Raw genomic sequence first — 115,343 nt, forward strand, 5'->3', positions numbered from 1 at the left:
AACCGCCGTATGCGGACCCGCATGTACGGTGGTGTGAGAGGACGGGGGTTAATCACCCCCTCCTACTCGATTTTGTTACCCTATTTCCTTTTTTTCTCGAACGCGGCATCGTAGTCTTTCCATAGCCCTTTTTGAGCTTTACGTGCAGCTTCCTGATCTTTTTTGAACAGATCTACGTACTTGACATTGGGAGGGAAGGTTGCCATTCTTGCATATCCCTCTTGCACCAAGGTCCGGTTAAACAGCTCGTCACCGATCCACACATAAGCGAGATAACGGTCATACTGGTCGCGCTTCTCCACGTCCCACTCCAGCTCGACAGTCTTGTTCTCCAAACGCTTGGCCGTATAGTCCGATGCTTCTTTACCATAGAACATGACGGGGGTATCCGCTTTTTTAGTCTCAGGCGTGTCTACTCCAATCATACGGACTCTTTCTTTTTTGCCGTCTTGATTGATTTCGAACGTATCACCGTCAATCACCCGTTCTACCATAACCGGCTCGCGGCTCTCTTTGGAAAGGGCTTTCTTTTCGTTGCATGCGGACAGAAAGACCGACATGCACATTAGCAGTACCGCAGCAATGACCCCGCATTTTTTCATTCCGTCACCCCATCTGTTAATCCGCGCTAATTCCTTATTGTAGTGCCTGGCCAATCCGCTTGTAAAGAGAGGATGTTTAAATATTCCTTTTTCCCCTCATACTATAATGAATAGGGCAATCGAGTAATTACGACAAAGTTCGGGAGGATTGAAGGAATGCAAATCGATTCCAAACGGCCGCTAATTGTGCAAAGTGATTTTACGATTTTGCTGGAAGTTCGCCATCCCCAATTTCATGCCATTCGCGCCGGATTAGCGCGGTTTGCAGATTTAATCAAAACACCGGAACATATTCATACCTACCGTATGTCGGCTTTGTCGCTGTGGAACGCGGCGGCTGCAGGGATGAGGACAGAGGAAATCACATTATTTCTGGAGGAAAACGCTAAATTCGGCGTTCCGCATACGATCAAACAAGACATTAAGAGGTTTGTAGAGCGCTACGGCTTGATAAGAATCGAGAGCTTGGGAGAGGATTTGCTGCTGATTTCCGACGATGTGGAAGCGATTAAAGAAATGGTTTCATTCAGATCGCTCCGTTCTTATGGCTTATGCCAGGTAGACTCGAGAACACTCCGTTTCTCGGCGGCGTACCGCGGGGCATTGAAGCAGGAATTGATTAAGCTGGGCTATCCTGTGGAGGATTTGGCCGGCTATAGCCGCGGGGAAGAGCTTCCGATTCGACTAAAGTCCGAGGGAAAAGCGGGAAAAGCGTTTCAGCTGAGAGATTACCAGAGCTCCGCCGTGGAATCCTTCTACCGCGACGGTACGCTCCAGGGCGGCAGCGGCGTACTTGTACTGCCCTGCGGAGCCGGCAAGACCATCATTGGCATTGCGGCCATGGGCAAATTAAACTGTGCCACCTTAATTTTGACGACCAACAGCACCTCCGTCCGCCAATGGAAGCGCGAAATTCTGGACAAGACGGATGCAACAGAGGACATGGTGGGTGAATACACTGGTCATATGAAGGACGTCAGGCCTATAACGATCGCTACCTATCAAATATTAACTTATCGCAAGTCCAAGAATGACCTGTTTAAGCATATGGATTTATTCAATAAAAGGGACTGGGGCTTGATTGTGTACGATGAGGTCCATTTGCTCCCCGCCCCGGTATTTCGCGTTACAGCGGATATTCAGGCGACCAGAAGATTGGGGCTGACCGCCACGCTTGTCCGGGAAGACGGCAGGGAAGAGGACGTCTTCTCTCTTGTCGGCCCCAAGCGATATGATATGCCATGGAAGGAGCTGGAGGAAAAGGGCTGGATAGCTTCCGTCACCTGTACCGAAATCCGCATCCCGCTCCCAGAAGCCGAACGCGATCAATATCTTGCTGCAGGGGCCAGGGCACAAATGAGAATTGCCAGCGAAAACCCGGCAAAGCTGGCTGTTGTTGATGAGCTTCTGGAGCGTCACCGCGGCGATCAAGTGATTATTATAGGTCAATATATCGATCAGCTGAAGCATATTTCCAAGGTAACCGGAGCGCCGTTGATTTACGGTCAAATGCCTCATGAGGAGAGGGAAATGTGGTATGGCAAATTTCGAACCGGTGAGCTTCAAACGATTATCGTTTCGAAGGTTGCCAATTTTGCGGTTGATTTGCCCGATGCCTCGGTTGCCATTCAGCTGTCGGGCAGCTTCGGCTCGCGCCAAGAGGAAGCGCAAAGACTCGGACGCATATTGCGCCCGAAGGAAGAGCTCAATAAAGCCAGCTTTTATTCTATTGTCAGTGCCGATACCAAGGAGCAGGAATTTGCATTGAACCGTCAGCTGTTCCTAATTGAGCAAGGCTATACCTACCGTATCGAGGAAAGAGGGGTGGACACGGTGAGAGCAAACCGTTTGCAAACGGCTCATCCAACGGAGAGACAGGAGGCTGTATTTCCATGAATCAGGCTGACTATTTGGCCAGGATACCGCAAACCCTGCGCAAACAAATCGAAGCGGAGGAGGTATACGCCCCTTGGCTGAGACAGGGACATACATTGGAGAACATAACCCAGAGCCAGGTCATCATGGAAACGGTCTATAACCAAATGACACAGCAGGAACGGCGGGTGCTGCAGCTCATTGTATCGGCTATTGGCAGTGAGCCTTTTGATAACGGGAGGCTGGACAAGCTGGCCGCTCGGACCATGTCAGGTGCGGATACGAAGGTCGGACTGCTGCTGCTGCTGAAAAAAGGCATTTGTTTTGCTTTCCGCAAATCGTGGGGAGAGCATGTATATCGGATGGCGATGGATACCCTTGCCTTGTGGCATCAAATTCTGTTCCCGTCTGAAGACGGGGAGGGCTCTGATGAACCCGCCCGTAATGACATTGAGATTACGCATACGGGAGGAAGAGGGCTCACGGAGGATCTGTTTCAAACGCTAGTCTATCTCGGGCAGCAGCCGATCAAGCTAACCAAGGGCGGATCGATTCCGAAACGGCAGCTGCAAAAATTGGGCGAGCTCATCTCTCTCAACGACGAATGGTTAGAAGGAACCGGCATAAAATATGTTTATGCGGACCTCTACTCTTACAAAATAGCGGTGATGATGGAATGCCTGACCCGGCTTCAATTGATACGGAGCCACGCAGAAAGCCTCGAGCTGGATGGAGGAAATGTAAGAAGCTGGCTGCAGCAGCATGAGACTGTTCAAACAGCGGCCCTGTACCGAACATGGAAGTCAGCGGTTTTTCCGGGCGAAGCTTGGATGCAGCATGCGGTTCTTTGGCTGGATGGGAAGACAGAGGAACGATGGATCTCTTGGCAGCAGCTGGAACTGTGGCTTCAGACTCACCAGCTTCTTCCGAACGAACCGGATGGAGAAAGCGCTGAAACCAGACCGGAAGCATTCGAACGCATGTGGCTTCTTCCGCTTATTGCATTTGGCTGGCTGGAAAAAGGGATGGACCGCATGGGCTCCCTTTATTACCGTTGGCGGCGACATCCGTTGAATACCTCCTTAGCGGTTGAAGAGGATGCTAAATTGTATGTGCAGCCTGATTTTGAAATCCTGGTTCCACCCGATGTTTCTTATTCCTTGCGATGGGAGCTGGCCCAGTTCTCGGATCAGCATACCTTTGATGCACTATCCATATATAAGGTTAATAAAGAAAGCATACAGAGAGCCCTCGAGAACGGGCGTACTCTGGAGGAGATGTTGGATTTTCTGACGCTTCACTCCTTGTACGAGGTGCCTGAGAATGTAAAGCTGACTTTGGAGCAATGGGCCAAGCCGTTTGGCCAGCTTCAGCTTGCCAAGGTCATCCTTTTGCGCTGCGAAACCGTCGAAGCGGCTGATACGGTGAGGAAGCTGACGGCGTCATCGGACTGCTTCCTGGAAGCTGTCGGTGACAAGGCATGGATCGTAAAAGCGGATCAGCTGGGCTCTTTAAGAGCTATTCTCGATAAAGCAGGCTGGATGCCCGGCAAGCTGGTTTTGCTGGACGGATCGGCTGAGGGTGTTTCTGAGGCGAAAGGAAGCATGGAAAAGCCGGCGGCGGGCGCAAACGGGAACGGCGAATCTGCACAGGCAGAATGGAGATTGGATTTAACAGTCAAGGGATTCCTGTATTCCCGACATAATATAGGGCTTTACGAGATGGAGCAGCGTCTTCCTCATATCGCCGAGCTTTACCCTGATTTGAACGGAATCCCGTCAAGCTGGATGAAGGATTACCGTACCTATCACGCATCTACCCGCAGAGAGATGGTTGAGAAAGCGATGGAATGGAAGGCGGCAGTCCAGGTCCGCTATAACGGGCGGGACCGGCTTATTGCGCCTAGAAAGCTTCAGGAAACCCGCGGCACCTGGAGCATGATCGGGCTGGACCCGTCGGAAATGCAGGAGGTATGCTGGCTTGCTGATGATTGGCAGGAAATGAAAATGATCTTGCCTGGGATAAATGATAAATATTGATGCAACAAATGAGCCCAATGTATGATATGATAGACTTGTCTGGCCCGAATAAATATTGAAGATTAGGCAGGTGCTATTATGGCAGCTATTGAAGCTCAAACGTTGGACATGTCTGCCATTTTGATGCAGGCTTACAGCTTGGGTGATTTGATTAAAGACTCCGCGGAGACGGCGGATTATTTATATTGGAAGAAGAGAAAAGAAGAAGACCCGCAGGTGCAGGAGCTGCTGAAGCTGTTTCAGAAGAAGAAGGATCTGTTTGAAGAATGCCAGCGCTTCGGGCATTTTCATCCTGATTACCACAGTGCACTGGAGCAGGCCAGGTCCATTCAGGAACAGCTGGACAGCTTGGAGACCGTCAGAAGGTTCAAGGAGGCGGAGCAGCGTCTTGACGAATTGCTCTTCTCCGTATCGGAGACGATAGCCCGCAGCGTATCGGACACGATCAAGGTACCGAGCAACGATCCTCTTGCTTCCGGGGGCGGCTGTTCCTCGGGAAGCTGCTCTTCCGGAGGCTCTTGCTCAGGCAACTGCGGATAGCTCCTTACAAGGTTTGCCGGGGGGCCTTCCCAAGGCCCCTCCGCTTTCTTTGCTTTTCCCCGCGGCATCCTTTTGCGATTTGCGATTTACATAAGCAGTAAGCAAAGATGCCAGCGCTTCCAATTTTAGAAGATCGGATTCTTCGTTAGTTCCGAATTCATTATATTTATCCTCCCGTTAGAAAGAAGGGTTGACTATGTTTATCGATCGAAGCGGTCTTATCGTTTGGTTCAGTGATATTAAAGCCGCAGCCAAGCAGCTTGAACGCTATGGAAGCGTCCATTTTATTTCCAAAAGAATGCATTATGCAGCCATGTATGTCCACAGCAGCAAGCTGGAGGAGACGATGAAGCAGCTGCAAAAGCTGCCGTTTGTAAAAAAGGTGGAGCGTTCCTACCGTAACGAAATCAAGACAGAATATACAAGCAATATGCCGGATAAAACCCGATTCTACAGCCTGTAAATCAAAATGTACCGGGAAAAGCTTTCTTTCGAGAAAGCTTTTTTATTTTCTTTTCTAAAGATTTTTTTATTTGGATTCATATTTTAAATCAAGTAAAATGAAAGTGCTATCGATTTTGTACATAGGCGAAAAGGACCAATTTAATGGGCGAGGGGTTGTGATTTATGAGAGATAAAGCAGCACACCGTTCCAACAACTGCGATCCGTACTTTGTTGCCCTTGGTGATAAAAAAATTACGGATATCGTAATCACAAATCATGCTCGGATCCGCTGGACTGATAGGGTGGAGAACCGGAAAACCGGATTCGACGACATCTGCGATTTTTTATGGAGCAAGCTTAAAGAAGGCAGGATTAAATCTTATTACAAAAACGGCGAGGACGTTTTTTTGGTGGATGAGGATCTTGTTATGGTCGCAGAATTTACAACCTTTGATCCGGATACAATGTACGGTCAGCATCGGCTGCACCGTATGGTTATCGTTACATTTTTAGGCCGTATGTCCGAAACGATTGAGTTAAGAGACCTGAAGTCCTATTATTCCTGGCTTCGACATTCGCGCAGAATGACATTAATAAAAAACAGCCGCAAAAGAAGGTAAGCGCCTTCATACAAAGGGGTTGCCAAAGCTTTCCGCTTCAACGGGCGGAAGGCTTTTTTCTGTTTATGAGCATGGTTCCACCAGATGTAGCAAGGGGTTGGCGGCGTTCCCTTTTGAGTCGCACTTTTCTTTGCTATAATAGGGCTACAATGCAAGTTGGAGGTAGTAGGAGAGATGGCACTTAATTTTCACCAGCTTCATATTTTTTATACGGTTGCGGAAAAAGGGAGCTTTTCTCATGCTGCTCAAGCCCTTCATATGACACAGCCTGCAGTAACGATGCAGGTTCAATCGCTTGAAGACTATTTTGGCACCAAGCTGTTCAATCGCTCCACCAAAAAAATTGAACTGTCGGAGGCGGGAAGAACGCTGCTGCCTTTTGCAAAGCGCAGTATAGACTTGATGAAGGAAACGGATATCAGCATGTCCAGGTTTACCCATATGCTCGAGGATAGGCTTTATTTGGGTGCGAGCATGACCGTAGGCGAATATATATTGCCTAGGCTGCTGGGTCCTTTCGGCAAAGAGTATCCGAACATCTCCGTTAGCATGAAAGTCATTAATACGAGGCAAATATTGGAAGAAGTACTCAACCATCAATTGAACTTCGGCTTGGTAGAGGCGGAAATTCACCATCCCGATGTCCATACGGAAGCCGTCATGAACGATGAGCTCATGCTCATTGTTCCTAAAGATCATCCTTTATCCGGCAAAAGCACGGTGAAGATGGAAGAGGTTCTGCAGTATCCTTTCGTGCTTCGGGAACAGGGCTCGGGAACCAGAAGAGTTATGGAGGAGGAGCTGGCAAGGGCGGGCATTGACCCGGGAAACATGAAAATCGTGATGGAGCTTGGAAGTACAGGAGCAGTCAAATCGGCGGTTGAAGCCGGTTTGGGGATATCCATTCTCTCCCAGTCCTCCGTGAAGCATGAGGTTGCCCTCAAGGTGCTTGAAGTCAAGCAAATCGAGGGAATCCACTTCAAGCGAAGCTTTTATGCCATCTATTTGAATTCGACGATATTGCCGATCGCGGCGGTTACTTTCGTATCGTTTTTGCGGGAGCGCGATTTAAGTCAGTGGATTTGATGCTTTGGAGCATGTAGCTTTTGTTGTTTGTACATAAAAAGGGGGACGAAACGTTTGCTTTATGCAGATTTACATACACATACACTGGCTTCGGACGGGACGCAGTCTGCCTCGGAGAATGTAAGGCTCGCTTGCGAAGCGGGCATGGGAGCCGTAGCTGTGACGGACCACGATACGGTAGCGGGGATTGAGGAAGCGCTGGAAGCAGGCAGCCGGCTTGGGATTATTGTAGTCCCCGGGGTTGAGATCAGCACCATGTCCAAAGGGCAGGATATTCATGTGCTCGGCTATTTTATCAATCATCGCGATCCGCTGCTGTTGGAGCGGCTGGGTGAAATACGTCAGGTTCGCGATCGGCGTAATGAGATGATGATAGCGCGCCTGAATGAGCTTGGAATGGAAATTACGATGGATGATGTGAAGGCATCGCTTATTCAGTCTAAGAAGCAAGACGAGACGATCGGAAGACCGCATATTGCCGACGCTTTGGTAAGAAAAGGGTACGCAGCTTCGATGACCGAAGCCTTTGATCGCTATCTCGGTAAGGACGGCGCGGCTTATGTCAATCCGCCGCGTATTGGTCCGGCTGCCGCGATCCAATGGATATTGGAGTCCGGCGGCGTTCCTGTTCTGGCTCATCCCGGGCTGTACGACCAGGACGAGCTCATAGGCGAGCTTGCCGCACAAGGGTTGGCAGGCTTGGAGGTGTACCATTCCGACCATACGCCGGAGCAGGAGGCCCATTACAAGCAGCTGGCTGAGCAATATCATTTGATTATGACAGCTGGTTCCGATTTTCACGGCGAACGGAACGGGGTTGTATTCCATGCCCCGATCGGCTCGCGCCAAATCTCGGTGGAAGTCATTGAGCAGCTGCGTCAAGCAAGGAGGAACGCAAATGAACGTTCGTAAAGCCATCATTCCTGCCGCAGGGCTCGGCACCCGTTTTTTGCCGGCAACCAAAGCCCAGCCGAAAGAAATGCTGCCTATAGTCGATAAACCCGCTATTCAGTACATAGTTGAAGAAGCGATCGAATCGGGTATCGAGGACATTATGATCGTGACGGGCCGCAATAAACGGGCTATTGAGGATCATTTTGACAAATCCGTGGAGCTGGAAATGATGCTCGAGGAGAAGGATAATCAGGAGCTGCTGGATATCGTACGCAAGGTATCCAATTTGGCGGATGTTCACTACATTCGTCAAAAGCAGCCCTTGGGGCTCGGACATGCGGTCTTGTGCGCGCGCAAGTTTATCGGCAATGAGCCGTTTGCCGTACTTCTGGGTGACGATATTATCCAATCGGAGCCGCCGTGTCTAAAGCAAATGATCGACCTGTTCGAACAGACGGAAACGGCGGTCATAGCAACACAGCAAGTTCCCTGGGAGGATGTGAACAAGTACGGCATCGTATCGCCGTCGCAGAAATCAGGCACATTCTCCTATATTGACGATCTTGTGGAGAAGCCTGATCGTGATCATGCGCCGTCCAATATGGCCGTTATCGGCAGATATATCATCACTCCTGAAATATTTGGCATATTGGAGAAGTGCGAGCCGGGAAGAGGCGGGGAGATACAGCTGACGGATGCGCTTCGTATCTTGAACCGGGAGCGGCAGATGGTGGTATATCCGATTCAGGGCAAACGATACGATGTCGGGGACAAGCTCGGCTATATCGAAGCGACTATAGAATTCGCCCTGCAAAGAAAAGAGCTTCAAGGGGCGTTAAAAGCTTACCTGACCCAGTTAACAGAGCCGTGGCGCGGCTAAGAAAAAGACAAGACCGGACAACCGGTCTTGTCTTTTTCATTGTCTGAATCAGGTATCGAAAGCAATGCCCGTTCTGTGGGGTCAGGTTGTTTCCAAACAGACTCGCCCACATTACGGGGTTATTTTATACTTACAGGCATTCGTTTGATCATGTCAGCGTCAGGAGTGACGAACAGCGTCTTCTGATGATCGTAAATAACGAAGCCGGGCTTGGCGCCGCTGGGCTTGCGCACATGCTTGATGAACGTATAGTCGACGGGGACCTGGCTCGATTCCTTGGCCTGACTGAAATAGGCGGCTAGCTGCGCGGCTTCATGCAGAGTCTGCTCATTAAATTGATTGCTGCGGATGACGACATGAGAGCCGGGAATGTCCTTCGTATGCAGCCAGGTATCGCCGGATTGGGCGAGCCGGTTGGTCAAATATTCATTTTGCGTGTTGTTCTTGCCTACGTAGATTGGTATGCCTTCCGTTGAGGTAAAGCAGGAAAGAGAAGGCTTCTGATTCGGTTTCTTCTTGCGTGATTTTTTGCCGCGGTCGCGAATGTACCCCTGCTCCACCAATTCCTCGCGGATTTCCTCAATATCGCTGAGCGAGGCGGTGCCAAGCTGCTGCAGTAATCCTTCCAAATACCGGATTTCCTCATGCGTTTGCTCCAATTGCTCGTTGACGGCAATCAGGCTGTTTTTGCTTTTCGTATATTTCTTGAAATAGCGCTGTGCATTCTCGGAAGCCGTCAGCAGCGGGTCCAAAGCAATGGTGATCGGCCTTTGCTCCTCGTCATAATAGTTGATGACCTCGATCTCCGAATCGCCTTTTTGGATATGATGCATCGAAGCCGTCAGCAGCTCTCCAAGAATCCGGAATTTATCCGCATCCTGCGCTTCCTCCAGCGTTTCCTGAAGCTTGTCGAGCTTTTTGATGTTTTTGCTTCGTTCATTTTGAAGAAAGCGGAGCAAATCCGACACGCGCTGCTTCACTGTGTCCCGCTCGGCTTTATCTCCGTAAAAAGCTTCAAGGCATTCGCTTACGGAAGGGTAGTGCGTTACGGTTCCCTGGATATGCGATAGCTCGGTTATGGAAAAATAGGCTTTCCCGTTCGCCTCCCGCTCGCAAATGTTCGGCTGCGATTGGTCCTGGCGAAGCTGCTCGATTAGAGCGTGGAATTGCTCCCATAGCAGGGCGGCGTTCTCCTCCGGAGTATTCGCATCGGTTAATGGAGGATGGCAGCGGGATGTCAATTCCTTGGCTACAAGCGGACTGAAGCCGCTGAACCGGTTTACGATCCGCTGCTCCCAGGTTTCATCGCCAGGCGCCGAACGGGGCTTATCCAGCTCATCCTGCTCTAGATCAGGCAGCGGGCTTGTAACGCTTGCAATAAAGCCTTCCTTATTCACGTCAAAAGGATGCTGCTTATGCTGCTCGGGAGGTGACACATATTGACTTCCCGGCATGACGATCCGATAGCTGCTGATGGCCGGGGTAACGTGATGAATCCCGTCGATGATAGTCCCTGCTGAAGGGTCCACTAAAATAATGTTGCTGTGACGGCCCATGATTTCGATTATCAGCGTTTTGCTGCTCATATCGCCAAGCTCATCGCGCTGGCGTATTTGCATATGGATGACCCGTTCGAGTCCGGGCTGAGTGATGCTCTCGATAATTCCGCTCTCACAATGCTTGCGGAGCAGCATGCAGAACATGGGGGCTTCCAGCGGGTTCAGGAAGCTCTGCTCTGTCAGATGTACCCTCGGATAGGTAGGGTTTGCTGACAGAAGAAGCTTCAGGTTGCTCCCCTGAGCTCTTAACTGCAGGACAATATCATGCTCGGAGGGCATGTGAACTTTATTGATTCTGCCGCCCACACAACGCTGCAGCTCATGCACAAGGCTGTGGACGACCAGTCCGTCTAACGACATGTTTGAGACAACTCCAATCGATGATTCAAGAATAAGATAATGGTAAAGTACCATTCTCTATCATGCCATATTTTCGCTAAAAACTTAAGTCCGTTTTCCTTTGTGCTATTTTGCGGCTTGTCTGAATACATTTACTAAAAGAAGCTGTCCTTGTGGTGATGTTCCGAACAGGGGAGGCATCGTAACAACCTTTTTGGTACAACCTTTTGGGAGGGAATGAGCAGATGGGTCACAAGCAGTGGTATCAAATGACGGCTGAGGAAATTCTGCAAATCCAGCAGATCGAACCGTCACAGGGGCTCTCTTCAGAAGAGGCGGAGAGGCGATTAAAGGAGCATGGTCACAATGAACTGTCCGAGGGGAAGAAAATATCGCCGCTCTCCCTTTTCCTAAACCAGTTTAAAGATTTCATGGTGCTGGTGCTGATGGGGGCGACGTTAATTTCCGGGCTCCTGGGAGAATATTTGGATGCGATCACCATTATCGCCATTATCATCATGAACGGTATTCTGGGCTTTATTCAGGAGTTCCGTGCCGAACGGTCGCTTCGTGCTCTCAAGGAGCTTTCGGCACCCAACGCGAAGGTCGTGAGGGGCGGATTGATCGAGCATATTCCGGCCAAGCACCTTGTTCCCGGCGATGTCGTCGTCATGGAAAGCGGGGACCGGATCCCTGCCGATCTGAGGTTTATCGACGCCAACGGCTTGTACGTGGAGGAATCGGCGCTGACCGGAGAATCGGTGCCTGTTGGCAAGCACACAGCTGCGCTTCAAGCTGAAGAAGTGCCGCTTGGAGATCAGCGGAATCTTGGCTTCATGGGAACGATGATTACGCGCGGAACGGCCAAAGGAATTGTTGTACGTACCGGAATGAATACGGAAATGGGGAAAATTGCCGATTTGATTCAAAGCACGGAATCCATGGATACGCCGCTTCAGCATCGTTTGGAGCAGCTCGGCAAAATACTAATCATCGTCGCTTTGGCGCTGACCGTTCTTGTTGTCGTAGCAGGTATCGTGCATGGACAAGAGCCATACGGCATGTTCTTGGCTGGAGTCAGCTTGGCGGTGGCCGCCATTCCTGAAGGGCTTCCCGCTATCGTTACCATCGCGCTGGCATTGGGCGTGCAGCGGATGATTCAGCGCAAGGCGATCGTAAGGAAGCTGCCTTCCGTCGAAACGCTGGGCTGCGCATCGGTCATTTGTTCCGATAAGACGGGCACCCTGACACAAAATAAGATGACGGTTACTCATCTGTGGCTGGGGGGCAGCCTGTTGGAGGTAACCGGGGACGGATACGCCCCGCATGGTGACATTCTTCAAAAAGGTGCCCAAGTCAATCTGAAGAAAAACCAGATGCTGCGGAGACTTCTTCAAGTATCGGTGCTGTGTAATAATGCGATACTAGTTGAAGAAAAGCAGGAGACCAAACGCAAGAAGCAGGAGGAAGATTCGCCGGTTTCTTCATGGAATATCAAAGGGGACCCGACCGAGGGAGCGCTTGTCGTTCTCGGAGCGAAGGCCGGGATGACGCAGCAGTCCATCGAAGGCTTGTACAGGCGTGTAGGGGAATATCCTTTTGATTCGGAGCGCAAGCGTATGTCGGTGCTTGTGGAGCACCAAGGCGGCCGAATGGTATGCACGAAGGGGGCGCCCGACGTGCTTCTGAATCAATGCTCCTATGTCCTGTGGGACGATAGAGTGATTCCGTTTACAACGACCCTGAAGCAAAAGGTGCTGGCAGCCAACGAAGGCATGGCAAACAACGCGCTCCGTGTTCTCGGCGTGGCTTACCGTGATGTTAAGCCTACAGAGCGCTGCGATGCAGAGGAGGAGGTCGAAAGCGGACTCATCTTCATCGGTTTGGCCGGAATGATCGACCCGCCTCGCAAGGAAGTACGAGATGCCATCTCCAAATGCCGCAAGGCGGGCATCAAGACGGTCATGATTACAGGGGATCATCAGTCCACAGCCGAGGCCATCGCCAAGCAGCTGGGCATTCTCCCGCCTAACGGTGGACTGGCACTCAACGGTCATCAGCTGAGTCAGATGTCGGACGACGATCTGGACGCTCGGGTTGACGATACCTACGTGTATGCGCGGGTATCCCCTGAGCACAAGCTGCGAATCGTGAAGTCGCTGCAAAGAAAAGGTCATGTCGTAGCGATGACGGGGGATGGCGTTAACGACGCGCCTGCTATTAAAGCGGCGGATATCGGGATAGCAATGGGCATCAGCGGCACGGACGTATCGAAGGAAGCTTCGGCGCTTGTGCTTAGTGACGATAACTTTGCAACGATAGTGGCAGCAATAGAGGAAGGGCGCGGAATTTATGAGAACATCCGCAAGTTTATCCGTTATTTGCTCGCATCCAATGTAGGCGAGATTATGACCATGTTTCTTGCTATGATGGCAGGTCTTCCGCTGCCGTTAATTCCGATTCAGATTTTGTGGGTCAATCTGGTAACAGACGGTCTTCCGGCAATGGCTCTCGGCGTCGACCAGGCGGAAAAGGATCTCATGCAGCAAAAGCCGCGCCCGGCAAGGGAAAATATATTTGCCCGGCGTCTTGGCTGGAAAATTATTAGCCGCGGGATTCTGATCGGCGTATGTACCCTGGCCGCGTTCATGATCATGCTCCATCAAGGAGGCAAGAATGAGGCGGACGTACTGGTAAAAGCTCAGACGGTTGCCTTCGCTACGTTGGTTATGGCTCAGCTGATTCATGTCTTTGACTGCCGCAGCTCCCGCTCGATCTTCCACCGCAATCCGCTTCAGAACGGCTACCTGGTGCTCGCTGTCGTTTCATCGCTGATCCTTATGCTGGCGGTATTGTATGTAGAGCAGCTTCAGCCGATTTTCAAAACCGTTCCGCTCGGGTGGAAGGATTGGATTATCGTATTGATTTTCGCAGGTATTCCGACGTTCTTCATGGGCTTCGGCAGCCTGATGAGCAAGCCGTCCAAGCGCAAACCGATCCGTTACGGCAGCGCCAAACCGGCGGCAAGATAACCAGATTCCGCAAGACCGGCGATGGGAAAAATGCCCATGAGCCGGTTTTTTGCTTTTTAGCCCGAAATCGGTTAAAATTTTGCGGAAAAACTATGCATTACCTTGTTTTTGCGTTATGATAATGGCTAAACCAAAAGAATACGGGAGCAGGATAGAAAGCAGGGGAGAAGCAATGAACTTTACAAAAATGCATGGACTCGGGAATGATTTTATCGTTGTCGGAGGAGAAAAGGAACTCCCTGCCGATGCGAGCCAGCTTGCGGTCCGGCTGTGCAGCCGGTTTTTCGGAATCGGGGCAGACGGTTTAGTATATATACTTCCTTCAGAAATAGCGGATTACAAGATGAGAATTATAAATTCGGACGGCTCTGAATCCGAACAATGCGGCAATGCAGTTCGCTGTGTTGCCAAATATATTTACGAGCATGGTCTGGTCGACCCTGATAGACGGGAGATCACGGTGGAAACGATCGGAGCGGGAGCTCAACAAGTGCAGCTCACGGTTGATAATGGGAAGGTGACAGCAGTCCGTGTAGATATGGGGGCGCCGATATTAAAAGGAACGGAAGTGCCGACGGCGCTCGACCTCGATGTCGTATTGAATCACCCTATCGAAGTAGACGGACGCCAGTTTGCGTTTACAGCCGTTTCGATGGGGAATCCTCACTGCGTAATCTATGTGGAGGATGCCGTAGGCTTTGACTTGGCCGCTTGGGGACCCAAGCTTGAAGTGCATCCTATGTTTCCTCGCCGCGTCAACGTAGAATTTGTAACGGTCAAATCCCCCGTCGCTATGGATATGCGAGTATGGGAGCGGGGAGCGGGACCGACGCTCGCTTGCGGAACTGGAGCCTGTGCGACGCTGGTTGCCTCCGTTCTGAACGGTAAGTCGGAGCGTTCGGCCACGGTTTCCTTAAAAGGCGGGGATTTATTCATAGAATGGGACGAGGCAAGCAATCACGTGTTCATGACCGGTCCGGCGGAGCAAGTGTTCGAAGGCACCGTAACATTGTAATGAGCGCATTTATTGGGGAAAAGCGAGGCGGAAGATAATGAAGCTTGAGTTGAGAGAAGCGCTCCGTCAGCATATATTGGTCGGCGATGGAGCCATGGGGACTTATTTGTACCAATTGGGGTTTCCAGTTGGAATTTCCTATGAGGAATTGAATCTGTTAAAGCCGGATGTTATTATGGACGTCCATCGCCGTTATTACGAGGCGGGCGCGCGGCTTATTGAAACGAATACCTTTTCTGCCAATCGCGAAAAGCTGTCCAAGTACGGTCTGGAGCAGGACGTAGAGGCTATTAACCGCGCAGGTGTAGAGCTTGCCCGTAAAGCGGTTGGAGAAGATGCATACGTCGTCGGGGCGATCGGGTCGATACGAGCCGGAAAAAGAAAAAATGTGCGGACAACAAAGGTAAAGGAAGATTTGCGTCAGCAAATCGAAATACTGCTTGATACGCAGGTCGACGGTCTGCTTCTGGAATCGTTTTATGATCTGGAAGAAATGCTGATTGCGCTCAAAATCATTCGCAAGCTGAGCGACATTCCCGTCATCTGCCAATTTGCCACGGAAGGCACCGGGACGACCCATGACGGCGTGACGCTGCCGGAAGCCTTCGCCAAGCTGAAGCAGCATGGAGCGGACGTCGTCGGCTTTAACTGCCGAAGCGGTCCTAACGGCTTGCTCCGTTCGCTTGAAAAGGTGGCCGGAATGAGCGATCCGCTTCCGTTTTCGGTATTCCCGAATGCGGGAATACCGGATTATGTGGACGGGCGGTTTACGTATGCGGCGACACCGCAATATTTTGCCGAGACGGCGCTCAAGTTTGCCGATCTGGGCGTCCGGATCATCGGAGGATGCTGCGGTACGACTCCAGAGCATGTTGCTGCAATGGCGCAATCGCTGCATGAGTACACACCGGATGCGACAAAAGTGAGCCGCTTGCAGAACGCGGGGACTGTGTCGTCGGCAGAGCAAGAGAAATCGAAGGCGGCCGAGCTCCAGTTCGCACCGTTTCCGGATGGAGGAGCTTCCAATCAGGAGCCCAACATCGTGGAGCTGGTCAAACAGCGCCATACTGTCATTGTAGAGCTGGATCCTCCGAGGGATTTGGATATCACCAAATTTATGCAAGGCGCCCAAGCGCTGAAAGAAGCCCGCGTCGATGCATTAACGATGGCGGATAATTCCCTCGCCGTAACCCGGATGAGCAACTTGGCTCTCGGTTATTTGGTCAAAGAACAGACAGGCCTGCGACCGCTGATTCATATCGCGTGCCGCGACCGGAATATGATCGGAACCCAGTCGCACATGATGGGTCTCCACGCACTTGGAATCGACCATGTACTTGCTGTAACAGGCGACCCTGCGCGATTCGGCGATTTGCCCGGCTCCAGCTCGGTGTACGACTTGACTTCGTTCGAAATCATCCGTATGATCAAGCAGTTGAACGAAGGAGTCGCCTTCTCGGGCAAGGCACTGAAGAAGACGGCTAATTTTATTGTCGGAGCCGCATTTAATCCTAACGTCAAATATTTGGACAAAGCCGTCCAAAGGCTGGAGCGCAAAATTGAAGCGGGCGCGGATTATATTATGACGCAGCCTGTTTATAATGCGGAATTAATAGAAAAAATATATGAAGCGACGAAGCACTTATCCGTTCCTATTTTTATCGGAATCATGCCTCTGGCAAGCGGAGGCAATGCAACCTATCTCCATAACGAGGTGCCCGGAATTCAATTGTCCGACGACGTGCGTCAGAGGATGGGAGAGCTGAAGGGTGAAGAAGGCCGCGCTATGGGGGTACAAATCGCCAAAGAATTGCTGGATACGGCGATGAAATATTTTAACGGTATTTATTTGATGACGCCGTTCCTTTCCTATGAAATGACGGTACAGCTGACGAACTATGTGTGGGAGAAATCCGGCCGGGCAGTTTCCACTTGTACCCATTGACAAAATGAATTAATATAGAATAATGGATGTGAATGCCATGGTTCGCAGTATGACCGGATTCGGACAAGCAAATCGTTCCTTTGCGGGTTACCATGTTCAGATGGACGTGAAATCCGTCAATCACCGCTATTGTGAAGTGCAAGTCCGGATGCCCCGAGAATGGATGAAATATGAAGACCTCGTAAAGCGCGTCGTTCAGCAGGAAATCAAGCGCGGCCGCGTAGACGTATTTGTGTCGGTGGAGCGGAAGACGGATGCAGCCGGTTCCATGGAGATCAACTGGGTAGCAGCTGAGGCATATCGTTCGGCGGCCGATCAGTTGAAGGCGAAGTTCGGATTGGAAGGCTCATTGACGCTTCAAGACTACCTGCGCATACCTGAGCTGATAACATTCCGTGAGACGGATGAAGCAGCCGAAGAGGATATGGAGCGCGAATGGACACTGTGTGTCCAAGAAGCGGTTCAACAGCTCATCCAGATGCGTACCTTGGAGGGAGCCCATTTAGGGGAAGATACGCTGCAGCGCGTGCAGGCTCTGGAATTATACCTTGAGCAGGCGCGCCGATTATCGCCTCAGGCTGTGCAGGATTATGCTGTCAAGCTGCGTGCCCGAATTCAGGAGCTGATGCAGCAGCCTGTGATTGATGAAGTGCGGCTGGCAACGGAGGTAGCCGTGTTTGCGGACCGTGCCAATGTGGATGAAGAAATAACAAGACTGCTTAGTCATTTTCAGCAGTGCAGGCAGCTGCTAAGCTCGCCAGAGCCGATAGGTAGGAAGCTGGATTTTCTAGTTCAGGAAATGAATAGAGAAGTGAACACCATCGGCTCCAAAGCCAATCATGCCGGCCTTACCGCCATTGTAGTTGAAATGAAGGCGGAGCTGGAGAAAATGAGAGAGCAGATTCAAAATATTGAGTAACAACCACGTTTTGCGACAGCAGGCTTGGGTTATGCTTTACGATGTAGGCTTTACCTGTGGAGAAGCTCAGACGATGTTCATGAGTGCAGACATCCTTTTCAATATCATCTGCTGAGCTTACGATGTACTTCCCGTTCGGGAAAGCTCTTAGGAGGAAACAAGATGGCAATCAAACTTATTAATATCGGATTCGGTAACATCGTATCCGCTAACCGAATCATTTCCATCGTGAGTCCGGAATCCGCGCCTATCAAAAGAATCATCCAAGAAGCGCGCGACCGTCACATGTTGATTGATGCAACCTACGGCCGCCGTACGCGTGCAGTGATTATAACGGACAGCGATCATGTCATCTTGTCTGCTGTGCAGCCAGAAACGGTGGCCCATCGACTTTCTAATAAGGACGATGATCATGACGAGTAAGGAAAAGGGAATCTTAATTGTACTTTCGGGTCCATCCGGAGTAGGCAAGGGAACAGTATGCAAGGCGTTAAGACAATGCGCGCCCGAGCTGATCTATTCGGTATCCGCCACTACCCGCGAGCCAAGGCAAGGGGAAGTGGACGGAGTGAACTATTTCTTTAAGACGAGAGAGCAGTTCCAGAAGCTGATCGAAGAGGATCAGATGCTGGAATGGGCGGAATACGTCGGAAATTATTATGGCACCCCAAGAAAATTCGTGGAAGACACATTAAATGCCGGTAACGACATCATCCTCGAAATCGAAGTGCAGGGTGCGCTGAAGGTGAAGCAAAAGTTCCCGGAAGGCGTATTTATCTTCCTGCTGCCTCCTTCCATGGATGAGCTTGAGAACCGCATTGTCGGCCGGGGGACAGAGTCTGAGGAATCCATCCGCAACCGGATGTCGGTCGCCATGGATGAGATTCGTCTAATGGAGCATTATGATTACGCAATCGTTAACGATCGTGTGGAGAATGCCTGTTCCAGGATTCAGTCGATTATCGTATCAGAGCATTGCCGTAAAGAAAGAGTCGTTAATAAAATCAAACAATGGATGGCAGAGGTGAACTAAGCATGTTATATCCTTCAATCGATAAATTGCTGGACAAAGTAGACAGTAAATATTCGTTAGTAGTAGCGGCAGCCAAGCGGGCCAGAATGCTTCGTGACGGTTCCAAAACCGAGGTTCGCAACAAAAGATCGCATAAATTTGTCGGTCTGGCGCTGGAAGAAATTTATGAAGATCACATTTCTTACGAGAAGCTGCAAAATAAAGAATCAGTGAAGTAACCTTTACCAACAACCCTCGTGGTTGTTATTTTTTTCTCGAATATCGGGAGGTGGACCGGATGCTGAACGGTAAGACGATACTTTTAGGTGTCAGCGGAGGCATCGCCGCTTATAAAGCGGCTGCTATCTGCAGCAAGCTTAAGCAGGCAGGTGCGGATGTCAGAGTGATCATGACGGAATCGGCGACTCGCTTTATTGCGCCGCTGACCTTTCAAACGCTATCCCGGCATGATGTGATTGTGGATACGTTCGACGAGAAGGATGCATCGGTTGTTTCGCATATCGATTTGGCCGATCGCGCCGATTTGGTCGTTGTTGCGCCTGCAACGGCGAATATCATCGCCAAGATGGCTCAAGGTCTGGCAGATGACATGCTCAGTACAACACTGCTTGCAACGACGGCTCCGATCTTTGTTGCTCCGGCAATGAATGTACATATGTATGGCCATCCGGCCGTCCAGGCCAATATGCGTACGTTAGCCGATCGCGGGGTACGGTTTATTGAGCCGGGAACCGGACAACTGGCTTGCGGCTATGTCGGCAAAGGAAGGCTGGAGGAGCCGGAACAAATCGTTGCGGCTATCGAGCGTTTTTTTGCGGATCGTAAGCTGCTGCAAGGAAAGAAGCTGCTTGTTACGGCAGGGGGAACCGTCGAGCGGATTGATCCGGTACGTTACTTGACCAACGATTCCTCTGGGAAAATGGGCTTTGCCATTGCAGAAGCGGCCCGGAGTATGGGAGCGGATGTCACTTTGGTAGTCGGTAAGGCGTCGGCTGCGCTTCCTGAAGGAATTCGCACCGTGCGCATAGAGTCTGCCCAAGACATGCTGGAAGCGGTTGTGTCCAGAATGCCGGATACGGATATTCTTATTAAGGCTGCGGCTGTAGCCGATTATCGTCCTGCGGAGCAGGCGAAGCAGAAGATCAAGAAACAGGACGAGGAAATGACACTGAAGCTCGTGAAAAATCCGGATATTTTGCAGACAATCGGCAGTCTTAAGACGCATCAGTATATCGTTGGCTTCGCCGCGGAAACGGAACGCATTGACGAGCATGCTATCGATAAGCTGAAACGCAAAAACTGCGATTTGCTCGTCGCTAACGACGTGACTCAAGAAGGGGCTGGATTCGGCACGGACACGAATGTGGTTCGAATTTACGATAATAACGGACTGGTCGAGGCTCTTCCGGTCATGAGCAAGCTGGAAGTAGCCAGGAATCTGCTAGTCCATGTGGCGGAACGGATCAAGAAGGGAGATAAGGCGAACTGATGTACGCAAAAGTCATAGTGGACGTCCCGGCCAAGCAAACTAACCGCGCTTTCGATTATTTTGTTCCCGAAGCCATGCGGGAGTGGGTGGCTGTCGGAAGCCGGGTCGGCGTCCCGTTTGGCCCGCGCAAGCTGCAGGGGTTCGTCGTCGAGCTGCATCAACGATCGGATATTGATCCCGGTAAAGTAAAACCTATTGAAGAGGTTATGGATCTGTATCCCCCATTAACTCCGGATTTGGTTGCGCTGGCACATTGGATTAGCCAGACTTACCTGTGCAACGAAATCACCGCCTTGCAAGCAATGATTCCCGGCGCTTTAAAGGCCAAATATGAACGGCATGTGGCTGCGGCAGACACTTCAGTGATCCCGGCAAACGGCCAGCATGTTCTGCTTCTTCCGGTGCAGCAAGAGATTATCCGGTTTGTACGCGAAAAAGGTTCCGTAGAAATGGGAGCTCTTCTTCAAAAATTCAGCTCCTCCGGGGCTGAGATCAAGCAATTGATCGAAGAAGGACTTCTGATTGAAATGCAAATGATCAAAGACCGGATGGCAGCCAAAAAAGTGCTGACAGTGTTTCCGCCGGATGAGCCCGAACGGCTGCTGGAATGGGAAAGGGAACTGCCGGCAAGAGCGGGCAAACAAAAGGAAGTGCTGCTGTATTTGGCGGAGCACTCTTACCCGATCAAGCTAACGGAGCTATTGAATGAGCTCGGCATCAGCGCAAGTACGGTGAAGAGCCTGGCGGATAAGGGATGGCTTACCATTAAAGAGGTCGAAGTATTCCGCGACCCTTATGCACAGAGAAAATTCAACAGAACGGAGCCGCTGCCTTTAATGCCCGAACAGCAGCAGGTGTTCGGCAAAATCGCTCAGGCGGTCACAAACCATGAGCATAGAGTGTTTCTGCTTCACGGGGTTACCGGCAGCGGAAAAACAGAAGTGTATTTGCAATCGATTCAAACCTGCCTCGATCAAGGGCGGGAAGCGATCGTTCTCGTTCCGGAAATCTCGCTGACCCCTCAAATGGTGGAACGGTTCAAAGGACGTTTCGGCGATCTTGTGGCAGTGCTTCACAGCCGTCTGTCCCATGGAGAGCGTTATGATGAGTGGCGCAAAATCATGCTTAAGCAGGTACGCGTCGTCATTGGGGCCAGATCGGCGATCTTTGCTCCTTTTACCCAAATCGGCCTGATCATTATTGATGAAGAGCACGAATCTTCGTATAAGCAGGAGGAGAGCCCCAAATATCATGCCAGGGATGTCGCTGTCGCTCGCGCTTCACAGCACGATGCGGCAGTTGTCCTGGGTTCAGCTACTCCATCCCTTGAAAGCATGTACGGAACGCTGCCTGTATCGGCACCGGCGGTTCGCCAGCAAGCAGAAACGGTAGAGGTTCAAAGTCTGCCGCTTTTTGATGATGCGGAAAGTGCTTCGGATACGCCTGCCGTACAGCGTGTAAAAAACGATCGCGTCCGTTTTGAACTGCTGACGATGCATAATCGGGTTGAAGGAAGGCCTCTTCCCAAAGTGCAGATTATTGACATGAGGGAGGAGCTCCGAAACGGCAATCGCTCCATGTTTAGCCGCGGCTTGTATAAAGCGATTGAAGAACGGTTACACAAGAAAGAACAGATTGTTTTGCTGTTGAACCGCCGGGGATACTCCACATTCGTGATGTGCCGCACCTGCGGATATGTGGCTCAATGCCCGCATTGCGATATTTCTTTGACTTACCATCAAAGCTCGCGTGCGATCCGCTGTCATTACTGCGGGTATGCCGAGCGTGAGTTGACGGTTTGTCCGTCCTGCAGCAGCGAGCATATCCGGCATTTCGGTACGGGAACTCAACGCGTAGAGGAAGAACTCAGTAAACTGTTTCCGGGCATCCGGGTCATTCGTATGGATGTCGATACGACAACGGAGAAGGGCTCCCATGAAAAGTGGCTGACCATGTTCCGCAACCGGCAGGCGGATGTCCTGCTTGGAACCCAGATGGTAGCAAAGGGGCTTGATTTTCCTCATGTCACTTTGGTTGGGGCTTTGGCCGCGGATACGGTATTGAATTTGCCGGATTTCCGGGCGGCGGAGCGTACGTTCCAGCTGCTGACGCAGGTGGCGGGAAGAGCGGGCAGGCATGAGCTTCCCGGAGAGGTGTTCGTTCAGACCTATGCCCCTGAGCATTACAGCATTATCAGTGCCAGCAGGCATGATTATGCCAGCTTTATGGAGAGGGAAATGACGCTTCGCAAGGTGCATGAGTATCCTCCGTTTCACAGGCTGATACTGATCACGATGAGCCATGAACAGATCCCGTTACTGATGAGGACGGCGGAAGCTTTGGCTGGCCGGCTGAAGGAGCTTGCCAAGGAGCTGCACCCGCTTCCGGTTGAAATATTGGGCCCGGTCGCATCGCCCATTGCCCGAATCAAAGATAGATATCGATTTCAATGCATGATAAAATATCGTGGAGAAGCTACCATATCCGGACTTGTACGGCGTGCGGTATCCGCATTCGAGGATATGGAGAAGCAGCACAAGCTTACCATTAGCGTAGATGTGGACCCACAAGTATTGATGTGATATTCGTTCTTATCCCATACCATAGATTCAACAGATTCAACATGTGCATGTGATGACGTACTTTATCATCACCCTTACTTAAGAAAGGTGTGTTCCTAATGGCAATTCGTATTATTGTAAAAGATCCTGACCCGGTGCTTCGTGAGATCAGCAAGCCGGTGACCAAGATCAATGCTAACATTCATAAGCTGCTTAACGATATGGCCGATACGATGTACGACGCGGAAGGCGTTGGCCTGGCGGCACCGCAGATCGGCATATTGAAACGTGTAATCGTAATGGACGTCGGCGATGAGCATGGGCTGATCGAGCTTATTAACCCTGAAGTGATCGAGAAGGAAGGGGAGCAATTCGGTCCGGAGGGGTGCTTGAGTATTCCAGGGAAGACCGGCGATGTGCGCCGGGCTCAACGAGTGAAAGTAAAAGGACTAGACCGTGACGGCAATGAGATTGTTATTGAAGGGACGGATTTATTGGCCCGCTGCATCCTTCATGAGGTTGACCATTTGAACGGCGTTCTTTATACCGACCTTGCGGAAGCAATGTACCGCAATGAGCATGGTGGTGAATCATGAGAGTAGTCTTTATGGGGACGCCGGAATTTGCCGTACCGTCTCTTCAAGCCCTGTTAGATAACGGAATTAACGTTGTCGGCGTTGTGACCCAACCGGATCGTCCGGTTGGGCGCAAGCGTATTTTGACGCCTACGCCCGTCAAGGTTGAAGCGCTGAAGCATGGCATCCCTGTCCTGCAGCCCGAAAGATTAAGACGGCCCGAATCCGTCGAGGAGCTGAAGCAGCTGCAGCCCGACCTTATCGTAACGGCGGCCTATGGTCAAATCCTGCCTAAATCGGTGTTGGAGCTTCCAAAGCACGGCTGCATTAATATCCATGCATCCCTGCTCCCCAAATACCGCGGAGGCGCGCCTATTCACCACGCTATCATGAACGGGGACGAGGTTACGGGAGTGACCATCATGTATATGGCTGAAGGCCTGGATACCGGCGATATGATCAGCAAGGTTGAGGTTCGCATTGAGGATACGGATACGCAAGGCTCGATGTTTGAGAAGCTAAGCATTGCAGGGGCAAAGCTGCTGACCGAGACACTGCCTGATCTGATAGCGGGCCGAATCCAGGCGGTGCCGCAGAACGAATCAGAAGCGATATACTCGCCTAATATAACGAGGGAGCAGGAATCGATTGATTGGCATCAGCCTGCTTTGGCCATTTGGAATCAGGTTAGAGGGCTAAATCCTCGCCCGGGAGCCTATACGTTGTGGAACGGGGAAGTGTTGAAGATCTGGAGCTGCCGCAAGCCGGAGGCAGGACAAGCATCGCCCCGTACGGACACCAGCCAGCCCGGCACAGTAGTAAGCATGGGCGAAGAAGGGATCGTTGTGGTCACCGGCAGCGGAACCATCACGATTACCGAGCTGCAGCCTGCGGGTAAAAAAGCAATGGATGCGGCCCAGTGGATACGCGGCGGACAACTGGCCTTGGGAACCGTATTAGGCATTGCAGCGCAATAAAAGCAGGAGGATAACGCATAGTGAATAAAAGCAATGGGGCTAGCAAGAAAGCCGGCAACGGCAGTCAGCCGCAGCATGGAGGAAAATCGGCAGCAAAGACTGGTACAGCAAGAGAAGCTGCGTTAGACGTGCTCGTGCGTACAGAGCAGGACCGATCGTACAGCAACCTGCTGCTTCATCAGACGCTGCAAAAATACGGATTGGACAGAGCCGATGCAGGCCTGGCAACGGAGATTGTCTACGGGACTCTTCAACGCTTGAATACGATCGACTATTTTCTGGAGCGTTTTGTTGCCAAAGGTATGGCCAAGCTGCAGCCATGGGTAAGAAGCTTGCTGAGAATGAGCTTTTACCAAATGATGTATCTGGATCGAATCCCTGACCATGCCGTAGTTAATGAAGCGGTCAATCTTGCGAAGAAGAAGGGGCACCAGGGCATTTCGGGCATGGTTAACGGCGTGCTGCGCAACGTGATCCGGCAGAAGGATACGCTCACGATCCCGGATAAGCTGCCGCCAGTAGAACGGATCTCGCTGAAGCATTCCCATCCTGAATGGATGGTCAAGCGGTGGATTCGTCAGCTGGGAGAGGAGCGTACGGAGCGAATTTGCGAGGCCAACAATATGCCTCCCCGGGTCAGCCTTCGAGCCAATACCGCCAAGCTGAGCCGTGACGAATTGGTCGAGCGGCTGCGTGAAGCGGGCTATGAGGCGGAGCCATCCGAATTAGCACCTGCGGGAGTTGTGGTAAAAGGCGGCGGGAATATGGCCCTAACGCCTTGGTTCGCGGAAGGGCTTTTCTCCATACAGGACGAGAGCTCGATGCTCGTAGCGGAAGCCGTCGATCCGAGACCCGGGGACAAGGTGCTTGATTGCTGTGCCGCGCCAGGCGGAAAGACGATGCACATAGCGGAGAAGATGGACGATCAAGGAGAAGTATGGGCGTGCGATATTCATGAGCACAAGGAAAAGCTGATCCGCGAGCAAGCGGAGCGGCTGGGGCTTCAATCGGTTCGAACCCTTACCTCCGATGCCCGTAAGCTTAAGGAACGATTTGCGCCTGGCAGCTTTGACCGGATTCTGCTTGATGCGCCATGCTCCGGTCTTGGAGTGATTCGCCGCAAGCCAGATATGAAGTGGGCGAAGCAGGAGCAAGAGCTCGGCCCTATCTGCGAAATCCAGCATGAGCTGTTATCGGAAGTACACTCGCTTCTAAAACCTGGCGGTGTGCTTGTTTACAGTACCTGTACTATTGAGCACAATGAAAATGAAGGCATGATGCGCCGGTTTTTGCAGGAGCATCCTGAATTTGAACTGACGGAAGGCGGCATGCGGCAAATTTATCCCGATGAGCATCAATCGGACGGTTTCTTCATTGCCGCCATGCGAAAACGAGCGTAGCATCGAGAACTATGGTAAAATCAAACGTATGCATTGATTAATTGACAAACAGGTTGTGATAAACTTTGGAATCGACAAATAAACAAGAGCAGCAGTTGAACAGCAAGCCTTACGTCTACGACTTGTCATTGGAAGAATGGCAGGAGTGGGTGAAGGCTAATGGCGAGGCTGCTTTTCGCGCAGGGCAAATCTTCGATTGGCTCTATGTGAAAAGAGTATCAAGCTTCGAGGAAATGACGAATTTGTCCAAAACGCTGCGAGACAAGCTTACCCAGCAGTTTGATTTCGTTACCCTGACGGAAGTAGCCAAATACCAGTCGAAGGACGGTACGGTCAAGTTTTTGTTCGAACTGACGGATAAAAACGCCATCGAGACCGTTATTATGAAGCATAGCTATGGCAACAGCGTGTGCGTAACCACTCAGGTCGGCTGCAGAGTTGGCTGTACCTTCTGTGCATCGACCTTAACGGGGCTCAAACGCAATCTGGCACCCGGAGAGATTATCGCCCAGGTGGTAAAAGCCCAGCAGCTGCTTGATGCCACTGGGGAGCGGGTAAGCAGCATCGTTATCATGGGGATCGGCGAGCCGTTTGAAAATTATGATGCGATGATGAAGTTTTTGCAGGTGATGATTCATCCCAAAGGGCTGAATATCGGGCAACGGCATATCACTGTATCCACAAGCGGGATCGTACCGAACATTTACCGCTTTGCCGACGAACAGACGCAAATCAATCTTGCGATATCGATTCATGCGCCGAACGATAAGCTCCGTTCCAAGCTGATGCCGGTCAACCGCAGATTTCCTTTCGCTGACCTTATTGAAGCCTGTAAATATTACGTTGCCAAAACCGGCCGGCGCATTACGTTCGAGTACGCGCTTATGGGCGGGGTTAACGATCGTCCGGAGCATGCGGAGGAACTGGCTGAGGTACTTAAGCAGTTTCCTATGGCCCATGTCAATCTGATCCCTGTCAATTTCGTGTCGGAGCGGGATTATGTGCGGACGCCTAGGGACGATATCTTTACGTTCCAGCGTATACTAGAACGTAACAAAATTAACGCAACCATACGCCGGGAACAAGGAAGCGATATTGCTGCGGCATGCGGACAGCTGCGTGCCAAGCATATGGAGTCAGGTGCGAGGTGAGGAGAACCATGGTGAAAACGGCCAATCAAACGGATGTAGGGCGCGTCCGTATGGTCAATGAAGACCGTGCGATTGTTCAGGAAAATTTGAACGGTTTCGTTTTGGCTATCGTGGCCGACGGAATGGGCGGACATCAAGCGGGGGATGTCGCCAGTCAAATGGCTGTGGATATTATTCAGAGTGAATTGCAAAGCATTGCCCGCGATGCAACTATCGAGCAGCGGCGGGAGCTGGTTAAGCAAGCCGTGGAGCTTGCGAACCGGCAAATTTTTGATGTGGCCTCTGAGCGTGAAAACTACTACGGCATGGGTACGACTGTCGTTACTGTGTTGGCTGACACGCAGTCGGTCGTTATCGGGCATATCGGAGACAGCAGAGCCTACCGAATCAGCGGCGGCGCGATCGAGCAGCTGACGGAAGACCACTCTCTCGTCAACGAGCTGGTAAAGAACGGACAAATTACCCGTGAAGAGGCTACTCATCATCCCCGCCGGAATGTTCTGACTAGAGCTCTTGGTACAGAATCAACAATTGAAGTGGATATTCAGGATTTCAAGTGGCAAACCGGAGATGTACTGCTGATCTGCAGCGACGGATTAAGCTCTCTGGTTAGCAGTGAGCAGCTCTTAAGACTGGTCAATGGGGAAGAAGAAATTCTGGAGGATAAAGCTCAAAAGCTTATCAATGAGGCGTTGGAGGCAGGTGGCGACGACAACATTACCGTGGTGTTGGTCAGTAATGCCGCTGATTCGTTATCGGGAGAAGCGGAACATTTTGACGGTGAAACGGGGTGATGGTGAATGATAGGTAAGCAGCTGGGAGGCCGTTACGAAATTATCGAGCGTGTCGGCGGCGGCGGAATGGCTATAGTTTATAAAGGACTTGATATCTTATTACATCGGCACGTCGCCGTGAAAGTACTGCGCCAACAGTATGTACACGACGAGGAATTCATCCAGCGCTTCCGCAGGGAAGCACAGGCGGCGGCTTCGTTGTCTCACTCTAATGTGGTCAGTATCTACGATGTAGGTCAAGAGGAAGACATTCACTATATTGTGATGGAATACATCGAAGGCACGACATTGAATGAGCTGATCAAAGAAAAAGCGCCCCTGCAAGTGGAAGAGGCGGTCCATATCGCCAGCCAAATATGCGACGCTCTCGATCATGCCCATCACAATCAAATCATTCATCGCGATATTAAGCCTCATAATATTTTGATAGGCAAAAACGGCAGGGTCAAAGTAACTGACTTCGGTATTGCCCGCGCCGTGACCTCTTCCACGATTACTCAAACCGGTTCCGTTGTCGGATCTGTTCATTATTTCTCACCTGAGCACGCCAAGGGCACCTTTACGGGGGAGCAATCCGATTTGTATTCGCTCGGTATCGTGATGTATCAGATGCTGACCGGCCGGCTCCCCTTTCTGGGAGAAAGCCCTATAAGCGTAGCATTGAAGCATTTGCAGGAGGAAGTAGAAGATCCCCGCAAGGTCAATCCGCTTATCCCGCAAAGTGTGGAGAACATCATATTAAAGGCGATGCGCAAAAATCCGTCAGAACGCTATCGGTCCGCCAAACAAATGCTCGATGATCTGGATAGCTGCCTTTTGCCTCATCGGCGAAACGAAGCCAAGATTAATTTCCAGGATGAGGACGAGCTGGATGAGGAAAAAACCCGGATTATTCCCGCTATTCGTCCAGGTCAATACTTGGCCGAAACAGATGATGACGAGGAAGAGCAAGTTAAGCCGGCAGAACCGGCAGCGAACAGCGTCAAGAAGAAAAAAGCCTGGGTAAAACCGTTGATTTGGATCGTTGTTCTTTTGCTTGTGCTAGGCGCTATGTGGTATGCGGTTGGAGCCGTTAAGACCAAATTCACCGTTCAGGATGTGGACGTGCCTTACGTTGTGAATTTACCGGTAGCGGAAGCGCAGGCTAAAATAGCTGCCGCCCAGTTGGAGGCTGTGGTAGTGCAAGAAAACTCGAAGGAAGTTGCCAAGGATATCGTGATACGGCAAAATCCTCAGAACCAAAAGCTGAAGGTGCACAGCAAGGTAACGATCACGGTGAGCAAAGGAATCGAGAAACAGAAGATGCCGAATGTCGTTGGGGCCAAGCTGTCGGACGCCAAAACGGCTATTATGGCACTAGGCATTAGTGATGACAGGATCAAGACAGAGCAAGCGTATATCGATAGGGAACCGGGCACGGTTATTAAACAAACCCCTGGCCAGGATGAAGAGATCGATCCGGTTACAGGGACTGTGAGCCTGGTTATAAGCAAAGGCCGAGAGAGCATCTCCATGCCTGATCTGGTCGGTTTGACGGAAGCGGAAGCCAAATCGAAGCTTGCCGTTAACAATCTGAAGCTGGCGGCGGATGGGATTACCTATGAAACCAGCTATAAGCAGCCGAAAGGGAAAGTCATTACGCAGTTCCCTTATAAGTATAAAGATGAGGTTCCGCCTGGCACTGATATTAAGCTAATTATCAGTTCGGGCTATCCGGAGGAAGCAGGGCCTATGACGGTAACGGTGCCGATCAAGCCTGCGAAGGAGGGCAAAGCATCGACCATCAAAATATTGTTGAGCGATGCAGCGTACGATAACTTCGACTACAAGACGTTGACGAATGTGACGAAGGCAACCACGGCCGATGTCAATCTCGTCTTGGCTCCGGACAAAGATGCAACGATAAAGATCAAACAGGATAACGAAATATCGGAAATAATTACGGTGACTTATCAAGATTATCTTGCTTGGAAGAGCGGCAAACCGTTTAACCCGATTCCATCCGGGGGGCAAGGAAGCACTCCGCCAAGTAATTCGCCTACACCGACGCCTACGCCAAGTCCGGGGACAACCCCGACACCTTCGCCGACGCCTTCTGCCAAGACTAATGGAGCCGGCGGGGCAGGTAATGGCGGCGCGGCACAGGGAGCAAGCACCACCGGCAATGGCGGCACAAGCACAGCTACCCCTGCTGGTGCGCAGCCTAGTAATCCAAACAACACAGGAGGCAAAAATTAATGCCAGCCGGATTAATCGTAAAAGCGCTCAGCGGATACTATTACGTACTATCGGAAGAAGACGAGCTAATGACCTCTATTCAATGCAGGGCCCGCGGCATATTTAAAAAACGCGGGGTCTCCCCTTTGGTCGGAGATAGAGTGATTTATGAGCTGACGGAAAACGGTGAAGGGACGGTTACCGAAATTTTGCCGCGTACTTCGGAGCTGGTACGGCCTCCTGTCGCCAATGTCGAACTCGTTGTACTCGTATTCGCTGTAACGGAGCCTGCACTGAATTTGCAGCTGCTGGACAAATTTCTTGTACACACGGAGAGTGCCGGTTTGGAGACGATCATATGCTTGACGAAGCATGACCTGGTAGCGGACGACAAAGACCCTGAGACAGCGTCTCAAGCCCTTGGAGAAGGGGCTCAGGGCATTACGGAGATCGTCAGGTTATATGAATCGATCGGCTATCAGACGGTCGTTACAAGTGCTAAGCGTGGTATCGGAATAGAGCCGGTTTTGGAGCAGCTGGCAGGGCGGATCAGCGTGTTTGCCGGGCAATCGGGCGTAGGGAAATCGTCGCTGCTCAATGCGATGGTTCCCGGCCTTCAATTGGAGACCAATCAGATTAGCATGAAGCTGGGCAGGGGGAAGCATACGACTCGGCATGTGGAGCTGATCCGTTTAACGAACGGCGGCTTAGTTGCGGATACCCCCGGCTTTAGCCAGCTTGATTTTTTGCAAATCGAAGAAGCGGAGCAGCTGAGCTCCTGCTTTAGAGAATTCAGGGAGTATGCATCCGGGTGTAAATTCCGCGGCTGTCTCCATCTGCACGAGCCAGACTGCAAAGTGTTGGAGGCAAAGGAGAAAGGGGACATTTCCGAGTCCCGCTACGAGCATTACCTGCAATTTTTAACGGATATTAAAGAGAGAAAAAGGAGGTACTGATTCCCATGCTGAACATTGCGCCATCTATTTTATCTGCTGATTTTTCCAAATTGGGCGAAGAAATCGCCGATGTGGAAAAAGGGGGGGCAGATTGGATTCATGTAGATGTAATGGACGGTCATTTCGTGCCCAATATTACGATCGGACCTCTTGTAGTAGAGTCGATTCGACCACGGACGAAACTTCCGTTGGACGTACATTTGATGATAGAAAATCCGGATGCCTATATTCCGGCGTTCGCCAAGGCGGGGGCAGATCTGATTTCCGTGCATGTGGAAGCGTGCCGCCACCTGCACCGCACCTTGCATTTTATTAAGGAGCAGCAGGTGAAAGCGGGAGTTGTCCTAAACCCTGCCACACCGCTGTCCTCCATCGAGCATGTCATGGATGAACATTTGGATTTGGTACTCATTATGACAGTCAATCCCGGCTTCGGGGGACAGCAGTTCATTCCCGCAATGCTCCCGAAAATCGCCAAGCTTCGTGAAATGCTGAATGCAAGAGGGTTAGGACATGTGGACATTGAAGTGGACGGGGGCATTAATGCAGAAACCGCACGTCAGGTGGTAGACGCGGGAGCAAATGTTCTGGTAGCAGGCAGTGCCGTATTTAACCGCAGCGACCGTGCGGAGGCGATTCGCCAGATTCGAAGCGGGGTGTAAAAGCGGGTGAGATTTTTAACGGTATTGGGTTACAGCATTCTTTGCGCGCTGCTGCTTTGCTTATTTTCTCAGATCAACGATTTGTTAAAATATATTTTCTCGCTTGGAGCGTTAATCACCGGTGTGCAATTTTTTAAAAGACACGAGGAGCGCGGAATGAGAATCGCCTTCGTTGTGTCCACGATCGTTTTCTATTTTCTCTTTGCTGTCATCTATGCGTTATATGTAGCCGTCAAGACAGGCCAGGTACCCGCAGCGCCTTAATGGGTAGAATACATAAATCGGATGTCCCGGGAGCAGTCATATTCCGGAGAATCATCGCATAACATGGTTACAAAAGTTTAGGCTTTTGTAGCCTTTTTTTGTTCTTGCGGATCGGAATGGGATAGGCACGTTTTGCAAAGCTGCGGAATAGAATGAAGTATAATGACTTGGCTTTGTTCCGTTGACTGACTTGTACCGAAGCAGTTGTGAACACCGCTTGATTTCAAGCAGAAGCTTTGCTAGTGAAAACCGGAGGAGGGGTAGAAATGAAGTTTTACACAATCAAGCTACCGAAACTTATAGGCGGATTTGTTAAAGCTGTACTAAATACATTCAGTAAAAATTAAACCGCAGCATGAGCGTTACTAAAGCAGCCAAGAGGAATGGAATGGTGCTTGCGCCAGCGGCAATCAAACTAAAAAAAGCACCTGCGGCCAGGTGCTTTTTGTCTATCTGATGGTAAGAACTAGACACGAGTAACTTTTCCGGATTTCAAAGCTTTCGTGCTTACATAAACGCGCTTCGGTTTACCGTCCACCAGAATGCGAACTTTCTGAACGTTAACACCCCAAGTGCGCTTTGATTTGTTATTAGCGTGGGACACGTGGTTACCAGTACCTGGTCCTTTGCCAGTAATGAAACATTTGCGGGACATTGAAATACACCTCCTTAACAGCCTTGATGACGAACTACTTGTCTTCAAAAGCATTCTCCGTAAGAAAAACCTGTTAAAAAACACACTCAAATATCATATCACAATGGAATAAAAGCCGTCAACGCCGCGACGATGTTTTTAAGGGAGATTGTCCAAATTTTATTTATTTCTTTCGTTTGATATAGTAAAATGAGTTGTAGTCCATTCTAATCTATATCAAAGGAGCTGTAAAAATGGCTATCGAACTGGCTGCTGAATATGGCAAAGTATATATTACCGAAGAAGTTATTGCTGTACTCGCGGGTTCAGCTGCCCTGGATTGTTATGGACTTGTAGGAATGGCTTCCCGCAATCAATTGAAAGACGGTATTGCGGAGCTGCTACGCCGCGATAATTTAAGCAGAGGTGTCGAGGTTCGCAAAGACGCTGAGGGAGCGCTATCCATTGATCTATATATTGTCGTAAGCTACGGTACTAAAATATCGGTTGTGGCCCACAATGTGCAGACAAAGGTGAAGTACGTATTAAATGAAATTGTGGGGCTTCAAGTGGAGTCGGTGAACATTTATGTTCAGGGCGTTCGCGTGGCTCAGTAATGCCAAGAGGGCTGCGGTACTGTACGAAGCAGACCGCCGTTCGACTTCGCAGGGAGGGGAATGTTTTTTTGAGTAAGCGCTTAAATGTAATGGACGGGAACGACTTTATCCGTATGGTCGAGAGTGGTGCCCGGCAGCTAAGAGAAAATGAGAGCAACGTCAACGCACTCAATGTTTTTCCTGTTCCGGATGGAGACACGGGAACCAATATGAACTTAACTTTAACCTCAGGTGTAGAGGAGCTTCGCAGACGTCCTTCGAAGCATGTAGGCAAAGCGGCGGACGCATTAGCTAAGGGCCTCTTGATGGGAGCCAGGGGAAATTCCGGCGTCATTTTATCCCAATTGTTCAGAGGTTTCTCCAAGGCTGTGTCCGATATGGAGACTATCGATGCCGAACGCTTCGCGGCCGCATTGCAAAACGGCGTGGATATGGCTTATAAAGCCGTAGTGAAGCCTGTAGAGGGAACGATCCTCACGGTCTCGAAGGAAGCTGCCAGACAAGGTATAGCTTCCGCTAAGCGCACCACGGACTTATCGGCTCTGATGAAAGAGGTTTGGAAAAAAGGGAACGAGGCGCTATCCCGTACACCGGACATGCTGCCTGTACTAAAACAGGTAGGCGTCGTGGATGCCGGCGGGCAAGGGCTGATGTTTATATACGAGGGTTTTGTACAAGCGCTTGAGCAGTTGGCTGGAGGAGTGACGATTCCAGAAATCCCGGTTCAACCCGCTCAGGCCATAACAGAGGTTACAAAAAGCTTGACTTCTTCGGAAGCTTCAGCCATGCATCCGGTCCAAGCTCAGCTGGCGACCGAGGATATCGAGTTCGGATATTGCACGGAATTTATCGTGACATTGGACAGCCGTAAGCTTGCAGAGAATGCTTTTAACGAAGCCAGGTTCCGGGAGCGGCTCTCCGCGTTCGGCGATTCTCTGCTTGTAGTAGCGGATGATAACTTGGTTAAGGTACACATCCATGCCGAATATCCGGGCCATGTGATGAATTACGCTATGCAGTATGGGGATTTAAGCCGAATCAAGATTGAAAATATGCGTGATCAGCACTCCCACATCATTCATACAGATGCGGACTCCAACATTGCTCAGGCGGCGCCCGAGCCGAAAAGCGACAGCAGCAGGAAACTTAAACGCTATGGATTTGTTGCTGTATCCGCTGGACAGGGGATTTCCGATATTTTTACCAGCCTCGGCGTAGATCGGGTCCTCATGGGCGGGCAAACCATGAATCCAAGTACCGAGGATATTGTTAAAGCGGTGCAAGAGGTCAACGCTCAGACCGTCTTCGTTCTTCCGAACAATTCCAACATTATCTTGGCTGCACAGCAAGCCGTGGAGCTCGTTGAAGGGATCCAGACTGTGGTCATTCCGACGAAGACCATTCCTCAGGGGATTGCCGCTGTTATTGCGTATCAGGACAGCATGGCTCCCGAGGAAAATTCGGATCTGATGCAGCAGGCGATCCAGCAGGTTCAATCCGGGCTGGTCACCTATGCGGTTCGGGATACGCAAATAGATGAAATGAATATTAAGCAAGGCGATTATATCGGTATCCGGAACAACCATATTGTCGTGTCTGATTCGGATTTGCTCAGCTCCTGCCAAAAGCTGCTGGATAGTCTGCTGCAGAATGGAGCAGAAATTGTAACGGTTTATACCGGGGAAGAGGCCGACGAAGAGCAGACGGAGCATCTGGTGAAATATTTGGAAGAGCATTACAGCGATGTGGAGGTTGAAGTTCATTACGGCGGTCAGCCGCTGTACTATTATATTATTTCCACAGAGTAAGCAACTACGATTATTGAGTATTTGAGGTGAACTGATTGAGCCAGGTTCGAGTTGTCACGGACAGCACGGCCGATATTCCGGCGGATTTACGCAAAGCTTTGAACATAGAAATGGTTCCGTTAAAGGTTCATTTTGGTACGGAAACCTACAGAGATTCAGTGGATATAGGCTCCGAGGCTTTTTTCGAAAAGCTGGCTGCCTATTCATCGCTGCCTACGACCTCACAGCCATCCCCAGTGGAGTTTGTGGAGACCTACAAGCGTGTGGCGGCCGAATCGGGCGGCCCGATTATTTCTATTCATCTTTCCTCTCATATGAGCGGTACGTATCAGTCAGCGCTGCTGGCAAAATCCATGCTGGAGGATGAGGTCGATGTCACCATTGTCGATTCCCTGACGGCTTCTTATGGAATCGGGATGCTGGCTGTGATCGCGGCCGAGGCGGCTAGAGACGGGAAGAGCAAGGAAGAAATCGTGAGCATGATCGCTCGGATCCGCAAGGAGCAGAACATTTACTTTTTAGTAGATACGCTCGAGTATTTGCAGAAAGGCGGGCGGATCGGAAGAGCCGCTGCCTTGTTTGGGTCCCTCTTGAACATTAAGCCGATCTTATCCATATCGGATGAAGGTGAAGTCTACTCGGTAGATAAAGTGAGGGGACAAAAAAAGGCGATGGCGCGGATTATGGAGCTGATCAAATCGGATTATGGCGATAAATCTCTTCATGTCACGATCGCCCACGCCAATAATATTCCTTATGCTGAGGAGATGAGCGCGTTGATCAAAGAGCAATTTAGGATTGAAAGCCTGAACTATACGGTTATCGGGCCAGTCATCGGAACGCATGCCGGTCCCGGAGCCATAGCTGCGTTCGTCAGACCGGCATAGCATGTCAATAGATTTGTACAAAGTTCCGGTTAAAGAGGTGTACGGGGTCAAGGGCAAGAAGCCGGAGGAGCTGCTTGTCCTTGGCATTTCTTCTGTTGGCGAGCTGCTTGATTATTATCCTTTTCGATACGAAGACTATACGCTGCGCGATCTGACTGAGGCTAAGGACGGAGATAAAATCACGGTTCAAGGAACCATAGTCGGGGTTCCGCAGGTACAGATGTATGGACGAATCAAATCTCGTCTAACCTGCAAGCTTATGGTAGACAAGTTGTTTGTCACTGCCGTATGGTTCAATCGTCATTATTTGAAGGATCAGCTGCAAACAGGAGCGGACATTGTTTTGACCGGAAAATGGGATCCAAAAAGGCTGCATTTGACCGTATCGGAGTCCGAATTTCCGGGAAAAGGGACATCGAAGATCGGTACGCTGCAGCCTGTTTATTCCGTTACAGGCTCCATAACGCAAAAATGGATGAGGCAGACGATGAAGCAGGCTTTGACGCAGTACGGAGGGTTAATCCCGGAGGTGCTGCCTAAGGAGCTGCTGGATAAGTATGGTTTAATGCCGCGTAAGCAGGCGGTGGCGCTGCTTCATTTGCCCGAATCGATGGAGAACGGGCAGAAGGCTCGCAAACGGATGGTTTACGAGGAGCTGTTTTTATTTCAGCTGAAAATGCAGGCATACCGAGCGATCAATCACGACAGGGCAGACGGTGTGGCCCACCCTGTAGATTTGCCCGCAGTCCGCGCATTTGTACGGGCTTTGCCGTTTACCCTGACCGAGTCGCAAAAAAACGTGCTGGCAGAAATTTTGCACGATCTTCAACAGCCTTACTGTATGAACCGCCTGCTTCAAGGTGATGTTGGTGCCGGCAAAACAGTTGTTGCCGCAGCCGCTTTATTTGCTGTGGTGAAAGCAGGATATCAGGGAGCTTTAATGGTTCCGACGGAAATATTAGCGGAACAGCATAAGCGTTCCCTGGAACGCTTGTTCGAGCCTTACGGCATCCAGGTCGCTTTGCTGACAGGCAGCCTGACGGCCCGGCAGCGCAGGGAAGTTCTTGGAGCTCTTCAGCTCGGTATGGTCGATGTTGTTGTCGGTACCCATGCTTTGATCCAGGACGATGTCTTTTTCCGCAAGCTTGGCCTGGTCGTTACCGATGAACAGCACCGGTTCGGTGTTAACCAGAGAAGCGTGCTCCGGCGCAAAGGAATGAATCCGGATGTGCTTACGATGACCGCGACACCTATTCCAAGGACTCTGGCAATAACGGCGTTTGGTGATATGGATGTATCGACTTTGCGTGAGCTGCCCAAAGGCAGAAAGCCGATCAAGACGTATGCGGTAACTCACGATATGCTGGATCGGGTGCTTGGGTTTATCCGGCGAGAGGTCGCTGCGGGCCGGCAGGCTTACGTAATCTGTCCGTTAATCGAGGAATCGGAGAAGCTGGATGTACAGAACGCGATTGACGTCCATGCGCAAATCCAGTTTGCTTTCCCGGATTTACGAGTCGGGCTGCTGCACGGAAGAATGTCTCCCGCCGAAAAAGACGAAGTCATGCGCGAGTTCAGCGAAAATCGGGTTCAAGTGCTGGTTTCTACGACGGTGATCGAGGTTGGGGTAGACGTCCCGAATTCGACCCTGATGGTGGTCTATGACGCCCATCGCTTCGGATTGTCCCAGCTGCACCAGCTACGCGGACGGGTGGGAAGGGGCGAGCATCAGTCCTATTGCGTTCTTATAGCCGACCCGAAAAATGAAGTAGGGAAGCAGCGAATGAAAGCGATGACCGATACGAACGACGGATTCGAAATCGCACGAAGGGATCTTGAGCTGAGAGGCCCCGGGGACTTCTTCGGAACGAAGCAGAGCGGTCTGCCTGATTTTCGAATCGCCGATATGGTGACAGATTTCGAAACGATGGAGCAAGCCCGGGACGATGCTGCCGAGATCGTACGCAAGCCCGACTTTTGGACGGCAGCCGGTTATTCTATGCTTCATGAATTTTTGCGCAGGGAGCATATTTTCGATAGTGACTTATTGGATTAACACCTAATCTTGCTTACATAACCATATTATTAGACACATGTCCGAGCCTTCCGTCATAGACTTACAAAGAGGTTGGCACACAAGACTACCATATCCTTATGATGGGAGGAGTTCGCGACATGAGCTATCAAAAATATGGCTTCGATCCCGTTTTTGTTGAACGTGTCAAATTAAAAATGAAAAATCCCGATACGAAAGAGCGTATCAAAATGATTTTGCAGGGTGTGACGAAGACGGACTTGCAGGACAGGACGAAGGTAAGAAGATTTGTCGACATGCTGGGAAAGGTGTTAAACGAGAGATTGACAGATATGCAGAAGGAGCATATGGTCAATTTTGTCATTTCCCAGAAAATAGATCCTAACAATACATTTCATTTACTCAAGCTGTGGGGAATGTTCCGATAAACCTCGGTCAATCGCAGCGTAAATAGCTTAATGAACAGACCGTTGGGTCTGTTTTTTTTGTTATGAATGACTTAAGCTCCCAGAAAAGGAAGCAAGGTTGCCATTCGAATCTATGAAAGCTATAATTTTCATAGAGAACCAAATAGGGGGAGGAGTATCTTTGCCATCAAATGAACCGAAAGAGAAACCGATGACACGCAGAAAATTGCTTGCTTCCATGGGAGCTGCCGGAGCTCTACTTGCCGCGGGCGCCGGATTGCCTTTTGAAGCTCGTGCAGCCTCGTCAACCGTACCTCTGACTGAGAACAAATCATGGCTTAATGTGAAGGACTTCGGAGCGCTGGGCAACGGATATGATGATGATGCACCGTACATACAATCCGCTATTGACTCAGCCTCTGCCAAAGGGGGAACGGTCTTTCTGCCAGCAGGCAAGTATTACATAAGCCGCGGACTGCTTCTCAGGAACAAGGTTAACCTGATAGGGGCAGGAGCAGGGACCACGACTATTAAGGCCGGGAACGCCGATATGTTCATGGTTTACAGCGGCTCATCCATCAACAACTATTCCATCGAAGGAATCACATTTGAGGGTATTGGTCCAAGCGGAGCGACAGGCGAAATTGTTGAACGCGGAATTTATATGGTCGAGGCTGCTAATGTCAGCATCGATAATTGTGTGTTCAATGGCGTAGCGAACGGGATACGGGCTGCTCGTTCCCAGCATGTCAGCATCACGAACTGCACATTTATAAAAATATTTGGAACAGAGGCATCGAATGAGGGGTACGGAATTGTCATCGAAGGCGGTGCGAACCATACCATTCAGGGCAACCATTTCAAAAACATAAACAAATACTGCATACATCTGACTGCAGGCAGCACGTATTCACATGTTACAGGCAATATCATGGAATTTACAGGAGATACCGCCATTATGGTATCTTCCAGAGTCAGCGCTTGCTCCTATCATTTGATAGAGGCCAATATGGTAGCTCCTTATGCGCTGATTGACCAAAAAAACAGCTCAACCTACGGAATTCGGCTAAAGGATGCTTGCAGCTACAATACCATTGTGAATAACGTCATTTCTCAAGCGGCCTCCGCAGGCATTCAACTGGATGCTCCTGAGAATGCAGGTGACGATAAACCATTTGGAAACACGATAACGGGCAATTCGGTGTACGGCTCTGTAAGAGGTATCTCCATCCTGAATAGTGATGGCAACTCGGTAAAAAACAATGAGGTTCGCCGTACGGAAACCGGAATTGTAGTGGATGTCGTTGGAGAAGGCGCAAGTTTATCGGCTAAACGGAATATCGTTATGAACAACTCCATCTCGCAAAGCTCGACTGCTGCAGTACTGGTCGGTTCTGCACGTTGTGACTCGAACACGGTGTTCGGCAATGCGGGGTATGACAATGCCGAGGCATTCAAAGATAGCGGCACGAATACGATGACCGCAGGCTTCTAACACTAGACGCTCTCCACGGAGGGCGTTTTTCAATGTGATGGAACTTTGTAGGGATGTCTCATCCAGCATGATCGACACAATTCCGTTCATTTCAATGTGATTCCAATCACAAGGCGAGCCTGTGCTCTCTACTATACTTAATTACAAGAACACAACGAAATGAAGAGAGGGCGATCTTAATGCTGAGTGAACAAACGATACAAACAATTAAATCCACGGTTCCCGTTCTGGAAGTACACGGAACAGCCATAACGAAGCGTTTTTACGAACTGTTGTTCACAGGCCACCCCGAGCTGTTGAACCTGTTTAACCATGCCAATCAGAAGAAAGGCCGTCAACAGGCGGCTCTGGCTAACGCAGTTTATGCCGCTGCGGCCCATATTGATCAACTGGAAACGATCCTGCCGGTAGTCAAACAAATAGCGCACAAGCATCGAAGCCTTGGTGTGAAGGCAGAGCATTATCCGATTGTCGGGGAAACGCTGCTTCGGGCAATCAAGGAGGTCCTGGGAGATGCGGCAACGGATGAGATCATCGCCGCTTGGGCCGATGCCTACGGGGTTATAGCTAATGTGTTTATCCAAACCGAGAACGAAATGTACCTTCAAGCCGAAGAGCGTGTTGGGGGCTGGAAGGGATTTAGGCGGTTTATTGTGGAACGAAAGGTGAAGGAGAGCGATACGATTACTTCGTTGTATCTGGTACCGGAAGATCAACAAGGAATTGCCGATTTCGAACCGGGCCAATATATCAGCGTGAAGCTTATGATTCCGGGTCAATCCTATACTCATATTCGTCAATACAGCTTGTCGGATATGCCGGGACAACCGCATTATCGAATTTCCGTTAAAAGGGAAGAGGCTGCGGAAGGAAAGCCGGAGGGCATTGTATCGAATTACTTGCACCGGGAAGTCACTGTTGGAGATGTTCTGGAGGTATCGGCACCGGCCGGAGACTTTATTTTGAGAAAAGAGGAAAAGCCGGCTGTATTGATTAGCGGCGGTGTGGGTCTGACTCCACTGGTTAGCATGCTGAAAACGCTGGCCGCCAAAGAGCCTGAGCGTTCCGTTACTTTCATCCATGCCGCGCGCAGCGGCCGGTTCCACGCTTTGAAAGAAGAAGTTGCCGATATAGCTAAGAGCCATCCGAATATCCGTTCCTATGTCTGCTATTCTTCTCCTACCGATTTGGACCGGAAGGAAGGGGCTTTTGATAAAGCGGGGTATCTTGATTTGGAGTGGCTGCAGCAGCGGGTATCCGGTCCGAACGCCAGCTTTTATTTTTGCGGGCCAATTCCCTTCATGAAAGCTGTATATCGAGCGCTGAAGGATTGGGGCGTTGATGACGCGGAGATTCACTTTGAGTTTTTTGGCCCGGCTGACAGCTTGGCAGAACAGGCAAACGAAGCGGGAGAGGCCGTAGTAAGGGGATAGGACAGCCATCGGGTTAGCCTTGCTTAGCCCGAAACAAGCGATTGACCGTTTCCCGCCGGAGTCCGAGTAATTGCGCTATTTCTTCTTGCGTTAATATATCCTTTATGGACATAGGGGAGATGTACTCATCAAACCATTGTTCCAGCTTCTCCAGCTTTTCCGCAGGAGTGACCAGCGTAAGATGGTCAATTCGCTGCTGCATCATTCTCAGCTTGCTTTGTAATTGCAGGGCGATCTCACGGCACTTTGCAGGATGCGCATCCAGCTCCGTGTACCATTCATCGGGAGATATGACTTCTACCTCACTGGTAATCAGGGCGATGGCCGTACCATGGTATTCTTTAGGGCTGATTAAGGAATGATGAGGAATCGTCTCGCCGGGAGTCACGATATTGACGAGGAAGGGACTGCCGTCCTCATGAACGCGCATGATTTTAAACAAACCGCTGCGTATATGAAATAAGGGTCCGCTTTCCCCTTGTCTGAACAAGATTTCGCCTTTATGTAATAGCATCCGATTTCACCTCCAAAATATATTATCACGGGAAGGGGTGGTCGTCCATTTTGCGGCCTCCATTCCTTGAGCACTTTGACTCCGCTGGAGAAAGAGCGCTCTTTTTTTGCTTCCAAGAAAAATGGTTTGTAAAAATGTTACAATCAGTGCTATGATGAATAGAACGCACGTTCTTTAAAAGGGTCCAAACAGAAATGAGGCTCTGTAACCTTTTTTTGAGCAGCTGCGTAATACATGTATGTTCTTCTACATAAAGATTCAAAGTCGGAAAGGGGCAATTAACGGTGGCACGTTTGGAATATCGGTTATATGAAGAAGGCGGGGATTTTCCGCTGCTATATTATTACGATCATATAGAGCGCGATGAGACGGCCTTGAGGTTTGCATGCGATTATTTGGTAAAAGAAGGAACTGTGTATGAAAAAACGTCATGCGCGATCGAGGACTTATGCTATGTTATTTATGTCAAGCCTTCAGAGGATGAGCAGGTAAAATCCTGGGCGAAGCCGCAATCCCCGGCGCCAGGCTTCAGCATGGAGCTTAGGGAATTCAAGGAATTGGCAACCGACTACAGGCTGGTGCATACGTATTATTTTGAGGACAGTCTGGATGTGATGCTGTATATGACCGCTAATTATTTGTACGTCGACGGACAGGAGTGGTACCGGACGTCTGTCGAGATTGATGAAGACCGGTCAACCTTCGTGTACTATGCAGTCAAATCGGACGAAGAAGCATAAAACCTATCATATGTGCTTAAGAAAACTCCGGTCTGATCCCTTGGAGGACATCTCTCGGCAGACTTGCGAACTTGTTATTTCATGTCGACTTTAGAATCGCGCCTGGAATAACATTTTAGGAGGAGTTCAATTGGAACATAGAAAATCAAATAAGCTGGTAGCATTATTCGTTACCGCTGCTCTCATAGCTGCATCCGGTTGTTCCAATACAACCGCGAATTCTAACTGCGTAGATCAAAATGGTGATGGTTATTGTGATAACGGAAGCGGCAGCAGCGGCGGAAGCTCACGCGGATACATTGGCGGGAGTTCCAGTAAGTCAGGTACATCAGGGGGAAACTCGGGCATATCGGAGGGTTCCTCCTCACATGGCGGCATTGGGAGCAGCAGCAGCTCCAGCTCTAGCTAAGGCAGGGGGACACGTAATGAATAAAGACAGAGACATAACCGGACTGCCTTATCCTGAGCGGCGGGAAGCATTGTATGAGCCGTTAAGGAAGGAAGGCATTTTTACTTGGGACTGTATGTACGAGGAGGAATATGCACTAGCCGGGCTCTATACGTTGGACCGCGATGTCCTTCATGAGATGAGGATAGCGGCAGAAGCCTTGGGGCGTGTCTTTGCCAAAACGGTTAACATAGTGAGTCAGGCGGATGAAGGGCTTCTGACCGGGCTCGGCATTCCGACAGCGGCTTTCGATGCGGTCCGATTGCAGCACATTGATTCGATGCCATCGCCAACCGTTATCGGCAGGTTCGATTTCGCCCTCAACAACGGGCAGATTAAAATGCTTGAATTCAATAGCGATACGCCTACCGGGATCGTAGAAGCCTTCCATGTCAACGGAGCTGTTTGCCAGGCATACGGAGCTGAGGATCCGAATGCCGGCTGCTCGGGCATGCTGTACGAGGCTTTTCAAGCAGCAATAAAAGCCTACGGCTCAGCGCAATATCCGCTGGATCACATCTTCTTCAGTGCCCTCGACTGGCATGAGGAGGATGCAGGCACAACCAAGTATTTACTGGCACAGTCGGGACTCCCCGCTTCTTTTGTTCCGCTTTCCCAGCTGCGTGTGATGGACGAATGCATGTGGGTATCCGATGACTCCGATCACATGACACCCGTCGATGTGTTATATCGGCTCCATGCGCTGGAGAAGCTGGCGGAAGATAAAGATGTAGACGGGTACCCGACCGGTGAGCATGTTCTTAGGCTGATAGCGGAGAAGAAGCTGGCCGTCATCAATCCTCCGTCAGGCTTTACAGCTCAGACCAAAGCGCTTCAAGCGCTTATTTGGAATTTGCACGAGTCCGGCCAATTTTATACGGACGAGGAGCATGAGATCATCGCCGCCCATATGCTGCCGACTTATTTGGAAAACCGGTTCTCAGACACTTCCATTTCCTATGTCATCAAGCCGATCTACGGAAGAGAGGGAAGCGGTGTCAGGATTGTAGATGCCGCAGGGAGCGTGCTCGATGAAAACGGGGAAGACGAATACTTGGATCAGCCGATGGTGTATCAGCAATACATAGAACTTCCGCCTGTACGGGTGGAGACGTTGAAGGGGACGACGAACGGCCGCTTGTTATGGGGCTGCTTTCTTATTGCGGGCAAGCCTTCCGCGGTCATCGCCAGAGTAGGCGGGCATATTACAAACAATATTTCATATTATTTGCCGGCAGGGTTGAATAAAGGGGGAGCTAAAGCATGACACAATGGGATTCCATACTTAATTTTCTGATTTATTTGGGAGTAACGGTGCCTTTATTGGGAATAGGCATTCTGCTTTTTACAATTACGACGCCGTACAGCGAATTCAAGCTCATTCGTGAAGGCGGAGATTTATCTGACCCTTCCAAAGCGGCTGCGGCCAAGGCTGCCGCATACGATCTTGGGGGCAAAATCATCGGCCAAACTCTGGTATTGGCATCTGCCGTCTATCATTCTCTTGGCTTGGTTGACTTGATCGTATGGGGATTCATCGGAATCGCGTTTCAAGTGATAGTGTTTTATATCTTCGAGCTGCTGACGCCGTTTAAAGTCGTTGCAGAAATTCCTAAAGGCAACGCTTCGGTCGGGCTTTTCTCATTCTGTCTCAGCGTGGCTACAGGCTTGCTGCTGGCGTCTTTGATAAGTTATTAATTCATTTCGATAGGAGGCGGGGCTGTTTGACTGAGTGGGAACATGCTTATACTGAGCATCGGCAGCTGCTCCTGTCGATTGCCTACCGGATGTTGGGTTCCTACACGGATGCGGAAGATATCGTACAGGATGCATTTGTAGCTCTACAGCGGGTCCGTGAGGAGGACATTCTCAGCGTTAAGGCTTATTTGATTAAGACAGTGACCCATAGGTGTCTGAATCTCCTGAAGTCATCCAGGAAGCAGCGCGAGGTCTACACAGGACCTTGGCTGCCGGAGCCGGATATCGAACTAGAAGCGAATAATCCCGAGGAGCAGATCATAAGGAAAGAGAAGGTCTCTTACGCGCTTCTCGTTATGCTCCAGCAGCTCTCGCCGGTGGAACGGGCGATTTTTCTGCTGAGGGAAGTACTGGATTACGATTATGCGCAAATCGCCGAGATGATGGACAAATCCGAGACAAACTGCAGAAAAATTGTGAGCCGCGCAAAGCATAAAGTGAATCAGGACCAGCTCAATACGGCCTCCACCGCTGAGCAGAACAGCGAGCCGTTCGTTCATGCATTCCTTAACGGGGTGAAAACCGGAGACTTCGCGGGTTTAATCCAACTGCTTACAGAACAGGCTGCACTCATAAGCGACGGCGGAGGAAAAGTTCGGGCAGCCCTATATCCCATCTTGGGCAAGGATCGTATCCAGGCATTTCTGGAAGGAATTCAAGGCAAAGGCTCCTTCGAAGGGGAACTGCTCGAGGTTCGAATCAATGGAGATTACGGGGTATTGATCGTGAAGGAAGGGAAGCCGAGCATGGCTATATGTTTTGGTGCGGCTACCGAATCCCACCGTTTACAAGACATCTATTTTATACTAAACCCCGATAAATTAGGACGATTCCGTAATCAATAAAGACCCGCTTTGGCGGGTCTTTATTGATTATCCTATACCATGAGCCGCTGCAGCTCCATCCTCTTGATCCTGTGAGTCCGCCATATCCTGCCATGAATCGGGCAGCAGGCGAAGCGGAGGAAGCTCAACAGTTCTCATCCATCGATATAAAGCGGATTTATCGAATAATTCCGTGTCCAGCCATGTATCGGCTTGCTCCTCATTCATAATAAAAGGGACCGTCTCCATACTTCCGGTTTCGTTATTTTGTATTCTTTTAATCAGGATGGAGCAAGTTCGAAGCTCTTCTCCGAAGGAGCCCGACCACACGTCGTACACCCCGGCCATTGCGAATGTTTGGCCATCATTGGTCATATAACGTTGGACCTGTTCCTTTTTGCGTCCTAACGAAGTGACACGGTCGAAGCTGCTTGCCGGAATAATGCATCTCTGACGCTTGAGCAAATGATCGAAGGCTCTTTTATCATAGATCGCTTCGCTGTCGACAAGCACGGAGTCTTGTGCCCAGAAAGGCATCAGGCCCCAACGAAATTCATCGAGTATTCGTTCGTTTCCTTTGGCTGTAATGGCGGTAATCGGCTGTTGAGGCCGCAAGCTGCGATCATTGGCATAGTAAAACATCGTTTTGGATAAGCGGTAGCGATCGTTTAGTTCGGTCAAATCGGCAGTCAGGTTGAATCGGTCGCACATGGTGGGAGCTCCTTCTCGTTTTCTTTCCAGTATCTGCATTATTCTCCGGAATCATGCGGATTAGAAAGCGAGGGACAGGAATTGGAAAAAGTTTCAGCGGATTTTCATCTTTTTTTAAGGTTAGGTTCATTTTTCATTAACCTTATTCTTATAGAATCAATAGTGTTGATCCCACATTCAACATATATCACGTTTAATCCCTGTTGTCGGCTGCCATCGACGAAACAGGGATTTTTTTTGTTCGACAGACAAAAAAATCGAGCCCCGTCTCACGACGAGGCTCATTCATGGGAGAGGAGAAACCGGACGAAGAGCTTATGGGGAACGTAAGTCTTCTCCGCGGTTGTCTACGACATTTTCGGATGTCGATGATATAAGGATAGACAGATTTCAAAAAATCTATACGTTATTCAGAAAATTTTGTGCAAAAGTTTACGTTTGTGGTACGATAGCATTACTATCCAGTAGAAGGTGGAAGCAAATGAGAGTCATATCAGGGAATGCCAAGGGAAGGCCGCTTAAGGCTGTACCTGGCATGGGCACAAGGCCTACCACCGACAAGGTGAAGGAGGCCATTTTCAGCATGATCGGCCCGTATTTTGACGGAGGGCACGTGCTGGATCTGTTCGCAGGAACAGGCGGGCTAAGCATCGAAGCGCTGAGCAGGGGGATGGACCGGGCAGTTTTGACCGATATCGACAAAAAAAGCATCGACACCATACGGCAAAATCTGCAGGCAACCGGATTTGCCGATCAAGCGGAGGTATACCGCAATGATGCCCTTCGCGCATTGAAAGCACTGATGAAGCGGGAAGCAAAGTTTGATCTTGTATTCCTGGATCCCCCATATCGGTTAAAGGTAGTACAAGAATTGATCGAGCAGCTGGATCAGGGACATATGCTCAATCCGCTGGCTACTATTGTAGTGGAACATGACGCCGAGGATGTGTACCAGGATCCCATCGGCCGTTTGCAGTGGATAAGAAGAGCGGAATATGGGGATACAGCGGTTACGATTTATAAAAATACATCGCAAGATGAGTCATGAGTGTTGCGTGCACATGTTGGAGGAGTTGACTGTAAAGATGAGTATGGATCGTTTTGAAATGAAAATCGCTGTCTATCCCGGCAGCTTTGACCCGGTGACCAACGGGCATTTGGATATTATACACCGCTCCGCTAAAGTGTTTGACAAGCTGATTGTAGCTGTGCTGAACAATTCAAGCAAAAATCCGCTGTTTACGATCGAAGAGCGCACCGAATTGCTTAAACAGGTGACGAAGGATTTGCCCAATGTGGAAATCGACAATTTTCGCGATTTGCTCATTAATTATATGAAACAAAAAAACGCGCATCTCATTGTGCGCGGTCTTCGTGCGGTGTCGGATTTTGAATATGAGCTGCAAATGGCTTCAACGAATCGAAAGCTTGACGAGAGCTTCGAAACCTTTTTCATGACGTCAACGCCTCAATATTCTTATTTAAGCTCCAGTATTGTAAAAGAAATCGCGCGCTTCCACGGACCTGTTACCGATCTGGTTCCCGAGGTGGTGGAAAAGGCTTTACGTACCAAATATCCGAAAGGCTAGCCTTTGGAATCCCGGCGGCTGTGATGGAATACAAAGGCTGTGACTATGGAGAGCACGAGCATAAGCAGCAGAATCATACCGAACCATAGCATCGATTTGCTAAATAGAGGCCACATCGTTACATAATTCCATTTCATTGTATCTATCCTTGGGTCCGAGAAAGTTAGCCAGGCGGGTGCCGGTGAACCTAACAAGTTATTCAATGGTTTCCATAAGGCGCTGGTGGCTATAAACGAGATGGCGGCATGAAGAAGCCTGGATTTCAGAAAGGCGGAATACCGAATATCGGTTCCTAACGTAAAGCTTTTGACTTGAGCGTGGGTCGATAAGCCGCCCCAGGCGAACAAGGCGCTAAGCAGCGCGTACTGCCATGAATCGGTGATTGCTTGGCTTTGCCCGAGGGAATAGGCGCCCAAATGCGCTTCAAACAATCCAGGCAGGAGAGACGACAGCATCGCACCGGCTTGCTCGGGTGTCACGATCCCAGTGGCGGAAATGGCGAGCCCGGCTATGGTAAGGACTTGGCTTAGTGATACGGCATGTACAATGACCGAGAACATCATCATGAGTCCGCCTATGGCCATTGTTTGCTGTACGGCATGGGTCACGGAATCACCGAGCAGCTTGCCGAAGGTTCTGCCATCACTGGCTTGCGCGGTTCGCCATGCGGAGGCGCTGCGACGGAACAGCCCGCTGTCTCCTGTTGCCGTTTGCAAGGCAGAGCGTTGGTCTTCCGCTTCCAACTTCGTATGCTGCTTGGCTAGTGTAATTCGCTGCCATAAGGCAAGCAGCAGGGCTGAACCGTAATGAAGGATCGCAAGGGCCAAGCCGCTTTGAGCATTATGCAAAAAGCCCACTCCAACGACCGATATAAGGAACACAGGGCTTGCTACGTGGCTTAACGTAAGCAGCCGCTCGGCTTCGTCCCTGCTAAGCAGCTTATCCTTTCTCATGCTGCCTACGGCTACGGCGCCTGAGGGGGTACCGGCAGTAATACCGATGGCGATAGCCCAGCCTGCAATACCCGGCAACCGGAATAATAGACGCAGAAGGGGCTCGAGCAAGGCTCCGATTGCGTGCAAGACCCCCATGCCTCTGGCAATCTCGATTACGATGAAAAATGGCAGCAGAGCAGGGAAGACAAGCTCCCACCAGATCCTCAGCCCTTGAAGCGATGATTTGAAGGCTTGATCGGGAAATAAAATAATGCTGACAACCAAGAGCAGCGCCAAACAGCCCAGAATCAAGGTGGTCAGGCGCGGAGATGTTAAAGTTTTTTCACTTGCCATAAGTACCAACTCCGGATTTGTAGGATGGTACATGTTTACGCTTTGTCCGTATGGTTTAGACCAAGCAGGTCAACCCTACAAAGAACGCCTGCGATAGAAGGCGCCAGTCATACGGGCTTTAGGGGGAGAAGGATGGAGGACACCAGACACTTGAAACGCGCTTCTAGAATCGTCGTTTCCGTATTTATAGCCATTATACTCGTATACGGCGTATATTTTATGCCGCTTCCGTTATTCATTTTTTCAGCCGGTACGGCTGAGGTTATTCGCCCAATGGTTCATGTGAATCAAAATAACGACGAGGAGCAAGGCGCGTTCATGCTGACCACCGTCAGGGTGAGCGACGCTACCGTATTCAGCTATTTACTGACTTTCATCAGGCCGTTCGAGGAGCTGCATTTGAAAACAGAGCTGCTGCAAAAGAACGAATCCGAGGAAGAATATTCACAGAGGCAGGAGGTCAATATGCTCTCCTCGCAGTCAAGCGCTATACAGGCTGCCTATCACCATTTGGGCATCCCTTACCGGATCAGTACGGATGGTGTTGTTATCGTGCAGGTCTTTAAGGATTTTCCGGCACATGAGGTGCTTCAGCCGGGGGATTACATCGTCAAAGTCGACGATACGCCGATTCAGACTAAAGAAGAGCTGCAGACCATTTTGAAAAGCAAAAAAGAAGGAGACTCCGTCTCCATCACCTACAAGCGGAAAAAGTTGCAAAAGACGCAATCCATACAGCTGGCTTTACTGCCGCCTGATGAGGGGGCCAGCCCGGATGTTCGCAGGGTAGGGCTTGGTGTTGTGCCTGCCAATGTGCAGAGCGTCAAGGCGAACGATGAGTCGAAGCAGGTGACCATTAAAGCGGGGGATATCGGCGGACCGTCGGCAGGGCTGATGTTCACCATGGAAATCATCAACAAATTAACCCCCGAGGATATCACAAAAGGCTATAAGGTTGCCGGAACGGGAACGATCGATGAGAAAGGAACCGTAGGGGTAATCGGCGGGATTCAGCATAAGATTATCGCGGCCGACAAGGCCGGGGCAGAAATTTTCTTTGCACCGAAAGATTATGTAACTCCGGATGGTAAACAGCGCATTAACAATTATTCAGATGCGGCCAAACGGGCGGAGGAAATTCATACTTCCATGAAGGTCGTTCCTGTAGGCACTTTGCAGGAAGCGTTGGATTATATGAACAATCTTCCGCCGAAAGCCGCAAAAGCCAGCTAAACACGGACCGGGGGCTCGTAATAATCCCTGAAGAGCTCGCGCTCTGCAGCCGCAGGATAGGCAAGGGCATAGACGGACGTAGCTTGAATATCTAAATCCAGCAGCGGTGAAGGATCCGCCAGAGAGGTTACTTTCGTAACAACGGGAACCTTCGCCGTTTTTTTCATACGCTTCAACAGCTCCTGGCCCCGCGCGCTAAAGCCGAGAACTCGAAGATACGGGACTCCGCGCCTTAATAGATCTGCTGTCAGCTTAGGCTTTGTATGATTAAGGAGTATGCGCAGCAGGGTGCGCTGCAGCTTGGTTCGAGTGTAGCGCTTGGTTTTGAGCAGGTTGATCAAATCCTCAACGATATGGCTGGAATCCGTGGACAGGAAAGAAAGCGACTGCTTGATGCGGTGCTCCAGCCCCTCGGCCACTTCATGATATCCGGCCAGCTCGACGGCACTGTGGTTCATGAGCTGCAGCAGCAAAGGCCTGGCAAAATGTTCCCAACCGATGGGTGTGCGCCCTTTGTTCCATTCGCGGCGTAGCACCTCCATAGTGCTTACAGGCACATAAGGGGCGATTTCCTCAAGCATCTTCTTCTCGAAAAGCAGATGTCTCAGTGCCGTAGCGCTGGCTATTTGACGGTCAGTAATGTCAAGCTGGTGATAGCCTGCTTTTTGGCGCGTGATGGTTAATGGTTCTATCCGGCTGCCCAATCTTTTAAGGGCAATAAGGTAGTGCAGGCCTAACGTATTGTTAGGCTTGGCCAGCTCTTCTTCGTTCGTTCCTGGTACATAATGGGCGATGGCTTTGCCGTAGGCGGCTGGATACGGGATACCGGCTTTGAGCTCCTGCTGCAGGAGCCCATGAAACTCCTCCGACTCATGATACGCTGCTTCTGCGACGTCATACAGCCACTGAATGTCGCCGCTCTCGCTTCCGAAGCAGAGACTGTCCACGACGCCCGCAGCATCCAGCGCGGAGACAGCGCCATACGCGAACCATTCGGCAGGCTGTGTAGAATAAGCGACAGGGAGCTCCAGAACCAGATCAACGCCCATACGAAGAGCCATTTCCGTACGCGACCATTTGTCAATCATGGCAGGTTCACCCCGCTGCAGGAAATGACCGCTCATAACGGCGACCACCGCATCGGCGCCAGATACGATTTTGGATTGTTGGAAATGATAATGATGACCATTATGCAGGGGGTTGTATTCAACAACTAGTCCGACCGTTTTCATCGTACACTCCTTGTACACACTTTGGTAATGTTTTCATATGTTTTCACTATAGCATGATCTGAAAATGTTGACAAAATAGAAGGATTATAGCTATAATAATCTTTGTTTGTTTGGGGTGATACTCATGTTCATTCGATTAAAAGAATTGGCGAAGAAATCAGAAACGGTACTTATTGATGAGACCATCGATTTGTCCGATGTTTTGAAGAATCGCACTGATTTGCTCAGCTTCGGTCCGCTGCAGGTTAATCTGCAGGCTCGTCATAACGGCGAGGCGGCTGAGGTCACCGGTGTTCTGGAAATAGATGTGGAGCAGCCCTGCTCCCGCTGCCTGGAGCCGGTAAAGCAAAGGCTGGAAATTCCTTTTCATGAAACGTTTGCTCTCGCTGCAGATGTATCGGAACCGGACGACGAGGAAGAAGACATTATCTTCGTTACGGATGAGAAGATAGAGTTGATGCCCTATTTGATTGAAAATGTACTGGTAGCTTTGCCGTACGTACCGCTGTGCGAGGAAGGGTGCCAAGGATTATGCCCTGTATGCGGTGGGAACCGAAACGAGCGGGCTTGCGGCTGCAAGCAGGACACGACGGATCCGAGGCTGGCCGGACTGGCAGATTTCTTTAAGCAATAGCAAGCTTGAATTCGTTGAAGGAGGTGGGAATATGGCAGTACCTCAAAGGAGAACATCCAAGACACGTCGCGACAAGCGCCGTACTCACTTTAAATTAGTAGTTCCAGGCATGGTTAAGTGTGACAACTGTGGTGAATTGAAATTGGCTCACCGCGTTTGCAAGGTGTGTGGATCTTACAAAAAAAGAGAGATCATCAAGCAATAATGGATGATATCAGCAAAACGGTAGCACTTCATCTTTTAGGGTGGGGTGCTATTTTTGTGCTTCCCTTTTCGATTACAATCCATTATACTATCTCTTATTACTTGGTCATAAGATATAGTGATATCCAGCTCGAGGTACCCGGATTCCGACATGAGAAGATGGCGTTTCCTTTGCATGCTTTTATTCGGAACAGGGTCGCTCAATACCTACATAAGACTAGCTCGGCATATCGCCGTGAAGTCTGGAGCCAGGAACATATGCAGGGATGATTTAACCATTCCTGTTCAAGATATATAAATGATCATGGATGTATACTAAGGTAAAGGTGGTGTCGGACATCGAACGCCTTCCTAAACGACAACGACAGCAGCAGCTGGCAGGAGCCATTGAGGAAAACCCTTTTATTACAGATGAAGAATTGATGAAGCTATTCCAGGTCAGTATCCAGACCATTCGGTTGGACCGGCTGGAGCTCGGAATTCCCGAGCTTCGTGAACGGATTAAGCTGATGGCCGAGCAATCGTACGATCAGGTACGCTCATTGCCTCTTCATGAAGTGATTGGGGATGTTATTGATCTGCAATTGGACAAGAGCGGGATTTCTATCTTTGAGATCAAGGAGGAGCATGTTTTCTCCAGAACGAAGATTGCGCGCGGGCATCATATTTTTTCACAGGCGAATTCGCTCGCCGTAGCCTTGATTAACGACCAGATTGCGTTAACCGCATCGGCGGATATTCGATTTGTCCGCTCGGTTAAGCTGGGGGAAAAATGCATCGCCAAAGCATACGTACGTTCTATCTCCAAAGGCAAAGCCAAGGTGGAAGTGTTCACTTACATCGGGGAAGAAGTTGTTTTCCAAGGAAATTTCATCATATACCACTCAACAAGAGATCGATCGGAGGGAGGAGAGCCTGATGCGGATTGCGATTGATGCAATGGGTGGAGACCATGCCCCCGATGTTGTAGTAGCCGGAGCTATAGAAGCGGCACGGGAATGGAGCGACACAACCATCACACTGGTTGGAGACTCAAACAGGATTGAAGCCATGCTAGGTGACGCAAAGCCTGCCAATCTTGAGGTTCGCCATGCAGGTGAGAAGATTGAAGCGGACGATGAACCGGTAAAAGCAGTTAGGCGTAAAAAGGATGCTTCCATGGTCGTAGCGGGCCGGATGGTTCGCGAAAGAGAAGCCGATGCCATGATCTCCGCGGGGAATACCGGCGCATTGATGACAATGGGGATTCTTGTTGTCGGCCGTATGAAGGGGATAAGCAGACCTGCATTGGCACCGATGATTCCAACGCTCGACGGCAAAGGAATCCTGGCATTGGACCTGGGCGCCAATATGGACTCGAGTGCCGAGGAATTAACGCAGTATGCCATCATGGGCAGCATTTACCGGAAAAAGGTTGAAGGGATCGCAAAGCCACGGGTCGGATTGCTTAATGTCGGCACCGAAGCCATGAAAGGAAATGAAGTGACCAAGGCAGCCTATGGACTGCTGGAGCAGGCTCCTATTCATTTCCTGGGCAATGTAGAGTCCAGGGATGTCCTGAACGGCCCGTGTGACGTATTGGTTTGCGACGGCTTCGCCGGCAATATTATGCTGAAGTCTTTGGAAGGGGCGGCTTCGACTATCTTCTCCGCGCTCAAAACGGAGTTGAGAAGAAACTTTATGACGAAGCTGGCCGCCGCTGTTCTGAAGCCAGGACTAATGAAATTCCGAAGCTCATTCGACTATGCCGAGCATGGCGCTGCGCCGCTTTTGGGGATTGACGGACTTGTGCTGAAAAGCCACGGATCTTCCAATGCCATGGCTATCAAAAATGCCGTTCGGCAGGCTCGTATTGCTATCCAGAATGATCTGGTGCAAAGTATTTCTAGGGAAATTAGTAATGGAAGTGAGATGTGACCTATGAGCTCAATACCGGTGGGCATTATCGGTACAGGAAAGTACGTACCTGAACGGGTACTGACGAATCATGATTTGGAACAAATGGTTGAAACGAATGATGAATGGATCGTTACCCGCACAGGCATTCGGGAACGCAGACTGGTCAGTGCCGAACAGGCCTCCTCGGATCTGGCTTACGAGGCTTCTCTGAAGGCATTGGATGCTGCAGGAATCAGTCCGGAGCAGTTGGACCTGATCATTGTCGCAACAATTACTCCTGATATGTCATTCCCGTCTACGGCATGCATTCTGCAGGATAAGCTGGGCGCTAAGAAGGCTGCCGCTTTCGATTTGTCCGCTGCGTGCTCCGGGTTTATTTACGGATTGGCCAATGCATCCAATTTTATTGCTTTGGGGACTTATAAATACGCCTTGGTTGTGGGCGCTGAATGCTTATCCAAAATTACGGATTATACCGATCGCAACACATGTATATTATTTGGTGACGGAGCGGGTGCCGTTGTGTTGGGCGCAGTTCCGGAGGGCCGCGGGTTCAAATCGTTTGAACTAGGCGCCGATGGTTCCGGCGGAGAGCTGCTGCGCATTAGCGGCGGAGGCTCGCGCTGCCCGGTATCGCCTCAATCGATCGAAACCAAGCAGCACTTCATTTATATGGCGGGCAGCGAGGTTTTCAAATTCGCCGTCCGGATTATGGGCAGCGCCGCGGAAGAAGCTCTTCGTAAAGCAGGGATGGAGAAGCAGGATATCGATCTGCTCGTCCCTCATCAAGCGAATATCCGCATCATTCAGTCTGCGCTGAACCGCTTGGATTTGAGCGAAGACAAATGTATGATAAACTTGGATAAATACGGCAATGTCTCTGCAGCCTCCATCCCGATCGCTTTGGCGGAAGCGGTAGAAGAGGGGAAGGTAAAAGAGGGCGATTGTATCGTATTGGTCGGATTTGGCGGCGGCCTGACTTGGGGCGCGTCCGTAATCGTTTGGTAATGAGATGAATCGTTCGCCTGGAGAGGGTTGGTGCTCTCCGGGCAACCGATACGAAAGGAGATATTACGTTGGGGAAAGTAGCATTTGTATTTCCGGGTCAAGGCGCCCAGGCCGTAGGGATGGGGCGGGACATTTATGAGTCCGATCCGGCGGCCAAAGCGATTTTTGATCGTGCGGATCAGGCACTCGGCTATTCTCTATCTTCGCTTATTTTCGATGGTCCGGATTCGGAGTTGAAAATCACTTATCATACCCAGCCTGCACTTCTTACGACGAGTGTGGCATACCTGGAGCTATTCAAGTCGAAGGGACTTCAGCCTGATTATTTGGCTGGACACAGCTTGGGAGAATACAGCGCTTTGGTAGCTGCCGGGGTACTGAGCTTTGAAGATGCTGTGCGGACCGTCCGTGCGCGCGGAGAATTCATGGATCAGGCCGTTCCGAGCGGTCAAGGCGCAATGGCAGCCGTTCTCGGAGGAGAGAGGGAAGCGCTTCAGAAGCTCTGCTCAGAAGTGTCAAAAGAAGCTGGAGTAGTGGAGCTTGCCAATCTGAACTGCCCCGGTCAAATCGTGATTTCCGGTAGCAAAGAAGGTGTACAAGCTATCGTGGAGCGTGGAAAGGAGATCGGCGCCAAGCGAGTCATTCCATTGGAAGTAAGCGGTCCGTTCCATTCTTCCTTGATGAAACCCGCCTCCGAGCGGTTGTCGGATGTGCTGTCTGCGGTTCCTATGCAAACGGCGTCGGTGCCCGTGGTAGCCAATGTAACCGCGCGTCCCGTGCAAGAGCCTGAATCCATCCGCGAACTGCTCGTAGAGCAGGTGCATTCTTCCGTATTATGGGAAGACAGCGTTGCCTGGCTGATTGAACAAGGCGTGGATACGTTTGTCGAGATCGGTTCGGGAACGGTCTTGGCCGGGTTGATCAAAAAGATCGACAAATCGGTCAAAATCTATTCGATCAATAGCAAAGAAGCATTGGATCAGTTCCAATTGGATGTTACCAATTAAGCAGGCCTTTTAAGATTAACGGAAGAATTAGGATAGGAGGGGTACGATGTTAGCGGGTAAAGTCGCATTGGTTACAGGCGCTTCGCGAGGCATTGGCCGCGCTATTGCTCTTACGCTTGCAGAAGCGGGAGCAGACGTTGCCGTAAATTATGCCGGCAGTGCAGCTGCAGCTGCAGAGGTGGTCAGCCTTATTGAGGGTATGGGCCGCAAAGCGATAAAAGTGAAGGCGAATGTAGCTTCCTCTCAGGAAGTGGACGATATGTTCAAGCAGGTGCTTGAAACCTTTGGGAAACTGGACATCTTAGTGAATAATGCAGGCATCACGAGAGATAATTTGATTATGCGCATGAAGGAAGAGGAATTCGACGAGGTTATCGCCACAAATCTGAAGGGCGTGTTCAACTGTGTTAAGGCAGCGACACGTCCGATGATGAAGCAGCGTTATGGCCGCATTATAAACATCTCCTCCGTTGTTGGAGCGCTCGGCAATCCGGGTCAGGCCAATTATGTTGCAGCGAAAGCAGGCGTTATCGGTATGACTAAGGCAACCGCGAAGGAGCTGTCGTCACGGGGGATTACAGTCAATGCCGTAGCTCCAGGATTTATTGAAACGGATATGACGGATAAATTATCCGAGGATACCCGTTCGCAGATGCTGAAGCAAATTCCACTAGCGCGTCTCGGCCAGCCGGATGATATAGCGAAGGCAGTGCGCTTTCTTGCATCCGACGATGCTTCTTACATGACCGGCCAAACGATTCATGTGGACGGCGGCATGTATATGTAAGGGTGAAAATTGTTACCGAGCCATTGTGTGAAAATTCGCAAATATTGTTTTTTTCTGCGGAAATAGCGCTTGCTCTGGCAATTTGTCCATAAGTTAAGTATAATACCAAGGAGGAGGTGAACCGGATGTCCGATGTTTTAGATCGCGTGAAACGTATCGTCATCGATCGTCTTGGTGTTGATGAGGCAGAAGTGTCCCTCGAAGCATCTTTTAAAGATGATTTAGGCGCTGATTCTCTAGATGTTGTAGAGCTTGTCATGGAACTGGAAGATGAGTTTGATATGGAAATCTCTGATGAAGATGCAGAGAAGATAACTACAGTAGGTCAAGTAGTTGAGTACATAAAATCTCATACTTAATTGGTATAAGTCCCGTTTTGCTTTTTAGACGGGACTTATCTCCATTCAGTATTGCCATACATGTACAGCGAATCTAGCAGCTACATTAAATTGGGTAAATTCATAACATTAGTTATTTTAGATAGAGGTGGATTAAAGTGAAGCAACGAGTTGTCATAACAGGTATGGGCGTCATGACCTCCTTGGGACATGATCTTGAAACATTCTGGGGGAACCTGATGGCAGGTAAATCCGGAGTAGGTATGATTGAATTGTTCGATGTGAGCGAATATCCAACGCGCATTGCTGCTGAGATCAAAGACTTTAATCCTGAGCAGTATTTCGATAAAAAGGAAGCCCGTCGCATGGACCGTTTCGTACAATTTGCAGTGGCGTCGTCTTTGACTGCACTGCAGGATGCGGGACTTAACATCAAGGAGGACACGGATCCGGAGCGTGTAGGCGTCTATGTAGGCTCCGGTATCGGCGGTTTGTCCACTTGGGAAGAGCAGCATAAAATTTTGCTGGAAAAAGGACCGAAGAGAGTAAGTCCGTTCTTTATTCCCATGATGATCGCGAATATGGCGTCCGGCCAAATCTCCATGATCACAGGAGCCAAAGGTCCTAACAGCACAGCAGTAACCGCGTGCGCAACAGGGACTCACTCCATCGGCGATTCGTTCAAAATGATACAGCGCGGCGATGCCGATGTCATGATTTGCGGTGGCGCTGAAGCGACGATCAGTCCGACGGGTGTGGCCGGTTTCTGTGCGCTGCGCGCTATGTCGACTCGTAACGACGAGCCTCAAAAAGCGAGCAGACCGTTTGATACGGACCGGGACGGTTTCGTTATGGGCGAAGGTTCCGGAATTCTGATTCTGGAGTCGCTCGAGCATGCGCAAAAGCGCGGCGCTAAAATTTACGGTGAGGTTATCGGGTACGGCATGAGCGGCGACGCTTATCATATGACCGATCCGGATCCGGACGGTGCTGCGCGCTGTATGGCCAAAGCGATCAAGGATGCGGGTATTGCACCGGAGGATATTGATTATATTAATGCGCATGGGACCTCTACGCCGGTTGGGGACCGCTCGGAGACGACGGCCATCAAGAAGGCGCTGGGAGAGCATGCATATAAAGTCGCAGTCAGCTCAACCAAATCCATGACAGGTCATCTATTAGGAGCTGCCGGCGGTGTGGAAGCGTTGATTTGCGGATTAACCCTGAAGCATGGGTTTATCCCTCCGACTATTAATTTGGACAATCAGGATCCTGAATGTGATCTGGATTATGTGCCAAATCAAGCGCGTCAAGCGAACGTGAAGGTAGCAATGTCGAACTCGTTCGGTTTTGGCGGCCATAATGCCACCATTATTATGAAAAAGTTCGAGCAATAAGCACTCCGCCGCGAGACCGTAATTAATCTAACGAACGGGAATGTCCGATTAGGTGGTGAAGGCATGCATCGAAACCTGAAGCAGCTTCAGGCTGCGTTAAATATTACGTTTCGCAAACCCGAGCTATTAAGACAGGCGTTTACCCACTCTTCCTATGTAAACGAACATAGAGTCGGCAATTACAAGGATAATGAGCGGTTGGAATTTTTGGGCGATGCAGTCCTGGAACTAACGGTTTCCGAGTATTTGTTCGATACGTACCCGGAACGTTCCGAAGGGGAATTAACCAAGTTAAGAGCTTCAATCGTATGCGAGCCTTCATTAGTCGGATTTGCCGAAGAGCTGGAGTTCGGTTCCTATGTGCTTCTAGGCAAGGGCGAGGAGCTGACCGGCGGCAGAACCAGACCGGCTTTGCTGGCTGACGTGTTCGAATCGTTTATCGGCGCATTATATTTGGACCAGGGACTTCAAGTGGTGACAAGCTTTCTTAAGCAGCATGTGTTCCCGAATTTGCCTCACCAAGGCAAGCTGCTGACCGTTGACTTCAAAACCCATCTGCAGGAATATACCCAGCAGCATAACATGGGGGTACTGGAGTACCGGATCGTCGACGAACGCGGGCCTGCTCATGAAAGAGAGTTTGTTGCCCAGGTTCATGTGAGCGATACGCTTTTGGGGCAAGGGTCCGGCCGTTCGAAGAAAGAGGCTGAACAGCATGCGGCTGCTCAAGCATTGGAAGCGTTGAAAGTCCATATTCAATAGCGCAAACAGAGCAAGAGGGTGCAGGGATGGCAGCTTAAGGGTTGCCGTCGCTGCATTTCTTTTTTTTCAGAAGATGTGAGAAGACGAAATCGTCATTCAAAGCAAAGGTAAATCCCTGCCAGCTATGCAGAACATCATGCTTGGAGTGTTGAGGTTGACCGTGGGAGTTTATTCTATGAATAAGGAATGTGTGGTACAATAGCGTTGAGGTGAGACGATGTTTTTAAAGCGTATTGAGCTGTCCGGTTTTAAATCGTTTGCCGATCGGACCGAGCTTGAATTCGTACAAGGTATTACGGCTGTAGTCGGTCCAAACGGCAGTGGGAAAAGTAACATTTCCGACGGCATTCGTTGGGTGCTTGGAGAGCAAAGCGCCCGCAGCTTGCGCGGAGGGAAGATGGAGGATATTATTTTTGCCGGAAGTGACGCTCGTAAGGCGGTTAACTACGGTGAAGTATCGCTCACCCTGGATAATTCAGATCAATCGCTATCGCTGGATTTTAATGAAGTGACCGTAACCCGGCGCGTACACCGGAACGGGGACAGCGAGTATCTAATTAATAAGCAGGCTTGCCGTCTGAAGGACATTACCGAGCTGTTTATGGATACAGGGATCGGTAAGGAAGCTTACTCTATCATCGGACAAGGACGAATTGAAGAAATTTTAAGCACGAAATCGGAAGATCGCCGCGGTATCTTTGAAGAAGCCTCCGGGATCGTAAAATATAAATCAAGAAAGCGTGAAACGGAAAAGAAGCTCCAGGAAACGGAGCAAAACTTGCTCCGGATTAATGACCTGGTAGTTGAGCTGGAGGATCAGATCGAGCCGCTGCGGATCCAATCCGAGAAGGCTGTGCGCTACAGAGAGCTGAGAGAGCAGCTAAAGAAGAACGAGATTGCTATGTACGTGTATCAAATCGAGCAAATCTACAACTCGTGGACCGAGACGAATAAAAAGCTGGACAAGCTGAAGCAGGAGCAGCTGGAGCTATCCGCGATCGTCGGTCAGCATGACGCGCATTTGGAGAAGCATCGCTGGGAAACCAGAAGGCTTGAGGAAGAAATCGAGGCGCTTCAGGCGCAGCTTCTGCAGATAAGCGAGGATTTTGAAAAATGCGAGGGACAGGGAGAGGTACTCAAGGAGCGTAAAAGAAATTATGCTTCTAACCAGGCTCAGCTCGCGCAAAACGTAAAGCAGCAAGAAATCCGTTCAACGGAGAAGGAAGCCGAATTAGCGGCCATTAGGGAAAAGCTGGCGGTTATTTCGGACGAGCTGCAGCAGTATCAGGCCAAGCTAAAGGCGGAGGAAGACCGGTTGCTGGGCGTAGCAGGCGGCATCAGCAGCGCGGAGGAAGACCGTCTGAAGGGCGAGCTCCTGGAAACGCTGAATCAAATGGCGAACGCCCGCAACGAGGCGCGCTACGCGGAGCAGCAGCTGGAAGGGCTGTCTAAGCGGCTTGACCGGCTCGGGGACGAGCACCGGAAATGGAGAGAGCAGCAGGACAGCATTGCGGAACGTAAGCGGGTTCTGGAAGAACGGTTAGCTGCGGTCATAGGGAACATTGAAAACGCGAGAAACCGTTATCTGGAACTGAGCCAAAGCTTGAAGTCGAAGCAAATGTTATCTGAGGAATCACAATCCACCGTGCGAAAATGGGAACAAAAGCTCGACTCCATGATCTCCCGCCGCGATACGATGCGTGAAATGGCAAATGATTATGACGGCTTCATGCATGGCGTTAAAGAAGTGCTGAAGGCGAAGGACCGCCAAGATCTGCGCGGAATCCGAGGCGCTGTAGCCGAGCTGGTTAAGGTTCCGGCCCATGTCGAGGTGGCGGTAGAGACGGCGCTAGGCGGAGCATTGCAGCATATCGTCGTCGATAGCGAGGCGAACGGCCGTGAAGCGATTGCTTTCTTGAAGCGCAGGCAGTTAGGCCGCGCTACCTTCCTTCCTCTCGACGTTATCCGCGGACGTTCAATTCCGGATTCCGAACGAAGAACGATAGAAGGTATGGAGGGCTTCGTCGGTATCGGTGCCGACCTTGTTCAATATGAGGACACTTATCGTCAAATTGTCGGCAGCTTGCTCGGCAATGTCATCATCGCCAGTCAATTGGAAGTTGCTAACCGCATTGCGGCAAAAGTCCAATACCGTTACCGGGTGGTTACGCTGGAAGGCGACGTCGTGAACCCGGGAGGATCGATGACGGGGGGCAGTCAGCAGAAGAAAACGAGCAGCCTGCTGAGCCGCCAGCGGCAGATTGAAGAAATGGACAAGGAGATTGCCGTTTCGCAAGAGCAGCTTCAACAACTGCGCGTCAAAGCGGATCAGGTTCGCAAGGAGATTGCTGCGGACTCCGCAATGCTCGAGGAGCTTCGCCAAGAAGGAGAGGCGCTTCGCATTGAGGAGCAGCAAATTCGTGCGGGACTTCAGCCGCTGGAGCAGGAGGCCAAGCAGGTAGCCGAGCAGCTGGCGCTGTACAGTGAAGACGGGGATGCGCTGGACTCGGAGCGCAAGGAGCTGAAGGACCGTCAGGCGGCCGCCATTCAAACGCTGGAGCGTCTAACGCAGGAGGAGGCTGCTCTGCAGCAAGCCATTCGTGAAGCGGAGCTGGCGCGCAAAGCCGGTGAGCTTGCGAAGGAGGAGCTTCAGACGCAGCTTACCGAGTTAAAAGTCAAGGTCGCTTCCCAGACACAGGAGAAGCAGGCCTTGGTGGATCAGGAGCGGCGCAGCCACTCCGAGCTGACCCAGTTACATAACGAGCTCGATTTGAACCGAAGGCTGGTTCTGCAATTGGAGCAGGATATGGCGAATCACGAGCAGGAAACAATCATGCAGATCGAGCTGTTGAACAGCCTCAAGCTGAAGAAGCAGCAGTGTACCGAGCAGTTGGAGCTGAAGCGTGCGGAACGGGCCCAATGGCAGGCACAGCTAGAGAAAGAGGAGAACAAGACAAGGGAAGAGCGCAACCAGCTGCGCCAGACGGAGGAGCATTTGCACCAGACCGAGGTGCGGGTAAACCGTCTGGACGTGGAGCTTGAGAACCTGCTCAAGAAGCTGTCGGATGATTACGAGCTCAGCTATGAATTGGCCAAGGAGCGCTACCCTGTCCCAGAGGATGTGCTTGGGGCCCAGAACCAGGTGCGTGAGCTGAAACGCGACATTGCCGTACTTGGTGAAGTCAACCTGGGAGCGGTGGAGGAATTCGCGAGGGTTAACGAGCGATTCCAGTTTTTAAGTGAGCAGAAGAATGATTTGGTTGAAGCGAAAACCACCTTGTATCAGGTGATTCGGGAAATGGACGAAGAGATGTCGAAGCGGTTTAGAACGACGTTCGACGCAATCCGCTCTCACTTTGTTGTCGTCTTCGCCAAGCTGTTCGGCGGAGGACGTGCCGATCTGATTTTATCCGAGCCGGATAATCTTCTTGATACGGGGATCGAAATTGTCGCTCAGCCGCCGGGTAAGAAGCTGCAGAACCTGCAGCTCTTGTCGGGGGGAGAACGAGCGCTGACGGCTATTGCCCTGCTATTCTCGATCATCCGCGTGAAGCCGGTGCCGTTCTGCGTGCTTGACGAGGTCGAAGCAGCCCTGGATGAAGCGAATGTATCCCGTTTTGCGGAATATTTACGCGAGTTTTCCGAGCAAACCCAGTTCATTGTAGTAACGCACCGCAAGGGGACGATGGAAGAGGCGGATGTGCTGTACGGGGTCACGATGGAAGAAGGCGGCGTATCCAAGCTGGTATCCGTCCGGTTGGAAGAGGATGAAGCCATCATTGCGAGCTAGATTCGTTCATGATGCAGCCAATTCGAGTTCAATAAAGCTAAAAGTATATAGAAAGGGGCTATCGCCCGATGAGTTTTTTTAAACGATTGAAAGAAAGCATTTCCTCCAAGGCCGAGGCGGTTACGAATAAGTTTAAAGAAGGCTTGTCCAAAACACGCGATGTTCTGGTCGAGCGCGTCGAAGATTTGTTCAGCCGCCGCAAAAAAATCGACGAGGATTTCTATGAGGAGCTTGAAGAAATTCTGATCGGTGCGGATGTGGGCGTCAACACCGTTATGAAGCTGGTCGAGGATCTGCGTGCAGAGGTCCGCAAGCGGAAGATCGAAGATCCAAGCGAGCTTCAGCCTATTTTGACGGAGATGATTATCCAGCTGCTGAAAGGTGAGGAGAACGCTTCTCTGAAAATGGCGGAATCGGGCTTAACCGTCATTCTGTTCGTTGGCGTCAACGGAGTAGGAAAGACGACAACGATCGGCAAGCTGGCGCATCATTTGAAGTCGCAGGGTAAAAAGGTGCTTCTGGCTGCAGGAGACACGTTCCGTGCCGGGGCTATTGAGCAGCTGGAGGTATGGGGGCAGCGCGTCGGCGTTGATGTTATCAAGCAGCAGGCGGGCTCCGACCCGGCAGCGGTGATGTTCGATGCGCTCCATGCAGCCAAAAACCGGGGCGTAGACGTATTGCTATGCGATACGGCGGGACGTCTTCAGAATAAAGTGAACTTGATGGAAGAGCTTAATAAAATTTACCGTGTCATCCGCCGTGAAGTTCCTGAAGCGCCGCATGAAGTGCTGCTGGTGCTTGATGCTACAACGGGCCAAAACGCTCTGAGCCAGGCTAAGCTGTTTGACGAAAAGACAGGCTTGACCGGTCTTGTGCTGACCAAGCTGGATAGTACGGCAAAAGGCGGTATCGTAGTGGCCATTCGTCAGGAGCTGAACCTTCCCGTTAAGTTCGTAGGGCTTGGCGAGAAAATGGACGATTTGCAGCCGTTTGACTCGGATCAATTCGTCCATGCCTTGTTCAGCCGCTGGATTCCGGAAGGGGAAGCTCAGCCGGATGAGACGGCAAAATCATAGTTCGCCCACGATATTTTAAGTGACAAGGAAAATAGCTTGACATCCTTCTCCGTTTTGGGTATTATAGGTTCTGTTGTTCCTGTAAAGTGTTTTACCTTAACGGAGGCGGGGCACTATGACAGAAGAAAATGCATTGATGAAGACCAATCGCATCAATTTGCTTTTTGACTTCTACGAGAAGCTGCTGACTGAGAAGCAGCAAATGTTCTGCAAGCTGTATTTTCACGATGATTATTCGCTTGGAGAAATCGCAGCTGAATTCAAGATTAGCCGCCAGGCGGTGTATGAACATATAAAACGAGCAGAGTCCGTATTGGAGGATTACGAGATTAAGCTGCAGCTATTAGCCAAGCACGATGAACGGGTTCAGCTGACACAAAAGCTTGAACCGCTATTGTCCGGTCTCTCCGGCAATGAACGGGCTCAGGCGCAAGAGCTGCTGCATCACTTGGTGAGTCTCGACTGATATATGGACAGCCTGATTCAGTCAAATGTGGACTATGTATCAAAGATAGATAAGTAACACTCAAGAGGTGAATTCGCATGGCATTCGAAGGATTAGCGACCCGATTGCAGAATGTGTTCAGCAGGCTGAGAGGCAAAGGAAAGCTAACGGAAGACGATGTTAACGAGGCGCTGCGTGAAGTTCGTCTCGCGCTTCTTGAGGCGGATGTGAACTTTAAGGTTGTGAAGGAATTCATCGCGAAGGTGAAGGAGCGCGCTATCGGTCAGGAAGTACTTGAGAGCTTTACCCCGGCGATGGTCGTCGTCGATATCGTGAATAAAGAGCTGACCGAGCTTATGGGCGGCTCACAAAGCAAGCTGGCCCGGTCGAACCGGCCGCCGACCGTCGTGCTGATGGTTGGTCTGCAGGGTGCAGGTAAGACGACGGCAACAGGAAAGCTTGCCAAGATGCTTGTACAGCAAAATCACCGGCCGCTGCTTGCTGCGGGCGATATTTACAGACCGGCTGCCATAAAGCAGCTCCAGGTTCTGGGCGAGCAGCTTAAGGTGCCTGTATTCACGATGGGAGATCAAGTAAGTCCCGTTGAAATCGCGAAGAACGCTTTACAGCATGCCAAGGATAATGGGAATGATTATCTGATTGTCGATACGGCAGGACGTTTGCATATCGATGAAGGCCTTATGGAAGAGCTGAAGCAGATCGTGGCGGCGATCAGTCCGGACGAGATTTTGCTGGTCGTTGACGCCATGACAGGTCAGGATGCGGTCAATGTTGCCGAGAGCTTCCACAAGCAGCTGGAACTGACCGGCGTTGTGCTGACCAAGCTGGACGGAGACACTCGCGGCGGCGCGGCGATTTCAGTCAAAGCCGTTACCGGATGCCCGATCAAATTCGCTGGTATCGGTGAGAAGCTGGATGCGCTTGAGCCGTTCCATCCGGACCGGATGGCATCCCGGATACTGGGTATGGGCGACATGCTCACGCTGATCGAGAAGGCCCAAGCCGGTATTGATGCCGAGAAGGCCAAGGAAATGGAGCGCAAAATGCGCACGGCGGAATTTACGTTCGACGATTTCCTTGACCAGATGGAGCAGGTAAAGAAGCTTGGTCCATTGGATCAAATCCTAGATATGCTGCCCGGAGCCAACAAGATGAAGGGCATGAAGGATCTGAAGGTCGATGACAAGCAAATGGCTCGGATAGCCGCCATCGTCAAGTCAATGACCAAGGAAGAACGGCAAAATCCGGATATGCTCAGTCCGAGCAGACGTAAGCGTCTGGCTGCGGGAAGCGGAAACTCCGTGCAGGATGTGAACCGGTTCATTAAGCAGTTTGATGATATGCGCAAAATGATGAAGCAGTTCTCCAGCATGATGGGACCTAAAGGCCCGAAGGCGTTGAAGGGCTTGAAGGGCAAGCTGGGCAAAGGAATGAAGTTCCCGTTCGGTTGATCCCGCGGGAATGTAATATAGTCAAGTTTATTCTATGTTGGAGGTGATTTTCTAATGGCAACTCGCATTCGTCTAAAACGTATGGGTGCTCACAAAGCTCCTTTCTACCGTGTGGTCGTATCGGATTCCCGTTCCCCACGTGACGGTCGTTTCATCGAAGAGATTGGTACTTACAACCCGGTTGCTCAACCAGCCGTTGTTAATATCGACGAGGAAAAAGCGCTGAGATGGCTTCAAACTGGTGCTCAAGCTTCTGATACTGTTCGCAGTCTGTTCAGCCAAGCTGGCATCTTGAAGAAGTTCCATGAGTCCAAGCTGCAGAAGTAATCTGCCGATTCGGAGGGTGTTATGAAAGATCTAATAACCGTTATCGCCAAGGCGTTGGTTGATCATCCCGAAGAAGTAAAGGTAAATACGGTGGAAGACGAACGAAGCATTACCTTCGAGCTTTCCGTACATCCCGATGATGTCGGGAAAGTTATCGGAAAGCAGGGGCGTATTGCCAAGGCGCTTCGTACCGTAGTTACCTCGGCTGCAGTGAAAGAAAGTAAGCGTGTTTCGGTTGAAATCGTGTCATAATGGACACCATGAGAGTTAGGAGAAATCCTAGCTCTTTCTTTTCTTCTGAAACAGGCCTATCTTAAGATTAGCTTCTATTACCCTCTCTAATCTTCGGACTGCTTTATCGCGGTAAAGCTATGGTTAGGGAGTTTACGCATACATAATGGAATTGATTCAATGCTGTTGGAGGGTACAAATGAGCGATAAATTATTTACGGTAGGTAAAATCGTTAATACGCACGGCATCCGGGGAGAGCTGAAAATCGTTCCTCAAACGGATTTTCCGGATGAGCGTTTTGCTAAAGGAAGTTCCTTGGTCTTTTTTGATCCCCAGAAGCAGACGAGATTACCTGTTACCGTAGAATCGGCACGCGAGCATAAAAAAATGTTCATGGTCAAGTTTAAAGGCTTCGATAACATTAACGAAGTCGAGAAATACAAGGGCTGGCTGCTTAAGGTGGAAGAGAAATATTTGAGCGAGCTTCCCGACGATGAATATTATTACCATGAAATTATTGGCTGCACGGTGTATACCGACGAGGGGGAGAAGCTCGGCACCATCAGCGAGATTTTGTCTCCGGGAGCTAACGATGTGTGGGTGGTAGAGCGCGAGTCCGGCAAACCGGTGCTGCTTCCCTATATTGACGATGTGGTTCTGGAAGTGGACGTACAAGAAAAACGGGTTAAGGTATCCCTGATGGAAGGCTTGCTGGACTAATGAGAATTGATGTGCTTACATTATTTCCCGACATGTTTGACGGCGTGTTTTCATCCAGTATATTAGGTAAGGCCAGGGAGAAAGGCATCGTCGAGCTGAATACGGTTAATTTTCGCGATTATTCCAATAATAAGCATAATACCGTAGACGATTATCCTTACGGCGGCGGCGGCGGTATGGTACTGAAGCCTGAGCCTATTTTCGCAGCTGTCGAGGCGCTGACGGAGCCGCTTGCGGGTAAGCCCCGAATCGTCCTCATGTGCCCACAAGGGAAGCCGTTTACGCAGCGTAAAGCGGAGGAATTGGCTAAGGAAGACCATCTGATTTTTATATGCGGGCATTACGAAGGCTACGATGAACGGATCCGTGAGCATTTGGTCACCGATGAGCTGTCGATTGGCGATTATGTGCTGACGGGAGGAGAGCTTCCCGCGATGGTCGTTATTGATAGCGTGGCGAGGCTTCTTCCCGGTGTTCTCGGCAATGAAACGTCAGCCGTAACGGATTCGTTCAGTACCGGCTTGCTCGAATATCCGCATTATACGCGTCCTGTCCAGTTTCGAGAATGGACCGTTCCTGACATACTATTGTCCGGTCATCATGCCCATATCGAGAAATGGCGCAAACGCGAGTCTATCAGACGTACATGGCACAAAAGACCCGATCTGCTGAAATCGTACTCGTTAACGAAAGAGGAGCAGGTCTGGTTAAAGGAGATTCAGCAAGAATCGGAGAGAACGAAAGAGGAAACCGACTAATTCTATTTTCTTTCGAATTGATAGAATTTCAAGTTGTGTTTGGTTCACAATTATGGTATTATATACAACGTTGTGGCATTTTGCCCGATTACGGTGGTCCTCTACGCATGACAACACGAGATTCGACATCAGAGGCGGAATGAACACCTGTGTGGAAGGAGGGAGTCAGCCATGAGTCTGATCCAGGAGATTACTAAGGAACAACTACGCCAAGATTTGCCAAGCTTTCGTCCAGGTGACACTGTAAAAGTGCACGTGAAAGTTATCGAGGGTTCCCGCGAACGTATTCAGCTGTTTGAAGGTGTTGTAATTAAACGCCGCGGCGGCGGAATCAGCGAAACCTTTACCGTTAGAAAAATTTCTTACGGTGTTGGCGTTGAAAGAACGTTCCCGGTACATTCGCCGAAGATTGATAAGCTTGAGGTGGCTCGCCGTGGTAAAGTTCGTCGCGCGAAGCTATACTACTTGCGTGGTCTTCGCGGTAAAGCGGCAAGAATTCAAGAAATTCGTTAAGACGAAAACAAACGGGGGCTTGTTTACCAAGCTCCTTTTCGTTTTTTTCGAAGACCGAAATTAATGGAAGAAAGGGCAGGTCTTTATGGAGCAAGAACAAACCGTAGACAAACCGAATCCAGTCAAAAGCGAAGTTTGGGAATGGGTTAAAGCGCTGCTCATCGCTGCAGCTCTCGTCTTTTTTATACGCTGGTTGATTTTTGCCCCGTTTATTGTAGAAGGCCCGTCCATGGAGCCTAACTTTTATACCGGTGAACGCTTGATTGTCAATAAGATCATTTATTCCATACGTAAGCCTGAAAGAGGCGAGGTGGTCGTATTTCATGCCACCAAAGAAAAAGATTACATAAAGAGAGTTATCGCGCTGCCTGGCGAGACCGTAAAGGTGGAAGGCGATAAGGTGTATGTTAACAACAAAGTGTTAGACGAGCCTTATTTGCAGAAGGCATTGGATGACGCTGCGAAAAAAGGGATACCCTATAATTCAAGAAATTTCTCTGAACTAGTAATTCCGGAAGGAACGGTCTTTGTTATGGGGGATAATCGCTCGAACAGCTCGGACAGCCGGGATATCGGTCCTGTCAAGTTCGAGCAAATTGTCGGACGCGCGGATTTAATATTCTGGCCGTTTGACAAAATCAGCCTGGTGCATTTCTAAAAAACAAGCTATGGAAAAGAAGTTGAGGTGACCGTATGACGATTCAATGGTTTCCAGGTCACATGACAAGGGCGCGTCGTCAAATTCAGGATAAGCTGAAGCTGATCGACGTTGTGATTGAGCTGCTGGACGCTCGAATTCCAATATCTAGCAGAAATCCGATGATTGATGAAATTTTGCAAAACAAGCCGAGGCTCGTGCTGCTGAATAAACATGATTTGGCTGATCCGGAAGCAACGGCGTCCTGGGTTGCCTACTTCGCGGAGCAGGGGCTTGAAGCTCTGCCGGTCGATGCGGCTAACGGGAATCAGATGAAAGAAATTATGGCCCGCTCCAAGCAGCTGCTGTCTGTCAAAATCGAGGCACAGCTTCGTAAGGGCATCAAGCCAAGAGCGATACGTGCGTTGATTGTCGGGATTCCGAACGTAGGCAAATCAACGTTAATTAATCGCTTGGCAGGACGTAAAATAGCGGCTACCGGAGATAAGCCGGGGGTAACCAAAGGTCAGCAGTGGATCAAGGTAGGAACCGAAATGGAGCTGCTCGATACTCCGGGCATTTTGTGGCCGAAATTCGAGGACCAGCAGGTCGGGATACGGCTCGCTGCTACCGGGGCGATAAAGGAAGAAATTCTGAATACGGTCGATATTGCATTTTACACCGTTCGTTACCTGGTTACCCACTATGGAGCAGGTCTACAGGAGCGCTTTGGCATCGAGAAGCTGCCTGACGATCCGTCCGATACGGATGCCATAGTCGAGGTTATGGAAGCCATAGGGCGCAAAAGAGGCGCTTTAATGAGCGGCGGCCGCGTGGATTTGGAGAAAGCCTCCTTAACGATCCTGCGGGAGCTGCGTGCAGGGAAATTGGGACGAATCAGCCTGGAAACCCCAGATGATTATCAAGCAGAACAGCCACTCTAGCTGAAGGGTGGCTGTTTTTCTTTGCTCTACGCGTATCCGTCTCCGCTTGTTTCTAGTATAATGAAGAATACGAGTACTAGACTAGAAGGGAATTCATACATATGCTGTTGGAACATGAACAAGCGCTCTGGAATGAGGGCGTTCAATATATTGCTGGAGTTGACGAGGTAGGCAGAGGCTGCCTGTTCGGTGACGTAGTGGCGGCCGCTGTCATTTTGCCTCCCGGTTTAGTGTTGGAGGAAGTGAATGATTCGAAGAAATTAAGTCATAAGAAGCGTGAGGAACTGTACGAGGTGATCCACAAGGAAGCAATCGCTATCGGAGTCGGTATTGTCGATGTTAAAACCATAGAGGCCATTAATATAAAGCAAGCTGCAAGACTGGCTATGAAGCAAGCGGTTGAGCAGCTGAATCCGGGACCGGAGTATTTGCTCGTGGATGCGGAGAAGGTAGATCTTTCCCTGCCTCAGATGGCTCTTATTCATGGAGACGCAATAAGCCAGTCGATTGCCGCGGCTTCCATTATTGCCAAGGTCACACGGGACCGCATGTGCCTGCACTGGGATGTAGAGTTTCCGGAGTATGGCATTGCACTTCATAAGGGCTATGCAACCAAGCTGCACAGAGAGCGCATAATAGAGTACGGTGCGACGCCGCTGCATCGCAAAAGCTTTTTGAAAAATATTCTGGTGCAGCAGCAGGAGCTATTTTAACGAAGTACATACGCAGCAAATTCAGACTGTAAAGGCGTGACATAGATGCCGATATAGTTGATATCCACAAACGCTTGTAATTAAGACCCGGGAGGCGGAGAGCTGTGAACATAAGCGGTCTCATCAAAAATTTTCTCGGAGATGCTCAGGCATCCGAACCTAAGACGCTCGAGCTGAAAACGGGAGAAGTCGTGAAAGGTATGGTCATGCAAAAGCTCTCCGACCAGGAGGCTATTCTGAATATTGGCGGGGTTCAGGTTAGAGCCAAGCTGGAAACGCCGTTAAAACAAGGCGAGGTAACCTTGCTTCAAGTCCAGCCGGAATCGGCATCAGGTCAAGTCGTGCTTAAGCCGCTGGATTCATCGGCTATTCAGATTACCGACGGATCCCTTGGCGAAATCCTGAAAAACGTCGGCCTGCCGGACACAGTCGGCAATCGGCAGCTGATTCAAGCTCTTCATCAGGCTGGCGTATCATTGAATAAAGAAACGGTACAAGCCTTCGCGCAACTGCAAGGACACATGCCTGCGGGCATGTCCCAGGAGGACTGGCTTCCCTCGGCTATCATTGCGTATCAAAAAGGCATCCCTTTGACTCCGGACACGGTCCAAGCCGTGAGACAAGCTGTAGCGGGACCAGCCTTTCATGAAACGCTTCAAAAGCTTGATACACAATTGACCCAATTGCTCGCCGATCGTCCGGACTTGTCTGCTGCAACGAAAGCGGCCATCGAAGGCTTCAAGCAAGTGATGAACTCGGTAAAAGAAATGTCCGCCCAGCTGTTGCCTTTGTCAATGGATTCGGAAGGGCAGCCTTCAGGCTCTGTAAAAGGGCAAGTCCTTGAAGGGAAAGAAGCAGCTGCTTCTACCTTGACTAATATGACTACTAATGGCAAGTCGGGTTTAGCATCGTCCGCACCTTCAGCTGCACCCGGCATTCAGCCTTCTGCAGAGTCTGCAAATGAGCTTGTACAAGGTGCAAGACTGAACCATAGCGAAGAGCAGACAGGGCAGCAAGTAAACAGGCTTGGAAGCAATGCGGCACCGCCTGCACAGACCCAACCCGCTGCTTCTGCCCTGCAGCAGCCAATGCAGCCGCAGTCTCAGACAAGCGCGTCGGCGGTTCCGTCCAATGCGCAAGAAGCTCCGGAAGCATTGCCAAAGACCGCAGGGAGCGGTCAACCCGTTCCTGCGAACGATATATCGACCGGGCCATCTATCAACAAGGAACAAATGTTCTCTTCTAATCGAAATGAATCAATGTCTGCCCTGCCCCATGAATCAGGAAGGACGGAAACAGCTGCTCCCCGCTTACAAGCAACGGAGACAGCGAACTCTGCCGGTAATCCCTCAGGCGCATCTCCACAGACTAAAGAGGCAGTAGAGAATGCTGCTATGAGGAGGTCGGCTGAAGGAGAAGGCATGACTCCCGACGCACCGAAAGGCAATCAGCCTGCCGAGCATTGGATTCCTAAACTGATCAAGGCTCTTGGTGTTGATCATGAGAATCAGCTCTTTAAGCTTCCCGACATGAAGGGGAGCGAGGGTATGCATCGTCTGGAAGGGAGCTCCGTATTACCGCAGCAGGGTACGGCGGCCGCAGGATTAACCCATGAACAGCAGAAAATGGCCGATTCATTAAAGAGCGTTTTGCTGCAGCTGAGCCAGTCCCAGGACATTCCACCTGCTATGAAAGAATCCGTGCAGCAGGCTGTACAGCAGATTACAGGGCAGCAGCTGATGTTAAACTCAGACCGCAGCTCCATGTTTACTCATGTTACCTTGTTTGTTCCGATATTGAACGCCAACGGAGAACAGACGGCAGCTGTTCATATTCAGTCACGCAAGGGAAAACGCGGAGAAATCGATGCGCAAAATTGCCGATTGCTCTTTGATCTGCGTATGAAGGCGCTGGGAGATACCTTAGTCGATGTGAAGGTAGTCGATAGAATTGTGAGTCTTCAGGTTATGAACGATCAACCGTTTGTGCAGGGATTGCTGGATTCATACAGGGAGGAAATTGCCTCAAGCCTTTCCGGCATCGGGTATCAGTTTATTTCATTAAAATGCAGCCCTTACCCGGTAAAAGGATCAAGTGAGGAACAAGCCTCCACTTCGGCCAAGGCTCAGGACGCAGCCTTGTCAGGCAGACTACTTGACCTCTATGGAAATAAACAATACAAGGGAATGGACGTAAAGGTATGAGTCGGGAAAGAGAGAATCCGTCGGAGCAAGCTTCCGTTCAGCCCACGATCAAAAAGGCGGTTGCCCTTAAATACGCCCCGGATCAGGGGAAGGCACCCGTTCTGATTGCTAAAGGGAAAGGACATATTGCGGAAGCCATACTGAAGAAGGCCATGGATAACGGAATCCCTGTTCAAGAGGATTCATCGCTGGTGGAGGTGCTGTCCAAGCTGGATTTGGATCAGGAGATACCTCCCGAGCTGTATAATTTAGTAGCAGAAATCCTGAGCTTTATTTATCGCTCGGATCAACGGGCCAAGCAAATCAAGGAGAATTCGTATGGATAAGCAGGGAATAAGCCGGAAGCAGCTTGGTGCAATGGGCGAGCAGTATGCTATGGAGCATTTGCAAGCCCAAGGCTACCGTATTGCCGGTCAAAACTGGCGCTGCCGAACCGGTGAGTTGGATGTCATAGCATGGGACGGAGCTATTTTAGTTTTCGTTGAGGTCCGTACACGGAGCAGCACACAGCGGTTCGGGACACCGTTGGAATCAGTTGATTATAAAAAATGTGCCCAGGTGATGGAAACTGCTCAAATCTATTTGCACACCCATCGTTATCAAGACCATCAGATTCGTTTTGATGTCGTGTCTGTTTTGACCGATAAAACAGGGAATTTGATTTCTTTGGATCATGTACCAAACGCATTTTGACGGGCTATCCCCCGCGGATGCGTTTTTTGTTTGCCATGTATTCCTCCCTAAGCCCAACAAAGCCTCCTGAACCAGTAAGGTCAAGGAGGCTTGCTTCTCATGGCTTAACCCGACGCCAGCGTTTTTTTGTCCAAGCTCCGATACTGAAGTGCCTCAGCCAAGTGCGGTGCTTCGATTCGGGCATGGCCTTCCAAATCGGCGATTGTACGGGCAATCTTGAGGATCCGGTCATAGGCTCTGACGCTGAGTCCCAATACTTCGAATGACCTTCTAAGCATTGACTCTGCGTCGGGCTGAAGCTTACAGTGCTGGCGCAGCAGCTTGCCATGCAGCTCGCTGTTAAACATGATGCCGCTGTCGGCATAACGCTCCAATTGGATTTGTCTAGCTTGATCGACGCGTTCCTTCATTTCCTCCGAGGAAAGCTGGGGCATTGCATCCATGATCTGACTGTAATCGATTCGCGGTACCTCGACCTGCAGATCGATCCTGTCCAGAAGCGGTCCTGAGATCTTGGACCGGTAATGTTCGATTTTTAATGGGCTGCAGGTGCAAGGATGGGAGGATGACTCTGCACCGTAATATCCGCACGGGCAGGGGTTCATAGAAGCGGCAAGGATGAAATGGGAAGGGAAGCGGTAAACTGCCCTGGCCCTGCCTATGGTTACGAACCGGTCCTCCAATGGCTGACGAAGAACCTCCAGCACGGCTCGTGAAAACTCCGGAAGCTCGTCTAAAAACAAGACGCCGCGATGGGCAAGGCTGATTTCCCCGGGTTTAGGTATCGTGCCGCCGCCAACAAGCCCCGCAGCCGAGACAGAATGATGCGGCATCCGAAATGGCCTTTCGCTGATCAAGCTGCTGCGATCCGCGAATTTTCCCGAGGCGCTGTAGATTTTTGTCACATCGAGCGCTTCTTTTTCCGACATATCCGGCAGAATCGTCGGCAGTCTTTTAACCAGCATCGTTTTGCCGGTTCCGGGCGGACCCAAGAGAAGGATGTTATGCATCCCGGCGGCACAGATCATGAGCGCTCGTTTGGCATGAAGCTGACCGTGAACATCGCTGAAATTGTCGGCCAGGCCGGACTTCAATGCCTGCGATGCATTAGCCTCATGAGAAGCCCGCTGCCCGGCAGGTTGGAAAACCGATTCGGTATCGGCTTTCAGGTGACTGAGATGAGCCAATGTACCGATAGTCATATCTCCGATCAAGACAGCTTCTTTTTCATTATGAATGGGTACGATGGCTCTGGAAATCCCATTGTCTTTGGCAGTAGCCAGCATGGACAGGACACCGGGAACAGGACGGATCGATCCGTCCAAAGCTAATTCACCGAGGATCAATGTTGCCTCCTGCTGTTCCAGCCTCAGTTGGCCGCTTGTTGCCAATATGCCCACAGCAATAGCCAAATCGAAGGCGGAGCCTTCCTTGCGAATATCGGCGGGAGCCAGATTGACCGTAATCCGTTGAAGCGGGAACGTAAATCCGCAGTTTTTGATGGCGGCTCTAACCCGTTCCATGGACTCTTTGACGGCGCTATCCGGCAATCCGACGATATTCATTTGAGGCAGGCCGTTGCTTAAATCGACCTCCACCTCGACAAGCTTGCCTTCCACTCCGTGTAAACAAGCGCTTATAACTTTTCCATACATGACAAAAAACACCTTCCCCTTGGATTCTATCGATCGTTGGGTAAAAGGTGCTTCCTTATTGACCCTTTCCTTTCATTGTACAAGCAATAACACGTGTTGGCAATGTGCGACCAGGAATGGATAAACATAGTGGAAATTGGATATACAAGGTAAGGGGGTGAAAGCAATGCAGGAAAAACCTTACTTTTGTCCGAACTGCCGTTCCAACCGAATCAAATTCAGTGTGATTTCCAGCTACTCACAACGGTTTTTGAAGGATGCCATCTCCGGAACGGTTCAAGAAATGAATGATCCGCAGCAAATTCAGGATTCGGAACCTATGATTCAATGCCTTGTCTGCAACTTTACCGGAAATGAATTGCGATTCATCAAGCAGGCGGAGCGGGAACCTCGTGCAATGACGCCTACTAATCCAACCTATATGTAATCTAAGGTATGGAGTATATTCCAATGGGACGCACTTTTTCTTGAATAAAAAGGAAAAGATGCGTCTTTTTGTTTGCTTTCTAATCGCTTGGGAATGATATAATACGGGAAATTTTTCAGAGGCATAAAAAAGTTTGATTGAAAAAAGGAGGCATTAACCGAAAATATAAGGAAAGTGTCGAAAAAAAGTGGTACAATAGTGAGTGTTTGTTGAGATAAGCGCAGCAAGCAGGAAATATCATGCATCATATCGAACTCTTTTTCGTTTGATGCGGGGCTGGGCGTGCCAAAAACGTCAGGCTCTGGCTCATATAGAAAGCTATCACTGATAGGAGGATTTTGCTAAATGAATATTCATGAGTACCAAGGCAAAGAAGTGCTGAAACAGTATGGTGTTGCCGTACCTGAAGGAAAAGTCGCTTTCACGGTTGATGAAGCTGTCGAAGCGGCAAAACAGCTCGGAACTTCCGTTGTTGTAGTTAAAGCGCAAATCCATGCTGGCGGTCGCGGTAAAGCAGGCGGCGTAAAAGTTGCTAAGAACTTGGATGAAGTTCGCACTTACGCTGAACAAATTTTGGGCAAGGTGTTGGTTACTCACCAAACCGGTCCGGAAGGTAAAGAAGTGAAGCGCCTTCTGATCGAGCAAGGCTGCGATATTAAGAAAGAGTACTATGTTGGTGTAGTTGTTGACCGCGGAACGGGCCGTGTCGTTATGATGGCATCCGAAGAAGGCGGTACAGAAATCGAAGAAGTAGCGGCTCATACGCCTGAGAAAATTTTCAAAGAAGTTGTCGATCCAGCTGTTGGCTTGCAAGCGTTCCAAGCTCGTAAATTGGCTTATGCCATCAACATTCCTACCGAGCTTGTAAACAAAGCGGTTAAGTTCATGCTGGCTCTTTATGCTGCGTTCGTAGACAAAGATTGCTCCATCGCGGAAATCAATCCTTTGGTTGTTACTGGCAGCGGCGACGTTATGGCCTTGGATGCGAAATTGAACTTCGACTCTAACGCTTTGTACCGTCACAAAGACATTCAAGCTCTTCGCGACCTTGAAGAGGAAGATGAAAAAGAAATCCAAGCGTCCAAATTCGACTTGAGCTACATAGCACTTGATGGCAACATCGGCTGCATGGTTAACGGCGCAGGCCTTGCAATGGCGACCATGGATATCATCAAATATTACGGCGGAGACCCTGCAAACTTCCTTGATGTAGGGGGCGGTGCAACGAAGGAGAAAGTTACCGAAGCTTTCAAAATCATCCTTTCCGACGAAAAAGTAAAAGGTATCTTCGTCAATATTTTCGGCGGCATCATGAAATGCGACATTATTGCAGAGGGCGTTGTAGCTGCAGCAAAAGAGCTTGGCCTTACTCGTCCGCTTGTAGTTCGTCTGGAAGGTACGAACGTGGAGCTTGGTAAGAAAATTTTGAACGAATCCGGCTTGAACATCGTAGCAGCTGACTCGATGGCAGACGGCGCTCAAAAAATCGTTGCTCTTGTTAAGTAATTTCCGTTCGGAGCAGCCGTGCGAAATCCTCTTCAAATAATTCAAGGGATGTGAACTATACAAATGAGTATTTTAGTGAATAAAGATACAAAAGTTATCACACAAGGTATTACAGGTTCCGTAGGTATGTTCCACACAAAGGGCGGTCTTGACTACGGTACGCAAATGGTGGGCGGCGTAACTCCTGGTAAAGGCGGTACGAACATCGACATCACTTTGGAAGACGGTTCGGTTAAATCTCTTCCTGTATTCAACACAGTAGCAGAAGCTAAAGCTGCAACTGGAGCTACCGTTTCCGTTATCTATGTTCCGCCTGCTTTCGCAGCGGATGCTATCATGGAAGCTGTTGACGCTGAATTGGATCTGACTATTTGCATCACGGAAGGTATCCCTGTACTGGACATGGTTAAAGTGGCCCGTTACATGGAAGGCAAGAAAACCCGCTTGATCGGACCAAACTGCCCAGGCGTTATTACACCTGGCGAATGCAAAATCGGTATCATGCCTGGTTACATCCATACTCCTGGTCATGTCGGCGTAGTTTCCCGAAGCGGAACCTTGACTTATGAAGCTGTTCATCAGCTGACTACTCGTAACATCGGACAATCCTCCGCAGTAGGTATCGGTGGGGACCCTGTTAAAGGCTCCGAGTTCATCGATATATTGAAATTGTTCAACGAAGATCCTGATACTTACGCTGTTATCATGATCGGTGAAATCGGCGGTACGGCGGAAGAAGAAGCGGCTGAATGGATCGCAGCTAACATGACCAAACCGGTTGTAGGATTCATCGGCGGTCAAACAGCGCCTCCAGGAAAACGTATGGGCCACGCAGGCGCCATCATTTCCGGCGGTAAAGGTACTGCAGCTGAGAAAGTTGCTACTATGGAACGCTGCGGTATTAAAGTAGCTCCTACACCTTCTGAAATGGGCTCCACTTTGGTTAGCGTTTTGGAAGAAAAAGGTTTGCTTGAAAAATGCATCACTAAAAAGTAAGAACCGGACAGGCAAGCAGCCTTCCATTCCCGTTGCGGGAGTGGAAGGCTTTTTTCATTTTCAAGGCCCCGATTTCACAAAAGTTGTTCTTGACGAAGGAGTGATATATACTAGATGAACAATAGAACCATTTTAATTGCGCTTCACCAATTGGAAGGGATTGGCTGGAAAACCATTCAACGCATCACGAATTGCTTTCCCCGCTTATCCGATGCAGCTCAACTTGATGGGAATGATTGGCGGGAGGTTGGGATCACAGGATCTCGTGCATCTGTACTGGCAGACGCATTGAACAGGCTGGACCCCGGGAGGATAGCAGCGATACTGGACGAATACAGCTCCAAAGGTATCGGTATCATGACGATATATGATGAAGAGTATCCTTCCCTTTTAAAGCAAATTGCCCAGCCGCCTTGGGTAATATACTATAAGGGTTCTACTGCTATATTGAACCGTTTGTGCATAGGCATTGTGGGTACGAGAACTCCTACTGCGTATGGGCGAAGAGCGGCTGAGCAGTTATCCGAGTCACTCTCCGGAGCGCAAGTATGTATCGTGAGCGGACTGGCAAGAGGTATAGATAGTGCGGCTCATGAAGGGGCTTTGAAGGGAGCGGGAAGCACGGCGGCTGTTCTAGGCTGCAGTATTGATCAAGTATATCCTCCGGAGAATAAGCTGTTATATGAGCGAATTGCCGAGCAGGGCTTGATCTTAAGCGAATATCCTCTCCATACCAAGTCCCATCCCGGTTTATTTCCTCAGAGAAATCGGATTATAGCCGGATTGAGCTCAGGCATTCTTGTGGTAGAAGCCGCCTTGAAGAGCGGATCGCTTATTACGGCCGATCAGGCGCTGGAGGAGTCCAGGGATGTGTTTGCGCTTCCCGGACCGATCACCTCACCAAAAAGCCAAGGCGCACTCGCCCTTATCAAGCAGGGGGCCAAGCTGGTTACCTGTGCGGAAGATATATTGGAAGAATACCCTCATTGGATATCCTTGGACACATTGACACACATTAAATCTAACTCTCCATCTCAACCTGCGCTCTCCAAGGATGAACAAGCGATCGTCGATCTTTTGCACAAACAGCCGATGACCTTCGATGAGCTGCTCGCTCATAGTCAATTTACCTTTGGACATTTGCACTCAGTTCTGTTAAATTTACTATTGACTAAACGAGTGGAGCAATTACCAGGTTCTGTATACACAATCTGTTAACGATAATCGAGTCTATTTTATAAATGAAGGGGGAAGGACGCCTATGGCAGATTCCTTAGTCATTGTGGAGTCACCCGCAAAAGCAAAAACCATCGGTAAATATTTAGGCAGCAAGTTTATAGTCAAAGCATCCATGGGCCACATCCGCGATCTTCCGAAAAGCCAGATGGGTGTTGAGATAAAGAAAAATTTTGAGCCCAAATACATTACGATCCGGGGAAAAGGTTCTGTATTGAAGGAACTGAAGGACGCCCGGAAAAAAGTAAAAAAAGTGTATCTGGCGGCTGACCCTGATCGCGAAGGGGAAGCTATAGCCTGGCATCTGGCTCATTATCTCGAGCTTGAAGAAACGGAAGCCTGCCGGGTTGTATTTAATGAAATAACGAAGCAAGCCGTTAAGGATGCGTTTAAAACGCCTCGGAAAATCAATCTGGACTTGGTCAATGCGCAGCAGGCGAGAAGAATTCTTGACCGGCTGGTTGGTTACAAGATCAGTCCGCTGCTTTGGAAAAAAGTAAAGAAAGGTTTATCGGCGGGCCGCGTACAATCGGTTGCCGTAAAGCTGATTTACGATCGGGAAAATGAAATCAAGTCCTTCGTTCCCGAGGAATATTGGTCCATCACCGCTAGACTTTTGTCCGGCACCTCCGAATTCGAAGCCAAGTTTCACAGTGTGAACGGGGAGAAGAAGGAGCTTAAGAACGAGCAGGAAGTTAATGAAGTTTTGGCGTCGCTGAATAAGGCTGATTTCATTATTCAAGAGATCAAAGAAAAGGAACGCCTGCGCAATCCTTCTCCGCCGTTTATTACGAGCTCCTTGCAGCAGGAAGCTGCACGAAAGCTGAACTTTCGGGCTTCCAAGACGATGTCCGTCGCACAGCAGCTCTATGAAGGTATCGATCTGGGAAGCGAGGGAACCGTCGGTCTGATTACTTACATGCGTACCGATTCCACCCGGATTTCTCCGGTCGCTCAGGAAGAAGCCAAGGAGTTCATTCTTACAAAGTTCGGAGATGCCTACTATCCGGAAACTCCGCGAGTTTATGTGAAAAAAGCGGCTAACGCGCAAGATGCGCACGAAGCGATACGTCCGAGCTCCGTGCTGCGTGAGCCGGATCAGATAAAGGAATATTTGAGCCGGGATCAGTTCCGTCTATATAAGCTTGTCTGGGAAAGGTTTGTCGCAAGCCAAATGGCGTCGGCAATTCTGGACACGATGACCGTCGATATCGCTGCAGGTGATAACATCTTTAGAGCCGTGGGCTCCAAAATGAAATTCCCTGGCTTTATGAAGGTCTATGTAGAAGGCAACGATGACGGAACGACCGAAGAAGATAAGCTGCTGCCTCCGTTAAAGCAGGGGGAAAAAGTAAAGAAGAAGCAGATCGATCCAAAGCAGCATTTTACGCAACCGCCTCCACGCTATACCGAAGCCCGGCTGGTTAGAGCATTGGAAGAAATGGGAATCGGCCGCCCGAGTACGTATGCACCTACGCTGGAAACGATTCAAAGACGCGGCTACGTGGCGATTGAAGAGAAAAAGTTTGTCCCGACCGAGCTTGGTGAGCTGGTTATTCAACAAATGATCGAGTTTTTCCCGGAAATATTGGACGTAGAATTTACGGCTCATATGGAAGAGGAATTGGACCAAGTTGAAGAGGGCAAAGAGGATTGGGTCAAAGTATTGAGCTCCTTCTATCAATCGTTGGAGAAGCGCCTGGAAGTTGCCGAAGAAGAGATGGAAAAGATTGAAATTCAGGACGAGGTATCGGATGAGATATGTGAGAAATGCGGCAAGCATCTGGTATACAAGATGGGGCGGTTCGGAAAATTCCTTGCTTGTTCCGGATTTCCGGAATGCCGCAACACCAAGCCGATTATTAAGGATATCGGTGTAACCTGTCCGAGCTGTAAGGAAGGCCACATTATCGAACGGCGTAGCAAGAAAGGGCGCGTATTTTATGGCTGCGACCGCTATCCGGAATGCGAATTCGTTTCGTGGGATAAGCCGGTGGAGAAGCCTTGCCCTAAATGCGGCTCTTTAGTGGTGGAGAAACGTAACAAGAATGGTGTGTTTCACCAATGCATTCAATGCGATTTCAAAGAAGAAGTACAGGAAAAAGAATGATTCTAGCTTGAGATTTTCAGGAGGGTAACATCTTGTCAGAGACACCGAAAGTAACCGTCATCGGAGCCGGACTGGCTGGCAGCGAAGCCGCTTGGCAAATTGCCAGTCAGGGCGTGCCCGTTATCTTATATGAAATGCGTCCGGTTAGGAAAACACCGGCACATATATCAGATCAATTCGCCGAGCTGGTATGCAGTAACTCCCTTCGCGCTAACGGCCTAACCAATGCGGTAGGCGTGCTCAAGGAAGAAATGCGAATTTTGAACTCCCTCATTTTGCGCTGTGCGGACAAGCACGCTGTACCTGCAGGCGGTGCTTTAGCGGTGGACAGGGAAGGGTTCTCCGCCGAGGTTACATCCATCCTGCGCAGCCATCCGCTTATTGAAGTGCGCAATGAGGAGCTTCAAGAGCTGCCAGACGGCATCACTGTTGTGGCTACTGGCCCGCTGACATCTCCGTCATTGTCCGCTCATCTCCAAGCCTTGATGGGCGAGGAGTATCTGTATTTTTATGATGCGGCTGCACCGATCGTCGAGAAGGATTCCATCGATATGAGCAAGGTGTATCTCGCTTCTCGTTATGACAAAGGGGAGGCAGCTTATCTAAACTGCCCGATGACGGAGGAAGAGTTTAACACGTTCTACGATGCCCTTATATCCGCCGAGGTTGCTCCTATCAAAGAATTCGAGAAGGAGATTTATTTCGAGGGCTGCATGCCGATCGAAGTCATGGCCAAGAGAGGTAAACAAACTGCGCTATATGGTCCTATGAAGCCTGTAGGGCTTGTGAATCCACATACCAATGAGCTTCCTTATGCAGTAGTTCAGCTCCGCCAGGATAACGCGGCAGGAACGTTATATAATCTGGTAGGCTTCCAGACTCATTTGAAGTGGGGAGAACAAAAAAGAGTATTTTCGCTGATTCCCGGGCTTGAAAATGCCGAGTTCGTCCGCTACGGCGTGATGCATAGAAACACATTTATCAACTCACCCAAGCTTTTGAAGCCGACGTATCAATTTAAGAAGAGGGACAACCTGTTTTTTGCCGGACAAATGACCGGTGTCGAAGGCTATGTCGAATCGGCCGCATCCGGATTGATTGCTGGCATGAACGCTGCTCGTTTTGCGTTAGGACTGGATTGTCTGGTCCTGCCTGCTGATACGACGCTGGGAAGTATGGCGCATTATATTACAACGGCCGATTTCAAGCATTTCCAGCCGATGAATGCGAACTTCGGGCTTCTTCCGCCGCTGGATGTAAAGATCAAAGTGAAGAAAGAACGTTATGAGAAAATAGCTTTACGTGCAATTGAGAAAATTCAGAATTTTTCCCAAAACGAATACAATTCCACTTGTAAGTAAAAGCTTTACTATGATACTATAAAGTTGTTTTTGAAATTCATTACCAATAAGTATGGAATAAGATACTTTATTTTTACGAACCTCTGCATCGCGGCTGCTCACTTTGTGCGTCCTCGAACGAGGTTTTTCTATTGAATACCTGAATATAGGACTAATTGGGGACTCATCAATGAAAACACGTTGTAGAACGGTTTTCTTACGGAGGTATTTATTATGGAACAATTTCATGCGACCACGATATTCGCTATCCGTCATAACGGAAAAAGCGCTATTGCCGGAGACGGTCAAGTAACATTCGGTAACAGCATGATCATGAAGGGTTCGGCCAAAAAGGTTCGCAGGCTTTATCGCGGCAAGGTGATTGCCGGCTTTGCAGGCTCGGTTGCCGACGCTATTACTTTGTTTGAAAAGTTCGAGGCGAAGCTTGAAGAGCATCACGGAAATTTGCAGCGCTCGGCTGTAGAGCTCGCCAAAGAATGGCGCTCTGACCGTGTATTGAGACGTCTGGAAGCGATGATGATCGTTATGGATGCCAGCGGTGTCCTTCTCATATCGGGGAACGGAGAAATTATCGAACCGGATGACGGTATTTTGGCCATTGGGTCAGGGGGAAGCTTCGCATTGGCCGCGGGAAGAGCGCTACATCGCTATGCACCGCATATGAGTGCCAAGGAAATCGCCCATGCCGCGTTAACGATGGCTGCTGAAATCTGTGTGTTTACGAACCATAATATCATCGTGGAAGAAATCGAGTAGACGACCATATAAGGAGGGACTCCATTGAAACATACTGCATTGACGCCAAAAGAGATTGTCGCTCAGCTGGACAAATATATCGTAGGCCAAAAAAAAGCGAAGAAATCGGTGGCAGTAGCTCTGCGTAACCGGTACCGCCGAAGTCTGCTGGATGAAACGCTTCGCAACGAAATTGTGCCTAAAAACATTTTGATGATCGGACCAACTGGTGTGGGAAAAACGGAAATTGCACGCAGACTTGCCAAGCTGGTGAACGCTCCCTTCATTAAAGTAGAAGCGACCAAATTTACGGAAGTCGGTTACGTTGGCCGCGATGTTGAAGCCATGGTCAGAGATTTGGTGGAAACGTCCATTCGTATGGTGAAGCTGGAGCGGACCGAGAAGCTGAAAGACAAGGCGGAGCAAATGGCCAACGATAGAATCGTGACCATCCTCGTTCCCGGCTCCTCCAAATCAAAGACGCAGCGTAACCCGCTTGAAATGCTGTTTGGCAACCAAAACCAGACAGAAACTCATGAGCCTGAAGCAGATCAGCATGTACAGTCCCGCAGACAGGAAGTGAGAGAGAAGCTGAACAAGGGAGAGCTCGAGCAGCAAATCATCGAGATTGAAATCGAGGATAACTCGCCATCCATGCTGGATATGTTATCAGGTCAAGGCAATGAACAGGCCGGAATGAATATGCAGGAGCTTTTTGGCAGCTTTATGCCGAAAAAAACGAAGAAGCGTAAGCTCCCCATCAAGGAGGCGCGCAAGCTGCTGATCCAGGAGGAAGCGCAAAAGCTTTTAGATATGGATGAAGTGATTCAGGATGCAGTGACTCGCGCTGAACAGCACGGAATTATTTTTATTGATGAGATTGATAAAATATGCAGCAGCGGCCGCAGCGGGGGACCTGACGTATCGAGAGAAGGCGTCCAGCGCGACATTCTGCCTATTGTGGAAGGCTCGACTATTATGACCAAATACGGTCCGATTCAGACCGATTACATTCTGTTTATTGCTGCGGGGGCGTTTCATGTATCTAAGCCTTCAGACCTAATTCCTGAGCTTCAAGGACGATTTCCTATACGTGTAGAACTAAGCAGCTTGACGCAACAGGACTTTGTGCTTATTCTGAAGGAGCCAAAGCATGCACTGACCAAGCAATATACGGCATTGTTGGAAACGGAAGGGATCCAGGTCCAATTTTCCGACGAGGCTATTGAGGAAATTGCTAAAATTGCTGCGGAAGTCAATCAAAATACGGATAATATCGGTGCAAGAAGACTTCATACGATACTAGAAAAGCTGCTGGAGGACTTATCGTACGAGGCTCCGGAAATAACATTAGAACAGATCGTTATTACACCGGAATACGTTCGTGAGAAGCTGACGGACATCGTACAGAACCGCGACTTGAGCCAGTATATTTTGTAAATGAATAAGGCGTGCGCGGCACTTAAATGCTAGTCGCCTGGGAGGCAGTACAATGACATTGTTGACGAAGACAAGAAGATTAAATAAATTGCTTCAGAAGGAAGCGGGGAACCCGGTCAGCTTTATGAACATGGCCGAGGTGCTCGGTGATATCCTGCAGGCGGATATATTCGTGGTGAGCCGTAAAGGGAAGGTGTTAGGCAAGGCTCTGACGGATCCGGAATCGGGAGAAAACGTGAACGAAACTCTGCTGTATGAAAACCGTTTTCCTCAGGAGTATAACCAATTGTTGCTGAAGATTGAGGAGACCTCTTCCAATTTGACCGCTCTGAGCGATTATAATGTGTTCGGGGAAAGAGTGCCGGAGGACGGCATCTACATAACGATAGTGCCGGTAATAGGCGGCGGCGACCGGTTAGGAACCCTGATTCTGACAAGGAGATCCGGAGGCTTTATTGACGACGATCTGATCGTGGCGGAATATGGTTCGACGGTGGTTGCTATGGAGATCCTTCGGGAGAAAGCCGAGCAGGCGGAGGTAGAAGCGAGAAGCAAGGCGGTGGTTCAGGTAGCCGTAGGCTCTTTATCGTTCAGCGAGCTGGAAGCCGTTGAGCATATTTTCGAGCAATTGGAAGGCTCGGAAGGATTGCTTGTTGCAAGTAAAATAGCGGATCGTGTCGGAATTACAAGGTCGGTTATTGTCAATGCTTTAAGAAAATTGGAAAGCGCCGGCGTGATCGAAACCCGCTCGTTAGGTATGAAAGGGACCTATATTCGAGTCCTGAACGATCAATTAATCCAGGGAATTCACAGTTTAAAAATATAGTAAATATGCAGGTTCTAAGCCCTATAGCTCAAATATAGGGCTTTTTTCATATTGTAATAAAATGCTAATATCTTCATTATAGATATAGTTCTGGGCGACTACATTTCCTTCCATTTATACATATTATTTTTTGAAGAATATGTCGAAGGAAGGAGGAAAATGATGTCGACCTGTTGAATACTACAAACTAACATCACCGTGAAGGTAGGAACGTGTATGAATATTTTGAACAAGCCGTCATTTAATCAGCTGGAACGTACTCTTGATGCCGCTTCAATGCGTCAACGTGTCATTGCGGACAATGTCGCCAATGTGGATACACCACTCTTCAAAAGGTCCGATGTGCGGTTTGAGGAACTACTGCAAAATGAACTGAACGGCACCTCCCCGCTTCAGGGTTACAGAACAGATCCGCGCCACTTCTATATTGGACGTGCTGCGGTACCGGAGCCGCAGATTGTTAGAGACAACTCATCGGCCATTAACAATAACCTTAACAATGTCGATGTGGATTACGAAATGTCTCTCTTGGCAAAAAATCAGCTCAGATATAACGTCATGATTCAAGAAGTCAGCAGTGAAATCAAAAAAGCAAGAACGGCTATCGGGGGGCGGGTTTAATAGATGAAGCTAACAAACGGTTTTGACATTAGTTCTTCGGCTTTAACGGCACAGCGCTTCCGAATGGATGTGATCTCATCCAATATAGCCAATGCCGACTCCACTAGAGCGAGAATGGTTAACGGGAAATGGGTTCCTTATCAAAGAAAGCTAGTGACTATCGAGCCTAAACAGCCTTCCTTCGAACAAGCGCTGCAAAATGCGCAATCGGGTTCGGTTGGTGAAGGAGTTAAAGTAACCAGAATCATTGAAGATACTTCTCCCTTTAAGCAGGTTTACAATCCGACTCATCCGGATGCAGACGAGAATGGATATGTCATGATGCCGAATGTTGACGTGCTTAAAGAAATGGTGGATATGATATCTGCAACACGGTCTTATGAAGCTAACGTAACGGCTTTGAACGCATCCAAATCATTCATCACCAAAGCTTTGGAAATTGGTAAATAAGAAACCATTAATTAAATGAAGGAGATACTGACATGATTGAAAAATTGGGTATGCAACCGCTGCAAGCGGCCTCTCAATCTATTCCCAAAAGTACTAGCGCAGCTGAAGTTTCGGAGCAGTTCAGTCAATTCCTCGGGGATGCGATGAACAAGTTAAAAGAACAGCAGGCGGAAGTCGATAAGCTGAATGATCAGTTTGCCAAAGGTCAAACTTCAGATGTACATCAAATTATGATCGCTTCGGAGAAGGCGGCTTTAGGTTTAGAGCTAACGGTTCAGGTGCGAAATAAAGTCATTGAAGCGTATCAAGAGATCATGAGAACGCAAGTATAAGGTGTGCACCTAGCAGTCATTCAGATGGGGTGAAATAGTGAACGAGAATATTACCCAGTATTGGAATCGTGTCACGCAATACTGGAACCAATTCAGTAAAGCTCAGAAAATAACGTTTTCAGCGACAGTGATCCTGGTCATATTAACACTTGGAATTATCAGCTACAATTTTTCGAAGACTGAATACGCGCTTGCGTATACCAATCTCCAACCAAGCGATGCGGCAGCTATTAAAGGGTATCTCGATAGTGCCAAAATTCCTTACCAGTTAAGCGAGGACGGCAAAAACATCGGGGTTCCCCGCAGTGAAGTTGCTAATGTAAAGCTTGCGGTTGAATCTCAAGGACTTAATAAAAACGGGAACATCGGTTACGGAGAATTCGGGAAAAGCAGTACTTTCGGTACGACAGACAAGGAATTCAATGTGAAGTACATCAATGCGGTTCAAGGCGAGCTGCAGCAGCTGATCAACTCCAACACCGCAGTCAGTAGTTCCAAAGTATTAATCAATATTCCTGAGGAGAGTGTCTTTCTTCCTAAAGGTGCTGATAAAGAGAAGGCATCCGCATCCGTCGTCGTAAATGTGAAGCCAGGCTATCAGCTGGATCAAGCAAAGATCGATACGATGTATAACCTGGTATCCCACAGTGTTAAAGGATTGCCGATAGAGAATATCACCATCTCCGATCAGAACGGCGAGCCTCTGGAATATTCTAAAGGCAACAATAAATTAAACAGCGCGAACGCTGCACTTCAAAATTTTGAAATTAACAATCAATTCAAGAACGATATTCAGAAAAACGTTCAGCAAATGCTGGCAGCCATTCTTGGTAAGGATAAGGTCATCGTACAAGTGTTCTCAACTATGAACTTTGACCAAATGAACAGCCATCAGCAATTGGTTACGGCTCCTAACACAGTCGATCAAAAAGGCTTGGAAATATCGGTTCAGGAAATCCAGAAAAACTATACGAGCGACGGAACGGCTGCTAATGGCGGGGTACCGGGTACAGGACAAACCGATGTTCCGGGATATCCGGGCAGCAACAGTAACGGCAAGGCTCAGTCCGAAGAATTACAACGAACCGTCAACTCTGAGGTCAATCGGATTACGAACGATATTATCTCAACACCCTATGTTGTTAAAGATTTAACCATTAACGTAGGTATTGAACCACCTAACCCGGATGATCCGAATTCCTTAACGCAGGAAACGCGTGATGCAGTTCAGCGTATTCTGGTCAACGTGGTAAGAGCGGCGTTAGCCGATAATAAGCAAACATTGACTGAGGCGGATTTATTACAAAAAGTATCGGTCTTCCCTCATTCGTTTGCACGTACTTCCCAAAATCAATTGAGCAGCAATAATTCATTGCTTCTATACGGCGGCTTGGGCGGGCTCGCATTAGCGCTTCTGGCAGCAGGGGCATTCATTTGGATGAAACGCCGCAAAGCGAAGGAAGAAGCTCTGGATGAGCTTGAAGCAGAACCGGCTAAGCTGGAATTCCCTACAATTGATATTGACAATGTGACTAATGAAAATCAGGTTCGCAAGCAGTTGGAAACCTTGGCAAAACGAAAACCGGAGGAATTCGTCAATCTGCTTCGTACCTGGTTAGTAGATGAATAGAGGTGTGATGGTTGGCTAAAGTGCAGCAGCAAGTTTTAACGGGGCGTCAAAAAGCTGCCATTCTGTTGATCAGCCTTGGTCCGGAAGTGTCGGCTCAGATCTTTAAGCATCTGCGGGATGAAGAGATTGAGCAGTTAACTTTAGAGATCGCGAACGTCCGAAAGGTCGACAGTATTGAGAAAGAATCGATTTTAGCCGAGTTTCACCAAATATGCTTGGCACAGGAATTCATCTCTCAGGGCGGTATTGCATATGCAAAAGACATTTTGGAGAAGGCGCTCGGATCTCAAAAAGCGCTCGATATCATTAACCGGTTAACTGCAACCTTGCAGGTTCGGCCGTTTGATTTCGCAAGAAAAGCGGATCCTGCCCAAATATTAAATTTTATCCAAAATGAAAATTCTCAAACTATTGCTTTAGTTCTTGCTTACTTACAGCCCGAGCAATCATCGATCATTTTGTCTTCTTTGCCGCAGGACAAGCAAGCGGATGTTGCCAAACGCATTGCTTTGATGGACAGTACCTCACCTGAAGTTATCAGCCAGGTTGAACGCGTACTGGAGCAGAAGCTTTCCGCGACCGTCACTCAGGATTACACCAATGCGGGCGGTATTGCAGCCATCGTACAAATATTGAACGGGGTAGACCGCGGTACCGAAAGAACCATACTCGATTCCTTGGAGATTCAAGATCCAGAGCTGGCCGAAGAGATCAAGAAAAGAATGTTCGTCTTCGAAGATATCGTCAATATCGACAACCGCTCTATTCAAAGAATTATCCGGGATATCGAAAATGCCGATCTGCAGCTTGCGCTTAAAGTGGCCAGCGAGGAAGTACGAGATGCCATCTTCAAAAACATGTCCAAACGAATGGCAGAAACCTTCAAGGAAGAAATGGAATTTATGGGACCTGTTCGTTTGCGTGATGTCGAAGAAGCCCAAACACGTATCGTTGCAACCATACGCCGCCTAGAAGAAGCTGGTGAAATCATCATAGCCCGCGGTGGAGGAGATGATATTATTGTCTAATGTCATCAAGTATACCCAGTACATATCGTTAGACGATAAAAAGGTCGTTGAAGTTGCGCAAAAATATAAAATGTCTGAAGATTCCAGTACAGCCGATGGACTGACGGAAGAACAGCAGCAAGAACTGAACGAGCTTCATGAAATGAAAGATCAAATCCTGCAAGATGCCCAAATGTTCGCCGAAGAGCAAGTTCGGTTGGCCATGGAAGAAGCGGCGGCTGCACGAGAGCATGCTATAACGGAAATTGAACAATGGTGGAATGAGAAGCGCGAGAGCGATGAACAGCTGCGTAACGAATTAAAGGAAGAAGGCTTCCGTCAAGGCTATGAAAATGGCTTGAAAGAGTCGGAAGAGCATCTCCGCGAGCAATATAACGACATGCTGCAGGAAGCATCCCAAATATTGGAGCAAGCTTATCACCTGAAGCAGCAGATTATTCAAGAGGCAGAGCCTTTTTTGATCCAGCTCAGCTGCGCTATTGCAGAAAAAATCATTGACAGGCAGCTGACATTAGAGCCGCAATGGATCATAGAGCTGATTCAATCGATTCTATCCCGCAGGAGAGAAAAAGGAATTATTACGCTCTGCGTGGCTCCGGCACATTTCGCTTATATTCAGGATGCGCGTGAGGAGCTGCTGCTTCATATTGATTCTCAAGCGGAGCTTCAAATCATTCCGGATCCGTCGGTTCATGATCATGGATGTGTGGTACGTTCCAACTTTGGCAGCATCGATGCCAAGATAGATACACAGCTAAAGGAAATCAAAAACGCGCTTCAGCATCTTGCCGTCAGAAATGAGGGAGTGTAGATGAATCAGGTGCCGGACGTATTTAAGTATATCGAACATCTGAGACAAATTGATCCCGTCAGAGTGAACGGTAAGGTCACGCAAGTCATCGGATTGACTGTAGAGTCGGAAGGACCCGACGCCAGCATCGGCGATGTCTGCTACATTTATCCGTTAAAATCGGATGTGCCCTTGAAGGCTGAAGTCGTAGGCTTTAAGAACAATAAAGTTCTGCTCATGCCTCTCGGAGAGCTTCATTCGATCGGACCCGGCTGCGATGTAGTAGGGACCGGGAAGCCGCTCACCGTACAGGTTGGACATGAGTTGCTCGGCAAGGTGCTAGATGGCCTGGGCCAGCCCTTGGACGGTACCTTCTTGTCATCGCGGATGGCACAATACTCGACGCACAATGCTCCGAGCAATCCCTTGAAGCGACCGCGCGTGCTGGAACCGATCAGCGTCGGTGTTCGCTGTATCGATGGATTGCTAACGATCGGAAAAGGTCAGCGTGTAGGTATATTCGCAGGTTCTGGTGTTGGTAAGAGTACGCTGATGGGAATGATTGCAAGGAATACTTCCGCTGATGTCAACGTCATTGCACTCATAGGTGAACGGGGCAGGGAAGTACTGGATTTCATCGAACGCGATCTTGGTCCTGAAGGACTTGCCCGATCGGTTGTCATTGTAGCTACATCTGATCAACCGGCGTTAATCCGGATTAAAGGCGCCTTAATTGCAACCAGCATCGCTGAATATTTCAGAGATCGCGGATTGAATGTCATGCTGATGATGGATTCCGTCACCCGCTATGCCATGGCGCAGCGCGAAGTTGGTCTGGCAGTAGGAGAACCGCCGGCAACGCGCGGATATACTCCATCCGTATTTGCTACATTGCCCAAGCTTCTCGAACGCTCCGGTACCGGCCCTAGAGGCTCCATTACCGCATTTTATACGGTACTGGTCGATGGTGACGATATGAATGAGCCGATTGCCGATGCAGTTCGCGGGATATTGGACGGGCACATTGTGCTTGACCGGAACATTGCGAACCGTGGGCATTATCCAGCCATTGATGTTCTTTCCAGCGTCAGCCGTGTCATGAAGGAAATTGTTCCCAAAGAGCATCAGCTGGCAGCGGAAAATTTGAAGCGTCTCTTATCTATTTATAAAGATTCGGAAGATTTGATAAATATAGGGGCGTACCAAAAAGGATCCAATCCGGAAATTGATACATCCTTGGAATATATTCACTCTATATGGGACTACACAAAACAAAGAGTCGATGAGAAGCTGACATTTAGCGAGGCTCAGGAAAGATTGATTTTAGAATTTAACAAAGGGTGAACATAAACTATGCGTTTCCGTTATGCATTTCAGAAGATCGTCGATTTGAAAACGAATGAAAAGACGCAAGCGGAATGGTTATTGTCACAAGCCATCGGCAAAATGCGCGAGGAAGAGTCCAGCTTATCCGAACTGCATGCAGCCAAGGACGGAGTATATGAACAGCTTCATGAAGTATCCGCCCAAAAGGCAACGATTTCCCAAATGATGATGTTTCATCAATATGTTGAGCACATTGATCAGCAAATCGAACTGAAAAATCAGGATCTTCAGGAGGCCAAACGGGTGGTCCATGTGAAGCAGGACGTTTTGGCAGGCAGGGTTCTTGAAGAAAAGGTTTGGAGTAAAGCCAAGGAAAAGGCTTATCAGCGATTTGCAATGAACGTGCTGAAGAAAGAGCAGGATCAGTTGGACGAAATGGCAACGAACCGGTTCCGGAGATTGTCATAACCCAATAACATGGAGGTGAGGATAATGTCAGATATGGATGTGGAAAATACCTCTTCGTATGGGGCTATGGAACGGTTTCTCATCTGGTTTTTGATTCCTTTTGTTTTTACGGCTGTGCTGTTGGGAGTACTGCTTACCATCTTCGATTATGATGTGATGAACAACGTGCTGCGCACAGCGAACAAAATTCCTGTCATTAGCAGCATAGTTCCGGAGCCTAAAAGCAAGACTGCAGATAACAAAGCCGCTGCCGGTTCCGCAGGGCAGGATACTGCAGCCAAGCAATCCCAGGACGATATCATTCAAACCCTGAATGCCAAGCTGAATGAGAAGGATCAGGAGATCAGCAAAACGAACGACCTGTTGGCTCAAAAAGATCAAACGATCAAAGATCTTCAGTTGAAGAATAGTACGCTGGAGGAACAAGTAAAAAGTAAAGCGTTGACCGATGAGGAATATGCGAATCAAATTCAACAGTTAGCAACTATGTATGCCAAGATGACCCCCTCTAAGGCAGCTCCCATTATGGAGCAGCTGACCAATTCCGAGCTCGTGCTTGTATTAAGCATGATGAAGACGGACGACAGGGTGAAGGTTTTGGAGAAAATGGATCCGAAAAAAGCAGCGGATGCATCCATTCTACTTAAAGACCAGACGACGGTTAAAGACCGCGAAATCGCAGCTCTGCAGGACAGATTGAAGCAAACGGCAGTTTCGGATCCCAAAGCTGCGCAAAAAATCAGCAAGGACGATCTGGGCAGCACCTTCTCCAACATGACGCCGAAAAGTGCGGCAACGGTATTATTGGAAATGCAAAATTCCAATCCGGATAAAGTGATCTCCATTCTAAGCTCGATGGATAGTGCAGGACGTTCCAAGGTATTGACGGCAATCTCGGAAGCAAATAAAGAAACAGCGGCATTAATCTCCGCTCGACTCGTTCAATAAATAAGGAAGGGAGGTGAAAAAGAAACTATGGAAATTCAAGCTCAAATGCCAGTTACAGTAACAGGTTCCGGCACGGGTACTTCCGGTACGGGAGGGGCCGCAGCAGCAGGCACAGGGTTATCGAATTCAACTTCTGGCCAGGCATCGGGCGGATTCTCCGCTGCTTTGATCGGAATGATTGGCGGAACGCCTGCTTCGGATGGTGGGGCAGCTCAAGCTCAAGCGCCCGGATTGAATGCTTTAATCCAACAGCTTGGAAGCTTGCAGGTTGATGGTACGCAGCAGCAAGTGAGTCCAGATTCTCTTAAACAGCTCGATGCCTTAATCCAGCTGCTGGATTCTAATTCCGAGGATGCAGCTTCACTACTGCAAAATCCGGATGTTCAAGCCTGGTTGGCCGAGATTCAGGCGATGCTGCTTCAACAGGCTCAGCCTCAAACAGCAGCTGTTCAGCCGTCGGATAGCGGAAATGACTTGGTTAGCTTGCTTGCGGTTGATACTTTGCTCAATGACGGCGGTGACGCCGGTAAACAAAATCCAGCGCTGCAAGAGCTATTTGTTCCATTGGATATGGAAGCCGTGGCAGAAGAACAGCCGGCAGCAGCCGTTGAACAACTGCTCAAGCCTATTTCCAAGCAGGAAGCCAAGGATATTCTAAATGATCTTAAGCAGCTGCTGGAATCCGGCAAGGATCAGAACGCAAGTCAAGCTAAAGCCACTGCTCAACCTATCCAGCATGTCATTAACGGTTTGAAAAACATTGTAAACCATCATAATGTGGCAGTGCAGACGGTACAGGATGCTCAAGCTCAACAATCGGCAGCAGCACCTACGGTGCAAACAAATCTAGAGTATTTGGCCGCCAAATCAACACCGTTAAAAGTGGAAGTTCCTAAAGCGACCAACGATGGGCCTTTGTTTGAACCTTTGGTTGATTTTGCGGAAGCCGGTACGGATAGTCCTGCCGTTCCAATGCATGAATTTCTTAAGCAAGTGTCCACCGGCAATCCTGTTGCCAAGGCTCCGGTTCTCCTGATGCAGGCACCGACGTTTACGGAAGAGATGAGTCAATTCGTGATGAAGTCGTTCACCGTTAATGCCATTGCCGAAGGAATTAGCGAAGCCAAGCTGTCGCTGTATCCGCAGCATCTCGGGCATGTGGACGTCAAGCTGACCATGCATAACGGGCAATTAATCGCCCAATTTGTAGCAGAGAATATGCAGGGCAAAGAAATGCTGGAGAGCCAAATGTCTCAGCTCAGAGCAACGCTTCAAAGCCAGGGGATACAGGTAGAAAAACTGGAGGTTACCCAGAGCCAATCCTTGCAATCAGGGCTGTTCCAAGAGCAAAGACAACAGCAGCAGCAATTTGCCAAACAGCAAAAAAATAATGGCAGCACGAACAAAGCGGTTTCTCTAGAAGAAGAATTAGAGGCAGAGAAAGAGTCTATGGCAGCCAAGATCTCATCCATGATGGGACGGACTTCTATCGACGTAACGGCATAAGGAAAGCAATGTGAATGTCCGGGAGGTGAAACCGTGTCGGATTCATCCGTAAGCACTAAAAATGTATGGCCCTACTATGCAAAAACAAACGTTAGCAATGTGGCTAAGGAAAACAAAAAGAATGACCTGGGAAAAGACGAATTTTTGAAAATTTTGATCGCTCAATTGAAAAACCAGGATCCATCCCAACCATTGCAGGATAAAGAGTTTATTGCTCAGATGGCTCAGTTTACATCGGTTGAGCAATTGACGAATATGAGCAATGAAATGAAGCTGCTTCGACAGTCGTTAGGTTTTGCATCCGGACTCATCGGCAAATCGATTACATGGAATACGACGAACGAAAAAGGAGAAACGGTTCCGAAGACGGGAGTCGTAGAGTCTATCGTTGTTAAGGATGGCGCCCAGTTCGCTGTTGTTGGAAAAGATAAAATCGCACTTGATCAAGTCACGCAAATCGCTATACCGGAGGAGACCAAATGACCGATCGAATATCTGTCGGACAATTGTATCCAGGTAGCATAAGAACGTCCAGGCTCCAAAGAACGGAACATCAGCCGGCCCAGCCAGCGAATTCGTTTCAATCGGTATTGCAAAACCAGCTCCTTCGATTCAGTCATCATGCGGAGGAGAGGCTTCAGCAGCGCGGTATTGAGTTCAAACCCGAGCAGCTGGCCAAGATCCAATCAGCAATTGATAAAGCGGCAGCCAAAGGCGCCAAGGATTCATTGATGCTGATTAACGACACGGCTTTGATCGTCAACATCAAGAACAGAACTGTGGTCACTGCCGTCGATGGCGCTTCGATGAAGGACAACTTATTTACCCAAATCGATAGTGCAGTCATTATTTCTTAACTAACGGGCTGGACCGACAGGGGGCCCACGGTTGTGGAACGATCGAAGCAACCGGAACAACTAACCAACAATTTGGGAGGCAATGGTTCATGTTAAGATCTCTTTACTCAGGCGTTTCCGGTATGAGAGGATTTCAAACCAAGCTGGACGTCATTGGTAACAATATTGCTAACGTTAACACGATCGGATTTAAAGCGGGTCGCGTTATGTTTAAGGACATTCTCAGCCAATCCGTTGCCGGTGTAACGGCTCCTGAAGCCGGAGCCAAGGGCGGCGTTAACGCGAAGCAAATCGGTCTGGGCGTCGCTATCAGCGCTATCGATACTGTACATACGCCGGGAAGCGCGATGACTACCAATGTACCTACGGACTTGCGTATTGACGGAGACGGATTTTTTGCAGTATCACCGACCGGCTCGACTGATGACATGTTCTTAACACGCGCTGGTAACTTTACTGTTGATGCGAATCGTCAGTTGGTTACGGCCGACGGTATGTTTGTTTTGAATACTCAGGGCGGAATTATTGCGCTGGAAGCTGATGATACTGCGTTCTCCATTTCGCAAAACGGTGAAGTCATTACGACAAAAGCGGACGGTACAACCGGTGCAGCCAACGTCATTGCGGTAGCTAAGGTGCCGAATCCGGCAGGCTTGGAAAAAGTGGGCGGCAACTTATACCGTACGACCGCGAACTCCAACGTTGAAGATATCGACTTGGCCACTTCAGTTCCTAACGATCCTGCAACTGGAACAGGGGCAATTATTGCCGGACAATTGGAAATGTCCAACGTGGACCTGACGTCCGAGTTTACCGAAATGATCGTAGCTCAACGCGGATTCCAATCGAACTCCAGAATCATTACGACATCCGATGAGATTCTGCAAGAGGTTGTTAACCTCAAACGATAATTATTTAAAGGGGGGAGCGCTGCGGGGTGGTTTCACTCCCCCTAATTTTTCTATCGGAGGCTGTTTATGATTCGACTGACTCGTCTTAATGGCAAACACATTATTGTTAATGCCATCTTGATTGAAAGTATTGAAGAAACGCCGGACACCATGATTACCTTAACCACCGGCAAAAAAATAACCGTGTTGGAGCCTGTTACCGATGTCGTCCAGCTTGCGACGCAGTATATGCAGTCCATAGGATCGATTGTTGGAACCATCAAGAGTTTGGATTCGGAGGGGTTGTAGTTGTTAAAAAGTCGAATTTTCCTGTTAATCGTTGCCATCCTTATAGCTATAACCTTAATTTTAACGGCTGCTTTCATTTTGTGGAATTATATGGATAAAGCGAATCAAACCTCGCAAGACCAAGCGATTAGCTCAGCTAATCAAGTACAGAGCAAAAAGGTGTCGCCAGATGAAACCAAAGAAAACACAGTGATCATGAAAGATATTTTGACAAACCTCGCTGCGAACAACCGATTTGTAAAAGCGAGCTTTGCCTTTGAGATGGAAAATAAGAAGGCCAAGGAAGAGTTTGAGAAGCTGGATTTCAAAATGAAGGCCATTATCGTGCAAACGCTAGCCGACATGACGCCTGAGCAGGTTCAGGGAAGTAAAGGCTTCGATAATCTGACTTCGGTCCTTATGAATAAAATGAATCCACTACTATCCTCCGGTAAAATCAAACAAATTTGGATCACGGAACATGTGCTTCAATAATTGGAGGCAATAGACACTCGTACAGGAGGTGACGCTTATGGTTGATGTACTTTCACAAAATGAAATTGACGCCTTATTGGCTGCGTTATCCTCGGGTGAGATGGATGCGGAAGAACTTAAGAAGGAAGAGACGCAGAAGAAGGTCCGCGCTTATGATTTTAAAAGAGCCGTACGTTTTTCGAAGGATCATATTCGCAGCTTAACAAGAATTCATGAGAACTTTGCCCGCTATTTAACAACCTACTTCTCGGCGCAGCTCAGGACCTTCGTTCAGATTAACGTAGTGCAGGTGGAGCAGCTGCCGTATGATGAATTCATCCGTTCCATTCCGAAAATGACCATCCTCAATATCTTTGAGGCTGAGCCATTAGAAGGCAGAATGGTCCTCGAGGTCCATCCCAACGTAGCATTTGCTATGCTGGATCGTCTCTTGGGAGGGGCTGGCACGACACCGTCAAAAATTAATGCCCTGACGGAAATAGAAACGATCGTTATGGAACGTATCTTCAGCAGAGCTTTCGAGAGTCTGCAGGAGGCGTGGAAAACGGTGGTCGACCTGTCGCCACGAATGGAAGCCTTGGAAACGAATCCGCAATTTATGCAAATTGTTTCCCCTAATGAGACGATTGCGCTGATCTCGTTAAGTACCAAAATAGGCGATACAACGGGGATGATTAACCTGTGTATTCCTCACGTCGTTATCGAGCCTATCATGCCAAGACTATCGGTTCATCATTGGTTCGTATCCCAGAAGAAAACAAGCGCACCTGAGGAAGTCATGGCCCTGCAATCCAGACTTCATAGAGCTAAGCTTCCTATTATAGCGGAACTAGGCGAGTCGCAAATTTCCGTTGGAGAATTCCTGAACTTAAACGTAGGCGATGTGATTTCTTTGCAAAAGCCGGTGGATGAATTGCTGAAAATTCGTATAGGTGAAAAGCTGAAGTTTTACGGTACGCCGGGAACGACTCGTGGAAAATTGGCCTTGCAAATAACCGATATTGTCGATGAAGGAGCGGAAGAAAATGACGAATAGCAAAGATTATTTGTCTCAAGAGGAAATAGACGCATTGTTAAGACAATCCTCCGGCGGTGACAGTTCAGGCAGTCCGAGCACTACCGAGGTGTATGTGGAAGATTATTTATCGTCGCTGGAACAGGATGCGCTCGGAGAGATAGGGAATATTACTTTCGGCAGCGCAGCGACGGCTTTGTCGACGCTCTTGGGGAAAAAAGTCGATATTACAACGCCGAAAGTGTCGATTGTTGCGAAGGAAGCGTTGATAGATGAATTCCCCAAGCCGCATGTTGCAGTCCATGTCAATTATGTTGATGGCTTCCATGGCATCAATCTGTTGGTTATTAAAACGCGTGATGCTCAAGTCATCGCTGACCTCATGATGGGCGGAGAAGGCACAGTGGGCGAAGCGGATTTGACCGAAATCCATATCAGCGCCGTTCAAGAAGCGATGAATCAGATGATGGGGTCGTCTGCGACATCAATGTCAACAATATTTAACCGTTTCGTGAACATTTCACCTCCGGGCATTGATATACTAAATTTAGCGGAAGAAGGAGGAACTTCGACACTTCCTCCCGAAGATGTATTTATCAAAATCTCCTTCCGTTTGACAATCGGGGACTTAATCGACTCCACGATTATGCAGTTGCTTCCGGTACACTTCGCGAGGGATATGGTTTCAATATTGATGGGAGGGGGAGACAGCCAAGAAGAATCAGCAGCAGCATCTGCGGTAGAGCCTGCGCCAATTCCTGCACCACCGGTGCCGGAACCTGCTCCGGCCCCTGCTCCTCAACAGCAGCATGCGGCGCCGCCGGTTCAGGATCCCTATGCGCAGCCTATGTACCAGCAGCCGACTATGCAGCCGCAGCAACCGATGTACCAGCAGCCTATGGCGGCGCCGCAGCAGCCTATGTACCAACAACCGCCTGCTGCATATGGCACAGGACCTGCTCGCAATGTGAATGTACAACCAGCGCAATTTTCCAACTTTACACCGATGAATCTATCGCCTGCTGAGGATGCCAACCTGAACCTGCTTCTGGACATTCCGCTCAAGGTAACCGTAGAGCTGGGAAGAACCCACAAGGTCATTAAAGACATTCTCGAGCTCTCGCAAGGATCGATTATCGAGTTGGATAAGCTGGCCGGCGAACCTGTCGATATTTTAGTGAACAACAAGCTTATTGCTAAAGGTGAAGTTGTAGTCATAGATGAAAACTTCGGGGTTCGTGTAACAGACATTGTGAATCAGTGGGACCGCATTCAAAAATTACAATAACAAACATACTTTAGGAGGACTGTTCACCCATGGCAAACCGAATTCTAATCGTAGACGACGCAGCATTTATGAGAATGATGATCCGAGACATTTTGTCAAAGAACGGATACGAGGTAGTAGGAGAAGCAAACGATGGCGCTCAAGCCATTGAGAAATTTAAAGAATTGCGTCCTGACTTGATCACTATGGACATCACCATGCCGGAAATGGACGGAATCGCAGCTTTGAAGGAAATTAAAAAGATCGATGCTAACGCTAAAGTCATCATGTGCTCCGCGATGGGCCAACAAGCTATGGTTATCGACGCTATTCAAGCGGGAGCCAAAGATTTTATCGTAAAACCTTTCCAAGCGGACCGTGTTATCGAAGCTATCAAAAAGACGCTGGGATAATAGTACATAGGGGAGAGTCTTACAGCCGAAAGGAATGTGAAACTTGAACAGACTCTTGACCGGATTCACGTCGTTCATCATTATGGGGATCATTCAACTGGCCGGTTTCTCGAGCTTTTGTTACGGGGAACCCGGCACTCCTTCAGAGCCGTTGTCAAAAGACACACCTGATTTTGCGTATCCGGGTACGGATACGGCGAGTACGCTGTGGATGGTAGTTAAGGTTGTTTTTTTCCTTATTGTTATTATCGGAATCTTTTTTGTAATTGTGAAGTTTCTTTCTCAAAAAAATAAAACTTTGTTCGGACGGTCCCTGCGTTCGCTCGGAGGAGTACCGTTAGGACAAAACAAATCGATTCAAGTCGTTGAAATCGGACATTCTATATATATTGTCGGTGTCGGAGACAACGTCCAGCTAATCGAGAAGATCGATGATGAGGAAGAAGTTGCTTACATAACAAGCATGTTGACGAATCATGCCATCAGTACTCCTACTTTTGAATCGCTAAGCGGATGGTGGAATAAGCTTAGGAACAAACAGGAGCCTAGTGAAGGTGAAGATATAACGGCATCCTTCCAGCAAGTGTTCCATGATAAGATGCAGCACCTATCCGATCGGAAGAAGAGGGTCGATGAGCTGCTGATGGATGATAATAACAAAGATCGGTTGAATGATAAACCATGAAATATAAAGCATTGGCATTTACTATCATGACCTTGTTGGCCGTTACCGTTATGTGGTCTTCCCAGGCTTATGCGGCAGATCCGATTCCGGGAATCAATATTGATATTGGGAGCTCCAACAGCAGTTCGGGGGCTTCCAATACCATCAATATCATTTTGCTGCTGACGGTACTGAGTATAGCGCCTGCAATTCTTATTCTAATGACCAGCTTCACAAGAATTATTATCGTGCTCGGCTTCGTTCGAACATCGCTTGGAACGCAGCAAATGCCTCCCAACCAGGTGCTTGTGGGCTTGGCCTTGTTTCTGACCTTTTTCATTATGGCGCCGACGCTCGGCGATGTGAATCAGAATGCATTACAGCCGTACATGAAGGGAGAAATCTCGCAAACCGCCGCATTGGATAAAGCGTCCGTAGCAATGAAAAAATTTATGTTTCAATATACGAGACAAAAGGATTTGAAGCTGTTTCTGGATTATTCCAAGGCAGCGCCGCCTACCGGAGTAGAGGATACTCCATTAACAGCATTGGTTCCCGCCTATGCCATAAGCGAGCTGAAGACGGCGTTTCAGATGGGCTTTATGATCTTTATCCCGTTTTTGGTTATTGACATGGTCGTATCAAGTACTTTGATGGCCATGGGGATGATGATGCTGCCGCCGGTCATGATCTCGCTGCCGTTTAAAATCTTGCTCTTCATCTTGGTTGATGGCTGGTATCTTGTTGTAAGGTCCTTGCTGATTAGCTACAATACATGATCACTACATTCGGCCGTGCAGGAGGAAAAGTAACGTGAGTTCCGAGTTTGTCATTCGATTGGCCGGTGAGGCTGTGTATACGGTCTTGAAAGCCAGTGCCCCCATGCTGTTAATCGGTTTGGTCGTAGGTTTGATCATCAGTATTTTTCAGGCAACCACACAAATTCAAGAGCAGACGCTGGCTTTCGTACCGAAAATCGTTGCGGTGCTGGTATCGTTTTTGATTTTTGGACCTTGGATTCTTACAACGCTGGTTGATTTTACTTATAACCTGTTGAATAACTTATATAAATTTATCGGCTAGGCTGTGAGTAAATGGAATGGGTGACACAGTATTTACCTGGTTTTCTGCTCTATTTTTGTCGTATCGCCTCGTTTTTTGTCGTGGTACCTATCTTTTCGGCCAGGAACGTACCACAGCATTTTAAGATCGGAATTGCTTTTTTTATAGCATTGATGGCTTACACCCTATTTGGGATGAAAGATCCGGCAACCTTTGACTCTCTATACTTGCTTTCTGTGATTAGAGAGATCTTAGTCGGTCTTTTATTAGGATTTATCGCTTATATGTTCTTTCAGATCCTTTTAATAGCCGGAGCCTTCATCGATATTCAGATGGGATTCGGTATTGCTAACGTGATCGATCCTATGACGGGCGCGCAAAGCCCTGTTATGGGGAATCTGAAATATATGATAGCGATTTTGCTGTTCCTGTCCTTTAACGGTCATCATTTGCTGCTAAAAGCGATTATGGAGAGCTATGACTGGATTCCGCTGTCTAACCCACTATTTGCCAAAATGTACAGCGGCGATATAGCCAAATTCATGGTTCAGACGTTCAGCAGCGTGTTCAGCATCAGCTTTCAAATGGCGGCACCGCTAGTGGTATCCATCTTTCTTACGGATGTGGGACTTGGGTTTCTGGCAAGGGTAGCTCCCCAGTTCAATATTTTTGTTGTGGGGATGCCGATCAAGATCACCGTTGGCTTTATCTTGTTAGCCCTGCTGTTCCCGGCCTATCGTTACGTATATACGGATATGTTTACTTCGATGCTGGATTCCATACAAAAATTCATTGGTTTGCTTTCAGGATAATCGGGAGGACTGGAACGACTTGGAAACTTTTCGTTTGAAGCTGGATTTACAAATGTTTTCCCAAGAAAAAACGGAGCCGGCCACCCCGAAAAAGCGGCAGGAATCCAAGCAAAAAGGGCAAGTTGCCAAAAGCATGGAATTGCCTGCTGCATTTATTTTGTTCTTTGCCTTTCTTTCCTTTTATCTATTTGGCGGTTATATGAAAGAGCAGCTTGTGCATGTGTTCCGCTCCATCTTCTATGACTACTTGACGTGGGACATCACGATGGAGAATGTCTGGGTTCTGTTCAGGCAGCTGTTTATGCAGAGCATGCTGATCATTATTCCCATTTTGTTGGTTTCGGTAGTCATTGCGATTTTTACGAACTATTTGCAAGTCGGCTTTTTGTTAACCGGAGAGCCGCTGATGATGAAATTAAACAAAATTAATCCGATTGAAGGCGCCAAACGTTTGTTCGCTCTGCGGGCCCTGGTCGACTTCGTGAAATCGATCCTGAAAATGTCGATCATCGGATATGTTGTCTACTCTACGTTATGGGCGGAAAAAGGCCGGTTGATGGATTTGGCAAGACTGCCATTGGAAAATGTCATCTTGTTTACTTCTTCCGTTACCTTGAAATTGGGCATCAAAATCGGGCTGGTTCTCATCGTGCTGGCTCTGCTCGATTATATGTATCAGAAGTACGAATTTGAAAAAAGCATCCGCATGTCCAAGCAAGACATTAAGGATGAGTACAAGAAAACCGAGGGTGACCCATTAATTAAAGGGAAGATTCGTGAAAAGCAAAGAAGAATGGCGCTGCAGCGTATGATGCAGGATGTTCCCAAAGCAGACGTCATTATTACGAACCCGACTCACTTTGCGGTAGCGCTGCGCTACGATGCCAAAAATATGCAAGCCCCTACAGTCATAGCGAAAGGAACGGATTACATCGCATTAAAGATTAAACAAGTGGCTAAGGAGCATCAAATTATTACGATGGAAAATAAGCCTTTGGCCAGAGCGCTGTATGCTCAGGTAGAAATCGGAGAAAGCATTCCAGCGGATTTATTCCAGGCTGTGGCCGAAGTATTAGCATATGTGTATAAGGTTAAAGGCAAGGCTAATTAATGGAGGAAAGGAGGGCATCTGCAATGAAAGTGAAAGATTTGGTCGTATTGATTGGCATCATCGGTATCATCCTTATGATGGTTGTACCTGTTCCCATATGGTTGTTAGATGTCCTGCTGATCATTAACATCTCGATTGCGCTAATGATTATTCTGGTAGGAATGAATACTCGGGACGCGCTGCAGTTTTCAATTTTTCCTTCTTTACTGCTCATTACCACGCTGTTCCGATTGGCGTTGAACGTCTCGACAACCCGTAATATTCTTGCGAATGCCGAGGCCGGTAATGTGGTCAAAACCTTTGGTTCCTTCGTTGCCCAAGGGAACATCGTTGTAGGCTTCGTCGTATTTATCATCCTTGTGCTTGTCCAGTTTATCGTTATTACCAAAGGTTCTGAGCGCGTTGCCGAGGTAGCTGCACGTTTTACCCTGGATGCAATGCCCGGTAAGCAAATGAGTATCGACGCGGATTTGAACGCCGGCTTGATCAACGAACAGCAAGCCAAGGAACGCCGTGAGAAGATCTCCCGCGAGGCGGATTTTTACGGAGCGATGGATGGTGCCAGTAAATTTGTCAAAGGGGATGCGATCGCGGGGATCATCATTCTGATCATTAACATCCTGGGCGGACTGATCATAGGGATGACTATGAAAGGGATGGATATCAAGGAAGCCGGATCCATCTATTCGATCTTAACGATCGGGGACGGGCTGGTCAGCCAGATCCCGGCCTTGCTTATCTCCACCGCAGCGGGTCTGATCGTTACTCGCGCGTCATCTGAAGGAAACCTGGCCCATGATCTGACTACACAGATCTTGTCGTATCCAAAGCTGTTGTATATCGTTGCAGGAACGATTACTTTGCTCGGTATTTTTACACCGATCCACTTGTGGACTACATTGCCGATTGCTGCACTTCTTGCCTTTGCAGCCACCAAAATGCAGCGCAATTTGGAGATGAAGCAGGCACAGGAGGATCAGTTGGTCGAGGAACAGCAGATCGAAGAGGTGCGCAGCCCCGAAAGTGTTATCAGCCTGCTTCAGGTTGATCCCATTGAATTCGAGTTTGGCTACGGGCTAATCCCGCTTGCAGACACGCAGCAAGGCGGAGACCTGCTGGACCGCATCATATTGATTCGAAGACAGTGTGCCTTGGAATTGGGACTTGTCGTTCCCGTGATCCGGATTCGCGACAATATTCAATTAAAGCCTAATGAATATGTGATCAAAATCAAAGGTAACACCGTTGCTCGAGGAGAGCTGCTGCTCAATCACTACCTGGCTATGAGCCCGGGGATTGATGATGATTCCATCACTGGTATCGAGACGCTTGAGCCTGCATTCGGCTTGCCGGCCTTATGGATCGACGAAGTCATGAAGGAACGTGCCGAGCTGTCGGGCTATACCGTGGTTGACCCTCCTTCGGTAGTAGCGACGCATCTGACGGAAGTGATTAAGAAGCATGCGCACGAGCTACTGGGACGTCAGGAAACCAAAGCGCTTATCGAGAATGTCAGAGAAAGCTATTCGGCTCTTGTGGACGATTTGATTCCGAATGTATTGTCCATCGGGGACGTACAAAAGGTACTGGTCAAGCTGCTTCGTGAAAAAATCTCCATTCGCGACCTGGTCACGATTCTGGAAACCTTGGCCGATTACGGTACTTATACGAAAGACACTGAAATCTTGACAGAATATGTAAGACAGTCTCTCTCAAGACAAATTACACAGCAATATGCAACAGGAAGTGATTCCTTGAAGGTGATTACTGTAGGGCCTTCCTTGGAGAAAAAAATTGCCGAGTCCGTTCAGCAATCCGATCAAGGAAGTTACTTGGCGCTCGACCCATCCTCCACTCAAATGATCTATCAACGAGTGACGGATCAAGTGACAAGACTTATTCAGGCGGGTCAACAGCCTATCGTTTTGACCTCACCAACGATCCGGATGTATTTAAGACAGCTGCTTGAAAGAACAATGCAGGACATTCCAGTATTGTCCTACAGCGAACTCGAGCCTAACGTAGAAATTCAAAGCATGGGGGTCGTTAATCTATGAGAGTGAAACGTTATGTTGTGGATTCGATGCCGGATGCGCTGCAAAAGATACGGACTGACCTCGGCAAGGACGCTGTCATACTGAACACCAAAGAAATTCGCTCCGGCGGATTTCTAGGCATGTTCTCCAAAAAAAAGATTGAAGTCATAGCAGCGACGGATTCTGCGGCGGCAGCCGCCGCACCGTCTATCTCCAAAGGATCGGGACAGCCTGTCGTGCCGCTTTCGAAGCCGGCAGCTCCGATAATTACGGAGAAGATCACTTATACTAGACCGACACCCTTGAAAATGAATACTGAGCCCGATGTAAACGAGAGCTTGTCCTTTCCGGAGGTTCCGGATGTGCTTGTACCCGAGCAGCGGCATGAATCGAAGCCGGTTCATCAGCCTGCCGTTCAACAACCCGTACAGATGCATGCGCCGCACTCCAGAGATGATGTACTGCTTCAGGAAATCAAGCAGATGAAGCAGTATATGCAGCAATTATCCGTTCACGGAACCCAGGGGGTACCGATGGATCCGGTTCTTGAGCAAATGCAGCAGCGCTTGCTGGAGCAAGAGATCGATCCGGAGCTTGTGGAGCAGCTGATGACTAGAGCGGCTGAAGAAGCATCTGCTGACGGGAGCCCTATTACGGAAAGAGAGGTTCGCCGTTCCCTGGAAAGACAGCTGCATGAATTATTCGTACAGGGTACGAACAAACGGCTGGACCCCGAAACGAAGGTCGCTCACTTTGTAGGCCCTACGGGTGTAGGGAAAACAACAACGATAGCCAAACTGGCAGCGGAGCAAGTATTGAAATACCATCGCAAAGTTGGTTTTATTACATCCGACACGTACCGGATAGCTGCAGTAGAGCAATTGAAGACATACGGTACTATTCTTAATGTTCCTTTGGAAGTTGTCTTTTCTCCGCAGGATTTGCCGAGAGCTTTTGAACAAATGAAGGATCGCGATATTATTTTCATGGATACGGCGGGCCGCAATTTCCGCAATGAAATGTATGTTTCGGAGCTTAACGCCCTGCTGCAAACAGAAGGGAAAAGTGAAACGTTTCTTGTACTCAGCTTGACAACCAAGTATAAAGACATGAAGGCTATAGCCGACAACTTTACCAAATTCAAGCTGGACAAGCTATTGTTAACCAAAATGGACGAAACGGAGACTTACGGGTCCATTATTAATCTCGCACATGAGTTTCAGCTGCAGATGTCCTACGTGACTCACGGTCAAAGCGTTCCCGAGGATATAACGGAACTGGATGAGCAGCGGATCATTGATCTGGTGCTGGGGGGCGTCCCGTATGAATGATCAGGCGCAAGGGCTCCGGAATCTTATCCTTAAGCAGCATCAGCAGAAGCATCGAGAAGCTATCGCTACCCGTATACTGACGGTTACAAGCGGGAAAGGCGGGGTCGGCAAATCGAATTTCACGCTGAATTTTGCGCTAACTCTACAGAAAAAAGGATACAAGGTTCTCGTCTTTGACGCTGACATCGGCCTGGCGAACATTGACGTATTGATGGGTGTCACAGCCAAACACAGCCTCTACCACTTATTAACGAGAGAAAAAACGATTTGGGATATCATTGAGCAGGGGCCGTACGGTCTGCAATTTATCGCAGGGGGCTCCGGCTTTCAGGATCTTATCCGCTTGACGGAGCAGCAGCTTGATTATTTCGCAGAACAAGTGATGCAGCTCAATGGTACGGTTGATTTTATTATTTTTGATACGGGAGCGGGCTTGTCCAAGGAAACCTTGAAATTTATTTTGTCGGCAGAAGAAACGATCGTTGTTACAACACCGGAACCTACGTCTATTACGGACGCCTATGCCATTATCAAAATGGTCCATTCGATGGAACCGTCGGTTCCATTCAAATTGGTAGTGAACCGCGTAGCTGATTGGAAGGAAGGAAGGCAGACAGCGGATAAGATCAGCATGGTGGCAAAGCAGTTTCTAAAACTGGATATCCCAGCCATCGGTTATGTGTATGACGATAACAGCGTATCCAAAGCTGTCAAGAAGCAGGTTCCTTTTACGATACAATATCCTTCCTGTGCTGCATCGCAATCCATCAGCAGATTGGCAGATGATTATATCTCCAGGCAATTGCCGTCAGCGCAGCAAGAGGGTGCTGTAAAAAGCTTTATGTCAAAAATGATGAAATATTTGAGACAGTAGCACATCCTCTAACCAACAAATCAGACAATCTGCGGGGAGGAGTAACTTCTTATGAAAACCTATAACGTACTTGTTGTCGACGATTCGATTTTTATGAGAAAAATCATTACGGATCTCATCTCGGAGGATCCTCAGTTCCAGGTTGTGGCGACTGCCAAGAACGGCTTAGAAGCAGTGGAATTGGTGAAGAAGCATAAGCCGGATGCCGTTACTTTGGACATTGAAATGCCGGTGATGAACGGACTCGATGCCTTAAAGAAAATTATGTCGGAGCATCCGACGCCGGTCATTATGTTAAGCAGCTTGACACAAGAAGGGGCAAGGGAAACGATAATTGCTCTTGAAAGAGGAGCCGTCGATTTTGTCGGCAAGCCTTCGGGCTCTATATCGCTTGATCTTCATAAAGTGAAAGCTTCACTGCTTGAAAAGCTGCACATTGCCGTGAAGACCAATGCGGCTAAGTTCGCAGTCAATCCTCTCAGGACAACTATTTTTGACAAACTCAAGGCAGCGAAGGAGCTTATTGCGAAGCAGGAAACGGCTGCTGCCGTAGAGCCTCCTAAGCCTCAATCGCAGATTTCCTCAACGTCTGCACAAGTAACGCAGCTGGTTGCCATAGGGACTTCAACCGGTGGTCCCCGCGCGCTGCACCAGGTCATCTCTAGTATACCAGCTGACTTTCCGGCGCCGGTCGTTATCGTTCAGCATATGCCTCCGAACTTCACCAAATCGTTGGCTCAAAGACTGGATTCCATCTCTGAGCTGCATGTGGTGGAAGCGGAGAATGGCATGGCCTTAACCAACGGATGGGCCTATATCGCTCCAGGCGGTTATCATATGATGGTTGCCCGCAATGGTCCGGGAATGTACAAGATTTATTTAAGCAAGGAAGACCCGAGAAACGGGCATCGCCCTTCAGTGGATGTATTGTTCGAATCGCTTCTTCCATTAAAGGAATTGAAGCGTCATGCTGTAATCATGACAGGAATGGGATCGGATGGAGCCAAAGGCATGCTGTCTTTAAAACAGGCGGGAGCCGTAACCACGATTGCTGAGTCGGAAGAAACCTGCATTGTCTATGGCATGCCCCGGGCTGCGGTAGAGCTTCAATGCGTTACACATATATTGCCTCAACAGGAAATAGCCCATCAATTAACCCAGGCCGTAATTCGCTAGCCTTGGTTCCATGGGTGTACATATAGGGTTGGACTAAATTGACGGAGGTGTGTGGTTATGGAATTAAATCAATACTTATCGATGTTTATTGATGAATCCCGAGAACATCTGCAGGCTATGAACGACAATTTGCTGAGCTTGGAAGCAAGCCCCGAGGATGTAAGCATTGTACATAACATTTTTCGTTCGGCCCATACGCTTAAAGGGATGTCGGCAACGATGGGCTTCGAGGACTTGGCGTCCTTGACCCATGAAATGGAGAACGTTTTGGACTTGGTCCGCAATCATAAGTTAAAGATGGACTCGTTCATTTTTGATTGCACCTTCAAAAGCCTGGATGCTTTGGAAGCCATGGTTGAGGATATTATCCAAGGCGGTACAGGCAAGCTCGATGTACAACAGATTGTGGCGTCCCTTAAATCGATCGTCAGCGGTGATTATCTCAAATCCGGATCACCCTCCGCTTCGGCCGCAGCCAAGCCGGATTCTTCGTCACAAGAACCGGCGCTTGATGAATTTCAATTATCTATTATCCAGCAATCGATAGAAGCCGGATTATCTGTATGTCATGTTGAAGTATCCGTACGGGAGGACTGCGTTCTTAAAGCGGCGCGTGCCTATATGGTGTTCAACATTTTGGAACAGAACGGGGAAGTCATCAAATGCACTCCGTCCGTTGAAGACATTGAACAGGAGCGATTCGATAATTCCTTCTCCGTATTTTTTATTTCCCATATTGATAGGGATAGCCTCGAAAAGCAGGTGGCAAGCGTCTCGGAAATCGAGAAGGCAGCCGTTACCCTATTGGACCAAGCCAAGCTGGATGAACTGATGAAGCCGCCTGCGGTACAGCAAGCGCAATTGGAGGTTGCGGCTGCGTCTGCAACGGCAGAGCCGTCAGCTTCTCCGGCTGCAGCAGCACCTGCAGACACCAAGAAGCGTCCTGCGGCAGCCAATGCTCCGGTGGCGAACAGAACCATTCGCGTGGATATCGAACGACTGGATACGTTAATGAATTTATTCAGCGAGCTTCTGATCGACCGCGTTCGTTTGGAGCAGCTGGCGAGCGAAGTCAAGAGAAGTGATTTGACCGAGACCGTAGAGCATATGAGCCGGGTAAGCAGCGATTTGCAAAATATTGTTTTGAAGCTTCGCATGGTTCCCATTGATACGGTGTTCAACCGTTTCCCCCGCATGATTCGCGATGTGGCCAAAACCTTGGACAAAAAAGTGGACCTCATCATTACAGGGGCAGAAACCGAGCTGGATCGTACCGTGATTGATGAAATCGGCGATCCGTTGGTTCACTTGCTGAGAAACTCCGTAGACCACGGCGTTGAGCCGGTCAGTGATCGGATTAGTGCCGGCAAGCCGGAAACAGGGACCATTAACCTGCGTGCATTCCACAGCGGCAATCATGTCTTTATTGAAATCGAGGATGACGGCCGTGGGATAAACCGCGAGAAAGTGTTGAGCATTGCGGTTAAAAACGGCGTCATTCCGCAAGAACAAGCGGCGAAAATGACGGACGAAGAAGTCTACATGCTTTTGTTTGCATCGGGCTTCAGTACCGCGGATAAAATCTCTGATATTTCCGGACGCGGAGTAGGATTGGACGTTGTTAAGACCAAGATTGAGAGCTTGGGAGGAACCGTTCAGGTTGAATCCAAGTGGGGCAAAGGCTCCAAGTTCTCTGTACAGCTGCCGCTTACTTTATCCATCATCTCTGCCATGCTGATCCGCCTGAGCGAAGAGAAGTATGCCATACCGTTGTCTTCGATTGTTGAAACGGCTGCTATCAAGCAGGATCAAATCCGCATCGTACACGGCAATAAAATGATTAATTACCGTAACAGCGTGATTCCATTAGTTTCCCTGGGCAAGCTGTTCGATGTTCCTAATACGGCGGACGTAAAGGAAGGCGAAACGCAAATTGTCGTGATCCGCAAAGGGGAGAAGCTTGCTGCACTTATTGTCGACGAATTCATCGGGCAGCAGGAAATAGTTTTGAAATCACTGGGAAAATATTTGACGAATTTGTTCGCCATTTCCGGAGCTACGATTCTTGGAGACGGTCAAGTGGCACTTATTATAGATACTAATGCATTAATCAAGTAATCATCCGTCACAACGATTCTTAGTACGTTATACATTTTGAGGGAGGCAAGGAACATGGGAGAAGAGATCAAAGTCATTGTATTTGCCCTGGAGAATGAGGAATACGGTGTTGAGGTAGAAAAGGTACGCACCATTGAACGGATGCAGCCCATGACACGGGTACCCAAAACTCCGGAATTTGTAAGAGGGGTTATTAATTTGCGCGGTGTCGTTACCCCGGTAATCGATCTTCGCGGAAGATTCGGGTTTAAGGAAACCGAGTTTACGGACAGTTCACGCATTATCATTGTAGGCGTGAATGATATTGAAGTGGGGCTTATTGTTGATTCGGCTAACGATGTCATTGATGTGGACACAGATAGCATTGAAGATCCGCCGGAAATTGTAGGAGGCATTAAAGCCAAATATTTGCGCGGCATTGCGAAGGTAAGCGACGACAGACTGCTGATTCTTCTGAACCTGCAAGAAGTGCTGAATAAAAGTGAAATTGTCCAATTAGAAAACCTAGAGGAGTAATCGCGTGGAATTATTCAACCGACTAGCAGATTTTCAAATGGATGTGCTTAAGGAAGTCGGCAACATAGGCGCAGGTCATGCGGCAACGGCCTTATCCAAGCTTTTGGATAAGCCCGTTGACATGCTGGTACCCAAGGTGCGTGTTGTTGCGTTTGAAGAAATCGCAGACAGTGTAGGCGGTGCGGAAGAAGTCGTCATCGCGATTTTCCTTCGGGTTGAGGGAGAAACGCCCGGGAATCTATTTTTTATCTTAACATTGGAGTCAGCCAAAAAATTGTTGCGCAGTTTGGTAGGAATTATGGCGACTCATGACGAAAATTATACAGAGATGGAACTTTCTGCTTTGAGTGAGATTGGCAATATTTTGGCTGGATCTTATTTATCCTCCCTTGCAGATTTCACACAATTGGCCATGTCGCCAACCGTACCTTCCATAGCCATTGATATGGCGGGAGCGATTCTCAGCTTTGGTCTCCTACAATTCGGTCAAATGGGCGATCACGCATTGTTAATTGATACGAAGTTTTTGGACGGGAATGAGGAAGTCAAGGGCCACTTCTTCTTAATTCCTGATCCGGAATCGTTCGATAAAATTTTTAAAGCCCTGGGAGTAGATTCTCTATGATCCAGGATAAGTTCATCAAGGTAGGCATGGCGGACCTGAATGTTGCTCACTTGACCGGAGTGTTGAAGACGACGGGTTTAGGGTCCTGCGTAGGGCTTACGTTATATGACGCTAAAGCGAAGGTTGCCGGGATGGCGCACGTGATGCTGCCGACTTCGGAAATTGCCAGAGAAGGAACGCTTAACATTGCAAAGTATGCGGATACGGCAGTTCCTGATATGATTCAGCGTATGGAGAGCCTGGGGGCATCCATAAGCAGAATGGAAGCCAAGATGGCTGGAGGCTCCCAAATGTTCGCTTTCGGCGGTAATTCGGACACCATGAGAATCGGACCGAGAAACGTAGAGTCTTGCAAGGAAATGTTAAAGCGTTATTTGATCCCTTTGAAGGCTGAAGACACGGGCGGCAATTACGGAAGAACAATTGAATTTGATTGTGAGACGGGCACCCTGGTCATTCGCAGCGTTCAAAATGGAGTAAAGGAGCTTTAGCTAATGATTGGAACAGTTCGATGGAACCTGATTATCGGCCTTATTTCATTAGTAATTACGTTCATAAGCTCAATTTCAACGAATATTTGGACAACGAGCTTGTTAAGAAGCGTATACAGCTTTGCTATCGTATTTATTGTGATTTTTTTATTCAGGTGGATTCTCGGCACAATAGCCGGTCTTAATCAGTTGAATACCGATTTGAAAGATGGCGTATCGGATGAAGAGGGAAAGGGAGCGGCTCTGGATTTGCAAACTCCGGAGGACGATGCTTCCCTCCATCAAATGTTAAAGGATTCTCTTGATCCGAAAGCACCCTCGATGGATTCAGGATTCGCTCCGTTAAATCCACCGAAGCTGTCCAGCAAGACTAATAGCATGGAACCAGGAGAGATGGCGCAAGCGGTACGTCGTATGGCGGAAGAATAAGGGTGGTGACAACCGGTTATGATTCAACAAAAATCGCATTTACCGAATATCGATGTGTGGAAGCAGTGGAAGGAATTCGGTGTAATTGAAGCTAAACAGTCACTGATTGAGAACTATTTGCCACTGGTCGAATATGTATCGAACCGTCTGTCTATCGGTCTGCCCAAAAATGTATCGAAAGATGATTTGGCAAGCTATGGCGTCATGGGTCTTATCGATGCTATAGAGAAGTTTGATTATGAACGCGGGCTTCAGTTTGAAACCTATGCTTCCTGGCGGATTCGGGGCGCTATTATCGACGGGCTGCGCCAGGGAGACTGGGTACCGCGTTCGATCAGGGAAAAGTCAAAAAAAATCGAGGAAGCATATCAATTGCTGGAGCAGCAGTACTTGCGTTCCGTGACGGATGCGGAAATCAGTTCCTATTTACAAGTCAGCGAGAACGAGTTTCAGCAGATGGTTCAGGAAATTGCAATTACTACCGTTTGCTCCATTGATGATCCTATCCGAGAAGAAGATTCCGAGACGCGGCTATCTCTGTTAATTGACGAGAAGGCCAAAAACCCTGAATATAAGGTGAATGAGTTTTATTTGAAAGAAACGCTGGCAAAGGCTATAGAGCGTCTAACGGATAAGGAACGAACCGTAGTCTCCTTATTTTATTATGAGGAGCTATCGCTAAGTGAAATAGCGGAAGTCATGAGTTTATCGCCATCTAGAATCTCACAACTTCATTCCAAAGCGATTTTACGTCTTCGTGGCTCATTGAGCCGCTTTAAGACGCAGCTGTTTCAAGAAACTTGATCGGAAGAAAGTGGGGGAGAATAATGAGTGAATCTTCGATTCCGCTAAGTTATTATGCCGAGATCACATTGTCGGACGACAAGGCCCAAGCCTTTCTTCAGTTTAAGCAGCCGGAGGAGGGCTTGGAGGTAACGTTAACTCAGTTGGAAGAGTTGCTCCATTCCTATCATATTGTACATGGCATTGATTTAGATATGCTTAGCTCGATTGCCCGCAATCCTAAAGCTTACTTTCAAGCCAAAACACTGGTTGCGAGCGGCACTTCACCCATTCCGGGCAAAGACGGTTACATTAAGCTTGCTTATGAGGTAGCAAGTGATGCAAAGAAGCCAGCCGAGCTGGAGAGCGGCAAAGTCGATTATAGAGAAATAACGACCATTAGCAATGTTCGCAAAGGCCAATTGCTTGCCCAAAAAATGCCGGCAACCGCAGGGACTCCAGGCAAAGCGGTTACCGGTGAAGTTCTTCCTCCTAAGGATGGGAAGGAAGCCCGCTTGAAAATCGGCAAAAACGTAGTTGCCGATCCCGAGCAAAAAGCGCTTTACGCGGCTATTGATGGGATGATTGTGACAACGGAGCGCGACAAAATTAATGT

The 115,343-nt window shown here is 49.2% G+C and carries 118 protein-coding genes (1 of these 118 running past the window's edge); 110 read left to right on the plus strand and 8 right to left on the minus strand.

The features are described 5' to 3' along the window. Window positions 1-80: 80 nt before the first annotated feature. Window positions 81-602, minus strand: a complete 522-nt coding sequence (locus ABEA66_RS29100) for a thermonuclease family protein (RefSeq protein WP_345593178.1) — start codon at window positions 600-602, stop codon at window positions 81-83. Window positions 603-758: 156 nt separating this feature from the next. On the opposite strand from ABEA66_RS29100, the gene ABEA66_RS29105 reads away from it, so the two are divergent. The 8 genes from ABEA66_RS29105 to galU all read left to right on the plus strand — a co-directional run bounded on the left by ABEA66_RS29105 (window position 759) and on the right by galU (window position 8,981). Further along, window positions 759-2,498, plus strand: coding sequence for a DNA repair helicase XPB (locus ABEA66_RS29105; protein WP_345593180.1), 1,740 nt, complete (start codon window positions 759-761; stop codon window positions 2,496-2,498). Next, complete coding sequence (locus ABEA66_RS29110; RefSeq protein WP_345593182.1) at window positions 2,495-4,516, plus strand: helicase-associated domain-containing protein; 2,022 nt, start codon at window positions 2,495-2,497, stop codon at window positions 4,514-4,516. Before ABEA66_RS29105 ends, ABEA66_RS29110 begins: the two co-directional genes overlap by 4 nt. A gap of 78 nt (window positions 4,517-4,594) precedes the next feature. After that, window positions 4,595-5,056: a YlbF/YmcA family competence regulator gene (locus ABEA66_RS29115; RefSeq protein ID WP_079910348.1), complete on the plus strand. Its 462-nt coding sequence runs from the start codon at window positions 4,595-4,597 to the stop codon at window positions 5,054-5,056. Between the two features lie 196 nt (window positions 5,057-5,252). After that, window positions 5,253-5,519: a YlbG family protein gene (locus tag ABEA66_RS29120; RefSeq protein ID WP_079910347.1), complete on the plus strand. Its 267-nt coding sequence runs from the start codon at window positions 5,253-5,255 to the stop codon at window positions 5,517-5,519. Window positions 5,520-5,683: 164 nt separating this feature from the next. Beyond that, window positions 5,684-6,121 (plus strand): hypothetical protein, encoded by a 438-nt coding sequence (locus tag ABEA66_RS29125; RefSeq protein ID WP_079910346.1) that lies wholly within the window; start codon window positions 5,684-5,686, stop codon window positions 6,119-6,121. 174 nt (window positions 6,122-6,295) lie between these two features. After that, window positions 6,296-7,207, plus strand: a complete 912-nt coding sequence (locus tag ABEA66_RS29130; protein ID WP_079910345.1) for a selenium metabolism-associated LysR family transcriptional regulator — start codon at window positions 6,296-6,298, stop codon at window positions 7,205-7,207. 54 nt (window positions 7,208-7,261) lie between these two features. Next, the gene (locus ABEA66_RS29135) at window positions 7,262-8,119 is read left to right on the plus strand and encodes a PHP domain-containing protein (protein WP_345593187.1); all 858 of its coding nucleotides are present in this window, start codon (window positions 7,262-7,264) and stop codon (window positions 8,117-8,119) included. Next, window positions 8,106-8,981 (plus strand): UTP--glucose-1-phosphate uridylyltransferase GalU, encoded by an 876-nt coding sequence (gene galU, locus ABEA66_RS29140; RefSeq protein WP_345593189.1) that lies wholly within the window; start codon window positions 8,106-8,108, stop codon window positions 8,979-8,981. The genes ABEA66_RS29135 and galU overlap by 14 nt, the downstream gene beginning before the upstream one ends. A 119-nt stretch (window positions 8,982-9,100) precedes the next feature. Here galU and ABEA66_RS29145 read toward each other — a convergent pair whose 3' ends face one another. Continuing rightward, window positions 9,101-10,900, minus strand: coding sequence for an Rqc2 family fibronectin-binding protein (locus ABEA66_RS29145; protein ID WP_345593191.1), 1,800 nt, complete (start codon window positions 10,898-10,900; stop codon window positions 9,101-9,103). A gap of 224 nt (window positions 10,901-11,124) precedes the next feature. On the opposite strand from ABEA66_RS29145, the gene ABEA66_RS29150 reads away from it, so the two are divergent. The 19 genes from ABEA66_RS29150 (at window position 11,125) to spoVM (ending at window position 32,216) form a co-directional block, all read left to right on the plus strand. Continuing rightward, window positions 11,125-13,911 carry a calcium-translocating P-type ATPase, SERCA-type gene (locus ABEA66_RS29150; protein ID WP_345593193.1) on the plus strand — a complete coding sequence of 929 codons (2,787 nt, stop codon included), beginning with the start codon at window positions 11,125-11,127 and terminating at the stop codon, window positions 13,909-13,911. 172 nt (window positions 13,912-14,083) lie between these two features. Continuing rightward, window positions 14,084-14,926: a diaminopimelate epimerase gene (dapF, locus tag ABEA66_RS29155; RefSeq protein WP_079910340.1), complete on the plus strand. Its 843-nt coding sequence runs from the start codon at window positions 14,084-14,086 to the stop codon at window positions 14,924-14,926. A 37-nt stretch (window positions 14,927-14,963) separates the two neighbouring features. Next, a complete protein-coding gene (locus ABEA66_RS29160) occupies window positions 14,964-16,871 on the plus strand; it encodes a bifunctional homocysteine S-methyltransferase/methylenetetrahydrofolate reductase (protein ID WP_345593196.1) in 1,908 nt (635 codons plus the stop codon). Window positions 16,872-16,908: 37 nt separating this feature from the next. Beyond that, window positions 16,909-17,790: a YicC/YloC family endoribonuclease gene (locus ABEA66_RS29165; RefSeq protein WP_192705150.1), complete on the plus strand. Its 882-nt coding sequence runs from the start codon at window positions 16,909-16,911 to the stop codon at window positions 17,788-17,790. A 162-nt stretch (window positions 17,791-17,952) separates the two neighbouring features. Next, complete coding sequence (remA, locus tag ABEA66_RS29170) at window positions 17,953-18,213, plus strand: extracellular matrix/biofilm regulator RemA (RefSeq protein ID WP_009672664.1); 261 nt, start codon at window positions 17,953-17,955, stop codon at window positions 18,211-18,213. Then, complete coding sequence (gene gmk / locus ABEA66_RS29175) at window positions 18,203-18,823, plus strand: guanylate kinase (protein WP_079910337.1); 621 nt, start codon at window positions 18,203-18,205, stop codon at window positions 18,821-18,823. Before remA ends, gmk begins: the two co-directional genes overlap by 11 nt. Before the next feature lie 2 nt (window positions 18,824-18,825). Further along, the gene (gene rpoZ, locus ABEA66_RS29180; protein WP_079910336.1) at window positions 18,826-19,041 is read left to right on the plus strand and encodes a DNA-directed RNA polymerase subunit omega; all 216 of its coding nucleotides are present in this window, start codon (window positions 18,826-18,828) and stop codon (window positions 19,039-19,041) included. A gap of 59 nt (window positions 19,042-19,100) precedes the next feature. Continuing rightward, a complete protein-coding gene (coaBC, locus tag ABEA66_RS29185; RefSeq protein ID WP_079910335.1) occupies window positions 19,101-20,312 on the plus strand; it encodes a bifunctional phosphopantothenoylcysteine decarboxylase/phosphopantothenate--cysteine ligase CoaBC in 1,212 nt (403 codons plus the stop codon). Next, window positions 20,312-22,894, plus strand: coding sequence for a primosomal protein N' (priA, locus tag ABEA66_RS29190; protein ID WP_345593202.1), 2,583 nt, complete (start codon window positions 20,312-20,314; stop codon window positions 22,892-22,894). Before coaBC ends, priA begins: the two co-directional genes overlap by 1 nt. Before the next feature lie 98 nt (window positions 22,895-22,992). After that, the gene (gene def / locus ABEA66_RS29195; RefSeq protein ID WP_079910333.1) at window positions 22,993-23,469 is read left to right on the plus strand and encodes a peptide deformylase; all 477 of its coding nucleotides are present in this window, start codon (window positions 22,993-22,995) and stop codon (window positions 23,467-23,469) included. Beyond that, window positions 23,466-24,425 (plus strand): methionyl-tRNA formyltransferase, encoded by a 960-nt coding sequence (gene fmt / locus ABEA66_RS29200; RefSeq protein ID WP_345593204.1) that lies wholly within the window; start codon window positions 23,466-23,468, stop codon window positions 24,423-24,425. Before def ends, fmt begins: the two co-directional genes overlap by 4 nt. Before the next feature lie 20 nt (window positions 24,426-24,445). Further along, window positions 24,446-25,825, plus strand: a complete 1,380-nt coding sequence (gene rsmB / locus ABEA66_RS29205) for a 16S rRNA (cytosine(967)-C(5))-methyltransferase RsmB (RefSeq protein ID WP_345593206.1) — start codon at window positions 24,446-24,448, stop codon at window positions 25,823-25,825. A 65-nt stretch (window positions 25,826-25,890) separates the two neighbouring features. Continuing rightward, complete coding sequence (gene rlmN, locus ABEA66_RS29210) at window positions 25,891-26,976, plus strand: dual-specificity RNA methyltransferase RlmN (protein ID WP_079910331.1); 1,086 nt, start codon at window positions 25,891-25,893, stop codon at window positions 26,974-26,976. An 8-nt stretch (window positions 26,977-26,984) separates the two neighbouring features. Continuing rightward, entirely contained in the window at window positions 26,985-27,770 is a 786-nt protein-coding gene (locus ABEA66_RS29215) for a Stp1/IreP family PP2C-type Ser/Thr phosphatase (protein WP_345593400.1), read from the plus strand. 6 nt (window positions 27,771-27,776) lie between these two features. Beyond that, on the plus strand, window positions 27,777-30,008 hold the full coding sequence (gene pknB, locus ABEA66_RS29220) for a Stk1 family PASTA domain-containing Ser/Thr kinase (RefSeq protein WP_345593209.1): 2,232 nt from the start codon (window positions 27,777-27,779) through the stop codon (window positions 30,006-30,008). Next, window positions 30,008-30,943: a ribosome small subunit-dependent GTPase A gene (gene rsgA / locus ABEA66_RS29225; RefSeq protein WP_345593211.1), complete on the plus strand. Its 936-nt coding sequence runs from the start codon at window positions 30,008-30,010 to the stop codon at window positions 30,941-30,943. Before pknB ends, rsgA begins: the two co-directional genes overlap by 1 nt. 5 nt (window positions 30,944-30,948) lie before the next feature. Next, window positions 30,949-31,605, plus strand: coding sequence for a ribulose-phosphate 3-epimerase (rpe, locus tag ABEA66_RS29230; RefSeq protein WP_079910327.1), 657 nt, complete (start codon window positions 30,949-30,951; stop codon window positions 31,603-31,605). 6 nt (window positions 31,606-31,611) lie between these two features. Further along, window positions 31,612-31,869: a hypothetical protein gene (locus ABEA66_RS29235; protein ID WP_079910326.1), complete on the plus strand. Its 258-nt coding sequence runs from the start codon at window positions 31,612-31,614 to the stop codon at window positions 31,867-31,869. 266 nt (window positions 31,870-32,135) lie between these two features. After that, window positions 32,136-32,216 (plus strand): stage V sporulation protein SpoVM, encoded by an 81-nt coding sequence (gene spoVM, locus ABEA66_RS29240; protein ID WP_079910325.1) that lies wholly within the window; start codon window positions 32,136-32,138, stop codon window positions 32,214-32,216. A gap of 119 nt (window positions 32,217-32,335) precedes the next feature. Here spoVM and rpmB read toward each other — a convergent pair whose 3' ends face one another. After that, window positions 32,336-32,524: a 50S ribosomal protein L28 gene (gene rpmB, locus ABEA66_RS29245; RefSeq protein WP_028550362.1), complete on the minus strand. Its 189-nt coding sequence runs from the start codon at window positions 32,522-32,524 to the stop codon at window positions 32,336-32,338. A 233-nt stretch (window positions 32,525-32,757) separates the two neighbouring features. Between rpmB and ABEA66_RS29250 the strand changes: the two genes are divergently transcribed. From ABEA66_RS29250 to hmpA, 7 genes are all read left to right on the plus strand, one after another. Next, the gene (locus tag ABEA66_RS29250) at window positions 32,758-33,120 is read left to right on the plus strand and encodes an Asp23/Gls24 family envelope stress response protein (RefSeq protein WP_079910324.1); all 363 of its coding nucleotides are present in this window, start codon (window positions 32,758-32,760) and stop codon (window positions 33,118-33,120) included. Window positions 33,121-33,209: 89 nt separating this feature from the next. Beyond that, the gene (locus tag ABEA66_RS29255; protein ID WP_345593402.1) at window positions 33,210-34,928 is read left to right on the plus strand and encodes a DAK2 domain-containing protein; all 1,719 of its coding nucleotides are present in this window, start codon (window positions 33,210-33,212) and stop codon (window positions 34,926-34,928) included. A gap of 35 nt (window positions 34,929-34,963) precedes the next feature. Then, window positions 34,964-35,815 carry a DegV family protein gene (locus tag ABEA66_RS29260; protein ID WP_079910322.1) on the plus strand — a complete coding sequence of 284 codons (852 nt, stop codon included), beginning with the start codon at window positions 34,964-34,966 and terminating at the stop codon, window positions 35,813-35,815. A gap of 1 nt (window position 35,816) precedes the next feature. After that, window positions 35,817-37,871, plus strand: a complete 2,055-nt coding sequence (recG, locus tag ABEA66_RS29265) for an ATP-dependent DNA helicase RecG (RefSeq protein ID WP_079910321.1) — start codon at window positions 35,817-35,819, stop codon at window positions 37,869-37,871. Between the two features lie 119 nt (window positions 37,872-37,990). Continuing rightward, window positions 37,991-38,278 (plus strand): stage VI sporulation protein F, encoded by a 288-nt coding sequence (locus ABEA66_RS29270; protein WP_079910320.1) that lies wholly within the window; start codon window positions 37,991-37,993, stop codon window positions 38,276-38,278. A gap of 160 nt (window positions 38,279-38,438) precedes the next feature. After that, window positions 38,439-39,752 (plus strand): right-handed parallel beta-helix repeat-containing protein, encoded by a 1,314-nt coding sequence (locus ABEA66_RS29275; RefSeq protein WP_345593223.1) that lies wholly within the window; start codon window positions 38,439-38,441, stop codon window positions 39,750-39,752. Window positions 39,753-39,931: 179 nt separating this feature from the next. Further along, window positions 39,932-41,185, plus strand: a complete 1,254-nt coding sequence (gene hmpA, locus ABEA66_RS29280; RefSeq protein WP_345593225.1) for an NO-inducible flavohemoprotein — start codon at window positions 39,932-39,934, stop codon at window positions 41,183-41,185. A 13-nt stretch (window positions 41,186-41,198) separates the two neighbouring features. Here the strand turns inward: hmpA and ABEA66_RS29285 are convergent, their stop codons facing one another. Further along, window positions 41,199-41,699: a Crp/Fnr family transcriptional regulator gene (locus ABEA66_RS29285; protein ID WP_345593227.1), complete on the minus strand. Its 501-nt coding sequence runs from the start codon at window positions 41,697-41,699 to the stop codon at window positions 41,199-41,201. A gap of 284 nt (window positions 41,700-41,983) precedes the next feature. Here ABEA66_RS29285 and ABEA66_RS29290 point away from each other — a divergent pair, with 284 nt between their 5' ends. From ABEA66_RS29290 to ABEA66_RS29310, 5 genes are all read left to right on the plus strand, one after another. Further along, entirely contained in the window at window positions 41,984-42,439 is a 456-nt protein-coding gene (locus ABEA66_RS29290; protein ID WP_345593229.1) for a hypothetical protein, read from the plus strand. Window positions 42,440-42,569: 130 nt separating this feature from the next. After that, the gene (locus ABEA66_RS29295; RefSeq protein WP_079910315.1) at window positions 42,570-42,848 is read left to right on the plus strand and encodes a hypothetical protein; all 279 of its coding nucleotides are present in this window, start codon (window positions 42,570-42,572) and stop codon (window positions 42,846-42,848) included. A gap of 16 nt (window positions 42,849-42,864) precedes the next feature. Beyond that, the gene (locus tag ABEA66_RS29300) at window positions 42,865-44,154 is read left to right on the plus strand and encodes a glutathionylspermidine synthase family protein (protein WP_345593232.1); all 1,290 of its coding nucleotides are present in this window, start codon (window positions 42,865-42,867) and stop codon (window positions 44,152-44,154) included. Next, the gene (locus tag ABEA66_RS29305) at window positions 44,151-44,585 is read left to right on the plus strand and encodes a DUF350 domain-containing protein (protein WP_079910313.1); all 435 of its coding nucleotides are present in this window, start codon (window positions 44,151-44,153) and stop codon (window positions 44,583-44,585) included. The genes ABEA66_RS29300 and ABEA66_RS29305 overlap by 4 nt, the downstream gene beginning before the upstream one ends. A gap of 26 nt (window positions 44,586-44,611) precedes the next feature. Next, the gene (locus tag ABEA66_RS29310; protein WP_079910312.1) at window positions 44,612-45,490 is read left to right on the plus strand and encodes an RNA polymerase sigma-70 factor; all 879 of its coding nucleotides are present in this window, start codon (window positions 44,612-44,614) and stop codon (window positions 45,488-45,490) included. 27 nt (window positions 45,491-45,517) lie between these two features. On the opposite strand, the gene ABEA66_RS29315 is transcribed toward ABEA66_RS29310, so the two are convergent. Next, complete coding sequence (locus ABEA66_RS29315; protein WP_345593236.1) at window positions 45,518-46,180, minus strand: SOS response-associated peptidase family protein; 663 nt, start codon at window positions 46,178-46,180, stop codon at window positions 45,518-45,520. A gap of 481 nt (window positions 46,181-46,661) precedes the next feature. On the opposite strand from ABEA66_RS29315, the gene rsmD reads away from it, so the two are divergent. Next, a complete protein-coding gene (rsmD, locus tag ABEA66_RS29320) occupies window positions 46,662-47,228 on the plus strand; it encodes a 16S rRNA (guanine(966)-N(2))-methyltransferase RsmD (RefSeq protein ID WP_345593239.1) in 567 nt (188 codons plus the stop codon). 37 nt (window positions 47,229-47,265) lie between these two features. Continuing rightward, on the plus strand, window positions 47,266-47,769 hold the full coding sequence (gene coaD, locus ABEA66_RS29325; protein WP_079910309.1) for a pantetheine-phosphate adenylyltransferase: 504 nt from the start codon (window positions 47,266-47,268) through the stop codon (window positions 47,767-47,769). On the opposite strand, the gene ABEA66_RS29330 is transcribed toward coaD, so the two are convergent. Beyond that, on the minus strand, window positions 47,766-49,058 hold the full coding sequence (locus ABEA66_RS29330) for a nucleoside recognition domain-containing protein (protein WP_079910308.1): 1,293 nt from the start codon (window positions 49,056-49,058) through the stop codon (window positions 47,766-47,768). The genes coaD and ABEA66_RS29330 overlap by 4 nt on opposite strands. 132 nt (window positions 49,059-49,190) lie before the next feature. Here ABEA66_RS29330 and ABEA66_RS29335 point away from each other — a divergent pair, with 132 nt between their 5' ends. After that, window positions 49,191-50,291, plus strand: coding sequence for a SepM family pheromone-processing serine protease (locus ABEA66_RS29335; RefSeq protein ID WP_345593242.1), 1,101 nt, complete (start codon window positions 49,191-49,193; stop codon window positions 50,289-50,291). Here the strand turns inward: ABEA66_RS29335 and ABEA66_RS29340 are convergent. After that, window positions 50,288-51,523, minus strand: coding sequence for a nucleotidyltransferase (locus tag ABEA66_RS29340; protein WP_345593244.1), 1,236 nt, complete (start codon window positions 51,521-51,523; stop codon window positions 50,288-50,290). The two genes, ABEA66_RS29335 and ABEA66_RS29340, sit on opposite strands and share 4 nt — an antisense overlap. A gap of 124 nt (window positions 51,524-51,647) precedes the next feature. On the opposite strand from ABEA66_RS29340, the gene ABEA66_RS29345 reads away from it, so the two are divergent. The 25 genes from ABEA66_RS29345 to ABEA66_RS29465 all read left to right on the plus strand — a co-directional run bounded on the left by ABEA66_RS29345 (window position 51,648) and on the right by ABEA66_RS29465 (window position 74,083). After that, the gene (locus ABEA66_RS29345; protein WP_345593246.1) at window positions 51,648-52,157 is read left to right on the plus strand and encodes a YceD family protein; all 510 of its coding nucleotides are present in this window, start codon (window positions 51,648-51,650) and stop codon (window positions 52,155-52,157) included. Window positions 52,158-52,188: 31 nt separating this feature from the next. Further along, complete coding sequence (gene rpmF, locus ABEA66_RS29350; protein WP_028550384.1) at window positions 52,189-52,362, plus strand: 50S ribosomal protein L32; 174 nt, start codon at window positions 52,189-52,191, stop codon at window positions 52,360-52,362. Window positions 52,363-52,669: 307 nt separating this feature from the next. After that, complete coding sequence (fapR, locus tag ABEA66_RS29355) at window positions 52,670-53,296, plus strand: transcription factor FapR (protein WP_079910304.1); 627 nt, start codon at window positions 52,670-52,672, stop codon at window positions 53,294-53,296. Continuing rightward, window positions 53,280-54,278, plus strand: coding sequence for a phosphate acyltransferase PlsX (gene plsX, locus ABEA66_RS29360; protein WP_079910303.1), 999 nt, complete (start codon window positions 53,280-53,282; stop codon window positions 54,276-54,278). The genes fapR and plsX overlap by 17 nt, the downstream gene beginning before the upstream one ends. A gap of 3 nt (window positions 54,279-54,281) precedes the next feature. Then, a complete protein-coding gene (locus tag ABEA66_RS29365; RefSeq protein ID WP_079910302.1) occupies window positions 54,282-55,268 on the plus strand; it encodes a beta-ketoacyl-ACP synthase III in 987 nt (328 codons plus the stop codon). 68 nt (window positions 55,269-55,336) lie between these two features. Beyond that, a complete protein-coding gene (gene fabD, locus ABEA66_RS29370; protein WP_079910301.1) occupies window positions 55,337-56,275 on the plus strand; it encodes an ACP S-malonyltransferase in 939 nt (312 codons plus the stop codon). Window positions 56,276-56,321: 46 nt separating this feature from the next. Then, on the plus strand, window positions 56,322-57,062 hold the full coding sequence (gene fabG, locus ABEA66_RS29375) for a 3-oxoacyl-[acyl-carrier-protein] reductase (RefSeq protein ID WP_345593252.1): 741 nt from the start codon (window positions 56,322-56,324) through the stop codon (window positions 57,060-57,062). Window positions 57,063-57,187: 125 nt separating this feature from the next. Next, window positions 57,188-57,421 (plus strand): acyl carrier protein, encoded by a 234-nt coding sequence (acpP, locus tag ABEA66_RS29380; protein ID WP_079910299.1) that lies wholly within the window; start codon window positions 57,188-57,190, stop codon window positions 57,419-57,421. Window positions 57,422-57,558: 137 nt separating this feature from the next. Further along, window positions 57,559-58,797, plus strand: a complete 1,239-nt coding sequence (gene fabF, locus ABEA66_RS29385; protein WP_345593255.1) for a beta-ketoacyl-ACP synthase II — start codon at window positions 57,559-57,561, stop codon at window positions 58,795-58,797. A gap of 63 nt (window positions 58,798-58,860) precedes the next feature. Continuing rightward, window positions 58,861-59,559, plus strand: coding sequence for a ribonuclease III (gene rnc, locus ABEA66_RS29390; protein ID WP_079910297.1), 699 nt, complete (start codon window positions 58,861-58,863; stop codon window positions 59,557-59,559). A 217-nt stretch (window positions 59,560-59,776) separates the two neighbouring features. Next, a complete protein-coding gene (gene smc, locus ABEA66_RS29395) occupies window positions 59,777-63,349 on the plus strand; it encodes a chromosome segregation protein SMC (protein WP_345593257.1) in 3,573 nt (1,190 codons plus the stop codon). A gap of 68 nt (window positions 63,350-63,417) precedes the next feature. Continuing rightward, complete coding sequence (ftsY, locus tag ABEA66_RS29400; protein WP_345593259.1) at window positions 63,418-64,425, plus strand: signal recognition particle-docking protein FtsY; 1,008 nt, start codon at window positions 63,418-63,420, stop codon at window positions 64,423-64,425. 115 nt (window positions 64,426-64,540) lie between these two features. After that, window positions 64,541-64,891, plus strand: coding sequence for a putative DNA-binding protein (locus ABEA66_RS29405; RefSeq protein WP_079910294.1), 351 nt, complete (start codon window positions 64,541-64,543; stop codon window positions 64,889-64,891). 77 nt (window positions 64,892-64,968) lie between these two features. Next, window positions 64,969-66,342, plus strand: a complete 1,374-nt coding sequence (gene ffh / locus ABEA66_RS29410; protein ID WP_079910293.1) for a signal recognition particle protein — start codon at window positions 64,969-64,971, stop codon at window positions 66,340-66,342. A 54-nt stretch (window positions 66,343-66,396) separates the two neighbouring features. Further along, on the plus strand, window positions 66,397-66,669 hold the full coding sequence (gene rpsP, locus ABEA66_RS29415; RefSeq protein WP_079910292.1) for a 30S ribosomal protein S16: 273 nt from the start codon (window positions 66,397-66,399) through the stop codon (window positions 66,667-66,669). A gap of 21 nt (window positions 66,670-66,690) precedes the next feature. Continuing rightward, window positions 66,691-66,921: a KH domain-containing protein gene (locus ABEA66_RS29420; RefSeq protein WP_079910291.1), complete on the plus strand. Its 231-nt coding sequence runs from the start codon at window positions 66,691-66,693 to the stop codon at window positions 66,919-66,921. 178 nt (window positions 66,922-67,099) lie between these two features. Next, entirely contained in the window at window positions 67,100-67,621 is a 522-nt protein-coding gene (rimM, locus tag ABEA66_RS29425; protein ID WP_079910290.1) for a ribosome maturation factor RimM, read from the plus strand. Next, a complete protein-coding gene (gene trmD, locus ABEA66_RS29430; protein ID WP_345593264.1) occupies window positions 67,621-68,379 on the plus strand; it encodes a tRNA (guanosine(37)-N1)-methyltransferase TrmD in 759 nt (252 codons plus the stop codon). Before rimM ends, trmD begins: the two co-directional genes overlap by 1 nt. A gap of 171 nt (window positions 68,380-68,550) precedes the next feature. Then, window positions 68,551-68,892: a 50S ribosomal protein L19 gene (gene rplS / locus ABEA66_RS29435; RefSeq protein ID WP_028550401.1), complete on the plus strand. Its 342-nt coding sequence runs from the start codon at window positions 68,551-68,553 to the stop codon at window positions 68,890-68,892. Window positions 68,893-68,977: 85 nt separating this feature from the next. Beyond that, a complete protein-coding gene (lepB, locus tag ABEA66_RS29440) occupies window positions 68,978-69,550 on the plus strand; it encodes a signal peptidase I (RefSeq protein WP_192705181.1) in 573 nt (190 codons plus the stop codon). 35 nt (window positions 69,551-69,585) lie between these two features. Next, window positions 69,586-70,473, plus strand: a complete 888-nt coding sequence (gene ylqF / locus ABEA66_RS29445) for a ribosome biogenesis GTPase YlqF (RefSeq protein ID WP_345593268.1) — start codon at window positions 69,586-69,588, stop codon at window positions 70,471-70,473. 104 nt (window positions 70,474-70,577) lie between these two features. Next, complete coding sequence (locus ABEA66_RS29450; protein WP_345593404.1) at window positions 70,578-71,186, plus strand: ribonuclease HII; 609 nt, start codon at window positions 70,578-70,580, stop codon at window positions 71,184-71,186. A 104-nt stretch (window positions 71,187-71,290) separates the two neighbouring features. Next, window positions 71,291-73,390 (plus strand): hypothetical protein, encoded by a 2,100-nt coding sequence (locus ABEA66_RS29455; RefSeq protein WP_345593270.1) that lies wholly within the window; start codon window positions 71,291-71,293, stop codon window positions 73,388-73,390. Continuing rightward, window positions 73,387-73,716 (plus strand): EscU/YscU/HrcU family type III secretion system export apparatus switch protein, encoded by a 330-nt coding sequence (locus ABEA66_RS29460; RefSeq protein WP_079910285.1) that lies wholly within the window; start codon window positions 73,387-73,389, stop codon window positions 73,714-73,716. Before ABEA66_RS29455 ends, ABEA66_RS29460 begins: the two co-directional genes overlap by 4 nt. Then, window positions 73,709-74,083 carry a YraN family protein gene (locus ABEA66_RS29465; protein ID WP_079910284.1) on the plus strand — a complete coding sequence of 125 codons (375 nt, stop codon included), beginning with the start codon at window positions 73,709-73,711 and terminating at the stop codon, window positions 74,081-74,083. Before ABEA66_RS29460 ends, ABEA66_RS29465 begins: the two co-directional genes overlap by 8 nt. 104 nt (window positions 74,084-74,187) lie before the next feature. Here ABEA66_RS29465 and ABEA66_RS29470 read toward each other — a convergent pair whose 3' ends face one another. Next, the gene (locus ABEA66_RS29470; RefSeq protein ID WP_079910283.1) at window positions 74,188-75,738 is read right to left on the minus strand and encodes a YifB family Mg chelatase-like AAA ATPase; all 1,551 of its coding nucleotides are present in this window, start codon (window positions 75,736-75,738) and stop codon (window positions 74,188-74,190) included. Window positions 75,739-75,904: 166 nt separating this feature from the next. Between ABEA66_RS29470 and ABEA66_RS29475 the strand changes: the two genes are divergently transcribed. From ABEA66_RS29475 to ABEA66_RS29685, 43 genes are all read left to right on the plus strand, one after another. Continuing rightward, window positions 75,905-76,165, plus strand: coding sequence for a hypothetical protein (locus ABEA66_RS29475; protein WP_079910282.1), 261 nt, complete (start codon window positions 75,905-75,907; stop codon window positions 76,163-76,165). A gap of 345 nt (window positions 76,166-76,510) precedes the next feature. Then, entirely contained in the window at window positions 76,511-77,671 is a 1,161-nt protein-coding gene (gene sucC, locus ABEA66_RS29480) for an ADP-forming succinate--CoA ligase subunit beta (protein ID WP_079910281.1), read from the plus strand. A gap of 63 nt (window positions 77,672-77,734) precedes the next feature. Further along, entirely contained in the window at window positions 77,735-78,667 is a 933-nt protein-coding gene (gene sucD, locus ABEA66_RS29485) for a succinate--CoA ligase subunit alpha (protein WP_192705185.1), read from the plus strand. Between the two features lie 114 nt (window positions 78,668-78,781). After that, the gene (dprA, locus tag ABEA66_RS29490) at window positions 78,782-79,885 is read left to right on the plus strand and encodes a DNA-processing protein DprA (RefSeq protein WP_345593281.1); all 1,104 of its coding nucleotides are present in this window, start codon (window positions 78,782-78,784) and stop codon (window positions 79,883-79,885) included. 43 nt (window positions 79,886-79,928) lie between these two features. Next, window positions 79,929-82,013 (plus strand): type I DNA topoisomerase, encoded by a 2,085-nt coding sequence (gene topA / locus ABEA66_RS29495; protein ID WP_079910278.1) that lies wholly within the window; start codon window positions 79,929-79,931, stop codon window positions 82,011-82,013. A gap of 32 nt (window positions 82,014-82,045) precedes the next feature. Then, the gene (gene trmFO, locus ABEA66_RS29500; protein ID WP_192705187.1) at window positions 82,046-83,374 is read left to right on the plus strand and encodes an FADH(2)-oxidizing methylenetetrahydrofolate--tRNA-(uracil(54)-C(5))-methyltransferase TrmFO; all 1,329 of its coding nucleotides are present in this window, start codon (window positions 82,046-82,048) and stop codon (window positions 83,372-83,374) included. 213 nt (window positions 83,375-83,587) lie between these two features. Further along, a complete protein-coding gene (gene hslV / locus ABEA66_RS29505; protein ID WP_079910276.1) occupies window positions 83,588-84,130 on the plus strand; it encodes an ATP-dependent protease subunit HslV in 543 nt (180 codons plus the stop codon). A 24-nt stretch (window positions 84,131-84,154) separates the two neighbouring features. Beyond that, window positions 84,155-85,549: an ATP-dependent protease ATPase subunit HslU gene (gene hslU / locus ABEA66_RS29510; RefSeq protein WP_079910275.1), complete on the plus strand. Its 1,395-nt coding sequence runs from the start codon at window positions 84,155-84,157 to the stop codon at window positions 85,547-85,549. 52 nt (window positions 85,550-85,601) lie between these two features. Beyond that, window positions 85,602-86,375: a GTP-sensing pleiotropic transcriptional regulator CodY gene (gene codY / locus ABEA66_RS29515; protein ID WP_079910274.1), complete on the plus strand. Its 774-nt coding sequence runs from the start codon at window positions 85,602-85,604 to the stop codon at window positions 86,373-86,375. Between the two features lie 216 nt (window positions 86,376-86,591). Next, on the plus strand, window positions 86,592-86,996 hold the full coding sequence (flgB, locus tag ABEA66_RS29520; protein WP_079910273.1) for a flagellar basal body rod protein FlgB: 405 nt from the start codon (window positions 86,592-86,594) through the stop codon (window positions 86,994-86,996). 3 nt (window positions 86,997-86,999) lie between these two features. After that, window positions 87,000-87,446, plus strand: coding sequence for a flagellar basal body rod protein FlgC (gene flgC / locus ABEA66_RS29525; protein ID WP_079910272.1), 447 nt, complete (start codon window positions 87,000-87,002; stop codon window positions 87,444-87,446). 32 nt (window positions 87,447-87,478) lie between these two features. Beyond that, window positions 87,479-87,778 carry a flagellar hook-basal body complex protein FliE gene (gene fliE, locus ABEA66_RS29530; protein ID WP_079910271.1) on the plus strand — a complete coding sequence of 100 codons (300 nt, stop codon included), beginning with the start codon at window positions 87,479-87,481 and terminating at the stop codon, window positions 87,776-87,778. 37 nt (window positions 87,779-87,815) lie between these two features. Next, a complete protein-coding gene (gene fliF, locus ABEA66_RS29535) occupies window positions 87,816-89,408 on the plus strand; it encodes a flagellar basal-body MS-ring/collar protein FliF (RefSeq protein ID WP_079910270.1) in 1,593 nt (530 codons plus the stop codon). A gap of 11 nt (window positions 89,409-89,419) precedes the next feature. After that, window positions 89,420-90,436, plus strand: a complete 1,017-nt coding sequence (gene fliG / locus ABEA66_RS29540) for a flagellar motor switch protein FliG (RefSeq protein WP_079910269.1) — start codon at window positions 89,420-89,422, stop codon at window positions 90,434-90,436. Next, on the plus strand, window positions 90,429-91,247 hold the full coding sequence (locus tag ABEA66_RS29545; RefSeq protein WP_192705192.1) for a FliH/SctL family protein: 819 nt from the start codon (window positions 90,429-90,431) through the stop codon (window positions 91,245-91,247). The genes fliG and ABEA66_RS29545 overlap by 8 nt, the downstream gene beginning before the upstream one ends. Further along, window positions 91,248-92,570: a flagellar protein export ATPase FliI gene (gene fliI, locus ABEA66_RS29550; protein ID WP_192705193.1), complete on the plus strand. Its 1,323-nt coding sequence runs from the start codon at window positions 91,248-91,250 to the stop codon at window positions 92,568-92,570. A gap of 9 nt (window positions 92,571-92,579) precedes the next feature. Next, window positions 92,580-93,020: a flagellar export protein FliJ gene (gene fliJ, locus ABEA66_RS29555; RefSeq protein ID WP_079910266.1), complete on the plus strand. Its 441-nt coding sequence runs from the start codon at window positions 92,580-92,582 to the stop codon at window positions 93,018-93,020. A gap of 24 nt (window positions 93,021-93,044) precedes the next feature. Beyond that, window positions 93,045-93,968, plus strand: coding sequence for a MotE family protein (locus ABEA66_RS29560; protein WP_345593290.1), 924 nt, complete (start codon window positions 93,045-93,047; stop codon window positions 93,966-93,968). A 27-nt stretch (window positions 93,969-93,995) separates the two neighbouring features. Then, window positions 93,996-95,474, plus strand: coding sequence for a flagellar hook-length control protein FliK (locus ABEA66_RS29565; protein WP_345593292.1), 1,479 nt, complete (start codon window positions 93,996-93,998; stop codon window positions 95,472-95,474). A gap of 33 nt (window positions 95,475-95,507) precedes the next feature. Beyond that, window positions 95,508-95,957 (plus strand): flagellar hook capping FlgD N-terminal domain-containing protein, encoded by a 450-nt coding sequence (locus tag ABEA66_RS29570; RefSeq protein WP_079910263.1) that lies wholly within the window; start codon window positions 95,508-95,510, stop codon window positions 95,955-95,957. Continuing rightward, a complete protein-coding gene (locus tag ABEA66_RS29575) occupies window positions 95,954-96,331 on the plus strand; it encodes a TIGR02530 family flagellar biosynthesis protein (protein WP_079910262.1) in 378 nt (125 codons plus the stop codon). Before ABEA66_RS29570 ends, ABEA66_RS29575 begins: the two co-directional genes overlap by 4 nt. A gap of 89 nt (window positions 96,332-96,420) precedes the next feature. Continuing rightward, window positions 96,421-97,242 carry a flagellar basal body rod protein FlgG gene (flgG, locus tag ABEA66_RS29580; protein WP_079910261.1) on the plus strand — a complete coding sequence of 274 codons (822 nt, stop codon included), beginning with the start codon at window positions 96,421-96,423 and terminating at the stop codon, window positions 97,240-97,242. Between the two features lie 66 nt (window positions 97,243-97,308). Next, window positions 97,309-97,530: a flagellar FlbD family protein gene (locus ABEA66_RS29585; RefSeq protein ID WP_079910260.1), complete on the plus strand. Its 222-nt coding sequence runs from the start codon at window positions 97,309-97,311 to the stop codon at window positions 97,528-97,530. Continuing rightward, window positions 97,531-98,004, plus strand: coding sequence for a flagellar basal body-associated FliL family protein (locus ABEA66_RS29590; protein ID WP_079910259.1), 474 nt, complete (start codon window positions 97,531-97,533; stop codon window positions 98,002-98,004). 37 nt (window positions 98,005-98,041) lie between these two features. Continuing rightward, complete coding sequence (gene fliM / locus ABEA66_RS29595; RefSeq protein ID WP_192705197.1) at window positions 98,042-99,040, plus strand: flagellar motor switch protein FliM; 999 nt, start codon at window positions 98,042-98,044, stop codon at window positions 99,038-99,040. Next, a complete protein-coding gene (gene fliY / locus ABEA66_RS29600) occupies window positions 99,030-100,307 on the plus strand; it encodes a flagellar motor switch phosphatase FliY (protein WP_345593302.1) in 1,278 nt (425 codons plus the stop codon). Before fliM ends, fliY begins: the two co-directional genes overlap by 11 nt. Window positions 100,308-100,336: 29 nt before the next feature. After that, entirely contained in the window at window positions 100,337-100,699 is a 363-nt protein-coding gene (locus ABEA66_RS29605; RefSeq protein WP_028550434.1) for a response regulator, read from the plus strand. A 43-nt stretch (window positions 100,700-100,742) separates the two neighbouring features. Then, complete coding sequence (locus ABEA66_RS29610) at window positions 100,743-101,384, plus strand: flagellar biosynthetic protein FliO (protein ID WP_256865330.1); 642 nt, start codon at window positions 100,743-100,745, stop codon at window positions 101,382-101,384. A gap of 26 nt (window positions 101,385-101,410) precedes the next feature. Then, window positions 101,411-102,142, plus strand: coding sequence for a flagellar type III secretion system pore protein FliP (fliP, locus tag ABEA66_RS29615; RefSeq protein ID WP_377739254.1), 732 nt, complete (start codon window positions 101,411-101,413; stop codon window positions 102,140-102,142). A 34-nt stretch (window positions 102,143-102,176) separates the two neighbouring features. Further along, window positions 102,177-102,446, plus strand: coding sequence for a flagellar biosynthesis protein FliQ (gene fliQ / locus ABEA66_RS29620; RefSeq protein WP_079910256.1), 270 nt, complete (start codon window positions 102,177-102,179; stop codon window positions 102,444-102,446). 11 nt (window positions 102,447-102,457) lie between these two features. After that, a complete protein-coding gene (gene fliR / locus ABEA66_RS29625) occupies window positions 102,458-103,237 on the plus strand; it encodes a flagellar biosynthetic protein FliR (protein ID WP_079910255.1) in 780 nt (259 codons plus the stop codon). Window positions 103,238-103,256: 19 nt separating this feature from the next. Beyond that, on the plus strand, window positions 103,257-104,348 hold the full coding sequence (flhB, locus tag ABEA66_RS29630; RefSeq protein ID WP_345593305.1) for a flagellar biosynthesis protein FlhB: 1,092 nt from the start codon (window positions 103,257-103,259) through the stop codon (window positions 104,346-104,348). Between the two features lie 23 nt (window positions 104,349-104,371). Further along, complete coding sequence (gene flhA / locus ABEA66_RS29635) at window positions 104,372-106,405, plus strand: flagellar biosynthesis protein FlhA (RefSeq protein WP_345593307.1); 2,034 nt, start codon at window positions 104,372-104,374, stop codon at window positions 106,403-106,405. Beyond that, window positions 106,402-107,715 (plus strand): flagellar biosynthesis GTPase FlhF, encoded by a 1,314-nt coding sequence (gene flhF, locus ABEA66_RS29640; RefSeq protein ID WP_345593309.1) that lies wholly within the window; start codon window positions 106,402-106,404, stop codon window positions 107,713-107,715. The genes flhA and flhF overlap by 4 nt, the downstream gene beginning before the upstream one ends. Next, window positions 107,708-108,589 (plus strand): MinD/ParA family protein, encoded by an 882-nt coding sequence (locus ABEA66_RS29645; protein ID WP_079910252.1) that lies wholly within the window; start codon window positions 107,708-107,710, stop codon window positions 108,587-108,589. The genes flhF and ABEA66_RS29645 overlap by 8 nt, the downstream gene beginning before the upstream one ends. 51 nt (window positions 108,590-108,640) lie before the next feature. Continuing rightward, window positions 108,641-109,765, plus strand: coding sequence for a protein-glutamate methylesterase/protein-glutamine glutaminase (locus tag ABEA66_RS29650; protein WP_345593314.1), 1,125 nt, complete (start codon window positions 108,641-108,643; stop codon window positions 109,763-109,765). Window positions 109,766-109,822: 57 nt separating this feature from the next. Further along, window positions 109,823-111,883, plus strand: coding sequence for a chemotaxis protein CheW (locus ABEA66_RS29655; RefSeq protein WP_345593316.1), 2,061 nt, complete (start codon window positions 109,823-109,825; stop codon window positions 111,881-111,883). Window positions 111,884-111,937: 54 nt separating this feature from the next. Continuing rightward, on the plus strand, window positions 111,938-112,399 hold the full coding sequence (locus ABEA66_RS29660) for a chemotaxis protein CheW (protein ID WP_079910249.1): 462 nt from the start codon (window positions 111,938-111,940) through the stop codon (window positions 112,397-112,399). Window positions 112,400-112,436: 37 nt separating this feature from the next. Beyond that, entirely contained in the window at window positions 112,437-113,024 is a 588-nt protein-coding gene (locus ABEA66_RS29665) for a chemotaxis protein CheC (protein WP_192705258.1), read from the plus strand. Continuing rightward, window positions 113,021-113,515 (plus strand): chemotaxis protein CheD, encoded by a 495-nt coding sequence (locus ABEA66_RS29670; protein ID WP_345593323.1) that lies wholly within the window; start codon window positions 113,021-113,023, stop codon window positions 113,513-113,515. Before ABEA66_RS29665 ends, ABEA66_RS29670 begins: the two co-directional genes overlap by 4 nt. Before the next feature lie 3 nt (window positions 113,516-113,518). After that, window positions 113,519-113,944, plus strand: coding sequence for a hypothetical protein (locus tag ABEA66_RS29675; protein ID WP_345593325.1), 426 nt, complete (start codon window positions 113,519-113,521; stop codon window positions 113,942-113,944). An 18-nt stretch (window positions 113,945-113,962) separates the two neighbouring features. Further along, complete coding sequence (locus ABEA66_RS29680; protein ID WP_079910245.1) at window positions 113,963-114,748, plus strand: FliA/WhiG family RNA polymerase sigma factor; 786 nt, start codon at window positions 113,963-113,965, stop codon at window positions 114,746-114,748. 23 nt (window positions 114,749-114,771) lie between these two features. Next, window positions 114,772-115,343: the 5' portion of a flagellar assembly protein A gene (locus ABEA66_RS29685; protein ID WP_192705206.1), read on the plus strand. 835 nt of this gene lie beyond the right edge of the window; 572 of the gene's 1,407 nt are visible here — the first part of the coding sequence; it begins with the start codon at window positions 114,772-114,774; its stop codon lies off the right edge, out of view.

It is taken from the genome of Paenibacillus vulneris (assembly GCF_039543185.1).
In the GTDB taxonomy this organism is placed as follows: Bacteria; Bacillota; Bacilli; order Paenibacillales; family NBRC-103111; genus Paenibacillus_S; species Paenibacillus_S vulneris.

Coding starts and splice junctions, on each gene's coding strand:
- ABEA66_RS29100 (WP_345593178.1), bottom strand. CDS start 602: ATGAAAAAATGCGGGGTCATTGCTGCGGTACTGCTAATGTGCATGTCG.
- ABEA66_RS29105 (WP_345593180.1), top strand. CDS start 759: ATGCAAATCGATTCCAAACGGCCGCTAATTGTGCAAAGTGATTTTACG.
- ABEA66_RS29110 (WP_345593182.1), top strand. CDS start 2,495: ATGAATCAGGCTGACTATTTGGCCAGGATACCGCAAACCCTGCGCAAA.
- ABEA66_RS29115 (WP_079910348.1), top strand. CDS start 4,595: ATGGCAGCTATTGAAGCTCAAACGTTGGACATGTCTGCCATTTTGATG.
- ABEA66_RS29120 (WP_079910347.1), top strand. CDS start 5,253: ATGTTTATCGATCGAAGCGGTCTTATCGTTTGGTTCAGTGATATTAAA.
- ABEA66_RS29125 (WP_079910346.1), top strand. CDS start 5,684: ATGAGAGATAAAGCAGCACACCGTTCCAACAACTGCGATCCGTACTTT.
- ABEA66_RS29130 (WP_079910345.1), top strand. CDS start 6,296: ATGGCACTTAATTTTCACCAGCTTCATATTTTTTATACGGTTGCGGAA.
- galU (WP_345593189.1), top strand. CDS start 8,106: ATGAACGTTCGTAAAGCCATCATTCCTGCCGCAGGGCTCGGCACCCGT.
- ABEA66_RS29145 (WP_345593191.1), bottom strand. CDS start 10,900: ATGTCGTTAGACGGACTGGTCGTCCACAGCCTTGTGCATGAGCTGCAG.
- ABEA66_RS29150 (WP_345593193.1), top strand. CDS start 11,125: ATGGGTCACAAGCAGTGGTATCAAATGACGGCTGAGGAAATTCTGCAA.
- dapF (WP_079910340.1), top strand. CDS start 14,084: ATGAACTTTACAAAAATGCATGGACTCGGGAATGATTTTATCGTTGTC.
- ABEA66_RS29160 (WP_345593196.1), top strand. CDS start 14,964: ATGAAGCTTGAGTTGAGAGAAGCGCTCCGTCAGCATATATTGGTCGGC.
- ABEA66_RS29165 (WP_192705150.1), top strand. CDS start 16,909: ATGGTTCGCAGTATGACCGGATTCGGACAAGCAAATCGTTCCTTTGCG.
- remA (WP_009672664.1), top strand. CDS start 17,953: ATGGCAATCAAACTTATTAATATCGGATTCGGTAACATCGTATCCGCT.
- gmk (WP_079910337.1), top strand. CDS start 18,203: ATGACGAGTAAGGAAAAGGGAATCTTAATTGTACTTTCGGGTCCATCC.
- rpoZ (WP_079910336.1), top strand. CDS start 18,826: ATGTTATATCCTTCAATCGATAAATTGCTGGACAAAGTAGACAGTAAA.
- coaBC (WP_079910335.1), top strand. CDS start 19,101: ATGCTGAACGGTAAGACGATACTTTTAGGTGTCAGCGGAGGCATCGCC.
- priA (WP_345593202.1), top strand. CDS start 20,312: ATGTACGCAAAAGTCATAGTGGACGTCCCGGCCAAGCAAACTAACCGC.
- def (WP_079910333.1), top strand. CDS start 22,993: ATGGCAATTCGTATTATTGTAAAAGATCCTGACCCGGTGCTTCGTGAG.
- fmt (WP_345593204.1), top strand. CDS start 23,466: ATGAGAGTAGTCTTTATGGGGACGCCGGAATTTGCCGTACCGTCTCTT.
- ABEA66_RS29215 (WP_345593400.1), top strand. CDS start 26,985: ATGGTGAAAACGGCCAATCAAACGGATGTAGGGCGCGTCCGTATGGTC.
- pknB (WP_345593209.1), top strand. CDS start 27,777: ATGATAGGTAAGCAGCTGGGAGGCCGTTACGAAATTATCGAGCGTGTC.
- rsgA (WP_345593211.1), top strand. CDS start 30,008: ATGCCAGCCGGATTAATCGTAAAAGCGCTCAGCGGATACTATTACGTA.
- rpe (WP_079910327.1), top strand. CDS start 30,949: ATGCTGAACATTGCGCCATCTATTTTATCTGCTGATTTTTCCAAATTG.
- spoVM (WP_079910325.1), top strand. CDS start 32,136: ATGAAGTTTTACACAATCAAGCTACCGAAACTTATAGGCGGATTTGTT.
- rpmB (WP_028550362.1), bottom strand. CDS start 32,524: ATGTCCCGCAAATGTTTCATTACTGGCAAAGGACCAGGTACTGGTAAC.
- ABEA66_RS29250 (WP_079910324.1), top strand. CDS start 32,758: ATGGCTATCGAACTGGCTGCTGAATATGGCAAAGTATATATTACCGAA.
- ABEA66_RS29255 (WP_345593402.1), top strand. CDS start 33,210: ATGGACGGGAACGACTTTATCCGTATGGTCGAGAGTGGTGCCCGGCAG.
- recG (WP_079910321.1), top strand. CDS start 35,817: ATGTCAATAGATTTGTACAAAGTTCCGGTTAAAGAGGTGTACGGGGTC.
- ABEA66_RS29270 (WP_079910320.1), top strand. CDS start 37,991: ATGAGCTATCAAAAATATGGCTTCGATCCCGTTTTTGTTGAACGTGTC.
- hmpA (WP_345593225.1), top strand. CDS start 39,932: ATGCTGAGTGAACAAACGATACAAACAATTAAATCCACGGTTCCCGTT.
- ABEA66_RS29285 (WP_345593227.1), bottom strand. CDS start 41,699: ATGCTATTACATAAAGGCGAAATCTTGTTCAGACAAGGGGAAAGCGGA.
- ABEA66_RS29300 (WP_345593232.1), top strand. CDS start 42,865: ATGAATAAAGACAGAGACATAACCGGACTGCCTTATCCTGAGCGGCGG.
- ABEA66_RS29305 (WP_079910313.1), top strand. CDS start 44,151: ATGACACAATGGGATTCCATACTTAATTTTCTGATTTATTTGGGAGTA.
- ABEA66_RS29315 (WP_345593236.1), bottom strand. CDS start 46,180: ATGTGCGACCGATTCAACCTGACTGCCGATTTGACCGAACTAAACGAT.
- rsmD (WP_345593239.1), top strand. CDS start 46,662: ATGAGAGTCATATCAGGGAATGCCAAGGGAAGGCCGCTTAAGGCTGTA.
- coaD (WP_079910309.1), top strand. CDS start 47,266: ATGAGTATGGATCGTTTTGAAATGAAAATCGCTGTCTATCCCGGCAGC.
- ABEA66_RS29330 (WP_079910308.1), bottom strand. CDS start 49,058: ATGGCAAGTGAAAAAACTTTAACATCTCCGCGCCTGACCACCTTGATT.
- ABEA66_RS29335 (WP_345593242.1), top strand. CDS start 49,191: ATGGAGGACACCAGACACTTGAAACGCGCTTCTAGAATCGTCGTTTCC.
- ABEA66_RS29340 (WP_345593244.1), bottom strand. CDS start 51,523: ATGAAAACGGTCGGACTAGTTGTTGAATACAACCCCCTGCATAATGGT.
- ABEA66_RS29345 (WP_345593246.1), top strand. CDS start 51,648: ATGTTCATTCGATTAAAAGAATTGGCGAAGAAATCAGAAACGGTACTT.
- rpmF (WP_028550384.1), top strand. CDS start 52,189: ATGGCAGTACCTCAAAGGAGAACATCCAAGACACGTCGCGACAAGCGC.
- fapR (WP_079910304.1), top strand. CDS start 52,670: ATGTATACTAAGGTAAAGGTGGTGTCGGACATCGAACGCCTTCCTAAA.
- plsX (WP_079910303.1), top strand. CDS start 53,280: ATGCGGATTGCGATTGATGCAATGGGTGGAGACCATGCCCCCGATGTT.
- ABEA66_RS29365 (WP_079910302.1), top strand. CDS start 54,282: ATGAGCTCAATACCGGTGGGCATTATCGGTACAGGAAAGTACGTACCT.
- fabG (WP_345593252.1), top strand. CDS start 56,322: ATGTTAGCGGGTAAAGTCGCATTGGTTACAGGCGCTTCGCGAGGCATT.
- acpP (WP_079910299.1), top strand. CDS start 57,188: ATGTCCGATGTTTTAGATCGCGTGAAACGTATCGTCATCGATCGTCTT.
- rnc (WP_079910297.1), top strand. CDS start 58,861: ATGCATCGAAACCTGAAGCAGCTTCAGGCTGCGTTAAATATTACGTTT.
- smc (WP_345593257.1), top strand. CDS start 59,777: ATGTTTTTAAAGCGTATTGAGCTGTCCGGTTTTAAATCGTTTGCCGAT.
- ftsY (WP_345593259.1), top strand. CDS start 63,418: ATGAGTTTTTTTAAACGATTGAAAGAAAGCATTTCCTCCAAGGCCGAG.
- ABEA66_RS29405 (WP_079910294.1), top strand. CDS start 64,541: ATGACAGAAGAAAATGCATTGATGAAGACCAATCGCATCAATTTGCTT.
- ffh (WP_079910293.1), top strand. CDS start 64,969: ATGGCATTCGAAGGATTAGCGACCCGATTGCAGAATGTGTTCAGCAGG.
- rpsP (WP_079910292.1), top strand. CDS start 66,397: ATGGCAACTCGCATTCGTCTAAAACGTATGGGTGCTCACAAAGCTCCT.
- ABEA66_RS29420 (WP_079910291.1), top strand. CDS start 66,691: ATGAAAGATCTAATAACCGTTATCGCCAAGGCGTTGGTTGATCATCCC.
- rimM (WP_079910290.1), top strand. CDS start 67,100: ATGAGCGATAAATTATTTACGGTAGGTAAAATCGTTAATACGCACGGC.
- trmD (WP_345593264.1), top strand. CDS start 67,621: ATGAGAATTGATGTGCTTACATTATTTCCCGACATGTTTGACGGCGTG.
- rplS (WP_028550401.1), top strand. CDS start 68,551: ATGAGTCTGATCCAGGAGATTACTAAGGAACAACTACGCCAAGATTTG.
- lepB (WP_192705181.1), top strand. CDS start 68,978: ATGGAGCAAGAACAAACCGTAGACAAACCGAATCCAGTCAAAAGCGAA.
- ylqF (WP_345593268.1), top strand. CDS start 69,586: ATGACGATTCAATGGTTTCCAGGTCACATGACAAGGGCGCGTCGTCAA.
- ABEA66_RS29460 (WP_079910285.1), top strand. CDS start 73,387: ATGAGTCGGGAAAGAGAGAATCCGTCGGAGCAAGCTTCCGTTCAGCCC.
- ABEA66_RS29465 (WP_079910284.1), top strand. CDS start 73,709: ATGGATAAGCAGGGAATAAGCCGGAAGCAGCTTGGTGCAATGGGCGAG.
- ABEA66_RS29470 (WP_079910283.1), bottom strand. CDS start 75,738: ATGTATGGAAAAGTTATAAGCGCTTGTTTACACGGAGTGGAAGGCAAG.
- ABEA66_RS29475 (WP_079910282.1), top strand. CDS start 75,905: ATGCAGGAAAAACCTTACTTTTGTCCGAACTGCCGTTCCAACCGAATC.
- sucC (WP_079910281.1), top strand. CDS start 76,511: ATGAATATTCATGAGTACCAAGGCAAAGAAGTGCTGAAACAGTATGGT.
- sucD (WP_192705185.1), top strand. CDS start 77,735: ATGAGTATTTTAGTGAATAAAGATACAAAAGTTATCACACAAGGTATT.
- dprA (WP_345593281.1), top strand. CDS start 78,782: ATGAACAATAGAACCATTTTAATTGCGCTTCACCAATTGGAAGGGATT.
- topA (WP_079910278.1), top strand. CDS start 79,929: ATGGCAGATTCCTTAGTCATTGTGGAGTCACCCGCAAAAGCAAAAACC.
- hslV (WP_079910276.1), top strand. CDS start 83,588: ATGGAACAATTTCATGCGACCACGATATTCGCTATCCGTCATAACGGA.
- codY (WP_079910274.1), top strand. CDS start 85,602: ATGACATTGTTGACGAAGACAAGAAGATTAAATAAATTGCTTCAGAAG.
- flgB (WP_079910273.1), top strand. CDS start 86,592: ATGAATATTTTGAACAAGCCGTCATTTAATCAGCTGGAACGTACTCTT.
- flgC (WP_079910272.1), top strand. CDS start 87,000: ATGAAGCTAACAAACGGTTTTGACATTAGTTCTTCGGCTTTAACGGCA.
- fliE (WP_079910271.1), top strand. CDS start 87,479: ATGATTGAAAAATTGGGTATGCAACCGCTGCAAGCGGCCTCTCAATCT.
- fliI (WP_192705193.1), top strand. CDS start 91,248: ATGAATCAGGTGCCGGACGTATTTAAGTATATCGAACATCTGAGACAA.
- fliJ (WP_079910266.1), top strand. CDS start 92,580: ATGCGTTTCCGTTATGCATTTCAGAAGATCGTCGATTTGAAAACGAAT.
- ABEA66_RS29560 (WP_345593290.1), top strand. CDS start 93,045: ATGTCAGATATGGATGTGGAAAATACCTCTTCGTATGGGGCTATGGAA.
- ABEA66_RS29565 (WP_345593292.1), top strand. CDS start 93,996: ATGGAAATTCAAGCTCAAATGCCAGTTACAGTAACAGGTTCCGGCACG.
- ABEA66_RS29575 (WP_079910262.1), top strand. CDS start 95,954: ATGACCGATCGAATATCTGTCGGACAATTGTATCCAGGTAGCATAAGA.
- flgG (WP_079910261.1), top strand. CDS start 96,421: ATGTTAAGATCTCTTTACTCAGGCGTTTCCGGTATGAGAGGATTTCAA.
- ABEA66_RS29585 (WP_079910260.1), top strand. CDS start 97,309: ATGATTCGACTGACTCGTCTTAATGGCAAACACATTATTGTTAATGCC.
- fliM (WP_192705197.1), top strand. CDS start 98,042: ATGGTTGATGTACTTTCACAAAATGAAATTGACGCCTTATTGGCTGCG.
- fliY (WP_345593302.1), top strand. CDS start 99,030: ATGACGAATAGCAAAGATTATTTGTCTCAAGAGGAAATAGACGCATTG.
- ABEA66_RS29605 (WP_028550434.1), top strand. CDS start 100,337: ATGGCAAACCGAATTCTAATCGTAGACGACGCAGCATTTATGAGAATG.
- fliP (WP_377739254.1), top strand. CDS start 101,411: ATGACCTTGTTGGCCGTTACCGTTATGTGGTCTTCCCAGGCTTATGCG.
- fliR (WP_079910255.1), top strand. CDS start 102,458: ATGGAATGGGTGACACAGTATTTACCTGGTTTTCTGCTCTATTTTTGT.
- flhA (WP_345593307.1), top strand. CDS start 104,372: ATGAAAGTGAAAGATTTGGTCGTATTGATTGGCATCATCGGTATCATC.
- flhF (WP_345593309.1), top strand. CDS start 106,402: ATGAGAGTGAAACGTTATGTTGTGGATTCGATGCCGGATGCGCTGCAA.
- ABEA66_RS29645 (WP_079910252.1), top strand. CDS start 107,708: ATGAATGATCAGGCGCAAGGGCTCCGGAATCTTATCCTTAAGCAGCAT.
- ABEA66_RS29650 (WP_345593314.1), top strand. CDS start 108,641: ATGAAAACCTATAACGTACTTGTTGTCGACGATTCGATTTTTATGAGA.
- ABEA66_RS29655 (WP_345593316.1), top strand. CDS start 109,823: ATGGAATTAAATCAATACTTATCGATGTTTATTGATGAATCCCGAGAA.
- ABEA66_RS29660 (WP_079910249.1), top strand. CDS start 111,938: ATGGGAGAAGAGATCAAAGTCATTGTATTTGCCCTGGAGAATGAGGAA.
- ABEA66_RS29665 (WP_192705258.1), top strand. CDS start 112,437: ATGGATGTGCTTAAGGAAGTCGGCAACATAGGCGCAGGTCATGCGGCA.
- ABEA66_RS29670 (WP_345593323.1), top strand. CDS start 113,021: ATGATCCAGGATAAGTTCATCAAGGTAGGCATGGCGGACCTGAATGTT.
- ABEA66_RS29675 (WP_345593325.1), top strand. CDS start 113,519: ATGATTGGAACAGTTCGATGGAACCTGATTATCGGCCTTATTTCATTA.
- ABEA66_RS29680 (WP_079910245.1), top strand. CDS start 113,963: ATGATTCAACAAAAATCGCATTTACCGAATATCGATGTGTGGAAGCAG.